This window comes from Bradyrhizobium sp. LTSP885, assembly GCF_000938305.1.
Taxonomy (GTDB): Bacteria; Pseudomonadota; Alphaproteobacteria; order Rhizobiales; family Xanthobacteraceae; genus Bradyrhizobium.
Map to the genome: position 1 here is coordinate 1 of NZ_JYMT01000038.1, position 115343 is coordinate 115343.

Genomic DNA, 115343 nt, shown 5'->3' on the forward strand with positions numbered 1-115343 from the left:
CGAGAGCCTCGACACGGTCGACAACCAGTTGGTTCGGTTCGAGCAGGACCCCAACAACGCGAAGATTCTCGATAATATCTTCCGCCTGGTCCACACCATCAAGGGGACCTGCGGCTTCCTCGGCCTGCCGCGGCTGGAAGCGCTGGCGCATGCCGGCGAGACCCTGATGGGCAAATTCCGCGACGGCATGCCGGTCAAGGCTGAGGCCGTGACGCTGATCCTGTCCTCGATCGACCGCATCAAGGAGATTTTGGCAGGGCTCGAGGCCACCGAGGCCGAGCCTGAAGGCGACGACCGCGATCTGATCGATCAATTGGAAGCCATGGTTGAGCGCGGCATGGCCGCTATGGCTGCTGCTGCAGCTGCTGAAGAAACTCCTGTTGTCGCCGCACCTCCGGTGCAACCGGCGATGCCCGAAGGCACGCTGGTGGTGCAGACCCTGGAGCGCCCGTTGCGCCCCGGCGAGGTCTCGCTCGACGAACTCGAACGCGCCTTCCGCGAGACCGCGCCCGAAGTGGTCGCGCCCGCGCCTGTTGCCAAACCCGCAGCGCCCGTGGTTGCTGCGGTTGCCGCAGCGGAGCCCGCCGAGGTCGCGAAGAAGCCGGCCCGCAAGGCGGCTGCCGCCGAGGGCGACGTCCCGGAAGGCGACAAGATCGCCAACCAGTCGATCCGGGTCAACGTCGACACCCTCGAGCACCTCATGACCATGGTCTCCGAGCTGGTCCTGACCCGCAACCAGCTGCTGGAGATATCAAGGCGCAACGAGGACACCGAGTTCAAGGTGCCGCTGCAGCGGCTGTCGAACGTCACCGCCGAGCTGCAGGAGGGCGTCATGAAGACGCGGATGCAGCCGATTGGTAACGCCTGGCAGAAGCTGCCCCGCATCGTCCGCGATCTCTCCGGCGAACTCGGCAAGCAGATCGAGCTGGAGATGCACGGCGCCGACACCGAGCTCGACCGCCAGGTGCTCGACCTGATCAAGGATCCGTTGACGCACATGGTGCGCAACTCCGCCGACCATGGCCTGGAGACCACGGCCGAGCGGGTCGCCGCCGGCAAGGGCGAGCAGGGCACCATCAGGCTCTCTGCCTATCACGAGGGCGGCCACATCATCATCTGCATCGCCGACAATGGCCGCGGGCTCAACACCGAGCGGATCAAGGCCAAGGCAGTCCAGAACGGTCTCGTCACCGAGGCTGAACTGGACAAGATGACCGAAGCGCAGATCCACAAGTTCATCTTCGCGCCGGGCTTCTCGACCGCAGCCGCCATCACCTCGGTCTCCGGCCGCGGCGTCGGCATGGACGTGGTGCGCACCAATATCGACCAGATCGGCGGCACCATCGACATCAAGAGCGTGGCCGGCGAGGGCGCCTCCGTCACCATCAAGATCCCGCTGACGCTGGCGATCGTCTCGGCCCTGATCGTGGAAGCCGGCGGTGATCGCTTTGCGATCCCCCAATTGGCCGTGGTCGAGCTGGTGCGGGCGCGGGCCAACTCCGAGCACCGCATCGAGCGGATCAAGGACACGGCGGTCCTGCGGCTGCGCAACAAGCTGTTGCCGCTGATCCACCTCAAGAAGCTCTTGAAGATCGACGACGGCGCGACCTCCGATCCCGAGAACGGCTTCATCGTGGTGACGCAGGTCGGCAGCCAGACCTTTGGCATCGTGGTCGACGGCGTGTTCCACACCGAGGAGATCGTGGTCAAGCCGATGTCCACGAAGCTGCGCCACATCGACATGTTCTCCGGCAACACCATCCTGGGCGATGGCGCCGTGATCATGATCATCGACCCCAACGGCATCGCCAAGGCGCTCGGCGCCTCCGGCTCCTCGGCCCATGACATGGCCGACGACAGTGCTTCGGCCCATGCCTCGTCCGGCGAGCAACTGACCTCGCTGCTGGTGTTCCGTGCCGGCTCCAGCCAGCCCAAGGCGGTGCCGCTCGGCCTCGTCACCCGGCTGGAGGAGATCGCAACCGACAAGATCGAGCTCTCGAACGGCCGCTACATGGTGCAGTACCGCGAGCAGCTGATGCCGCTGGTGCAGATGGCCGGCGTCAATGTGCAGACGCAAGGCGCCCAGCCGATCCTGGTGTTCGCCGACGACGGCCGCTCGATGGGGCTGGTGGTCGACGAGATCATCGACATCGTCGAGGAGCGGCTCAACATCGAGGTCGCCGGCTCGCAGGAGGGCATCCTCGGCTCGGCCGTGATCAAGGGCCAGGCCACCGAGGTGATCGACGTCGGCCACTTCCTGCCGATGGCGTTTGCCGACTGGTTCTCGCGCAAGGAGATGCGCCCCTCGGCAAGCTCGCAATCCGTGCTGCTGGTCGATGACAGTGCCTTCTTCCGCAACATGCTGGCGCCGGTGCTGAAGGCTGCCGGTTACAAGGTGCGGACCGCGCCGAACGCGCAGGAGGGGCTTGCCGTGTTGCGTTCGGGGCAGGCCTTCGACGTCGTGCTGACCGACATCGAGATGCCCGAGATGAACGGCTTCGAGTTCGCCGAGAGCATTCGTTCCGACAACAATCTGACCGGGCTGCCGATCATCGCACTGTCGGCGATGGTGTCGCCGGCGGCGATCGAGCGCGGCCGGCAGGCCGGCTTCCACGATTATGTCGCCAAGTTCGACCGTCCCGGCCTGATCGCGGCGCTGAAGGAACAGACCGCCGAACTGCGCCGGGCGGCTTAAGGAACTGTCATGATGACCAGCAAGACCGAGACAAGCGAAGGCGCCATGGTCGAATACGTCACCGCCGTGATCGGCGGGCAGCTGTTCGGGCTGCCGATCTCGCGGGTGCAGGACGTGTTCATGCCGGAGCGGCTGACGCGGGTGCCGCTGTCGTCAGCGGAGATCGCCGGTGTGCTCAATCTGCGCGGCCGCATCGTCACCGTGGTCGACATGCGCGCTCGCCTGGGGCTGCCGAAGGCCGATGACGGCAAGCCGCCGATGGCGGTCGGTGTCGACCTGCGCGGGGAATCCTATGGCCTCCTGATCGACCAGATCGGCGAGGTGCTGCGGCTGCCCGACGACGGCTGCGAGGAAAACCCCGTCAACCTCGATCCCCGCATGGCCAAGCTCGCCGGCGGGGTCCACCGCCTCGATGGCCAGCTCATGGTCGTCCTCGACGTCGATCGCGTACTCGAATTGATGCCCAAAACAGCTGCTGCAGCATAGACGGCAGCTTCAACAAGGAGGCTAACATATGAAGACATGTCTTGTTGTCGATGATTCCAGTGTGGTGCGGAAGATCGCCCGCCGCATCCTTGAGGGACTGGCTTTCACAGTCATCGAGGCCGAGGACGGCGCAAAGGCAGTCGAGGCCTGCAAGGTCGCGATGCCCGATGCGGTGCTGCTCGACTGGAACATGCCCGTGATGGACGGCTTCGAATTCCTCATCGAACTGCGCCGCATGCCCGGCGGCGATGTACCGAAAGTGGTGTTCTGCACCACCGAGAACGGCATCGACCACATCTCTCGCGCGCTGAATGCCGGCGCGAACGAATATATCATGAAGCCGTTCGACAAGGACATCGTGGCCGCGAAGTTCCAGGAAGTCGGTTTGCTTGCACTCGACGTGCCGACTGAAGCTTGAAGCGAACCCTTTCTTTTGCCCTTCTCTTGCCCTTGCGAGGCTCCCGTGACGCCCCCAGACTACGAGTATCTGCGTAAGCTCCTGAAGGACCATTCCGGTCTCGATCTGTCTGCGGACAAGCAGTATCTGATCGAGAGCCGCCTGCTTCCGCTGGCGCGCAAATGCGGCCTTTCCGGCATTCCCGACCTGGTGACGAAGGTGAGGGGCGGTTCGTCCTCGCACATCGCCCAGGTGGTCGAAGCCATGACCACCAACGAGACCTTCTTCTTCCGCGACAAGGTGCCGTTCGATCACTTCCGCGACACGATGATGCCGGAAATCCTGAAGGCTCGCGCCGCGCGCAGGAGCGTCCGGATCTGGTGCGCCGCCGGTTCGACCGGCCAGGAGCCCTATTCGCTCGCGATGTGCCTGAAGGAGATGAGTACGGCGCTTGCGGGCTGGCGGGTCGAGATCGTCGCCACCGACCTGTCGCAGGAGGTGCTGGAGAAATCCAAGGCCGGCATCTACAGCCAGTTCGAGGTGCAGCGCGGATTGCCGATCCAGATGCTGGTCAAGTATTTCAAGCAGTCGGGTGAATTCTGGCAGGTCAATCCCGAGTTGCGGGCCATGGTGCAGCACCGCCAGCTCAACCTGCTGCACGATTTCTCGCAGCTTGGCGCCTTTGACATCATCTTCTGTCGTAACGTGCTGATCTATTTCGACCAGGACACCAAGATCAACATCTTCAACCGCCTTGCCAGATTGGTCGAAGCCGACGGCTTCCTGGTGTTGGGCGCTGCTGAAACGGTGGTCGGTCTGACTGACACCTTCAAGCCGGTCCCCGAGCGGCGCGGCCTGTACCGGCCGAACGCTGCACGGGCTGCTGCGGCCGGAGCCGTCATGCCCAGGGTTGCCGCCGCGGCTGCGGGACGTTGAGCGATGACGGAAGACGGCAAAGTCGTCGAACGCGTGACGTTCAGCCGGGGCTACGATGTCTGCATGATGGCCATCGACGGCACCTGGCGGCGGGATTGCGTGCTCAAAGCGATCTCTGACAACGACGCGACCCTCACGGTGGAAGGTTCCATTCAGGGGCTCAATCTGAAGGAGTTCTTCCTCCTGCTGTCGTCGACCGGCCTCGCCTATCGCCGTTGCGAACTGGTTCGCGTCAACGGCACCGAAATGGACATCAGCTTTCTCAAGGGCAAGCCGGGCAGGAAGCGATCGGCCTCCGCCGAAGCGGAGCGGATCGGGGCCTGACCGGGCGGCTTGCTCCGATCGGCCGTGTCTTGGCGTTTTCCCTGGCGCTGTCACGCCGGGATCGGTCCGCTGTCATCCGGAATATAGCAGGAACGGATCGCCGCCCCGCGTGTTGGGCGTCATCGGGGCGCCATCAGCGTGAAGCCGATCGGCGTCGGACGGGGTGGTCCCCAGTCTTTGTGGATCAGTTCAGGATGCGTGCCGGGGCCGTGGAATCGAGCAGCCGAAGCGCGATGCTGAGGCCGCTGTCACAGGCCTTCAAGGCGGTTGACGCCCCGATGTAGCGCGGCGTGATGTCGTCCAGCACGAAGATGTTGCTGGCGGGGTCATGCTCGGCGAGCAGCGCTTCGCGCTCGATCGCGGACTCGATCAGCCGCAGGCTCGCCTGGATATGCCCGATCAATGCGACCAGGTCGGTCACGATCAGGTTGTAGGGATCATTGCCTTCATCTGGGCGCGCCACGAAATTGTCGGCTGCTGCACTTGCCATGCATGTTTCTCCACTGCCCTCCACTTTTAGGGAATGCGGTGCTACTTGTGCGTTAAGCTGACGTCCCGTACAAATACGGGTCCATTGATCAATTTGGTCGAGAAGTTTTTTGTTGTGCAATGAGGCGTCACGCTTCACCACTGATGGACGATGCACATGGCTGAGAATGATTCTCCCCGCGGGGAGATTTTCGTGGTGGACGACGATCCCGCCGTTCGCGATACGCTGTCCATGGTGCTGTCGACGGCCGGCTACAAGGTGATTTGTTTCGCGGACGGCGCCGCGCTGCTTTCGGTCGCGCGAAGCAGAACACCGGCCTGCATCCTGCTCGACGTGCACATCCCCGGTAAATCCGGTCTCGATATCCTGAAGGAACTGCACGGCGAAGACTATCCAGCGCCGATCTTCATGATCTCCGGTCAGGGCGATATCGCGATGGCGGTCAGCGCGATCAAGAACGGTGCGCTGGACTTCATCGAAAAGCCCTTCCGCGGCAGCGAGATCGTCAGCCGGCTGAACGAAGCGATCGACGCCTACACCAGACGCCAGGCCGAGGCCTCGGCGTCGCGCATCGCCTCGCTGCACTTTCCGGGACGCGAGCCGCTGACGCGTCGCGAGCGCGAGGTGCTCGAGCAATTCACCGCCGGCGCCTCCAACAAGGAGGCGGGGCGTCAGCTCGGCATCAGCCCGCGCACCATCGAGGATCACCGCGCCAACATCATGAAGAAGCTCGGGGCGCGCAACGCCGCCGATCTCGTCCGCATCGTGATGACCGCACAGCGCCACACCTGATCCTCTTCACCGCGCGAACGCTTCGCCTTTATCGCGAGGGATAGCCGGTCCACACTTTTCCGGATCATTCTCTAATCCGCGAGCGCCTTGCGGATCATCGCCGCCAGCTCCGATTTGCGATAGGGCTTGGGCAGCAGCAGCACGCCCTCGTCCAGCCGGCCGTGATGAATGATCGCATCCTCGGTATAGCCCGAGGTGAACAGCACCTTCAGGTCGGGCTTCATCCTGAAAACCCGCTCGGCGAGCTGGCGGCCATTGAGCCCGGGCATGATCACGTCGGTGAACAGAAGATCGAACGGCGTGCCAGCCTCGATGATCGCGAGCGCCTCTGTTGCATTCGCGGCCTCCAGCGTGACGTAGCCGAGCCCGTGCAATTGCGCGAGCACGTAGTCGCGGACCAGCTTGTCGTCCTCGACCACCAGGATCGTCTCGTGGCCGCCTTCGAGGTCCGGCGCCGCCGCGGCGTCCGCCACCAGCGCCGCGCCGGAGGCCGGCGGAAGATACATCCTGATCGTGGTGCCGTGGCCCTGCTCGCTGTAGATCTTGATGTGCCCGGCGGACTGCTTGACGAAGCCGTAGACCATGCTCAGGCCGAGCCCGGTTCCCTTGCCGGGTCCCTTCGAGGTGAAGAACGGATCGAATACCTTGTCGAGCAGCTCGGCCGCAATTCCGACCCCAGTGTCGCTCACCGCGATCATGGCATAGGGACCGGGCGGCACGTCGTCGTGCGGTCCGCCATAGCTCTCGTCGAGAACGACCGACGCCGTCTCGATTGTGAGCCTGCCGCCTTGCGGCATGGCGTCGCGAGCATTGAGAGCGAGATTGAGCAGGGCATTGGCGAGCCGGTTGGGGTCGACCACCGCCAGGCAGGTTTCGTCCTCGAATGCGGAGCGGATGTCGACCTGCTCGCCGAGCGTTCGCCGCAGCAGATTCGTGGTGTCGACGATCAGCGCGTTGACGTCGATCTCGCGCGGTTCGAGCGGCTGCTTGCGGGCGAACGCCAGCAGTTGCTGGGTGAGGTCGGCGCCGCGTGTTGCGGCCTCGTCGATCATCCGCGCGATCGCCGCGAGCTGCGGCTCCTGCTTCACGGCGTCGGTCAGGATCTCGATCGTCCCGGTGATGACGGTGAGGATATTGTTGAAGTCATGGGCGATGCCGCCGGTGAGCTGGCCGACGGCTTCCATTTTTTCCGACTGCCGGATCCGGTCCTCGGTGGCTATTCTGTCGGTGAGGTCGCGGATGAAGCCGTTGAACACGAAGCCGTCGCTGGTCTTCAGCGCCGCGACGCTGAGTTCGGCGGTGAATTCGGTGCCGTCGCGCCGCCGGATCTGCACCTCGCGTCGGGGCTGGCGAACCAGCTCGCCGCCGGAGCCCAGGAACCCGGCGAGCGCCGTCCTCAGCGGTCCGCCCGGCCGGCCCATCAAATCAAACACGTTGCGGCCGAGCGCCTCCTCGCGCGTCCAGCCGAAAATCGTCTCGGCCTGCGTGTTCCAGTCGCGGATGACGCCGTTCTGACCGATCTGCACGAAGGCATCGAGTGCGCCGTCGATGATGCCGCGCGCCAGTTGCGCGCTTTCGCGCAAGGTTTCCTGCGCCTTGCGGCTCTCGGTCATGTCGCGGCCGACGAAGGAGATGCCGATGATGGCGCCCGACAATCCCTTGATCGGCGCGACGCTGAGCGTGGCGTCGACCGGCGAGCCGTCCTTGCGCATCAGCACGGTTTCGTTCCGCTCGATCCGCTCGCCTGAGCCGATGCGGCGCATGATGTCGTCGATCTCGGCGCGCCGGTTCGGCGGCACGAGCAGGGCGATGTGCTGACCGACGGCCTCCGCCTCGCTGTAGCCGAACAGCCGCTCGGCGGCCGGATTCCAGCCGGTGATGGTGCCGTCCAGCGATTCCGTGATGATGGCGTCGTTGGAGGATTCCACGGCTGCCGCGAACAGGCGCTCGCGCTCGGCATGGTGGTCGCGCGCCGCCTCGGTGCGGCGATGCTCGGCTGCCTCGCATTCAAGCGCCACCGTCTTGGCGTTGGCCTCGTCGATCACACGGACGAAAGCGCGCGCCAGCACGCCGGTCTCGCCGCCGGCATTGACCGGAATGGCGGCCGTTCCCTGCTCGGTCACGCGCTCCACGGCGGCGGTCAATCGCGTGATCGGCCGGGTCAGCGATCGCGCCACCAGCCAGGCCAGGGCTCCCGCGCCGAGTACCGCAAACAGGCCGACCAGGATCGAGCTGTTGCGGATCGCGGTCGCGGGCGCCATGAACACGCTGTTCGGGGCGGCCTCGATCACCGCGACCCATTGACGTCCGGCCAGCAACGCCGGCGCGAGCGCAACCCCGGACTGTCGTCCGTCCGGATCGCTGGTCATGGTCGCGATGCTTTGCGTGGTGCCGAGCGCCGCTGACAGATCTGGCAGGTCGCGCTGCCAGTTCGTCGGCCGTCCCTGCTGCGCGCCGAATTCGCGCGAGCGGTCGGGGTGGACGAGATAATTGCCCTTGGCGTCGACCACATAGACGAACTCGCCAGGCCGCACCGAGGCACGGATGCTTTCGAGCGTCGGCCGCATGTCGGCATCGATGATGACGATCCCGAACGGCTTGCCGTCGGGTGTCCTGACCGGCTTGGCGATCGCCATGGTCGCGACATGCGGGGTCTCGACGACGCCGTTCTCCTCGTTCAGGCCGATCGGCGAGACGTAGATGCCGCCGGCGGGAAGATCGATCGTGTCGCGGAAATAGGCGGCGTCGCCGACCTGCTTCAGCTCCGCCTCGGTTCCGATCCGCACCGCGCCGCCGGGGCCGGAGCGGTCGACCCGCACGAGTTCGCGATGATTGTCGGCAATGCCGATAAAGCGCAGCGAATGAGCGGGCTTGAGCGTCATCTGCGCGACGAGCTGGCTCTCCAGCCGCTGGCGCCAGATCGCCTCCGTGGTGCCGTCGACCGGGTCGATCCCGCCATTGAGCCGTGCACGCATCAACCCGTCGACCGCGGGAAGCACCTGGAAGGTCGTGACGTCGCCGGGAGTGTTGCGGGCGCGAGCCTCGAGGGCCGAGACGGCGAACCGCGATTGCGCCTCGATCCGGTCGAGCATGCGCGGGGCCAAGGCTTGTTCGAGACTGCGATAGCTCAGCCATCCGACCGCGGAAACCGCGATCGCGACCAGCGCAATCATCGCGATGGCAAGCCTGGTCGTCAGCGTCATCGGTGCGGTCTACCGTGCATGACTGCCATGTTCAGAAACATCCGGGCCGGAATCCCTTGTCAGGTCGACCAACCGGGACGACGCGTGCAATTTCGAGTATATGCGCGGCGACGAGCATGAGCTCCTTCCGAAGACGGAAACCGGAGCGTATGCAAGCAAATTCGGCAGACAAGTTCGATAGACAAATTCCGCAGACAATTTGATAGACATGGGGCCCCCATGACGACCCAGATGACCAAGACCCCGGATCAATTGCGCAGCGCACGCTGGTTCGCGCCCGACGATTTGCGCGCCTTCGGCCACCGCTCGCGCGCGATGCAGATGGGCTATGCGCCGGAGGAGTGGCGGGACCGCCCGGTGATCGCGATCATCAACACCTGGTCGGACGCGCAGCCCTGTCACATGCACTTCAAAAGCCGTGTCGATGACGTCAAGCGTGGCGTGCTGATGGCCGGCGGGTTCCCGATGGAGCTTCCGGCACTGTCGCTGTCGGAATCGCTGCTGAAGCCGACCACCATGCTCTATCGCAACATGCTGGCGATGGACGCCGAGGAGCTGCTGCGCGGCCATCCGGTCGACGGTGTGGTGCTGATGGGCGGCTGCGACAAGACCACGCCGGGGCTGCTGCTGGGCGCCACCAGCATGAACCTGCCCGCGATCTATCTGCCGGCGGGCCCGATGCTGCGCGGCAACTGGAAGGGACGCACGCTTGGGTCGGGCTCGGACGCCTGGAAATACTGGGACGAGCGGCGAGCGGGGAAGATCTCCGACAAGGACTGGGTCGACATGGAGGCCGGTATCGCCCGCAGCTATGGCACCTGCATGACGATGGGCACGGCCTCGACCATGACCGCGATCGCGGAAGCGATCGGCATGACGCTGCCGGGCGCTTCGTCGATCCCTGCGGCCGACGCCAACCACATCCGCATGAGCTCGGAAGCCGGCCGTCGCATTGTCGAAATGGTCTGGGAGGATTTGACCCCGCAGAAGATCCAGAGCCGGAAAGCGTTCGAGAACGCGATCACGGTCGCGATGGCGATGGGCTGCTCGACCAACGCCATCATCCATCTGATCGCGCAGGCACGCCGCGCCGGGCAGGACATCTCGCTCGACGATTTCGAGACTGCGAGCCGCAAGGTGCCCGTGATCGCCAATGTGCGGCCGAGCGGCGACCTCTATCTGATGGAGGACTTCTTCTACGCCGGCGGGCTGCCGGGCCTGATGACCCGCATCAAGCAGCATCTGCATCTGGATTGCATGACGGTCACGGGCAAGACGCTCGGCGAGAACATCGAAGGCGCCGAGGTTCACAATGACGACGTCATTCGCACCGTCGCCAATCCGATCTATCAGGAGGGCGCGCTCGCGGTGCTGAAGGGCAACCTCGCGCCCGACGGCTGCGTGATCAAGCCGTCCGCATGCGATCCGCGCTTCCTCAGGCATAGCGGGCCGGCGCTGGTGTTCGACGATTATCCGTCGATGAAGAAGGCGGTCGACGATCCCGATCTCGATGTCACGGCCGATCACGTCCTGATCCTGCGCAATGCCGGCCCGCAAGGCGGGCCGGGCATGCCGGAATGGGGCATGCTGCCGATCCCGACCAAGCTGGTGAAGCAGGGCGTGCGCGACATGGTGCGGCTGTCGGACGCGCGGATGAGCGGCACTTCTTACGGCGCCTGTATCCTGCATGTCTCGCCGGAATCCTATATCGGCGGCCCGCTGGCGCTGGTGAAGAACGGCGACATGATCACGCTCGATGTCAACGCGCGCACCATCAATCTCGATGTATCCGAGGCGGAGCTGGCAAAACGCCGCGCCGAATGGCAACCGCCCGAACGCCGCTTCGAACGCGGCTATGGCTGGATGTTCTCAAAGCACATCAAGCAGGCCAATGAGGGCTGCGATTTCGATTTCCTCGAGACCGGTTTCGGCAAGCCGGTCGGCGAGCCGGTGATTTACTAATCATCTGTCGTTCCGGGGCGCGAAGCGAACCCGGAACCTCGAGATTCCGGGTCTGGTCCTTCGGACCATCCCGGAATGACGAACAATCGGGACGAACCACCATGTCAAAACTCAGCGACACCACCCGCAACAGACTGAAATCCGTCTCCACGGCGACGGTCGCCACCGCGCTGTTCAAGCGCGGCTTGCGTATCCAGACCATCCAGGATGTCCACCCGCTCAGTCCGGATCAGCCGACGCTGGTCGGCGAGGCCTTCACGCTGCGCTACATGCCGGCGCGCGAGGACCTCAACACGATCGAGGTGTTCCGCGACCGCGCGCATCCGCAGCGCAAGGCGATCGAGGAGTGCCCGCCGGGTGCGGTGCTTGTCATGGACAGCCGCAAGGACGCGCGCGCCGCGTCCGCCGGTGCGATCCTGGTGACGCGGCTGATGAAGCGCGGCTGTGCCGGCGTCGTCACCGATGGTGGTTTCCGCGACGCGGCCGAGATCGCAAAGCTCGGCTTCCCCGCGTTCCATCACCGGCCGAGCGCGCCGACCAATCTGACCTTGCACCAGGCGATCGAGATCAACGTCCCGATCGGCTGCGGCGATGCGCCGGTGTTTCCCGGCGACGTCATCCTCGGCGATAGCGACGGCGTCATCGTGATCCCCGCCCATCTCGCCGACGAGATCGCCAATGAGACCTTCGAGATGACCGCATTCGAGGATTTCGTAACCGAGCAGGTCCATGCGGGCCGCAGCATTCTGGGCCTCTATCCGGCGACGGACGAACAGACGTCGAAGGATTTTGCGACCTGGCGGAAGGCGAAGGGGCGGTGACCTCTTAACCTCGCCCCGCTTGCGGGGAGAGGTCGGATCGCATCGTGAGATGCGATCCGGGTGAGGGGGTACAGGTCTCACCACGTTCACAGCCCGCGGAAGCAGCCCCTCACCCCAACCCTCTATGAGCGAGCTACGCTCGTCTCGACCCCGCAAGAGCGGGGCGAGGGAGAACCTACACCTCGGCCCTCTCAGCCATCCCCACCGCCCACAGCGCGAACGCGTAGACGATCGCGACCTCGTCGAGCCGGTTGAAGCGGCCGGAGGCGCCGCCGTGGCCGGCGCCCATGTTGGTGCGCAGCAGCACCGGGCCGCCGCCCGACATGGTGGCGCGCAGCCGGGCGATCCATTTCGCCGGCTCCCAGTAAGTCACCCGGGGATCAGTGAGCCCGCCCATCGCCAGGATCGGCGGATAGTCCTTGGCCGCGACATTGTCGTAGGGCGAATAGGACAGGATGGTGCGGAAATCCTTTTCGCTCTCGATCGGGTTGCCCCATTCCGGCCATTCCGGCGGCGTCAGCGGCAGCGTGTCGTCGAGCATGGTGTTGAGCACGTCGACGAACGGCACTTCGGCGACGATGCCGCCGAACAACTCGCCGGCGCGATTGGCGACCGCGCCCATCAGCATGCCGCCGGCCGAGCCGCCATGGCCGACGATGCGCTTTTCACCGGTGTAATTCGCCTCGATCAGCGCGCGTCCGGCGGCGGCGAAATCGTCGAACGTGTTGGTCTTCTTCTCGCGCTTGCCGTCGAGATACCAGCCCCAGCCCTTGTCGGCGCCGCCGCGGATATGCGCGATCGCATAGACGAAGCCGCGGTCCACCAGCGACAACCGGTTGGTGTTGAACGAGGCCGGCATCGCCATGCCATAGGAGCCGTAGCCATAGAGCAGCAGCGGCGCCTTGCCGTCGCGGGCAAAGTCCTTGCGATGCAGGATCGAGACCGGCACCTGCGCGCCGTCATGCGAGGTTGCCATGATACGCGTGGTGACATAGTCCACCGGGTTGTGGCCGGACGGAATCTCCTGCTGCTTACACAAGGTTCGCGCCCGCGTCGCCATGTCGTAGTCGTAGACTTCCGACGGCGTCGTCATCGACGAATAGGAGAAGCGCAGATTGGTGGTCTCGAACTCGTAGCTGCCCATCGTGTCGAGCGAATAGGCCGCTTCGTCGAAGGCGATCGGATGCTCTTCACCCGAAGTAAGGTCGCGAATGATGATCGCGGGCAGCGCATTTGATCGTTCCAGCCGCACCATGTGGTTGGCATAGAGCTCGACATCGAGCACATAGATGCCTTCGCGATACGGGATCAGGTGGCGCCAGTTGGCGCGCTCGGGAGAGCCGAGCGGCGCGGTCATCACCTTGAAGTCGATCGCATCATCGGCATTGGTGAGGATGAACAGCGCGTCGCCGCGATCGGCGATCGAGTACTGCACGCCCTCCTCGCGCGCCGCGACCAGGCGCGGCGGCGCGTCGGGATCGGCGAGATCGATCAGGCGTTGCTCCGAGGTCTCGTGATCGCCACCCGCGATCACGCAGAAGCGGCCGCTCGAGCTTTCGTGCAAATGGGTGAACCAGCCGGGATCCTGCTCCTCATAGATCAGGATGTCGTCGGCCTGCGCGGTGCCGAGCCGGTGCCGCCAGACCTGCATCGGGCGGTGATTGTCGTCGAGCTTGACGTAGAAGAAGCTGTTGGAATCCGCGGCCCAGACCACGCCGCCATCGGTCTCCTCGACGACGTCATCGAGATCGGCACCGGAAGCCCAGTCGCGCACGCGGATCGAAAAATACTCCGAACCCTTGGTGTCGGCGCTCCAGGCGTGCAGCCGGTGATCGTTGGAATGTCGGCTGCCGCCGAACTTGAAATAGTCGTGATGCTCCGCCAGCGCGTCGCCATCGAGCACCACATGCGCATCGCCGCCGTCGCGCGGCATGCGACCGAACTGTTCGTGCTGGCCGCCCTCGCGGAATTTCCGGAAATAAGCGTACGGGCCGTCCGGGGACGGTACGCTGGAATCGTCCTCCTTGATCCGCCCGCGCATTTCCCTGACAAGCTGCTTCTGCAGCTTTCCGGTGTGGCCGAGCAGGCTCTCGGTGTAGCCGTTCTCGGCTTCCAGATAGGTGCGGATATCAGGTTCGAGGATCGCGGGATCGCGCAGCACCTCCTGCCACTTCGGATCCTTGATCCACGCATAATCATCCGTCACCGTGATGCCATGGGTGGTGAAGGCATGCGGCCGGCGCGGTGCGACGGGCGCGGCATGGACGGGGGTCTTGCTGGCGAATTTGGTCACACGGGCCTCATTGTGCAGGGATACCGCCTTATATCGGGACGAATGTGGCGATTGCCAGACGGGACGGTGCTTGTTGGGAACTCCATACCATCCCCGTCATTGCGAGCGGAGCGAAGCAATCCATCTTTCCCAAGGAGGATAGATGGATTGCTTCGTCGCTTCAGCGCAAAATTGCTTTGCAATTTTGTCGCGAGCTCCTCGCAATGACGGGGATGGAGCGTCGCCTACCCATTCCGCAACTTCGCGCTCGCACTGCCGGACATCGGAATCTGGTTCACCGCCATGACGACGGCGAAGGTGATCACCAGCATTGCGATGCCGAGCACCGCGATCGCGGCGAGGTCGCCGCCTTCGTTGAGGTCGTAGATCAGGACCGACAGCACCTTGGTTTGCGAGGTGAACAGCACGATCGCCGCCGAGAGCTCGCGCATCACGCCGATGAAGATGAAGCACCAGGTCGCGATCACGCCGGTCCGCAACAGGGGCGCGGTGATCTGGCGCAGCGCCTGCAGCCGCGTTGCGCCGAGGATGCGGCTTGCTTCCTCGAGCTCGGGATGGATGGTCGTGAATGCGGCCTGCAATTGCTGATAGGCCGACGGCAGATTGATGGTGAGGAAGGCGAGCAGCAGGATCCACAGCGTGCCGTAGAGCACAAAGGGCGGCCGCGTGTAGCTCAGGAACAGCCCGACGCCGAGCACGATGCCGGGAACCGCGACCGGCGCAGTGGCGAGGAAGCCAAGAATGCGATGGCCCGCGATCACCTTCCGCGTCGTGACATAGGCGATCACGAGCGCGAGAAGTGTGCCGATCGTCGCGGTTGATGCGCCGAGAATCACGGTGTTCTTCAGCGCGAGCTGGGTCGACGACAGCTCGGTGAACACGAAGACGATGTTGTGCAGCGTCAGGGTCGATGGCGTCACCAGTGTGGTCGCGTTCGGCGAAAACGCCGCGTTGAGCAGCGCGAAATAGGGCAGGAACACGGGATTGAGCAGCACCAGCAGGCAGAAGCCGAGCGCCGCCCAACGCCATCGCTTCAACTCCACGCGGCGCGGCGCGCCGTATTTGCCGCCGATCACGGAATAGCCGCGCCGGCCGAGCAGGAATTTTTGTCCTTGCAGCAGCAGGATGGTGAGCAGGAGCAGCGGCACGGCCGCGGCGGCCGCCAATTCCAGTTTCGGCGGATACTGGAACAGGCTCCAGATCTTGGTCGTCATGGTGTGGAAGCCGGCCGGCAGTGCCAGGATTGCCGGCGAGCCGAACAGCGTCATCGCCTGCAGGAACGCAATCAGCGCGCCCGCGACCAGCGCTGGCAGCGCCAGCGGAATCGTGATCCGCCGCGCCGTGGTCCAGGCGTTGCCGCCGAGGATCGCCGACGCATCCTCGAGTTCGCCCGGCATGGTGTCGAGCGCATTGGCCACCAGCACGAACACGAACGGAAAGGTGTAGCAGGAGATTACGAAGATGATCCCGGTCAGCGAATAGATGTTGAACAGCGCGTCCGCATCCTCGCCTGCGAACAGCCGGTAGAGCTGGTTCAACAGTCCCGAGTTCGGCGCCGCCAGCAGTTCCCACGCGACCGCGCCGAGGAATGGCGGCGTCACGAACGACGCCGTCACCAGCGCGCGGATGGTCTGCCGCCCCGGCATGTCTGTGCGCGACACCAGCCAGCTGAGTGGGGCGGCGACGACACAGCAGATCACGGCTGAGGTGATGGCGATGATGGCCGTTGTCAGCAGCGGATCGAGGAAATCGGGGTTGCTGAACAGGGTGACGAAGTTTTGCAGCGTCGGATGCCGGTTCTTGTCGGTGAAGGCGTACACCGCGAGCCATGACAGCGGCAGCAGGATCAGCAGCACGAGAATGGCGGCGAACAGCCACAGCACGGGACGCGTCCAGTCGATGCGGGGTTTGCGGGCGGGGGAGGTGGAAGGATTGAGGGTTGTCATGCAAAAACTCTTTCCCCGTCATTCCGGGGCGCGCGCAGCGCGAGCCCGGAATCCATTTCACCGCCAACCCAAGCGGACTGATGGATTCCGGGCTCGCCGCTTCGCGGCGCCCCGGAATGACGATGGTGAATGCAGTTGCCCATCACTAAACCCGAAACAGCCGCGCATAGCGCGTCTTGATTTCTTCCGTCATCGCTTCCACACCGGCCGGATCCTCCTTCATCAGCTTGATGTCGGAAAGCTTGCGCCGCCCGGCTTTCGGCTGCACCTGGGCGTGCAACGAATACTGCCCCGTGAAGTCGACGAAGAATTGCTGGGTCTCGCGGGTGTGCAGCCAGGCCTGGAACAGTTTTGCCGCGTTAGGATGCGGCGCACCGGCAAATATCCCTGTCGGCCCCGAGATCGTCGGCGTGCCCTCGGTCGGATAGACCGGCTCGACCGGCTGTCCGGCTTCCTTCAGCAGCACGATGCCGTATTCATTGCCGTCGGCCATCACCGCGCGCTCGCCGAGCGACAGCTTCTTCGGTGGATCGGTCGATGACTGCACCTGCATCACGCGCTGTTTTGACAGTTTCTCCAGATAGGGCCAGCCGAGCTCGCGGACGAGCTGGAAGGTCGTGGTCATGATCGTGCCGCTATGGGCCGGATGGCCCTTCACCATTTTGCCGGCCCATTTCGGGTCGAGCAGGTCGGCAAAGCTCTTCGGCGCGTCGTCCGCCTTCACCAGATTGGTGTTGTAGGCGATCGACGACAGCCACAACCGCGTGGTGACGGCCATGCCGTCGGGCTCGCGGTAATTGTCCGGAAAATATTTCGCGACGTCCTCGGGCACGAACGGCATCAGCCAGCCGCTCTTTTTCCATGGAATAAAGTGCGAAGCGTCGGCGCTGTTGACGACGTCAGCGGCGTGGATGTTGGACTCGTATTCCTGGGCGACACGCTGGAACAGCCGCTCCGAGCCGGCGCGCTCGATCTGGACCGAGATCCCGGGGTAGGCCTCTTCAAACGCCTTGCCGAGCTTCTCTCCGACCGGCAGGTCCATCGACGAATAGAAGACGACGGTGTCTTCCTTTTTTGCGGCGGCGACAAGGTCGGCCGTGATCGCGGTCGGTTCGGGCGCTGCGGCGCGCAGCGGAGATGCGAACACGGTGCCGAGCGCAAGCGTAGCAGAGCCTTTGAGGACGTCGCGTCTGGAAAACCGTCTCCGCATCGCGTCCCTCTTATCTTCTGTTATCGGCCGAGCGCCCGGCAGCACTCGGGCGGCAAGGTCAGCCAGACCTCGCTGCCCTTGTCGACCGCGGTCTCCGTCGGCGTGGTCAGGCGCAATGAGGTGCCGTCCTGCGTCTCCACCATGTAATCTCTGAACATGCCGAGATAGACTTGCCGCGTCACAATGGCCTTCAGCGTGTTCTGCTGCGAAGAGGGCTCTCGCGTCGAGAGCTGGATCTCATGCTGGCGGATCGCGACCGGTGCGGTCGCGCCGGCCGTGAGCTTGGCGCCGACCACCTGCAGCGTCGCACCGGCAAACGTGACGTGGTTTTCGTCGCGCGCGGTGCCCTTGATGACATTGGCCGCGCCGATGAAGCGCGCGACAAACTCGGATTCCGGCCGCGCGTAGATGTCCTCTGGCGTGCCGAGCTGGTCGATTTTGCCGGCATTCATGACAGCGATGAGGTCGGCGGTGGTCATCGCCTCCGACTGGTCGTGGGTGACATAAACCGTGGTGTAGCGATATTCGTCGTGCAGCCGTCGGATCTCGAAGCGCATCTCCTCGCGCAAATTCGCGTCGAGATTGGACAGCGGCTCGTCGAGCAGCAACGTCTCGGGCCCAATGATCAGCGCCCGCGCCAGCGCCACGCGCTGCTGCTGGCCGCCGGAGAGCTCGCCGGGATAGCGCTGTGCGAGAGCTTCAAGTTTTGTTGTCGCCAGGATCGCAGCGAGCTTCTTCGCGATGGTGTCACGATCCATTTTGCGCAAGCGCAGGCCGTAGACGATGTTCTCGGCCACCGTCATATGCGGCCACAGCGCGTAGCTCTGGAAGATCATCGACATGTTGCGCTGTTCGGGCGGCAGCGTGCGCGCTTTCGAGGAGACCAGCCGCTCGCCGACGCGGATCTCGCCGCCGGTGGGCTCGAGGAAGCCCGCGATCAGCCGCAGCGTCGTGGTCTTGCCGCAGCCGGACGGCCCGAGCAGGCAGACCAGCTGCCCATGATCGATGGTGAGAGAGACATCATCGACCGCAACAAACGATCCAAATCGTTTGACCAGGCCGCGCAATTCCACCGACGCCAAGCGATCCCCTCCATGACGTAATGTTGCAGGGATCAGTGCCCGGCCGTTGCCGGCAGTAAAGCTGAAATTGGCTGCGGCGGAAAGTGTTCGCGCTCTGTCAATAAGTAGTGGTCGACTTACCGTTCCGTCATCCTGAATGTGGCGCCGTCATTGCGAGGAGCGAAGCGACGAAGCAATCCATCGCTCCGCATATGCGGTGGCATGGATTGCTTCGCGGGGCCTGTCATCGGGCGCGCATTCGCGCGACCCGTTGGCTCGCAATGACGGGTCTACGACTTTAACTACGCCTTCACGCTCTCGCCCAGCCACTGCACCGCGGCGTCGGTGCCGCCCTTGCCGTGCGGAATCTTCAGCGCGTTGAGCGCGACTTCGATGACGCCGAGCGTGCCGAGCACCATCGGCGCGTTGACGTGGCCCATATGCGCGATGCGGAAGGCCTGGCCCTGCAGATCGCCGATGCCGGTGCCGAGCACGACGCCGCATTTCTCCTTGGCATAGTGCTGGATCGCGGCGGGGTCGGCGCCCTTCACGGTGACGGTCGTCACCGTGTTGGAGCGCTCGGTCGGTTCAGCGATGTTGAAGCCGAGCACCTGGCCCTCGGCCCAGACCGCGACGGCGCGGCGCACCGCTTCACCGAGCAGCCGGTGACGCTCGAATGCATTCTCCAGACCTTCGGCCTGGATCATGTTGATGGCCTCGCGCAGCGCGAACAGCAGATGCACCGGCGCGGTGCCGGCGTATTTGCGATAGTGCTCTGAGCCCTCGCGTTCGGTCCAGTCCCAATAGGGCGTGCGCAGATTGGCCTTCTTGTGGGCGTCCCAGGCGCGGTCATTGGCGGCGACGAAGCCGAGGCCGGGCGGCGTCATCAGGCCCTTCTGCGAGCCCGACATCGCGACGTCGATGTACCATTTGTCCATCTCGAATTGCGTGCAGCCGAGCGAGGCCACAGTGTCGACCATGAACAGCGCGGGATGGCCCGCGGCCTTGATCGCCTTGCCGATCGCCTCGACGTCGTTATAGACGCCCGAGGCGGTGTCGACCTGCACCGCGAGGATCGCCTTGATCGTATGTTCCTTGTCGCGCCGCAGCCGCTCCTCGACTTCGGCCGGTCGGATGGCGCGGCGCCAGTCGCCCTTCAAGATCTCGACCTCGGCGCCCATCGCGGCGGCGGCCTGGCCCCAGCCCATCGCAAAGCGACCGCTTTCCAGCACCAGCACCTTGTCGCCGCGCGACAGCACGTTGGACAGCGTCGCCTCCCAGGCGCCGTGGCCGTTGGCGATGTAGATGTAGGATTTGCCCTGGGTGGCGAACAGTTTTGACAGATCGCGCAGCAGGCTGTCGGTCAATTCGAACATCTCGCTGGAATAGATGTCGAGCGCCGGGCGATGCATCGCCTGCAACACCTGATCAGGCATCGTGGTGGGTCCGGGGATGGCCAGAAATTCCCGGCCCGCGCGAACGGTCATCTTCTTGTTCCTTATGGGTAAAACGTGGAATCAAGCGTGTGAGGGGTCAAGGCCGGAAGATAGGCGAAAAGGGCTGCGATTGCGAGCGGTGTGAAGCAATCCAGAGCCTCAAAAACGCAGGGCGCGGCCCCTTATTTGCCGATCGCCTCGACGACCGAGCGCCACACCTGGTCCTTGAATTCGGTCGCCGCCGGGCTTGCGATCTGCTCGACCGCGCCGTCATGCTTGTTGCAGGCCTCGACCAGCCGCAGCACCCAGATTTCACCGTCGGTGAAGTAGGGATCGCCGCCGCCATTGCGCCCGGCCAGCGTCGGGCCGACGCCGGTCACCTGATATTTCGCGGTGACCATGCCGGCCGATTCCAGATCGCCGGCGAGCAGCGCGCGCTCGGTGTCGAGATCGGCGGCGATGTGATGGGTCACGGCGCCGGTGTAGTGGCTGATGCCGACGCTGCGGTCGAGCGTTGCGGCGCCGAGCCACACCGGCCGCTTCTCCTCGCCGGAATCGAGCACCTTCCAATAGCGCACATGGTTGCGGCGATCGGCGCTCGATCCGACGGGCTTCTCGAAGGCGAGATCCTCATGGCGGCCGAGATAGAACAGGTTGCTGACCGGCGCGTCCCTGTAGGGACGATCCAGCAGCACGCTGCCGACGATCGCGATCGAGGATCTCAGCGTGATCGGATCGGCCGGATACCAGCCGGCCTCGTGCATCGCGCAGATCACATCCTTGGCGTCGCCGATCAGGCCGATATTCATGGGATCGCCGGGAATGCCTGCCGCGGTGCGCGTCACCATCGGTAGCTCAGCGAGGCCCTTCTGGTGCTCGTAATGCTTCCAGACCGCCGGCAGCACCAGATAGGCGGCGAGCAGATACGACATCAGCACCAGCAGCAGCAACAACTCGGCGCGCCTGATGCGGTCGCGCCGGCGCGCTATCCGCGGATTGATCGGGACGTCGGTCACGAGAGTACGCCCGCAAGTGCTGCATTCACCCTCCCCTGGAGGGGGAGGGTCGCCTCGCATGAAGCGCAGCGAAATGAGAGGCGGGGTGGGGTGACGGTCTCTCCAGTCGAACAGTGTCTGCGCGGAGAGATCACCCCACCTCGGTTTGCATTGCGCTGCGCTTCATGCAAACCGATCCTCCCCCTCCAGGGGAGGATAAGAAAGCGGGAGAGCGGGCGCATCCGTGATGCGGAAGCAATCTCGCGCACACCCCTACCGCCGCGTCTCGCGGCAGCCGGCGGCTTCGGCCTCCTCGACCGAGCAGAACCAGCGCGTGCCCTTGGAGATCTTCATCTCGATCTTGGCGTACCAGCGGCTGGTCGGCTGGTGATAGATGCATTCGCCGGAGCGGTTGACGTTGCCCTTGATGGTGCAGTCGGGCGACGGCGCGACCGGGCCGGACGCCGAGGCCTGCAGGATCGCGTGGGCGTTCTCGCCCGGCTGCACCGCGCCCAGCACCGTCGTCTTCTTGTTGCGCACGCGCCAGTCCCACGGCGCGATGAACGCGCCCTGCCACATCCCGGCCTTTGCCTCGCGCGCCACTTTCTCGTCGGCGTCGTAGTCGTGCGAGACGCGGGTGTAAGCCAGCGCCCAGCCGTTGGTCACCATCCATTTCTGGATGTCCTCGCCGTCGACCTCGCAGCGCGCAATGGTGCGGCCGCGGCGATCGACCGAGCGGGCGTGGCAGGTCCAGCTCTTGTTGCCGGCGTGCTTGACCAGTTCGTCGCGCGCGACAACGCCGCAAGTCCAGCGCTCGCCCTTGGTGTTGAGGCAGAGCTGGTCGGTCGACGGCGCGTCGATGCCGCCGAGCCGGATGCGGGTCGAGCCGATCACGACCTGGTCGCCGTCGCGGATCTTCGGCACGCCGGTAATGTCGGCGGCCAGCGCCAGCGCGGGCTGCGACAACAGGAGACCAGCGGTGAGCAGCGTCTTGAGCATCGGCGATCCCGGCGCGGGTTGAAGCGGTCAGATATCAGTGCCCAATATCAATGCCCACGGATTGTGCGGGCAATTGGGCAGCGGTTCCAGTGGCGGCTGGCGGAAGATGGCCTCAACTTCGCGTCATCCCCCGGCTTGTAGCCCGGATGGAGCGCAGCGTAATCCGGGACGAGCGTGCCCACGAGCGAGAATCCCGGATTTCGCTGCGCTCCATCCGGGCTACGAAGTCGCCATTCGCTTCCTCGCCAACGCCAAACCCATCAGCACGAACGCCGACGTGACCTCCGGCCCGCCGACCAGAATGCGCGTCGGGGTCTTCATCTTGTTCCACTCATAGGCCTTGTAGGGACCGTGGCGGCCGCCCTCACTGAGGCTCTGGACGATGCAGTGCAGCGCCGGCGTGAAGGTCGAGACCTCCGCGCCGAGATGCGCCAGCGCCATCAGCGCCAACGCGGCGTCGAAGGCGTTCATCTCGTGGGCGATCAGCTCGCCTGTGACATAGCCGAGCACGCGCGCTCTGATCAGCGCGAAGACGTTCTCGGGATCGATGACGCGCTGCGCCGCCAGCGGCAACGCGACAAACGCCGCATAGCAGCGGCCGAAATAGGCCGAATAGAGCTCGGGCAGATAATAGATATGCGAGCGCGGATTCTTGAATGCGCCGCTTTCGACCAGATTCTTCTGGAAGGCGATGATGCGATGCACGGTCTCCAGCCGCTGCGGCGTCTCGATCACCTTCCAGCGGGCGAGGTTGCGGAACGAGACCTCGAGGATGTCGAGGTTCAGCGTCGGATCGAGGTCGTTGCCATAGGGCCGGTCGCCGTTGAGATTGTCGATCCAGGTGACGACGCCGCCCTCATAGTCGATGTGATCGTTGAGCGGCACGGTGACAACCGGCTCGTTGGCGCCCGAGCGCACCTGATAGCCGCGGTAGAAGTCCAGCAACGGCTGCTCGAGGATCGGATCGTCGGATCCGGCCTGTGTCGCGGCGGAGAACGCGCACGCCGTGGTGTCGCAGTCGGGCACGTAGATGCCGAAGCCGAGGTCCTGCTTGATCTGGGCGAAGAACCGCGAGAAGCGCGGATGGCGCCCCGGCGCCAGCGCGGTGATCACCTTCACCGTCGAGCCGTCATGCGACGGCACCTCTTCGGCGCTGGTCTTGAGGCAGAACGCCACCATTTCTGAGATCGCCCGCCGCGCCACGGTTGCCTGATCGGAGGACGCAAGTCCGGTCTCGACGAAGCCGAGCAGGGCCTCGGTGAAGAACGCGTCGTAATAGGCCGAGCGATGGCGGATCTGCACCGGCTCCCACATCGGCTCGGCGATCCCGCGCCACGGCGGGTTGATCAGCGCGCGCGCCGGCGAATGCGCGATGAAGACGCGGGCCAGGCTGAACAACAGCGTCGAGTTCTTGTAGCCGCGCGCGTTCAGGCCGGTGAGCGCCATCAGCATCTCGCGGCCGCCCATGTCGGCATCGCCGAGCAGATTGAAGGCGGCATAGGTCGGGATGAAGCCGTTTTTGCCGAACGAGCGCAGCAGATGTGCGCCGGTGGTGCGGATCACCTTGTCGATCTCGGCCATCGCGGGGGCACGCGCCGGTGCTGCTACCGCCGGCGGGGCCGGGTGGCTGATGTCGAGATCGTCCATCAGTTCGGCGACGGGGGCACCGATCGCGGCCCAGTCCGGCGTCGCCTCGTCGCGGGCGGCGACCAGCGCCGCGCGCAGCGCGGCGAGCCGTGCGGGATCCTTTAGCGCTGGCAGGCCGGTGCGGCGGAGCAGCGGCCGCAGCGCCGGATTGCCGAGCGCGGTCCGGTAGAATTTTCCGAGATGGGCGTCGCCGCCGTGAGTGCCGAGCAGCACGGGATCGCAGACGTCGTACAGCGACGGGCCGTCCTTTTTGGCGGTCAGCGACCGGCACAGCGCGCCTGCGATCTCGTGAAAGCCCATAAATCCCTTCCTGAAGGAGAATCTCTTTCTAACGGAACCGGTTAACGCCGCCGCCCCGACGGTGTTTCCCGGCGCCCACCCCAAATCCCGCAAGCCTTTGGAAAGCTACATAAATCGGTAGGAAATACAAATGTGACCGAAGTCACATAACAGGATGTTAACCCAGTCAAGTGTCTCTGCCGGGCGGCAGCATGCGCCAAACCGGGTTGCCCCAGCCGTCCGGCCGGGTTAATGGTTCTTTGTTGCAGCGCCGCAAATTGAGATCAATTCACCGGCACACACCAACTCAACCCCATAAACCCCGAGCTAGTCTGACGCGACTAACTGGCGCGACGTGATTGATCGCTCCGGGGATAAAAATTGGGACCAGGATAATTATGGACCTTAGGCAGCTTCGCATATCCCGCCGCACGATTGCCGTAGCGGTCGCATTGACCGGCACGGTGTCGCTGGCGATCGGCGCCCATGCCGCGCTCAACAAGCGCTCGCTCGATGCCGCCAAGGCTGTCGCCACCGAACAGACCGGCTCGATTGGTGCGGGCGCGCCCCGCCTCGCGCTGATCATCGGCAACGGCCATTACCCGGACGCCTCAGCGCCGCTGGCGCAGCCGATCAACGACGCCCGCAACCTGTCGGCCACGCTGCGCCACAACGGCTTTGACGTCGACGTCGTCGAGGACGCGACGCGGGACGACATGGTCCGCGCGGTCGAGCGGATGAAGGCCAAGATCCGCCCTGATACGGTCGTGATGCTGTTCTTCGGCGGCTACGGCGTGCAGGTCGGCCGTGAGAGCTACATGATCCCGGTCGACGCCGCGATCTGGAAGGAAGCCGACGTCAAGCGCTCCGGCGTCAGCGTCGATGCTGTGCTCGATGCGATGAAGGAGCAGGGCGCGAAGGCCAAACTCGTCGTGCTCGACGCCTCCAGGCGCAACCCCTATGAGCGCCGCTTCCGCTCGTTCTCCCATGGGCTGGCCCCGATCAGCCCGCCGGAAAACACCCTGGTGCTGACCTCGGCGACGCCGGGCAAGGTTGTCGACGACTCTTCGTCGCCGAACAGCGTGCTGGTGTCGGAGCTGCTCAACAACCTCAGCGCCCAGGCCGGCGCCGAAACCGCCTTCAACAAGACCCGCGTCGCGATCTCCCGCGCCTCAGAAGGCGAGCAGGTGCCCGCAGTGTCGTCGTCGCTGCTGGAAGACGTCAAGCTCGGCGGTTAAGGCTTTCTCGGCTTGCGCCACTGCGCTCCCTCGCCCCGCTCTTGCGGGGAGAGGGTTGGGGTGAGGGGCCTCCCTCCGCGATAGCGATCTACCGATGGAGCCGTACCCCCTCACCCGGATTGCATCTTGCGATGCAATCCGACCTCTCCCCGCAAGCGGGGCGAGGTAAGGGTAGAACTACTTCCCCTCCGCGCTTCCCCCCACCGGCCGCACCGGATCGCCTTCGCGCAGCAGCGCGCCGGCGCGGGCGACCACGATCTCGCCCTCCTGGATGCCCTCGCGGATCTCGACCTGGCCGGCCGCCATCAGCCCGGTCTCGACCCGCCGCGTCTCGACGCGGTCGCGGCGCACCACCTGCACCACGGTGCCGGCGGTGGAATAGAGGATCGCGGTCAGCGGCACCGCGACGCCGCAGCTCTGCCCGGTCTTGATCAGCGCGCGGCCCGACGAATTCACCAGCAGGCGCCGGTTGCTCGCGATCGCCAGGAACACCTGGCCGAGCTGGCTGTTCGGCTCCACCGTCGGCGCGATCCGCCGCACCCGCCCGTCGACATCGCCCGCGCCCGAGATCTTGATCTGCGCGGTCTGGTTGGCCTGCAGTTTTCCGATGTCGCGCATCGGCACCATGCCGACCAGATCATATTCGCTCTTGGTGATGATCGAGAACAGCGCCTCGCCCTTGGCCGAGGCCGGCGAGCCGACGATCGCCGTCGAGGCCGAGATCGTGCCCGCCACCGGCGCCGTCACATTGATCGAATTGTTGCCGTCGTTCAGCCGCGCCAGCATCTGCCCCGCGGTGACGCTATCGCCGGGATCGGCCAGCACCTCCGCCACCTTCAGCCCGAACTTTTCCGGCCGAACCTGCTGCTCGTCGCGCGGCAGCACCAGGCCGGACACCTCGACGATATTGCTGAAGCAGAATTTCGAGGCTTTGAGGACGGTGACGGCGGCGCCTTTGGGGGTGGCTTCGGGCTCGCCGGCAGCAAGCGCGGCGAGCGAAATCATCATCGAAGCAACCAGGGCGGACGCGCACGCAAGACGTGACATCATCGGCGTTTCATTCCTAAAAACGTAGCGCTTTCGAGCGAAGTGAATGCCGGTTCGCGTGAAGAAGCCCATCAAATATTCTTCCTTACTGAATACCAGATGTCCGCCTTCGGAGCTAGGCGCCAAGCCTCTGCGCCATCAAGGATGAACGCCCGCCGCGCAACCGTGCGCTGGGTCACAATGGGCAAGAATGCGCCCTCTGAGTATTTTCAAAGGTGGATCGGTTCGCGCAACTCGGACGCATCGCGTCGCGAGATTGCGAATGCACATCTCCACTCGGCTGTTTGAACGGTGAATCCGGACGAAGCCCCGTCATTGCGAGGAGCGTGAGCGACGAAGCAATCCATGCTTCCGCTGCGGCGCAATGGATTGCTTCGCGGAGCCTGTCATCGGGCGCGCATTCGCGCGACCCGTTGGCTCGCAATGACGGTGAGAAAGTACAGCGCTACTCCGCGGCCGTCTTCTTCACGCGCTTGGCGGCCTTCGGCTTGGGGGGCGGGGGCGGGTTTTCCGCGAGTTCGCGGGCGTCGTCGGCCTCTTTGGCCTGGCGGAGCGCGCGCAGCCGGTCCATGTTCTTGCGCACGGCGGTGGCCTGGCGCTCGACGTCGGCGATCGCGCGTACGCCTTCCTCGGCTGCAAGCCGCTGGCGGTGCGATCGGGCGAGGCTCTCGGGCGAGGGGTCGGCTTGCTTCCTGGTGGCCATGGTCATCCTGTTGTTGGGCAGTCTGCGATCAAGGCTACAAACCGACGCGCCAAAGCCCGCCCAATCCTTCGATCGAGCGGGCCGCGTGGTCATTCCAGTACATCCGTGGAATGACGCTCGGGCTCGAGCATGTTCTGCCGCGACGAGCGCGTCAGACATGCTCAGGCTAGGACTTAGGCCAGCGAGAGATTCTCGGCGCTGGTCTTGCCACGCATCTTGTCGGTCTTCAGTTCGAACGAGACCTTCTGGCCTTCGGCCAGGCCGGAAAGACCGGCACGCTCGACAGCGCTGATATGAACGAACACATCGCTACCGCCGTCGTTGGGCTGGATGAAACCAAAGCCCTTCTGGCCGTTGAACCACTTCACAGTACCTGTAGGCATCTTCTCTTCTCCAAAAGCGCATACGCGCATCATCGCGCAAATCTGCGCATCACCAATTCAACTGACGATGTTCTTTGGAAAAGGGCCGCTTGGACCATTCAACAAGGCGCAACGGCTAATCGAATGACCGCAATATACACACTTTCCCCGAGAAGACAAGGTACGGGCCGGGGCGGGAACCCGCCGCCGGCCCGTCGCCTGTACGTCTCGTCAGTCAGCCTGGACGCAGGCGCAGCCGAAGAAACCCTCATCAGGAAAGCTCGTCTTCCAGCATTGGACCTCCGGGGCCCCCTCGCAGCTGCCGATGCACTCCATGCCGTCGTCGTTACCCTCGCACCTGCGGCCGGACGACGGATTGTCGGGAAAATCCGGGAATGCCATGCGCAGGATCCTGAGCTTGTCCGCCCAGGTTGCCGGCTCGACGTATTTCTTGCCCTTGTCGTCGCGGACGAAGAAGCCGTAGGGAAACCGAACGTCGCCGAGATTGACCCCGCTCAACGCCTTGGCGGCAGCGTTGTTGGGGTCGCGGGCTTCAGCTGCGGTCATGAACGTGATGCCGTTGCGCACAAATGCCATTGGTCGCCTCCGTTGAAGATGCGGAGATACTATCAGGCACTCTCGGGTTGTTTTGTTAAACGGCTCACAATTGGAGATGGATTGGAAACGAAACGGCACCCGGACGGCGGCTCACTCCGCAGCAGTCGCTTCCGCAGCGGGCTCGTCCTTCCAGCGCAGGATCTCGGCGGCGAGGATCGGATGATTGAATCCCTTCAGCACCAGATCGTCGATCGCGCAGCCCTCGACGTAAGGCTCGACCATGCCGAAGACGCGGCGGCTGACCACGATCTGGTTGGCCTTGGCCTCGCCGCATAGCCGGGAGGCGAGGTTGGTGACGCTGCCGATCGCGGCATATTCCAGCCGCTGCTCGAAGCCGACCTGGCCGAGCGTGGCATAGCCGACCGCGATGCCGATGCCGAAGCCGAGTGTGTGGCCGCGGTTGCGCCAGCGTTCGGTCAAGGGGCCGATGGTGTCGCGCATCTCGACCGCCATCTTCACCGCGCGCGCAGTGTGGTCGTCGAGCTGGATCGGCGCGTTGAACAGGATCATCACGCCGTCGCCGGCATATTTGTCGAGCGTGCCCTCATATTTGAAGATCAGCTTGCCGAGCGCGGCATGATATTCGCGCAGCACGTTCATCGCCTCTTCCGGCTCGGTCGCTTCGGTGAACGCGGTGAAGCCGCGCAGATCGCAGAACACGACCGTCACTTCGCGGCGGTGGCTGGCGAGCAGGCCCTCGGGGCTGTCGGAGGAGGCGATCAGTTGCGCCACCTGCGGCGCCAGGAAGCGTTCGAGCCTGCGGATGCGCTCGATCTCGCCGAGCTGGGTCTCGACCCGCTCCTCCAGCGACTTGTTCCAGTCCTTCAGCTCTTCAGTCTGCTGCTGGAGCTTGTCGGCCTGCTCGCGCACCGTGCCATGCGCTTGCTCCAGCGCGTGACTCTTGTGGTCCACTTCGGTGAAGAGCCGCGCATTGCGCATCGCCAGCACCGATTGGTGCGCAAACGTCTTCATCAAGCCGATCAGATTGGTCGGGAAGTCGCCGGTCGCCTTGCGCAGCACCACCAGCGAGCCGAGCACGCCCTGCTGGTCGACCAGCGGCACCACCAGCACCGAGTGGAAGCCGGCGCCGACCACGACGTCGCGCAGCGGATTGTCGGGGATCTCAGTCAGATCGGGGAATGTCAGCGGCTCGCCCTTCGCGGCGGCCTCGGCCAGCGGGCTGCCGACTTCCGCGATCGCGCGATGGCTGCCTTCGGCCTGCTTGTCGATGCCGATCGATTCCGTCAGGTTGAAGCTGCGGCTTGCTGCATCGTAGCCATAGATCAGCACGGCGTCGGCATGGGTGATCTCGAGCGCGCGGGCGGCCACCGTCGGCAGCACGGCGTTGAGATCGAGCGAGGACGACACCGCGCGGCCGACCTCCTCCAGCACCTTCAGCTCGTTGATCGATTGCGCCAGATCGCGCGTGCGCTCCTTCACCTTCCATTCGAGGTCGGAATAGGTCTCGGCAAGCTGCCCGGCCATGCTGTTGAACTGGCCGGCGAGTTCCTCCAATTCGTCCGCGGTCTTGACCTCGATGCGGTGGCCGAAATCGCCCGCCCCCAATCGTCGCGCGCCGGTGCGCAGCGCCGTGATCGGCACCAGCATGCGCCGCGCCAGGATCGTGCCGGCGATGATCGCGACCACAAGGCCGAGCGCGATCAGAAGCGCGATGCGCACCAGCTGGTCGCGGATCGGCGCCAGCGCCTGCGCGGTCGGCTGCTCGAAGAACACGAACCAGCCGAGCTTGGGCATCGCGCGCGCGGTGGTCAGCACGGCGTTGCCGTCGCTGTCGGTGCCGGAGGCGACAGTTGCGCTTTCGGATCCAAGCATAGCCGCGACCTGCGGCAGGGCGGAGAGATCCCTGCCGAGGTCCGGCCCCTTCGACGAGCTCGCCAGCACGTGGCCCTTGGGATCGACGACATAGGCGAAGGCGAAACGGCCGACCTGGGAATCGCCGAGGAAATCATTCAGGAAGCGCAGGTCGATCTCGGCCATTGTGACGCCGGCATTGAAGCCGGAATGCTGCTCGCCGATCGACATATACGGCCGCTCGTCGCGGAAATAGGCCGGCGCGTAGGCGGTGCCGAGGCTGAGCGTGTCGGTGAAGCGCAGGTCGCGGGAGAAGTCGGCGTTGGAGTTCAACGTGACGGTCTGGCGCGACAGCCGCAGCTCCTCGCGGCCCTGGCCGTTGATGTAGGTGAGCTGGCTCACGGCCGGCACCTGGGCGAGCAGCTGGGTGTAATCGGCGCGGCGCAGCGCCAGCGTGTTCGAATAGGCCCGCGTCGCCCAGGAGATCTGGCGATCGAGATCGGAGATCGATTGCTCGATGCGCTTGGCGGTGGCGTCCGCCTTCTCGCCCATCGCGTCCGTCAGTGTGCTCTTGATGCCGCGATAGCTGATCCAGGTTTCGAGCGCGCCGTTGACGGCCAGCACGAACACGACAAGGCCGACGAGGGCGAGCACATATTTGGCAAACAAGCCCCCGCGCAGGAACCAGACCTTGTCCTTGACCTCGTTCATCCAGCCTCGTCCGCCCCTTCAAATCAACCGGGTGCGCCGCAGTATGGAGGCTTGTTTAGCACGGATCGGGGGGCCGGGGCGGTGGCCTGGCTCACATGGTTAGCCCCGAATTTTGGCGGGGGAAGCCGGGATTATCAGCGGTTGAAGAGCTGCCGCAGCACTTCGTTCATCGCCGGATTGTCGTGCTGCTCGGCGGTATCGGCCGGAGCCGGGTTGGCGGGGGCCGGTGGCGCGGCCTGGGTGAGGCTACGTCCTTGGCTCGACCCTTGACCCGACCCTTGGCTCCCGCGCGCCGCGTTGCCCTGGTTCAGGGTGGAGAGGCCCTGCTGCAGCAAGCCGCCGATGGTGTCGCCAAGCTGCCCGGCAGGCAAATTGGGCTGGCCGGTGGCGCCGCCCGTGGCCTGGCCGCTGCTGCCGGGCTGCGCGGGCGTCCCGCCGCCCTGCGCGCCATTGAGAAGATTGGTCAGGCCGCCGAGGCTCTGGCCGAGACCCTGGCCAAGTCCCTGGCCGTTCGGCCCGAACAGGCCCTTGCCCATCTCCTTGAGCTTGGCATAGGCAGCATCAGGGTTGTCGAGAATGCCTTGGATTTCAGGATAGATCCGCGGGCCGACCCACGGCCCCTCGATCATCACGGGAATGCCGAAGCCGACCGGGTTGCCGGCGCGGCCCTGGCCTTCGGTCGTCATCACGAGCTGCGGCTCGACGCGGAACCCGATCTGCCGCGTGTTGAGATCGATGGTGCCGACCCCGGTCATCTTCACCAGCGGGCCGACCAGATTGAGATCGGTGGTGACGGCCTGGCCCTTGTCGATCTTGAAGGAGGCCGAGAGCTGGCTGAGATCGGTCGACTGCGCCTCGCTCTCCTGCCAGCCCGACAGAGTGCCGGCGGTGAGGTTGCGGATCATCTGCGCGACGTTGAGGCCGAGAATCTTGCCGTCCCGGAACACCGCAAACGCGGTGCCGCCGAGATTGGCGACGATGGCGCGTTCGCTGTTGCCCTGCGAACGGAGGCTGATCCTCGCCTGCATCCGGCCGTCGAGCCTGTCGAACTCGGCGAGACTCTTGAGCACCGGCAGCGCGCGCACGCCGTTAAGATCGAGCTGCAGCGTGTACGCCGGATTGGTGGTCGAGGCATCGATCGTGAGGTCGCCATTGGCGTTGCCCTCATAGGCGCCGAGATTGGCGAGCCGGCCCTTCAGCACGCCGCTGTTGACCGTTGCATCGATCGCCGCCGGCGCGAAGCGGCCGTCGCCGATCATGAGTTCCGCCGCCGAGATGCGCGCCTGCGCGTCGACATAGTTCAGCGCGTTGAGGTCGATCGAGGCGTTGCTCCAGGAAGGCTGCGCCGCCGCATCGGGCTGGCTCGCCGTCGTAGCAAGGGTAATCCGCTGGAAGTCGAGATCGAGCTTCACCAGCGGCTTGTTGCTGGCGAAGTCGACCGAGGCCCAGCCGGTGAAGCCGCCGTCGCCAAGCGTGCCGGAGACGCCGTTGAACATCACGACGGTGCCGTTCAGCCGCACCTCGGCATTGGCCTTGATTGCGCCTGGCAACAGGCCCGGCGCATCGATGCTGATTTCGGTTGGCACGTTCTGCCGCTCCAGCGGCGGCGCAGGCGCGGTGGCCCGGATCTCGAATTTCAGCGGTCTGTCATTGGCGCGCGCATTGCCCGCGACGACGATCTTGCGGTCGGCGCCGACCGTCACGTCGGCATTGAGCGTCTCGATCCGGTTCTCGACCCGATCGCGGACATTGGAGAACACGATGGTGCCGCCGGTGACGCTGACATGGCGGATCGTGACGGCGCTTGCGTCTCTGGAAGCTGAGGATTTCGCCGGCGGATTGTTCTCGCGGATGCGCTCGCGCTGCAGCGGCAAATTGACCACGGGCCGGACGATGACGAGGTCGCTGATATCAGGCTTGCCCGACCACAGGCTCGACAGCGTCATGTCGGCCTGGATGCTGCTCGCGGTGAAGCGGTTGTTGATCTCCTGTTCCCGGGGATCGTGCAGCGCGACGTCGCTCAGCGTGAGGGTGATGGTCGGCCAAAGCCCGATCCTGGCGCCGCCATTGATCGCGAGCTTGTAGCCGGTCTCGCGCTCGACCCGCTCTGTGATCGCCGAGGTCAGGAAACCGGACGGGATCCCGATCGCCGCGAGCAGCGCGACGATCACGAGCACGACGGCGACGGCGGCCCCGGCAAATTTCAATGCTCTCATGTCGTCATTCCAGACCGGGCAAGCGGCGTCAGATTGGCTCAGTGGTGGGCCGGCCGATCGCGCGAGATTATCCCGCAAAACCGGACCCCGCTCCAACGCTTGGCTCCAAGGAATGAAAAAATATCCGCGGCTTCGGTGAACTTATGTGACGTGTGACACACTTCCATGAGGGTGAACTTTGCTAACCGGCGTTGGCGGGACCGCCGGACTCGATTGGAAGGCAATAAAATGAGCAAACAGGTCGAATTTGCGGTTATTTTGAAGATGAACCCGATGTTCGCGGATCTCGGCGCGGACGAACTGCAGCGGCTGTCAGGCCTTTGCCATACCCAGCAGCTCGCGAACGGCGAGGTGCTGTTCCAGAAGGGCGATGCCGGTGACGCGCTGTTCGGGGTCCGCCGCGGCCAGGTCCGCATCGAGACCGGCGCCTCCGACGGCAGCCGGCTGACGCTGAACTTCATGGGGCCCGGCGATCTGTTTGGCGAGGTCGCGGTGCTCGATGGCCAGGACCGCACCGCGGACGCGACCGCGGGCGAGGCCAGCGAATTGTTCGTGCTGCGGCGTCAGGATTTCCTCACCTTCCTCGAGCAAGAGCCGAAGGTCGCGGTGAGGTTGATCGAATTGTTGTGCCAGCGCATCCGCTGGCAGAGCGAGCGCATGGAAGAATCTGTGCTGCAGCCGCTGCCGGTGCGGCTGGCGCGGCGGCTGTGCGCGCTGGCCGAGGATTACGGTTCCGAGGTGCACATCTCGCAGGAACAGCTCGGCGTCTTCGTCGGCGCCGCGCGCGAGAGCGTCAACCGTCAGCTCCAGACCTGGCGCAAGGACGGCATCCTCGACCTGCAGCGCGGGCGCATCCTGCTGCACAACATCACCAAGCTGACGACGGTCGCGCGCAACGACTAGAAACGTTGCGTGCAACGTGCGCGGGAAGATCGAATCGTCTCGCGCAGTTCGCACGCGTATGCACGCGCGTCCGATTGCTTAAAAGACTTGCTTGCGGGAACCGGCCGCGATCGCTTTGATCTTGGCGGGTCCTTGGGGTGACACCCAGCCTTGCTGGCCTCACGCCATCCACCTGCAAACCTCTGCGGTCCTCCCGTTGACCGCAGGGGTTTTTGCTTTCTGCAGATGCGCGTGATGAGCCGTCAGGCGAATACGTCTATCGCTGCACGATCTCCGGGTCGGACCAGCGCAGATATTGTCGCGGTGCGGTGCCGAGCTCGCGCTTGAACATCGCGGCGAAAGCGCTCGGGCTGTCATAGCCGACGTCAAGTGCGACGCAGGTGACGGCCTCACCAGCCCCGAGCCGCGCCAACGCTTCCAGAAGGCGCACGCGCTGACGCCATGCCGAAAAGCTTTGTCCGGTTTCGCGCCGGAACAAACGTGTCAATGTGCGCCGGCTGAAGTGACAGCGATCCGCCCATTCGTCGAGCGTGAGAGCCGAACTCGGATCGGCCAGCACCGCCTCGCAGATCGCGGCGAGCCGTGGATCAGGTGGGACCCGCACGTGCAGGGAAACCTCCGGCATTCTGCCGATTTCGTCGAGCAGGAATTCGACAAGCCGACCGTCGCGCCCGTCGGGGTCGTAACGCGTCGGCATCTGCACCGCCTCCTGCATCAACGCTTCAACCAGGGAGGACACCCTGATCAGGCGGCATGTTGCCGGAGCATTCTTCACTTGGTCTCGCGTGACATAGATGGTCTGGATCTCGGCCTCGCCCCATGCCCGCGACTGGTGCACGATTCCGGCCGGAATCCAGAGGCCGTGGCCGGGCGGCACGACGAAATGGCCACGTTCGGTCTTCATCGAGGTGACGCCTGCCGTCTGCAGGATGAACTGGTCGCGTCGATGCGCGTGTCGCGCACTCATGCTCTCGTTCGGATAGCTTGCCGCCATCGCCGCGACCGGCCGCTCGACCTGTTGCAGTTGTCCGGCATAATGCGCCGCGGCCACGGGACCGGATTGCTTGCGGCTGACGCGCAAGTCGACGGTGTCATTTGGTCGCGCTGCGACTTTCAAATGTCGTGAACTCCTGATCAATCGCCTTTTCGCAGGGTGCTTGTTTTCGCAGGGAGCTATGCATCTTCCGGGCCAAATGGCCCGATCGCGATGATGATTGACCCCTTTCAGGTAGCGCGGGCCACGGCGTTTGGCAACAATGCACACCCGCGACATTCGCCGCAATCGAATGCATGACGCGCGGCGACGGAGAGGTCCGATGAACAGACGCGAATTCACCATGGCCATGCTGGCCTCGGGTGCAGCCATCCCGTTCGGTATCACGCGGGCAGCGGGCCAGACCCGCGGCGGGACGCTCAACACCATCATCCAGCCCGAGCCGCCGGTTTTGGTGACTGCGCTGAACCAGCAGCAGCCGACACTCACGCTCGGCGGCAAGATCTACGAGAGCCTCTTGAAATATGGCGCCGATCTCAAGCCGATGCCCGGCATGGCGCAATCCTGGGAGGTTTCGCCTGACGGCCTGACCTACACATTCAAGCTGTTTCCCGGCATCACCTTCCACGACGGCAAGCCGATGACGTCGGAAGACGTGGTGTTCAGCTGCATGACGCTGTTGAAGGAAACCCATCCGCGCGCGCGGCAGAACTTTTCCCGCGTGGCGTCGGCCGAAGCGCCCGATCCGCTCACCGTCGTGTTCAAGCTGAAGCAGCCGTTTGCGCCGTTCATCGGTTGCTTTGATTGCACGTCCGCCCCGATCGTGCCCAAGCACATCTACGAAGGCACCGACTACCGCAAGAACCCGCTGAACGACCAGGCGATCGGCACCGGTCCGTTCAAGCTCAAGGAGTGGGTGCGCGGCTCGCATGTTCACCTTGTCAGGCACGAGGGCTACTATCTCAAGGACCAGCCCTATCTCGATGAAATTCTGTACCGCGTGATTCCGGACGCCGCCTCCCGGGCGCTGGCGCTCGAAAACGGCACGGTCCAGCTCGCGCAATGGGCCGACGTCGAGTTCTACGACGTGCAGCGGTTCAAGACGCAGAAGAACCTCGAGGTGACCACCAAGGGCTACGAATACTTCGCCCCGCATCAGTGGATCGAGATGAACAACCGCATTGCGCCGATGAACGACAAGCGGTTCCGGCAAGCGGTGATGCACCTGATCGATCGCGACGCGTACAACAAGCGCGTCTATTTCGGCAACGCCAAGGTTGCGACCGGCCCGATTTCGTCGAAGACACGGTTCTACGATGCGAATGTGAAGCGCTACGAATTCTCGACGGACAAGGCCAAGGCGCTGCTTGACGAGATGGGGCTCAAGCCCGACGCCAACGGCAAGCGCGCCGAGATCAATTACGTCGTGCCGCCCTACGGCGAGTCCTACCAGCGCGCCGGCGAGTTCTTCCGCCAGAGTTTTGCGCGCGTCGGCATCGACCTCGTCCTTGTCGGCACCGACATGGCCGGCTGGGCGGACAAAGTCGGCAACTGGGACTACGAGATGACCCAGAACCTGCTCTATCAGCTTGGCGATCCCGCGCTCGGCGTCGCGCGCACCTATATTTCGTCGAACATCAAGAAGGGCATCCTGTTCTCGAACACGCAAGGCTATTCGAATCCTGAGGTCGACAAACTGTTCGACGAGGCCGCTGTGGCGCTCGATGAAGCCAAGCGCCAGGAGCTTTACACCAAGGTGCAGCAGATCCTGGTCGAGGAGGTGCCCGTGGCCTGGACGCTCGAGATCGAATACCCCGTCATCTACGACAAGGCGTTCAAGAACATCGTGACGACTGGTATCGGCTCGCACGAAACCTTCGGGTCGGTCTACAAATCGTGACCCGGCTCGGGAGCGTCGCGGCGTTCGGGCTTATGGCGATCAGCCGTATCGCCCAGCTTGTCGCCGTCATCCTCGTCATAGCGACGTTCAACTTCGTGCTGGTGCGGGCCGCACCCGGCGACCCGGCCCAGGTGATGGCCGGGCAATCCGGCGCATCCGATCCGAAGCTGCTGGACGATCTGCGCAAGGAGTATGGGCTCGACAAGCCGTATCTCGTGCAGCTCGCGAGCCAGCTCGGCCGCGTCCTCCGGCTCGATCTCGGCTACTCCTATCGACAGCGCCGCCCCGTCGTCGATCTCATCCTCGAGCGGCTTCCGGCGACGCTGTTGTTGACGGTGACGGCGTTCTGTCTTGCCCTGCTGATCGGCATCGTGCTCGGCGCGCTGGCCGGCCTCGCGGCCGGCAGCGTGCTTGATACGGTCTTTACCGTGCTCTCGCTGGTGCTCTACGCCACGCCGGTATTTTGGCTCGGCCTCATGCTTGTCCTCGTCTTCTCGGTGACGCTGGGCTGGCTGCCGCCGTTCGGCTATGAGACAATCAACGTCCAGCTCTCGCCGTTGCAGCATGTGCTCGACATCTTGATGCACATGATCATGCCGGTCACCTCGCTGACGGCGATCTATCTGGCGATCTATGCGCGGCTGATGCGATCCTCGATCATCGAAGTCGCCCAGCAGGATTTCATCAAGACGGCGCGCGCCAAGGGCTTGTCCGGGTCGCGCATTGTGGTCGGTCACATGCTGCGCAATGCGCTGGTGCCGGTCGTGACCGTTGCCGGCATGCAAGCCGGCGCGCTGGTCGGGGGCGCCGTGGTGATCGAGACGGTATTTGCCTGGCCCGGCCTCGGCCGCCTCACCTTTGAGGCCCTGCTGCAGCGCGACTATCCGGTCCTGCTCGGCATCTTCCTGGTGCTGTCGATCGTCGTGATCGTGCTCAACCTGCTTACCGACCTGGTTTACCGGCTGATCGATCCACGCATGACGACGGGAGCGGCGTGATGGATACGATCCGCGCCTTCCTGCGTCATCCGAGCGGAATGATCGGGCTTGTCCTGCTGCTGATCGTCCTGATCGTGGCGATTCTCGCGCCGACCATGTTTCCGGTCTCTCCGTGGGAGATGGTCGGTGCTCCCTTCACGCCGCCCGGCGAGGACGGCATGTGGCTCGGCGGCGATACGCTCGGCCGCGATGTCGCCGCCGGCGTGGCCTATGGGGCGCGGGTCTCGCTCCTGATCGGCATTGCGTCGGCGCTTGCGGCGATGGCGATCGGCGTCGTCGTCGGCGCAATCTCGGGCTATTTCGGCGGCAAGATCGATCTCGTGCTGATGCGAATGACGGAATTGTTCCAGACCATTCCGGCCTTCATTCTGGCGATACTCCTGGTCGCGACCTTCAATCCGTCGCTGCTCACCATCATCCTGACGATCGGCGCGGTGAGCTGGCCGCCACTGGCGCGGCTGACGCGCGCGGAGTTCCTGCGGCTGCGGCACCGCGAATTCGTCGAGGCCGCGCTGTGCCAGGGCGAGCGCACCTGGCGTATCGTGATCGGCCATATCCTGCCGAATGCGATCTCGCCGATCCTGGTCGTGACGTCGCTGACGGTCGCCACCGCGATCCTGTTGGAAAGCGCGCTGTCCTTCATGGGGCTCGGCGATCCCAATCTGATGTCATGGGGCTTCATGATCGGCGCGGGGCGTACTGTGATCCGGAACGCCTGGTGGATGAGCGTGTTTCCGGGACTGGCCATCCTGATCACCGTGCTGGCGATCAATTTGTTCGGAGAAGGATTGTCCGACGTGCTCAATCCGCGGGTCTCGAGGCGCCGGACATGAGCGAAGCTGTGCAAGCCAATGCGCCGGTGCTGTCGGTCGAGGCGCTGTCGATCGCGCTGCCTGAGGGCGGTGACCGCGCGCTGGCGGTGGAGAACGTCTCGTTCGAGATCAGGCCCAATGAGGTGGTCTGTCTGGTCGGCGAATCCGGCTCCGGCAAGTCGATGATTGCCCACGCGGTGCTGTCGCTGCTGCCGAGGGGCGTCGGCATCGCGTCCGGCGTGGTGACGGTCGCGGGGCAGGATCCATCAAAGCTCGACCGGCGCGCGCTGCGGAGCCTGCGCGGCGGGGACGCCGCGATGATCTTCCAGGAGCCGTTGTCCTCGCTCAATCCACTCAAGCGCGTCGGCAAGCAGATCGAGGAGATGATCGCGGCCCACCAGCGCCCTGTGCCGTCAGGGCCCGAAGTGAAGCAGCGGGTACAGACGCTGCTGACGCAGGTCGGTCTGCCCAACCCGCAGCTGCTGGAGAAGAGCTATCCGTTCGAACTGTCAGGCGGCCAACGCCAGCGCGTGATGATTGCGATGGCGATGGCCAACCGGCCCGCGCTGCTGATCGCCGACGAGCCGACAACGGCACTCGATGTCACAACGCAGCGTCAGATTCTCCGCCTGATCGATGATCTCCGGCGCGAGCGCGGCATGGGCGTGCTGCTGATCACCCATGATTTTGGCGTCGTCGCCGACGTCGCCGATCGCGTCGTGGTGCTGCGCCACGGCAAGGTGGTCGAGCAGGGGACGGTCGACGAGGTGCTGCGCAATCCCAAAGCGGCCTACACGCGCGAACTGATCGATGCGGTGCCGAAGGCGCGCTTTGCGGATATCCATGGCAGGGTCGTGCGTCCCGAACCGCTGCTGGAGGTGGTCGGCCTGCAGAAGACATTCCGGGTCAAGCGCGGCTGGTTGCAGCCGCCACGCGAAGTCCTCGCTGCTGACGGTATCTCGCTGACCTTGCACGAGGGCGAGACGCTCGCAGTCGTCGGTGAGTCCGGCTCCGGCAAATCGACGCTCGGGCGCATGATCCTGCGGCTTACCGAGCCTGATAGCGGTGCCATCCGGTTCGGTGATCAGGACCTCAGGCAGTTGCGCGGCGAAGCGCTGCGCCAGGCGCGGCGGCAGCTCCAGATCGTGTTCCAGGACCCGTTTGCGAGCCTCGATCCCCGCCAGAAGGTCGGCGATGCCGTCGCGCGCGGTCCGATGGCTTACGGCACGTCGCGCGCTGATGCGATGGAACTGGCGAAGAAGCTGCTGGTGCGGGTCGGATTGTCTGATGCCGCCGCGGGTCGTTATCCGCACGAATTTTCGGGCGGCCAGCGCCAGCGCATCTGCATCGCGCGGGCGCTGGCGCTCAAGCCGCGGGTGCTGATCGCCGACGAGGCGGTGTCGGCGCTCGATGTCTCGGTGCAGGCCCAGGTGCTGGCGCTGCTCGCCGAGCTGCGCCAGGAGATGCAGCTCGCCATGATCTTCATCACCCACGATCTGCGCATCGCCGCCGAGATCGCCGACCGCGTCATCGTGCTGCAGAAGGGACGTATCGTCGAGGAAGGCTTGACGGCCGATGTCTTCACCGCGCCGCGCCAGGCCTATACCCGCGACCTGCTCGACGCGATTCCGGGCCGCAGCTTCTTCGATCAGCCGGGTTTCGCGGTTACGCCCGAGGCCCAGGCCGCGGTCGGGGTCATCTCATGACGGATGCCGATTTTAACGGTTTGGGTATAGACTGACAGAATGGGAGGTTCGCTATGAACAGACATGTCGCCAGCGACAAACCGCCGGTCAAGTCACCGGAGGATCTTCGCGCGCATTTCGGGCAAGTAAGCCCGCTCGCCGAAAAGAAGGTCCTCAATCATATCGACAAGTTCTGCCGCGACTTCATCGCGCTGTCGCCATTCCTGGTCATCGCCACCAGCGATGGCAAGGGCCACGCCGATGCCAGTCCGCGCGGCGATGCGCCAGGCTTCGTCGCCGTGATCGACGACAAGACGCTGCTGATCCCGGACCGGCGCGGCAACAACCGCGTCGACACCTTCAGCAACATCCTGGCCTCGCCCGGAATCGGCCTGATCTTCCTGGTGCCCGGCATCAACGAAACGCTGCGCATCAACGGCCGCGCGGAGATCTCGCAGGAGCCGGACCTGCTGACGCCGCTGACGGTGCAGAACGTCACGCCGGTCATCGGGCTGAAGGTGCATGTCGATGAAACCTATTTCCATTGCGGCAAGGCGCTGATGCGCTCGAAGCTTTGGAATCCCGCCACCCAGGTCGAGCGTCACAGCTTTCCGACGCTCGGCCGGATCATTGCCGAGCAGACCGCCGCGGTTGAGGTCGAGGTCGCCGAGAAGACGATGGAAGAGGCCTACCGGACGAGACTCTACTAGAGCCTTTTCGGTTCTGATTGAATCAGAACCGAAGCCACAATCTCGTCATGCCCGGCCTTGTGCCGGGCATCTACGTCTTGATTTCCAGGAAAGAAAGACGTGGATGGCCGGGACAAGCCCGGCCATGACGGTGTGGAAACGTCTGCGTCAAAGCCGAGGGACGCTTGTGCGACTTCGGAATAGTGGAATTATGCCGCTGAGTTGCCCGACATGTCAAGTTGTCGTGTCGAGCGCCGGCAGCCGCCGGCTACTTTGCATGGGGTTGTTTTCGATATTTTGGTAGTGAACCCCCGCGGAGGCACCACACTCGCGCCCTGAGCTCACTCCGCCGCGGGCGAGATCATGGTCGGCGGCGGGCCGGGTGGTCCCTTGGCCGATGGTTCGGCGCGATGCTCGTTCGGGGGCAGCTCGTCGTCGGCGTGAGACACCACGAGCCGCTTGCCGAAGCGCCAGATCAGGGCGCCGAGGTCGTCCATCACCATGAACATCGCCGGTACGAACACCAGCGACAGCACGGTCGAGAAGATCAGGCCGCCGATCACGGCGAGCGCCATCGGCGAGCGGAATTCACCACCGGCGCCGAAGGCGAGCGCCGACGGCATCATGCCGGCGGCCATCGCGATCGTGGTCATCACGATCGGGCGGGCACGTTTCATGCCGGCGTCGATCATCGCCTCCTCGCGCGGCTTGCCGTCGCGGATCGCCTCCACCGCGAACTCCACCAGCATGATGGCGTTCTTGGTGACGATGCCCATCAGCATCAGGATGCCGATCCAAACCGGCGTGGTGAGCTGCTTGCCGGTCAACAGCAGTGCTGCGATCGCGCCGCCGATCGACAGCGGCAGCGAGAACAGGATGGTGATCGGCTGCAGGAAGGTGCCGAACAGCAGCACCAGCACCGCATAGACCATCATCAGGCCGGCGGTGATCGCGGTGGCAAAGCCGTCGGACAGTTCGGCGAGGCTTTCGGCGTCGCCGGACGGGCTGACCTTGACGCCCTTGGGCAAGCTCTTCATGACAGGCAGGTCGTAGATCAGCTTGGTGGCGTCGCCGAGCGCGGCATTGCCGACGAGATCGGCGGCGACGGTCGCTTGCCGCTCGCGGTCGTAGCGGTTGATGCTGGTCGGGCCCTGGTCGAGCTGGATGTCGGCGACCACAGACAGCGGCACGCCGCCGCGCTCACCACGCTGGCCGAGCGGCACGCGCAACTGCTGCAGCATCTGCAAATCGCTGCGCGCATTGTCCTCGAGCTGGACGCGGATCGGCACCTGGCGGTCGCCGGCGTCGAATTTGGCCAGCGCGGGGCCGACGTCGCCGATGGTGGCGACGCGGATGGTCTGCGACAGGCTCTCGGTCGAGACGCCGAGCCTTGCTGCAAGCTCGGCGCGCGGACGGATGCGCAGCTCGGGCCGGTCGAGCGAGGTCTCCGAGATCACGTTGGCGATGATCGGGATCCGCTTCATCTGCGTCGCCAGCTCGCTGGCAACGTTGTTGACGATGTTGCTGTCGATGCCGGTGACAACGAGCGAAATCGCGCGCAAGCCGTTCTCGTCGAGGAACCAGAACCTGATGTCAGGCACGTTCTCGAGCTCGTTGCCGATCGCAAGCTCGAGCTGGCGCTGAGTGATCTTGCGGTCGGTCTTCGGCGTGTAGTTGATGATCAGCGCCGCGCGGCGCACCTCCAGCGTGCCCGGCGGCACGCGGCCGCCGTCGACGAAGATGCTGCGCACCTCGGGCCGCTTGCGCAGGCGCGCCACGATCTCCTCGGTGACCTTCTCGGTATAGGCCAGCTGCGAGCCCGGCGGCAGCTCCATCGCCAGCAGCGAGCGGGCGGTGTCCTGCGCCGGCAGGAAGCCCTGCGGCAGCAGCGTGATGCTCCAGATCGACGCGGCGAACACGCCGAATCCAACCAGCACCGTGATGAAGTGGTGTTTCACCGACCATGTGACGAGGCTGTGATAGGCGCGCAGGATGCGGCCGGGCGCCGGGTCGTCATGCTCATGGTGCTTGAGGAAATAGGCGGCCAGCATCGGCGTGACGAAGCGCGCGGCGAGCAGCGAGAAGAACACCTGCACCGAGACGGTGATGCCGAACTGCTTGAAGAACTGCCCGGCGATCCCGGACATGAAGCTCGCCGGCGCGAAGATCGCGATGATCGTCAGCGAGATCGCGATCACGGCAAGGCCGATCTCGTCGGCGGCTTCGAGCGCCGCGCGGTACGGCGTCTTGCCCATCCGCATGTGGCGGACGATGTTCTCGATCTCGACGATGGCGTCGTCGACCAGGATGCCGGTCGACAACGTGATGGCGAGGAAGGAGACCAGATTGAGCGAGAAGCCGAGCAGGTCCATCGCCCAGAACGCCGGGAAGATCGACAGCGGCAGCGAGACCGCGGCGATCAGCGTGGCTCTGATGTCGCGCAGGAACAGCAGCACGATGATGACGGCGAGGATCGCGCCCTCGAACAGGGTCGAGATCGCGGCCTCGTAATTGCCCTTGGTGAATTCGACCGAGGTGTCGATCAGCTTGAGATCGACGTCGGGATAGGCGGCCTTCAGCGCCTCGATGCGCTTCTGCACCGCGGCCGCGACCACCACGTCGCTGGCGCCCTTGGAGCGCTTGATGCCGAGCGCCACCACCGGCTCGCCGTTGAAGCGGGCGAAGGTGCGGCGGTCGGCGATGGTGTCGGTGACGGTGCCGAGATCGTCGAGCCGCACCTCGCCGCCGCCGAACAATGGAATCATGGTGCCGGCAAGCTCGTTCAGCGTCTTGGCGCCGGCCAGCGTCCGGATCGCCTGGTCGTTCTTGCCGATCTCGGCGCGGCCGCCGGCGAGGTCGACATTGCTGCCGCGCAGGATCTGGCTGACATTGACCGCGGTGAGCCCCACCGCCTGCAGCTTGTCGGGATCGAGCGAGACCAGAATCTCGCGCTCGACACCGCCGATACGCTCGACTTGCGCCACGCCGCGTACGCCCTGCAGCGCGCGCTTGACCACGTCGTCGACAAAATAAGACAGCTGCTCCGGTGTCTTGCCGGGCGAGATCGCCGCATAGGTGACGATCGGCAGGCCGATCACGTCGACGCGCTGGATCAACGGTTCGGTGACGTTCTGCGGCAGGTTGGCGCGCACCCGCGTCACCGCGTCCTTGACGTCGTTCAGCGCGCGGTCGGTGTTGGTCTCCAGCGCGAACTGGATCGTGGTGACCGACAGGCCGTCGGTGATCGAGGACGAGATGTGGCGGACGCCCTCGACGCCGGAGACGCCGTCTTCGATGGTCTTGGTGACCTGCGATTCAAGTTCCGAGGGTGCTGCGCCGAATTGCGAGACCGCGACCGAGATCACCGGAATGTCGGCGCTCGGCAGCCGCGTCACCGCGAGCTTGGTGAAGGAGACCCAGCCCAGCACCAGCAGGATGATCGAGAACACGATCGAGGGAAGCGGGTTCCGGATCGACCATGCCGAAATGTTCAAAGCCATGAGCGTGCCCGGATTATCGTGAACGAGTGCGATCGAGTTCGTCGGCGAACACGGTCTTGATCTGGTCGCCGTCATGCAGCGAGGTGCCAGCATCGGCCACGACGGTTTCGCCGACGTCGAGGCCTTCAAGGATTTCGGTCGAGGTGTCGGACGTCAGCCCGACGCGAACCCTGCGCGTCTCGACCGTGTTGCCCTTCACCACCTGCAGCGTGAGGCGGTCGATCGCAGTGCGCGGCACGGCAACGCCGCAGGAGCGCTTGGCGTCGATATTGGCGCGCGCGAACATGCCGACTTTGAGCGTCGGATTGTTGTTCAGGGAGATGCGGACGTGCCCGAGCTGGGTGGTGCGATCGATCTGCGGGGTGATCTGGCGTACCTTGCCGACCATGTCGGGCGCGTCGTCGCGGCTGATCCGCACATTGGCGCCCGGATTGAGCTTCAGGAGCTGGAAACCCGGCACTTCGGCGTCGAGCTCGATCTCGTTGTTGATGGAGATGCGGAACATCGGGCCGGCCTGCGGCGAAGCCGGCGCGCCGGCCGCGGTGCGCACCTCGGTGACGAGGCCGGGGGCCGGGGCGCGCAGCGAGATCGGCCGGGCATTGGCTTGAGCAGCCTGCTGCGGCGGCGCGGTCAGCCGCGCCAGTTCCTGGTTCTCGGTGACGGTGTCGCCTTCGCGGACGAGGACGTCGGTGACCTTGGAGCCTTCCTGGTCGACATTCACCTGCGCCTCGCGGCGCGGCACGATGAAGCCGGTGACGCGGACCATGTCGGAGAAGCAGGCATTGGTCGATTTCGTCACCACGACCAGCGCCTGGCCCGGCGTCTCCTTCTCCTCCGGATGCGAGCGATGCTCGAACGCGTAATAGGCGACGCCGAGCCCGACGAAGACGACTGTTCCGAGCGCAGGTTTGAGGTACTGGGAGACATTCATCGCCGGATCAATCCAGAACTTGGCGCGCCATGCGCGCTCCTCGAAACATCATTCTGCTCGCCGCATTGTGCTTGAGCATGTGGACACCGGCTGCCCATTGTCGGGGATCATGCTCTGACATCATGTGAAGCAGGTCACGTAAGGGCTGCCTTGGGATTCCTTGGGGGCTCACCCCAAAAGCAAATGCGTCCCGCCGGGGTGCGGGACGCATTCTAACCTTAAAAACACAGCACGCTACGCCCATCACCTGGAGATCACTCGGGTATCACTCTGGTACTATTTGGACGCGGTGGCCTTGTTTTCCATGTTCACGACCTGCACGCGGCGGTTCACGTCCGCCATCGGCTGGTTCGGATCCTTCAGCTTGCTCTTGCCATAGCCGACGGTGACGAGGTCGGAACCGGTGATGCCGAATTTGTCGACGAGGTAGCGCTTGATCGCATCGGCGCGGCGCTCGGAGAGGCCCTGATTGTATTCCTCGCCGCCGGCGGCGTCGGTATGGCCGGCGACCACGAAGGTCGAGCCCTTAAGGTTGGGATTGGTCAAGGCGCGGCCGAGCGCCTGCACCGAGGGCAGCGATTTCGCGCTGACGTCGGCGGAGTTGTAGTCGAAATTGATCTCGAGATCGATCTTCGGCTTGTCCTGGACGATGGTCGCGATCTCCTCGCGTTCGGCCGATGATAGCGAGCGCGTGGCGCGGCCGCGGACGGTCTGCACAAACTTGGCCTGGTCGGCGTTCAGCGCGGGCGAGGCCTGCGGGCCGGCCGACAGGCCGCGGGTCAGCGGCTTCTTGTCGGGCGTCAGCGCCTTGACGATCTGGTCTTCGGTGATGTCGTCGCCGGCGCGGGCGGCCACAATCCCAAACGACAGCGCGGCGCCGATGGCGGTGATCGTAAGAATGGCGGTCAGATTTCTGGACGGCTTGAACATATCGGTCCCTCCTGCGCACGTCCCGCGCGGTTCCAAATGACTACTGAAATCGAGTGCCGGCGCCGGGCACCGGCACGCACCCTCTAGTTTGGTCTCAAAATTCCGTCCGCGGTTCGAGGAATGCCGCGGGCGGGCGTCAAATACACGTCATTGTACCCCGTATTCGCTGAATTCCTTCACGATATTCGGGTCCATCGCCTTGGCATTGGCGATGTCGAGATCGCCTTCCGCGATCGAGCCGTTACGCTTCTTGGCGAGGCCCCGTCCGTACAGCGAGGAGGTCAATCGCGGGTTGATCTTCAGCGCGGCGTCGAAATCGGCGATGGCGTTCTTGTTCTGCCCGCTCTTCAGGTTCATCAGCCCGCGGCTGTCGAGCGCGTCGACGAAATTCGGGCGCAGCCGCAGCGCCTCGTTGCAATCCCTGAGTGCCGCTTGCAGGTCGCCGGTCACGGTGCGAACCCAGCAGCGGTTGTTGTAGGCCTCGACGTCCTTAGGGTTCACCCGCAGCGAATTGGTAAAATCCTTGACCGCGAGGTCATAGGCGCCCTTGCTGGCATAGACTTGGCCGCGACGGTACAATGCTGCTCCATCGTCCGGATCTTTGTCCAGCTTCTCGTTCAAACCCTTGATGGTCGGATCGTCGGCGAGCGCGAGCGCGGACGGGCTGGGCGGGGTCGTTGGTGCAGGCTGGACGATGGTCGGCGCCGGAGGCGGCGGTGGCGGCAGGGTGATCTCGGCCGGCTTGGGTGGAGCAGGCGGTGGTGGCGTTGGGGCGGTCGCGGTCTTGACGGGTGGTGCCGGCGGTGGCGGTGGTGGTGCGGGTGGCGTCACGGCCACTTCGGCCGGGGGCGGTGCAGGCAGCGCGTTCGATGGCCGCGGTGCGCCGCCGGGGCTGAAGGAGAAATCCTCGGCCAGCGACGACGAAATCCACGGCACCTGCTCCTGGCGTGAGGCGCGGGTGACGCCGACCCGGGTGCGGTTCAGGATCTCCTCGGCCATCAAATCGGGGGTGCGGATCTCCTTCAGGAGCTCCCGCACGAACAGGCTGTGGTCGCTGCCATTGTCCGAGATCACCGACGACAGCGCGGCCGAGTACATCACCAGCGTGCCGTTCGGCGCGATCACAGGCGCCAGGCCCGCCGAGAAGCTGCGGAACCGGCGCTCGAACGGATTGCGCCTGGAGGCGTCGACCAGCGCGATCTTCACCCCGGCGCCGCGGCTGTTGATGTCGCCGAGCACGGTCTCGAGGCTGAAGCCGTCACGGCGCACGTCGGGCTCGGCCCAGATCTGCGCATCGACCGGGATCATGTAGCTCTGGCGGTTCGACTGGATGCCATAACCCGAGAAGAAGATCAGCGCGACCGAGCCCGGCTTGATCTTGCCATAGAGCTTGTCGAAGGCACGGCGCATGCCGTCACCGGTCAGGTTCTCGCCGACATCGACGATGAAGCCATCGCGCTTGAGTTCGTCGGCGACGTCGCGCGCATCGTTGATCGGCTCCTTCAGCGGCGCGTCGGCGTCGGGATATTTGGCGTTGCCGATGACCAGCGCGAACCGCTCACCGGCTGCAAGCGACGGAGCGGACGACGCGATCGAAAAAATCAGGGTAGCAAGCAACGCAAGGCGAATTTTCATGATCGCGGCAATCCAGATCGCGGCATTCCAAAGGAAATGGCGCCGATTCCAGCCTGCGCCTCGGCGACCTTACTCTAGCGAAATTCCATTATCAAACCACGGCCAGACCTCGTCAATCGCTTGCGGCGCCGGCGTTAATTGTGGTCATCGATCGTGAGCCTCCAGGGAAAGCTTTGGGAGAGCCTTCGAGGGGGCGTACGCGGTCATGACTGGATCGCCATCCGGGCATGGTGCAAGTTCCGGCAAGCCGCTAATGTGACCCCACTCACAGAGGCTGCGGCCGCGCCGTCATGCGCCCGTCATTGTCGCGCGTGGTTTGACCTTTGCGCGCGGCGATGGCTTGGTGGGCGGGGCGGGCCACGCCATCCACAACAAGCGATGCAAACAAGAGCGAAACCGATGGGAAACGCCTACGAAATCTATGCCCTGCGCTATGCGACGATGTCGCCGCGCACGCCTCATTTGAACTTCCTGGTGCCCGATCCGCACGACACCGCCGCGCAGGATCTCGATTACTTCGTCTGGCTGATCCGCGGCCACGGCCGCGACATCCTGGTCGACACCGGCTTCAACGCCGAGGAGGCCAAGGCGCGCGCCCGCAAGCTGACGCTCAATCCGGTGGACGCGCTGGCCGCCTTCGGCGTCAGCGCCGATGCGATCCGCGACGTCATCGTCACCCATCTGCACTATGACCACGCCGGCAATCTCGACCGCTTCCCGAACGCCCGATTCCATCTGCAGGAACGCGAGATGAGCTACGCGACCGGCCGCTGCATGTGCAACGGCATGCTGCGCCATCCGTTCTCGGTCGAGCACGTCACGCAGATGGTGCGTCACGTCTATGGCGAGCGCGTCACCTTCCACTCCGGTGACGGCGAGATCGCACCCGGCGTCACCGTGCATCGCGTCGGCGGCCATTCCGACGGCCTGCAGGTGGTGCGGGCCGGGACCGCGCGCGGCCCCGTCGTGCTGGCATCCGACGCCGCGCATTACTATGCGAACCTGCACAGACGCAGCCCGTTCCCGATCGTCTACAATGTCGGCGACATGGCGAGCGGTTGGGAAACCGTCGAGCGGCTCGCCGGCCATCCGGACCGCTTCATCCCCGGCCACGATCCAATCGTGAGCGAGATCTACCCGCGCGCCAGCGACAAGGTCGACGCGTTTGCGCTGCATCTGGCGCCATCGCGGTCGTTCGCGAAGTAGCGTCGCGGGGAGGTGAGCGCGCGGCGCGGGCTCCCTCTCCCCCTTGCGGGAGCCCTACTCAAGAGGGCGGAACGAGAAGCAAGACTCGGACAAATCATGTCGCGAGAACGCAAAATTGCGCCCCACATCACGCTGTCATCGCACACTTGTCCGGGCGACCCAGTACGCCGCGGCCCATCGGCTCAAGCACAACTGTCTCTGGAATACTGGATCACCCGCATGCGCATACGCGGTTGACGACACCGTGAATGGGCTTTCGCTTCGCTCGCAATGACGGGGACTTAATACGCATCCTTCGCGTCGGCCTCTTCGCTGGTCTGCACCAGCTCAAGGCTCTTCTCGACCTTGCCGAGCAGGCGGCCGAGATCGCGGCGCTCCTGGGCGGACAGGCAGGAGAGGATCTCCTGCTCCTTGCGCAACAGGCGCGGGATCAACTCCTCATAGAGCATCTCGCCCTTCTTCGTCAGCTGCAGGCGGAATTCGCGGCGGTCATCCTCGTTCTCGACGCGCTCGACCACCTCGCGTTCCATCAGCGCGGAGACGGCGCGGCTGATGGTCGATTTATGCGTGCGGGTGCAGTGCGCGATGTATTGCGCGCTGCAGGCGCCGTTGCGGAAGCCCAATGTCGCGAGCACGCGCCACTCCGGAATGTCGAGGCCGTAGCGCGCTTCATATTCGCTCGACAGCGCCGAACTGACCTCGGCGGCGAGCCGGTTCAGCCGGAACGGCACGAAGTGGAAGAGATCGAGCCGCTTTTTTCTCGACCCGACCTCGTCGCGCAGATCGGCCTCGTCGGCAGGGCGCGACCGGGGCGGAGGTTGGCTTGCAGAGGTCCTGGCCAATAATTCCTCCAATTTGAGTTGACGGCGAGCCCGGCTGGGAGTTTAAGATAGTTGCAAGTGAGACTAATTTAGCAAGATCGCGCTCCGGTCGCAAGCTTGTCATACAAGATCAAAGCCTAATGCCGGCGGCTAAAAGGAAACATCCAGGGTCGCGCAATGGCACAAGCCAAATCGCCACAGGCCAAAACCCAGTTCGGCTATCGCCGTCATCCGGATCAGGATCGGACGGGCGTCAATCTGGCGGAACACCCGATCGTCGTGGTCGGCGCTGGTCCGGTGGGCCTGTCACTGGCGATCGATCTGGCGCAGCGCGGCCAGCGTGTGGTGCTGCTCGACGATGCCGACCGGATCGGCGAAGGCTCGCGCGCGATCTGCTTCTCGAAGCGCTCGCTGGAGTTCTGGGATCGCCTCGGCGTCGGCGATCGTATGGTCGACAAGGGCGTGGTGTGGAGCGTCGGCAGGATTTTCCACGGCGACCAGCAGCTCTATCAGTTCAACCTGCTGCCGGAGGAAGGCCACAAGCGGCCGGCCTTCATCAATCTTCAGCAGTTTTACGCCGAGGCCTATCTGGTCGATCGCGTCGAGCAACTGCCTGAGATCAACCTGCGCTGGCGCAACAAGGTGATCGCGGCTGAAACCCGCAACGATTGCGTGGCGCTGACGATCGCGACGCCTGACGGCGCCTACCAGGTGCATGCGAGCTTCGTCATCGCCTGCGACGGCGCCCGCTCGTCGCTGCGGCAGATGGTCGGTGCGGATTTCGCCGGCCAGGTATTCGAGGACCAGTTCCTGATCGCCGACGTCAAGATGACCGCGGCGTTTCCGACCGAGCGTTGGTTCTGGTTCGATCCGCCGTTCCACGCCGGCCGATCGGCGCTGCTGCACCGGCAGCCGGACGACATCTGGCGGATCGATTTGCAGCTCAATCCGGATGCCGATCCCTCGGTGGAGAAGCAGCCCGAGAATGTGCGGCCGCGGATCGAACGCATGCTCGGGCATGACAAGTTCGAGTTCGAGTGGATCTCGCTCTACAAGTTCCAGTGCCGGCGGATGGCAAAGTTCATCCATGGAAGGGTGATCTTCGCCGGCGATTCCGCGCATCAGGTGTCGCCATTCGGCGCGCGCGGCGCCAATTCGGGGCTCGAGGATGCCGAGAACCTGGCTTGGAAGCTCGACCGCATCCTGCGCGGGCTGTCGCCGGCAGGATTGCTGGAAAGCTATCATGTCGAGCGCAGCGCGGCGGCGGACGAGAACATCCGCGAATCGACGCGCTCGACCGATTTCATGGCGCCGGTGACGCGTCAGGAGGCGCGGCTGCGCCAGGCGGTGCTGTCGCTCGCGAAGGATACCGAGTTCGGCAAGCGCATGGTCAATGGCGGCCGGCTGTCGGTGCCTTCGGTCTATGACACGCCGCTCTCGACGGACGATCGCGACATTTGGCGTGGCGGCCCGCGGCCGGGTGCCTCGATGCTGGATGCGCCGGTGGCGGAGCGCGATGGCAGTTCCATTTATCTGACCGAGGCCTTCATCAAGCAGGGAGCGCGCTTCACGCTGCTGGAGTTTGGCAATGGCGCCGCGGCGGACGTGCCCGAGGGCGTGGGGGCGATCCGTATCGGCGGCGTGGATGGTCTGGTCGATGCACAGGGCCTTGCCGGCAAGCGTTACGACGCCGAGCCGGGCACGGCCTATCTGCTGCGGCCGGACGGCTACGTCGCGGCGCGCTTCCGCAAGGCGCAACGGCCGGCGCTGGATGCGGCGCTGTCGCGCGCATCCGGGCTGAATTGAGGTGTTGCCGATGGCGCTATCGACCAGTTCGAATTTCGCAAAGCCTGATGACGCCTTCCGCGCCATCGTCGAGGCGCATCGCGGCCTCACCGAGGCGCAGAGCGCCGATCTCGACGCCGCGCTGGTTCTGGTGTTCGCCAATCATATCGGCGACATCGACGTGCTCGGGGAAGCAATCGTGCTGGCAAAGCGGCGGATGCTCGACGCGAGCCAGCAGCAACAACAACAGCAACAATAACGAACAGGATTGAACTGATGGCCAAAGGTTTTGCTTCGACCACCGATATGGCGGAAAAGAAGATCACCTTCTCCGAAATCGGAACCGACCTCTATGCCTTCACCGCAGAGGGCGATCCGAACACCGCCGTGATCGTCGGCGAGGACGGCTGCCTGGTGTTTGATGCGCAGGCGACGCCTGCGATGGCCAACAAGGTGATCGAGCGGGTGCGCAAGGTCACCGACAAGCCGATCAAATATGTCGTGCTGTCGCATTATCATGCGGTGCGCGTGCTCGGCGCCTCAGCCTATCACGCGCAGGGCATCGTCGCCTCGCAGGAAACCTATCGCCTGATCGAGGAGCGCGGCCAGCAGGACTGGGATTCCGAATATGGCCGCTTCCCGCGCCTGTTCCAGGACGCCCAAAGCATTCCCGGCCTGACCTGGCCGACGCTGGCCTTCGAAGGCGAGATGTCGATCTATCTCGGCAAGCGCGAGGTGCGGCTGATGCAGCTTGGCGCCGGCCACACCTCGGGCGACATCGTCGCCTGGGTGCCGGATGCCGAAGTGATGTTCTCGGGTGACCTCATCGAATACCACTCGGCCTGCTATTGCGGCGACGCGCATTTGCGCGAATGGCCGATGACGCTGAACGAGATCCGTGACTTCAATCCGAAGGCGATCGCGCCGGGCCGCGGCGATGCGCTGACCGGCCTCGCCACCACGCGCGATGCGATCGCGATGACCCGCGATTTCGTCACCTCGCTTTATGGCGCAGCCGAGACGTCGGTCGCCAAGGGCCGCAGCTTAAAGGAATCAATGGCCGCGACGCGCGAGGTGATGGATCCGAAATTTTCCAGCTTCGCGATCTACGAGCACTGCCTGCCGTTCAACGTCTCGCGCGCCTATGACGAGGCGTCCGGGATCGACGACCCCGTGATCTGGACCGACAAGCGCGACCAGGAGATGTGGGCCGCATTGCAAGGAGGAGGATGACCATGAATATCAACACCTCGCCTGATCAACTCGTTCGCAGCACCGGGCAGCTGACGCCGGGCTACATGTCCGGCTTCGGCAACAGCTTTGAGACCGAGGCGCTATCAGGCGCGCTGCCGATGGGCCGCAACTCGCCGCAGCGCTGCGCCTACGGGCTCTATGCCGAGCAGCTTTCAGGCTCGCCGTTCACCGCGCCGCGCGGCACCAATGAGCGGTCCTGGCTGTATCGTATCCGCCCGTCGGTGCGGCACTCCGGCCGCTTCGCCAAGGCCGATGCCGGGCTGTGGCGCACCGCACCGTGCCATGAATACGATATGCCGATCGCGCAACTGCGCTGGGACCCCGCGCCGATCCCGAAGGAGGATATGACCTTCCTGCAGGGCGTGCAGACCATGACCACGGCAGGTGATGCAAACACGCAAGCGGGCATGGCGGCGCATATCTATCTCATCACCAAGTCGATGGTCGACCAGCATTTCTACAATGCTGACGGCGAGATGATGTTCGTGCTGCAGCAGGGCAATCTGCGCTTCGTCACCGAGTTCGGCCGGATCGATGCCGAGCCCGGCGAGATCGTGGTGATCCCGCGCGGCGTCAAATTCCGCGTCGAGATTCCGGCCGGACCGGCACGCGGCTATCTCTGCGAAAATTATGGCGGCGCGTTCACGCTGCCGGAGCGCGGCCCGATCGGCGCCAATTGCCTGGCCAATTCGCGCGACTTCCTGACGCCGGTAGCTGCTTACGAGGACAAGGACACGCCGACCGAGCTCTACGTCAAATGGGGCGGCTCGCTGTTCAAGACCACGCTGCCGCATTCGCCGATCGACGTGGTGGCCTGGCACGGCAATTACGCGCCGTACAAATACGATCTACGCACCTTCTCGCCGGTCGGCGCGATCGCCTTCGACCATCCGGATCCGTCGATCTTCACGGTGCTGACCTCGCCGTCGGAGACCGCTGGTACCGCGAATATCGATTTCGTGATCTTCCCGGAGCGCTGGTTGGTCGCCGACAACACCTTCCGTCCGCCGTGGTATCACATGAACATCATGTCGGAGTTCATGGGCCTGATCTACGGCGTCTACGACGCCAAGCCGAAGGGTTTTGTGCCGGGCGGCATCAGCTTGCACAATTGCATGCTGCCGCATGGCCCCGACCGCGATGCCTTCGAGCATGCCAGCAATAGCGAACTGAAGCCGGTGAAGCTGACCGGCACGATGGCCTTCATGTTCGAGACCCGCTACCCGCAGCGGGTGACCGAGCATGCCGCGACATCATCGACGCTGCAGGATGATTATTCGGATTGCTGGAAGGGATTGGAAAAGAAGTTCGATCCGAGCAAGCCGTAGGGCTTACCCTCCCCTGGAGGGGGAGGGTCGACGCGAATGAAATGAGCGGCGGGGCGGGGTGACGGTCTCTCCTTTGAGGCGGTGCTCGAGCGGAGAGATCACCCCACCCCGGTTCGCATTTCGCTTCGCTCAATGCGAACCGACCCTCCCCCTCCAGGGGAGGGTGAAAAACATCAGCCGTTGCACCTGATTGCAGACCGGGAAATCCTATGCCCCACCCCAACGATCCGAAACTCCGCTCCTTCATCGACGTCGCGCCGACCTCCGACTTCCCGATCCAGAACCTCCCCTACGGCGTGTTCTCGTCCAAGGACGGTCTGCCTCCGCGCGTCGGGGTCGCGATCGGCGACTATGTGCTCGACCTCTGGGAGCTTGAGCAGGACTCGCGGCTCGATGTCGGGCCGCTCGGCGTGTTCTCACAGCCGTCGCTCAATCCGTTCATGGCGCTTGGGCCGAAGGTATGGTCGGCGACGCGGGCGCGGATCAGCGAGCTGCTGCGCTCCGATCATCCGGAGCTGCGCGACAACAGCGAATTGCGGGCGCAGGCACTGGTGCCGATGGCTGACGTGAAGCTGCACATGCCGTTCGCGGTCGCCGGCTACACCGATTTCTATTCGTCGAAGGAGCACGCCACCAATGTCGGTGTCATGTTCCGCGGCAAGGACAATGCGCTGCAGCCGAACTGGCTGCACATGCCGATCGGCTATAACGGCCGTGCTTCGACTGTCGTGGTAAGTGGCACGAAGGTACGACGGCCGCGCGGACAGTTGAAGCCACCGACCGCTGATGTGCCGAGCTTCGGCCCGTGCAAGCGGCTCGATTTCGAGTTGGAGATGGGTGTGGTGGTCGGACAGGCATCAGCGATGGGCGAGATGCTGACCGAGGCGCAAGCCGAGCAGATGATCTTCGGCTTCGTCATCCTCAATGACTGGAGCGCGCGCGATATCCAGCAATGGGAATATGTGCCGCTCGGGCCGTTCCAGGCCAAGGCGTTCGGAACCTCGATCAGTCCGTGGGTGGTGACGCGCGAGGCGCTGGAGCCGTTCCGAATGCACGGCCCAGCGCAAGAGCCGGAGCCGTTGGCCTATCTGACGCAGATAGGTGCGAACAATTACGATCTCGCGCTCGACGTTGCCTTGCGTGGCGGTGCGATGAACGAGGCGAAGACGATCTCCAGCACCAGTTTCAAATACATGTACTGGTCGTCGGTGCAGCAGCTCGTGCACCATGCGTCCAGCGGGTGCGCTATGAATGTCGGGGATCTCCTGGGCAGCGGCACGATCTCAGGCCCTGAGAAGCAGCAGCGCGGCAGCCTGCTGGAAATCAGCTGGAACGGCACCGAGCCGGTCGAGCTCGCTGATGGCGTCAAGCGCACCTTCCTCGAAGACGGCGATTCCCTGGTGATGCGCGGCTGGTGCCAGGGCGACGGCTATCGCGTCGGGTTCGGTGAAGTCGAGGGGACGATTGTCGCGGCGGAGTGATTTTTCTCAGCCGTCATTGCGAGGAGCGAAGCGACGAAGCAATCCACTTTATCCCAACGCCGAAAGATGGATTGCTTCGCTGCGCTCGCAATGACGAAGTCGAGGCCTCACCGCTCTTCCGGCCGCACATCCCTCAGCCGCGCCGAGTGCGCCGCGCAGTCCTCAATACTGTACTTCAGATGCACCCGCTTGTCCGACGGCGGCTGCTTCACGGCGCACACGCCGGGCCGCCACTCCTTGGCGGGCCGGATCGGCCGTGGCGCAAAACCGCCGCCGCAGTTCGGGCAGACATTGCCGAGCTTGGTCTCGGCGCAATCCGCGCAGAACGTGCACTCATACGAGCAGATTCGCGCCTCCACAGCGCTTGGCGGCAGATCCTTGTCGCAATATTCGCAGTTCGGTCGCAGCTGCAATGCCATGGTCGTCGCTCGTGCCGGATGTTGGAGGAATGATCGCAAATCACCTTGCGGAAGCGAAGGGCGTATTTCCCTCGATTTGCGCCACCCTAACCCTGCAAGACCTTCAGCGGCAGCTTCGAACTTTCCTTCAGCCGGTCGAGCACGATCGACGAGCGCACATGCGCGACGCTCTGGTGCGGCATCAACACGTTGTTGATGATGTCGGACAGGCTCTTCAGGTCGCGCAGCATCACCTTGAGGAGGTAATCGGCATCGCCGGTCAGCGCATAGGCCTCCTGGATGTCGTCGACGCGGTTGACCAGCTCGCGGAACCGTTTCGCATTGTCGGGCGAATGGGTCGCCAGCGTGATGTGGATGAAGGCGATCAGGCCGAAGCCGAGCGCCTCGCCGGCGAGATCGGCGTGGTAGCCGGAGATCACCTTGTCCTCTTCGAGCCGCATCCGGCGGCGCGAGCATTGCGAGGCCGACAGGCCGACGAGGTCGGCCAGTTGCTGATTGGTCAGCCGGCCGTCGTCCTGCAGCGCGGCCAGCATCTTGAGGTCGAAGGTGTCGACGTCGATCATGCGTTAAATGCCAGTTCTATGCACAAATCGTGCGCTATTGTAGCGAATGTCGAGCCATTTTGCACGCACGTTGCGCAGCAAACGGCGGAAACTCGTCTCCAGCCAAATCAGGGAGAGTTCGCCATGGGTCCGTTTCCGCACGATGCGCCGCCGGCCGAGATCACGACCGACAACCCGATGGGCACCGACGGGTTCGAGTTCGTCGAATATGCCCACCCCAATCCGGGCGAGCTGCACGCTTTGTTCAAGCTGATGGGCTTTGTCCCGGTCGCCCGCCACAAGACCAAGGCGATCACGGTCTACCGCCAGGGCGACATCAATTATCTCGTCAACGAGGCGCCCGGCACCCACGGCTTCGACTTCGTTGCCGCGCATGGCCCGTGCGCGCCGTCGATGGCGTTCCGCGTGGTCGACGCCAGGCAGGCCTACGAGCGCGCGATCTCGCTCGGTGCCGAGCCGGCCGATGTTTCTTCGGAGCGGAAGACGCTCGATGTCCCCGCGATCAAGGGTATCGGCGGCAGCCTGCTGTATTTCGTCGATCGCTACGGCGCCAAGGGCTCGGCCTACGACGCCGAGTACGAATGGCTCGGTGCCGCGAACCCACGGCCCGCGGGCTCCGGCCTCTATTACGTCGATCACCTCACCCACAACGTCCATCGCGGCCGCATGGACGTCTGGACCGGCTTCTATTCAAAACTGTTCAACTTCCGCCAGATCCGCTTCTTCGACATCGAGGGCCGCGCGTCGGGCCTGTTCTCCCGCGCGCTGACCAGCCCGGACGGCAAGATCCGGATTCCGATCAACGAGGATGCCGGCGATGCCGGGCAGATCGAGGAATATCTCAACATCTATCGCGGCGAGGGTATCCAGCACATCGCCTGCGGCGCACGCGACGTCTATTCGACGGTCGAGACGCTGCGCGCGGCCGGCTTGCCGTTCATGCCGGCGCCGCCCATTACCTATTTCGAGAAAATCGATGCGCGGTTGCCCAAGCACGGCGAGGACGTCGCGCGGCTGCAGCGGGACGGCATCCTGATCGACGGCGAGGGTGTGGTCGAGGGCGGCCAGACCAAGGTTCTGCTGCAGATCTTTTCGGCCAATGCGATCGGGCCGATCTTCTTCGAGTTCATACAGCGCAAGGGCGACGACGGGTTCGGCGAAGGCAACTTCAAGGCGCTGTTCGAATCGATCGAGGAAGACCAGATCCGCCGCGGTGTGCTGAAGGTCGATGATGCGGCGTAGAGCATGATCCGGAAAAGTGTGTAGCGGTTTTCCGAAAAGATCATGCTCAAATAAAAAATAGAGCGGGTGGAGTTACGCCCCCACCGCCAGTTCGGTGTGGACCAGCTTGACCCAATAGGCCGCGCCGAGCGCGAGGATGTCGTCGTTGAAATCGTAGCCGGGCGTATGGACGTTGTGGAATGAGCCGTCGGCGGCCACACCGTTGCCGATGATGATGAAGCCGCCCGGCTTTGCTTCCAGCATGAAGGAGAAATCCTCCGAGCCGGTCACTGCCGGAACATTGCCGTCCACCTGCGCGGCGCCGACCAGCTCGGACGCGGCGGCGACTGAGATGTCGGTCTGCTCGGCATGAGTGATGAGGGGCGGATAGCGGCGATTGTAGATCGCCTCGGCGGTGCAGCCGAACGCCGCGGCTTGGGCATGCGCCAGCGCCGTCAGGCGTGTTTCCATGAGGTCCCGGATGCGCGGCTTGTAGGAGCGCGCGGTGCCGGTGATCGTGACCTTCGAGGGAATAATGTTGGGCGAGCCGGGATCGCCGCCCATGATCGAGCCGACGCTGACGACGGCGGTCTCGATCGCCGGCACGTTGCGGCTGACGATGGTCTGAACGGCCATGATGAACTGCGCGGTCGGCAGCGTCGCGTCGGTTGCCAGATGCGCGCCGGCGCCGCCATGGCCGCCGGTGCCGAGGAAGCTCACTTCCCAGCTGTCGCTCGCTGCAAGGAATGGCCCGGTGCGGGTGCCGAAATGACCGACCGGGACGCCGGGGAAATTGTGCATGCCGTAGACGGCATCGACCGGGAATTTCTCGAACAGACCTTCCTCGACCATCTTCTTGCCGCCACCGAGACCTTCCTCCGCCGGCTGGAAGATGAAGTTCACCGTGCCGCCGAAATCGGGATTCTCGGACAGATAGCGGGCGGCGCCGAGCAGCATGGCGGTGTGGCCGTCATGGCCGCAGGCGTGCATCTTGCCCGGCACGGTCGAGCCATAGTCGCGCCCCGGCACCTCCTGGATGTGCAGCGCGTCGAGGTCGGCACGCAGGCCAACGGCGCGCTGACCGGGCAGCCGGCCCTTCAAGGTGCCGACCACGCCGGTCTTGGCGATCCCCTCGGTCACATCGATGCCGAATGCTCGCAGCTTGTCTGCGACGAGGGCGGCGGTCCGGGTTTCCTCGAACCCGACTTCAGGGTTGCGATGGATCTGATGGCGGATGTCGATCATCTCCGCCTCATGCGCCCGAAGCGCGGTTACCAGGGAATGCTCGGTCATTGCGGGTTCTCCTGCTGCGGCCGTTAGCTGGACGCGCCGGCCAGCGCTGCCGCCGGCTTGGCTTCCTGAGGTTCGCTTCTTCGCATCTCCGGGACGCGGATCGCCAACGTCGCCAGCGCGCTGAGGACGCTCATGATGATCACGTACCACACCCATGACAGCTTATCGCCGGTGGCCGCGATGATCCAGGTGAACACGATTTGTGCGGTGCCACCGAAAATCGTCACGCCCAGCGCGTAAGCGATCGAAAGCCCGCTGGTCCGCACCGCGGATGGGAAGATCATCGGAATGAGGATGATGCCGGCCCCGGACGACATGGCATGGATCGCCATCAACGAGGCAGCCACAATCAGGAGAACCAGCGGCGAGCCGGATGAAATCACGAGATGCAATGCCGGGTAAAGCAGCAGCGTGACGATCAGGCGCGGGACTACGGCGATCACCTTCACACCATATTTGTCCGCAAGCGCGCCGCCGACCAGCGAGAAGACCATTCCGCTCACCGCGATCGCGAGACTCGCAGCCATCGACCAGCTCTGGTCGTAGTGCAGCGTGTTGATGGCGTAGGTGGCCGTATAGAGGAAGAAGTATTGCGTGATGGTCGCGCCTGATATCAGCAGGATGCAGAGCAGGATCTTCTGCCAATGGTTCGCCAGCACGTCGGACAGCACGCCGCCGATGCTGCCATGGGCTTCCTCGGCGTCCATTGTCTCGTCGAGGTTGCGGCGGATGTAGTAGCCGACTGGCGCGATCAGGATGCCGAGCAGGAACGGCACCCGCCAGCCCCAGCTGTCGGTGGCGCCGGGCGTGATCAGCAGCGCCAGCAACAGCCCGACCAAAGCCGAGATCACGCTTCCCATGTTCTGGCTGGCCAGCTGCCAGCTGCCGAAGAAGGCTTTGCGATGCGGCGGCGCGCTTTCCAGCAGATAGGTGGTCGCCGGCCCCATCTCGCCGCCGGCTGAAAATCCCTGCAGCAGTCGCGCGAACACCAGCAGAATGGGCGCCAGGACGCCGATCTGTTCATAGGTCGGCAACAATCCAATCATGCCGCTGCCAAGCGCCATCAGCCAGATGGTCAGGGTCATCGCGGGCCGCCGGCCGAAACGGTCGGCATAGGCGCCGATCAGAATGCCGCCGAGCGGCCGGACGACGAATCCGACGCCGAAGGTTGCCACCGCAAGCAGCAGGCTGGTGCTCGGATTGGCAGCAGGAAAGAACGCCTTGGCGAGCCAGGTGGCAAACGCCGCATAGACCGTGAAGTCGTAGAACTCGAGCGCATTGCCCAGGATCGCCGCGCCGACGCGCATGGTCTGCGAAGGTGGCGGCCGATCGTTTGGCATACGGTTCATTGGTATACTATTCACAAGGCGCCCCCGCGTCATTTGATCGACGACAACAAGCAAGAGATGCGCCGCAATGCAATGGCTTTCGCGCGCCGGCTTGGGGTGACCTGTGCTGCCGGGAGCCCGCCGATCTAGCCGGCAGGCGCTGTGGAATTCATCGTGCCTTCCATGCGCTCGTCACGTCGCCAATATCAGCCAGCTCCGGTTCGCGGATTGCGGATGGCGTGCGCGAGAACCGCGGCGCGGGCGCAGGCTGGGTCACGCCGTGGCGCTCGACGAACACCTTGCGCGCGGCCATGTGCGGATGCTTCGGCGCTTCCGCCATGGTCAGGATCGGCGCGAAGCAGATGTCGCTGCCTTCCATGATCTTGCACCAGTCCTCGCGGGTCTTGCTCTTGAAGACCTTGGTCAGCTTCTCCTTCAGCGCCGGCCACGCCTTGCGATCCAACTGCGCGTCGAAATCGGCATCGGCGAGATCAGCGTGCTTGCGGAGCAGCGCGTAGAATTGCGGCTCGATCGAGCCGATCGAGATGAAGTGACCGCAGGAGCATTCATAGACGCCGTAGAAATGCGCGCCGCCGTCGAGGAAATTCTGGTCGCGGCCTTCGCTCCAGCGGCCCTGCGCGCTCATGTCGAAGAACATCGACATCAGCGACGCCGCGCCGTCGCACATCGCGGTGTCGACCACCTGGCCCTTGCCGGACTTTTGGGCTTCCAGCAGTGCGGCGAGCACGCCAACCACGAGATAGAGCGCGCCGCCACCGAAATCGCCGACCAGATTGAGCGGCGGCACCGGCTTTTCCTTGGTGCCGATTGCGGCCAGCGCTCCTGTTATCGAGATGTAGTTGATGTCATGGCCGGCGGCGTTCGCCAGCGGACCTTCCTGACCCCAGCCGGTCATGCGGCCATAAACCAGCTTCGGATTGCGCGCGGAAACGACTTCCGGGCCGAGCCCGAGGCGTTCCATGACGCCGGGACGAAAGCCTTCGATCAGCGCGTCGGCATTGGCCAGCAGCTCAATCACCTCTGCGATCGCGGCCTTGTTCTTCAGATCAAGCTCGATGACCTTGCGGCCACGCGTCGCCACCGCTTTCAAATTCTTGCCGGCGCCGACGCGGTCGAGGGTCACGACCTCGGCGCCCATGTCGGCGAGCAGCATGCAGGCGAACGGACCGGGGCCGATGCCAGCGAATTCGACGATGCGGAAGCCGACGAGCGGACCGGAGGCGCGGACGGCGGCTTGGGGGGCTGGTTTATCGAGCACGTTGTTGGTCCATTCCTGGTGGGAGTAAAGCTGCTAAGGTCTTGCGGCTGTTGCGGTCCATGCGTTCTCCCGGGCCGTCCGCCTGACGGTATTTTTAATTAGCTGATTAGCTAAATTGTCTCGCCGAAAACACGATGTGGCAAGCGGCTTTTTGTCCGAATCCGTCCCCAAAAACGAACGGCGCGCATCGCTGCGCGCCGTTCCGAACTTGTGTTTAGGCGCTGTCAGCCGGCGGCGGTCACCGCCCGCTGTCCCATCACCTTGACGAGGTTCGCGCGGTAATCCGACGAGCCGTGGATGTCGGCGAGCAGGCCACTTGCCGAGATCGTGACACTGTCGAGTGCGCTGGCCGACCAGTTCGCCTTCAACGCCTGCTCGATTGCAGGCACCCGTATGACGCCGCTTTGCGATGCACCGGTTGCTGCGACACGAATGTCGCCCGCCTTCGTTTTGACGACGAACACGCCGGTCAGCGCGAAGCGCGAGGCCGGATGCCGCATCTTGGCATAGCCGGCCTTGACCGGAATCGGGAACGTAACCGCGGTGATAATCTCGCCATCCTCAAGCGCCGTCGTGAACAGGCCCTTGAAGAAGTCTTCTGCGGCGAGCGAGCGCTTGTTGGTCTTGATCGTTGCGCCGAGCGCCAGCACCGCCGCCGGATAGTCCGCCGCCGGATCGTTGTTGGCGAGCGAACCGCCGATCGTGCCGCGATAACGCACGGCGGGATCACCGATCATCGATGCCAGGTGAGCGAGCGCGGGGATCGCCTTCTGCACGGCGTCGCTTTGCGCGACGTCGTAATGCGTGGTCGCGCCCTTGATCGTCACGGTGTCGCCGGACACGTCAATGCCGACCATGTCCTTGATCTTGGCCACGTCGATCACGTCGGAAGGCGCGGCCAGACGCTGCTTCATCACTGGGAGCAGCGTCTGTCCGCCGGCAAGGAACTTGGCTTCCTTGCCCTTGCCGAACTGGGCCACGGCATCGTCGACCGAGGATGCGCGGTGATAATTTGTCTCGTACATCGTATCCTCCTCAACCGTGAATGGCGTGCCAGACGCGATCGGGCGTCGCCGGCATTTCGAGCTTGTTGTTGCCGATCGCGTCCGTGATCGCGTTGATCACGGCAGCAGAAGCGCCGATCGCGCCGGCCTCGCCGCAGCCTTTGACGCCGAGCGGGTTGCCCGGACACAGCGTCGTGGTGTGGGAGAGCTTGAACGACGGCAGGTCGTCGGCGCGCGGCATGGTGTAATCCATGAACGACGCGGTCACGAGCTGAGCGTTTTCGTCATAGACCGCGCCCTCCAGCAGCGCCTGGCCGATACCTTGCGCCAAGCCGCCATGCACCTGGCCTTCGACGATCATCGGGTTGATCAGCCGGCCAAAATCGTCGGCGGCCACGAAGTTGACGAAGGTGGTCTTGCCGGTGCCGGGATCGACCTCGAGCTCGCAGATATAGGCGCCGGCCGGGAACGTGAAGTTGGTCGGGTCGTAGAACGCGGTCTCCTTCAGGCCGGGCTCCATGCCGTCAGGCAGGTTGTGCGCGGTGTAGGCCGCGAGTGCGACCATCGGCAGTGCGATCGACTTGTCGGTGCCGGTGACCTTGAACTCGCCGTTCTCGATCACGATGTCGCTCTCGGAGGCTTCGAGCGCATGCGCCGCAATCTTCTTGGCTTTGGCTTCGACCTTCTCCATCGCCTTCACGATCGCGGTACCGCCGACCGCGAGCGAGCGCGAGCCGTAGGTGCCCATGCCGAACTGCACCTTGTCGGTGTCGCCATGGACGATCGAGACCTGGCTGATCGGCACGCCGAGACGCTCGGCGATGATCTGGCAGAACGTCGTCTCGTGGCCCTGGCCGTGGCTGTGCGAGCCGGTGAGCACCTCGATGGTACCGACCGGATTGACGCGGATCTCCGCTGACTCCCACAAACCGACGCCGGCCCCTAAGCTGCCGACCGCCTTCGACGGCGCGATGCCGCAGGCTTCGATGTAGCAGGAGAGACCGATGCCGCGCAGCTTGCCGTCGGCTTTCGCCTTGGCCTTGCGGGCGGGGAAGCCGGCATAGTCGATCGCCTTCATCGCTGAATCGATCGAGGCGTTAAAGTCGCCGACGTCATACGCCATGATCACGGGCGTCTGATACGGGAACTGGGTGATGAAGTTTCTCCTGCGCAGCTCGGCCGGATCGACCTTCAACTGCCGCGCCGCGGTCTCCATCATGCGTTCGATCAGATAGCTCGCCTCGGGACGGCCGGCGCCGCGATAGGCATCGACCGGCGTGGTGTTGGTGTAGACGCCCATTACCTCGGCGTAGATCGCCGGGATGATGTACTGGCCCGACAGCAGCGTCGCGTAGAGATAGGTCGGTACCGCCGAGGAGAACAGCGACATATAGGCGCCGAAATTGGCGTGGGTCTTCACCCGCAGGCCAAGGATCTTGTTGTCCTTGTCGAACGCCATCTCCGCCTTCGAGACGTGGTCGCGGCCATGCGCGTCGGTGAGGAAGGCCTCGGAGCGGTCGCCGGTCCATTTCACCGGGCGGTCGACCTTCTTCGACGCCCACAGCGCCACCATCTCTTCCGGGTAAACGTAGATCTTGGAGCCGAAGCCGCCGCCGACGTCGGGCGCGATGACCCGAAGCTTGTTCTCCGGCGCGATGTTGTAGAACGCGGACAACACCAGGCGGGCGACGTGCGGGTTCTGCGACGTCGTGTAGAGCGTGTAGTGCTCTTCGGCCGCCTCGTAATGTGCGATCGCCGCGCGCGGCTCCATCGCATTCGGCACCAGGCGGTTATTGGTGAGCTCGAGCGTCACCACATTGGCGGCCTTGCTGAACGCATCCTTGACCGCGGCTTCGTCGCCGATGTGCCAGTCATACACGACGTTGCCGGGGGCTTCGGGATGCAGTTGCGCCGCGCCGGGCTTGATCGCCGCCTTGATGTCCGGCACCGCGGGAAGCTCTTCGTAAGTGACGACGACGGCCTCGGCGGCGTCCTTGGCCAAATTCTTGGTCTCGGCAATCACGACCGCGACCGCCTGTCCGACGAAGCGCACGGTCTCCGGCGCCATCGCCGGCCATGCGCCCATTTTCATCGGCGAACCATCCTTCGAGCTGATGGCCCAGCCGCAGATCAGATTTCCGACCTTGTCGTCGACGATCTGCTGTCCGGTCAGCACCGCGATCACACCGGGCATCTTCATCGCCTCGGTTGAATCGATACCCTTGACCTTGGCATGCGCATGCGGGCTGCGGACGAAATGAGCATAGGTCATGCCCAGCATTTTGATGTCGTCGACGTATCGCCCTTTGCCCGTAATGAAGCGGCGATCTTCCTTGCGCACGACGCTTGCGCCAATGCCTTCAACGCCCATGTCTATTCCTCCCAACGGAGATTTTGGTTTACCGCTGTTTCCATCGAAACCGGCGGTGATGAATCTGATGACGTCTCGCTTGTACGCGTCCGCTATTCGGCGGCTTGCGCAACCTTCATGCGGCCGGCCGCATCGAGCACCGACTTGACGATGTTGTGGTAGCCCGTGCAGCGGCAGATGTTGCCTTCGAGCTCGTGGCGGACGGTTTCCTCGTCGAGGTTGCCACCATGGCGATGCACGATATCGACCGCGGACATGATCATGCCGGGGGTGCAGTAACCGCACTGGAGGCCGTGATTGTCGCGGAACGCCGCCTGCATCGGATGCAGCTCGTCGCCCTTGGCGAGGCCCTCGATCGTGGTGACGTTGGAGCCTGCGGCCTGTCCGGCCAGCATGGTGCAGGATTTGACCGCCCGTCCATCGACATGGACGACGCAGGCGCCGCATTGGCTGGTATCGCAGCCGACATGGGTGCCGGTCAGGTTCAGGTTTTCGCGCAAGAGATGCACGAGGAGGGTCCGGTCCTCAACGTCGACCGAGACCGCCCTGCCGTTTACCGTCAGTTTGACTGTAGACACGCGTTCCTCCCAAAGGTCTCATTATCGGCCCAGTAGAGCACGCTTCATTTGGGACGTAACCGCGATCAAAGTCGTAGTTGCGGCCTTATCATGAAGGTGCCGGGCCTATGTTCCGATCCTAGCAGGCAGTTGCCGGATCGGCAATTTGCAAGCGCGAACGGATCGCCCAAAGCGAACCTGATGGGAGTGCGTTCGCGACATCGGCGATCGTCAAATCGGCGACCGCGATGCAACGCAATCCGTCGCCGCAGCCGCTACTACCTTCCGCCTATAACGAGCGACAGACGTTGCTGTCATCTTCGCCGCCGATACAGCGACGAAAGATCGCGCGTTCATAAAATTGGGTAGCGAACCACGCCCGCGATGCATCCATCGCGGCAACGAAACCTTATTGGAGGAAGCAGATGAAGCTAAGAAGCGGGACTTTCTTTGCCGGCGTGTCGCTGGCTGCCATGTTGATGGCAGGCGTTGGCGCGTCGCAAGCCAATGACTCAGTCGTCAAGGCCGCATCGGATCCCAATGGATGGGCGATCGCGGGCCACGACTACGGCAATACGCGCTTCAGCCCCTTGAAGCAAATCAATTCCGAAAATGCCGGCAAGCTGCAACTGGTTTATTCGATGTCGCTGGCCTCGTTGCGTTCCAACGAGTCCTCGCCGCTCGTGATCGGCAAGACGCTCTACGTCTCGACCTCCTGGGGTCCGAAATACGTCTACGCGATCGATGCCGCCACCGGCGCGCGCAAATGGACCTATCAACCCGATATTCCCGATGATGTGCTTCAATACGCCTGCTGCGACGTCAACAGCCGGGGCGTGTCCTATGCCGACGGCAAGATCTTCGTCGGCCGGCTCGACGGCAAACTGACGGCGCTCGACGCCGAGACCGGCAAGGAACTCTGGACCTCGACGGTCGTCGACTACAAGCAGGGCTCGGTCATCACCTCGCCGCCGCTCATCGTCCGCAACAAGGTGATCACCGGCTTCGGCGGCGGCGAGTACGGCGTCCGCGGCTCGCTGCAGGCGTTCGATCTCAACGACGGGAAGCTGCTCTGGCAGACCTACACGGTACCGGCACCCGGCGACCCCGGCAGCGACACCTGGAAGGGCGACACCGGCCTGCATGGCGGCGGCGCTCCCTGGCTGGTCGGCTCCTACGATGCCAAGACCGACACGGTCTATTGGGGCACCAGCAATCCCGGACCATGGAATACCGGGGTGCGCTCCACCGGCGACGGCAATTTCGGCAAGCTGACCAACCTCTATACGGCTTCGACGCTCGCGATCGATCCCAACACCGGCAATATCAAGTGGCACATCCAGGGCACGCCGGCCGATGCCTGGGACTATGACGGCGTCAACGAACTTCTGCTCACCGACCTCAAGATCAAGGGTGCGGAGACGCCGGTCCTGATGAAGGCCGATCGCAACGGCTTCTTCTTCGTCGCCAACCGCGAAACCGGCAAGGTGATCTCTGCCGAGAAGTACGTCTTCGCGAACTGGGCGAAGAAGTGGGACATCGACACGATGCGGGCCGAAGAGGATCCCGACAAGCGTCCGGGTCCCGGCCATCCCGCCAAGGACATCTGTCCGAACCTGATCGGTGGCAAGAACTGGCAGCCGATGTCGTTCAATCCGCAGACCGGCCTCGTCTACATCCCGACCAACAATGTCTGCATGGACTGGGGGGTCAGCGAGGTGAACTACAAGCGCGGCGTGTTCTATCTCGGTGCCGAGTTCCCGACCAAGGAAGGCCCGGGTGGATTCCTCGGCGAGCTGGTGGCGTGGGATCCCATTGCCAACAAGAAGGTGTGGAGCATCAAGGAAGACCTGCCCTTCAACGGCGGCACGCTGACGACGGGCGGCAACCTGGTGTTCTCGGGCAATCTGCACGGTGACTTCCGTGCCATCGATGCCAAGGACGGCAAGGTGCTGTGGAGCAAGAACCTCGGCAGCGGCATCGGCGCGGGTCCGGTGACCTACTCGGTCGACGGCAAGCAGTATGTCGCGATCGTGGTCGGACGCACCGCAGCGCTGCCGGCGTTCCTCGGCGACATCGGCAAGAAGATGGTGGCCGCAGCACCCGAAGGCGGCTCGCTGTTCGTGTTCGCCCTGCAATAATGATCGTGACGATGGAGGTAGCAATGTCCGTGCTTTGCATGACCCGGAATAGACTGCGCGGCTGTTCGCGTCATGCGCGGTTGGGAAGGGCAATCCGGATTGCGCTGCTCTCCACGTTCCTGACGGTGCCGGCCCTGTCGGCCGGCGCCGAAGAGGCCAAACCGCTGCGGCTCTGCGCCGATCCGACCAATCTGCCGTTCGCGAGCGACGATCCCGCCAAGCCCGGCCTTTATCTGGAGATCGGCCAGGCCGTCGCGCAGAGGCTCGGTCGCACCGTGAGCTATAACTGGTACAAATCCTATTTCGGCAAGCGAACCGTCCGGGAAACGCTGCTCAGCAGGCAATGCGATGCCATGGTCGGCCTGCCTCTGGTCGACGATTTCATGGGCCCGACCGTGATCTTCTCGAAGCCGATCGCCCATGAAGGCTACGCGCTGGTCGGTGCCAGGGATCGCAAGCTCGCCGGCATCGACGACCTCAAGGGATTGCGGGTCGCGGTGCAGTATCAGTCGACGCCACAGAACCTGCTCGCGATGCGCGACGAGATCCAGAAATTCACCGTGCTCAGCCCGGACGAGGGCATGGCGGCACTGGAGCAAGGCAAGGTTGACGCCGCCTTCATCTGGGCGCCGGTGGCGGGCTGGCTCAACAGGAGCGTCTATGCCGACAAATATCAGGTCGTGTCGACCGAGGGCGACGGCCTGCTCTGGGAGACCGCGATTGGCTTCGCCAAGGGATCAAGCACGCTGCGCGATGAGGTCGACTCCGTGCTGCCGTCACTGCAACCGGAGATCGCCGCGCTGTTTGCCAAATATGGCGTGCCGAACGGTGCGTCGGTGAAGTTCGGTCAGGTTGATCGCGCCAAGCCGTTCGCCGAGGCGCGCGGGCCAGTCACAGTGGGGCAGGCTGCCGCGACCGACAAGCCGGTTCAGACCGCGGCCGTGACCGGAGACATCAAGGTCGGGCAGGAAACGTTCAACGGCACCTGCGCGCATTGCCATGGTCCGGATGCGGTGCAGGCGGAGCGGAAGATCGACCTCAGGCTCCTGAAAAAGCGCTATGCCGACGACATGGAATCGACCTTCTGGAAAACTGTCCATGACGGACGGCCATCCAAGGGCATGCCGGCGTGGAAGGACGTTTTCAGAGACGATGAGCTCAAAAACGTATATGACTATCTGCAGACTGTGCAGGACACCGCAAATTAGAGGCGGGGCGGGTGCAACATCCATGCGAGAGTCCTCATGATGGGGTTCCTGATCATCGACGATCACCCCTTGTTCGGCGAGGCGCTTGGCAACGCCATCCGAATCTCGCATCCCGATGCCCGCATCCACGAGGCCACCTCGATCAAGGGAGCACTCGGCATCCTGGCTGCCGAGCCGAATATCGACCTGGCGCTGCTCGATCTGCTGCTACCCGATGTCGTCGGCTTCTCGGGGTTCCAGAAGATCAGGGATCGCTATCCAAGGCTGCCGATCGCGATTGTCTCGAGTGAAGAGGACAAGCACACGATCCGCGAGGCGCTGGAAATGGGCGCGGTCGGCTATTTGCCGAAATCGACCTCGATCGGCGAGCTCTCGCAGGCGATTGCACGCGTGCTGAGCGGCTCGGTCTCGGCGCCGCGGGATTTTGTCGCCGCCGGCGCATTGGAACAATCCGAGACTGTGCGGACGCTGCGCGAGCGGATCCAGAAACTCACGCCGCAACAAGTACGTGTCCTTCACCTGATCACGCGTGGGCTGCAGAACCGCGAGATCGCGACGGAACTGAAACTCGCCGAGTCCACCGTCAAGGCGCACGTGACGGAGATCCTGCGCAAGCTGAAGCTGTTCAGCCGCAACAAGGCGATCATTGAGCTCGGCAAGATTCCGCTTTCGGTGCCGGACGCCTATCCCGGCGTGAAGTCGGAGAAGACGTCCTAGTTTGTTGCATTGCAAGGCGGCGGCATCGAATGTCCACCTATAGGCTGCACCTCGGCTTTGAGATAACGTCGTAACCACGATGGCTGCCTCAAATGATTTGGGAGAGGACCGCGCAGCGGTGACCACGACAGCGCCCTTGGCGGACAAGCCGCCGGTGAGCAAGGCGAGTGCGCCTCGGCTGCTGATCGTCGAGGATCACCCATTATTCCGTGCAGCCCTGATCGGCGTGATCGGCGCCGAATTTCCCGATGCCGAGGTGTTGCAGGCGACGTCAATCGACGATGCGCTGGAGGTCATTGCCGCACGCGACGGCCTCGATCTGATCCTGCTCGATCTGTCGATGCCGGGAACGACGGGGTTGTTGGGTGCATATCGGGTGCGCGCTGCCGCACCGCGCAGCGCTCTCGTGATTGTATCTGCGCATGACGATTCCCGGATCATCGGCGGCGCGATCTCGCTCGGGATTTCCGGCTATATCCCGAAATCCACGCCGAAGGCCGAGCTGGCGCGGCTGTTGCGCGGGATCCTCGAAGGCGACGTTTGCCTGCCCACGCGCTTTCGCGACACTGCCGCCGCCCGGAAAGGCCAGGCCGAGATCCGGGAACTGATCCAACGTCTCGGCCAGCTCACCTCGCAGCAATTGCGGGTGCTCGACATGATCTGTCACGGCCTGCAGAACAAGCATATCGCCTATCAGCTCGATATCTCGGTCACGACCGTGAAGGTGCACGTCTCGGAAATCCTGCGCAAGCTCGACGTGCGAAGCCGCACCGAAGCCATCATCACGCTGTCGAAGCTGGACTTCGGCAAGCACGATCATGCGCCGACAATGGCGGCTCCGCCATCGCGCGGCGGCCATTCATAGCCGTGCGGCCGGCTGCTCCGCGGCCAGCAGGAACGACAGCAGCGAGCGCATCTCGGCGGGCTTGATCGGCTTCTTCAGCAACTCGTGGCCGAACGCCGAAACGTCGGAGGCGGCCTTGGCCGAGTAGTCGGCGGTGACGATGATCGCCGGAACATCGGTCTTGATCTCGTTGCAAATCAGGTCGACGGCCTCGATCCCGGTCTCGCCATTGTCGAGGTGAAGGTCGGCGATGATGGCGTCCGGAATGCCGTCCAGCGCGCGGATGCGTTCGAGCGCTTCAGCCTTCGAGATCGTCACGGCGACGTCGCAGCCCCATTTTTCCAGCAGGCTGGCAAGTCCCTCGGCGCTCGAGAGGTCATTCTCGATCAGGAGGATCTTGGCACCCTCCATCCCGCCATAGCGATAGTCGACGCTGGCCTGCTCGCGAACCTGCATCGCGACGGGGTCGGCACTGCGGGGAACGGTGACGGAGAAGACCGAGCCCTTGCCCGGACGCGAGGTCAGCCGGATGTCGTGGCCGAGAACGCCGGCAAACCGGCGCACGATCGAAAGGCCAAGCCCGATACCGACCTTGTCGCCGGCGCTGCTCTCGCCGCGCTGGAACTCGACGAAGATGGCCTCGCGCTGGGCCTCCGGAATTCCAGGACCGGTGTCGTGCACCTCGATGCAGATATTGTCGCCGCTGATGCGGCATCCCATCAGCACGCTGCCGCGCTGCGTGTAGCGTAGCGCGTTGGCGAGCAGGTTCTGCAGGATTCGGCGCAGCATCAGCGTATCGGACCGGACCACGCCGGACGACGGCATGATGCGAAGCGTGAGATTGCGCTTCGCCGCGGTCGGGCTGAATTCCTGCTCCATCGGCTCAAACAGCGAAGCGATTGCGACCGGGCCGAAATCGGGCCTGAGTACGCCCGCATCGAGCTTGGAGATATCGAGCAGCGTCCGCAGCATGTCCTCGAGGGTTGCCAGCGAGCGGTCGATCTGTTCGGTCAGGGCGACACCCTTGGGCTCGGACGCCATCTCCGTCAGCGCCGACAGCGTCAGCCGGGCCGCATTCAGCGGCTGCAGCAGATCGTGCGTCACCGAGACCAGTACCGACGATTTCAGCGAGCTTGCCGCCTCGGCCTGTTGCTTGGCCTGCAGCAGGCGCCCGTTGGTCTTTTCCAGCGATTGCAGCACCTGCTTGAGTTGCTGGGTGCGGTCGCGAACCTGCTGGTCGAGCGCGATCGCCGTCTCGAACAGCGAGAATGCGTTGAGCTGCTGGTCGGTCGAACGCTCGACGCGCGACATCAGCGCCGCGTTGATCTTGCGCAGCTTCTCGGCCTCGCGCTCGAGCGCAGCGATACGGCTGGTCCGTGTATCCGTCATTGTGGAACGACGGCTCGCTTGCCGATGGCGACGCCGGTCAGCGTCTGATTGACGTGCATCGAACGATACTGCTCGCCATAGGTCTGAAAGCCAATCACATTGTTGCGGCGATAGAGTTCCGACATTTCCCGCGACAATTGGTGCTGTTCGACGTCGAGCCGGCGCAACACGCATTCGAAGCCGATGAAGATCGAGACCTCGCCGAGGTCGTCGGTGATCTCCTTGAGCAGGTCGCTGGTGGCATCGACCGGATCGCGCTCGCGCGCCACCGTCAGCACCATGCCTTCGTCGACCGCACAGAAGAAGCGGAGCGAGCCGTCCGGATCCATGCGCTGGATCGACCGCGCATAATAGGCACCGCCGACCCGCACCAGCACGGGATGCGCGGCAAACGAGAACGCGTCGAGCTTGCTGTCGCTGATGCCGACCGCGCGCGAATATTCCAGCGCCGCGGGCTCGGCGTTGATCTCCTTGACGATCCGATGCTCGACATCGGCCTCGGTCACCACCATCTTGGTCGAGGTCGGCTCGAAATGATCGCATTTGAACAGGCGGAACGGCAGCCGGGTCTTGATCAGGATCAGGACGGCGGCGTCGGTGAGCGCCTTGCCGCCATGGAAGACCCACGATTTTTCGAACCGCATGCCGTCGCCGGCCGAGCCGCCGACGATCGGGATATCCTCCAGCGACGCGTAGATCGCCGACATGATGGTTTCTTCACGCTGGCACATCCCATCGATGAGCAGCAAACCGAAGGACTCCTGGCCAGGTTCGCAATGCTCGGTGCGTTGCGCGAATTCCTGCTGCAGTTCGGTGCAGATCGAGCGACCGCGGTCGACCCGGAATGTCGCGAGGTCGAGCAGCGGGCGGGCCGCGATCACGAAGTCGGCCGCATTGAACCCCATCGCGACCACGCTGTCCTCGTCCCAGCCGCCCGGCGAGAGTTCGCCGGCCGTGGTGCAGCCGAAGATCGGGATATCGGGCATGCGGCGGGACAGCTCGGTGATGAAAATTTCGGGATCGTAGAACGGCGAGACGAACACCACGGCCATGGCGAGCTTGGCGTGCGCCAATTGGCGCGCGATTTCGCCGGCAGCGTCTCGCGGCCCGTCGGTCTTTGCCTTCGCCACGACGATGCTGTCGCCGGCGCTGCCGTGCTGCTCCGCCAATCGCGCTCTCCCTGAACCAGATCTATTGTTCTTCTCGAGGCATCTTTTGGCCTCTTGATAACAGTGTCGTGCAGGGAGACATCATTGGCCGGCCAATTTGCCGGCAGGTGTGTTCGACGCGAGCGCCGATAGCGCCATCCGACGCAATGACATGGGACGCCTCCCGATGTGTTGTCCGGCCGCGGGCAGCGGCTGGGGACTTCTTGTAACAGATCTAAGTTATCGGCGCCGGCTTTCCCGTCAATCGCGAATGCGGGCAAATCAGGCCGCACGTTCGGCCGCGTCGAGTTCCGCGACCTCGTCGTCACTGAATACTCGGCTGCGGGTCAGGAATCGCACGCCTTCCGGGGCTTCCAGTGAGAAACCGGCTCCCCGGCCCGGCACGACGTCGATCAGGAGCTGGGTATGGCGCCAGTATTCGAACTGGGCGGCGCCAATATAGAAGTCGCAGCCGGCGATCTGGCCGAGGTGAACGTCCTGGGCGCCGGTCCGGAATTCGTTGGCCGGGTAGCACATCGGCGCGCTGCCGTCGCAGCAGCCGCCGGATTGATGGAACATCAGCGGACCGTGCAGCGCCTTCAGCCGCGCGATCATCTCTTCGGCCTTCGGAGTGACTTCGACCCGGGCAACCATGGTCCTGCTCCCGTTCCTGTTGATCACGTGGCGAAGCCGTTGCGGGAGGCTGAATCCCACAACGGCCGATGGCGTGGGCGGGCACGCCCGGAGGGGCGGGCCACAAAGTCTATGCCCTTAGAAGAATCCGAGGGCGTTCGGCGAATAGCTGACCAGCATGTTCTTGGTCTGCTGGTAGTGCGACAGCATCTTCAGATGGTTCTCGCGGCCGATGCCGGACTGCTTGTAACCACCGAATGCCGCATGCGCGGGATAGAGATGGTAGCAATTGGTCCAGACCCGGCCGGCCTGGATGGCGCGGCCAAAGCGGTAGGCACGGGTGCCGTTGCGGGTCCATAGGCCGGCGCCGAGCCCGTAGAGCGAGTCGTTGGCGAGCGCCAGCGCTTCCTCTTCACCGTTGAACTTGGTCACCGACACCACCGGGCCGAAGATCTCCTCCTGGAAGATTCGCATCTTGTTGTGGCCTTCGAACACTGTCGGCTCGATGTAATAGCCCTCGGCGAGCTCGCCACCGAGGTTGGCCCGCTTGCCGCCGGCGAGGACCTTGGCGCCTTCCTTCTTGCCGATGTCGAAGTAGGACAGGATCTTCTCGACCTGGTCGTTGGAAGCCTGAGCACCGAGCATGGTCGAGGGATCGAGCGGATGGCCCTGCTTGATCTTCTCGACGCGCTTCAGCGCACGCTCCATGAAGCGGTCATAGATCTTGGCGTCGACCAGCGCGCGGCTCGGGCAGGTGCAGACCTCGCCCTGGTTGAGCGCGAACATCGCGAAACCTTCCATGCACTTGTCGAAGTAGGCGTCGTCCTCGTCCATCACGTCGGCGAAGAAGATGTTGGGCGACTTGCCGCCGAGTTCGAGCGTCACCGGGATGATGTTCTCGGAGGCGTACTGCATGATCAGCCGACCCGTCGTGGTCTCGCCGGTGAACGCGATCTTGGCGATGCGCTTGCTCGACGCGAGCGGCTTGCCGGCCTCGACGCCGAAGCCGTTGACGACGTTGACAGTGCCGGGCGGGAGGACGTCCGCCAGCAACTCCATCAGCACGAGGATGCTGACCGGGGTCTGCTCGGCGGGCTTGATGACGACGCAATTGCCGGCGGCGAGCGCAGGCGCCAGCTTCCAGACCGCCATCAACAGCGGGAAGTTCCAGGGAATGATCTGGCCGACCACGCCGAGCGGCTCGTGGAAATGATAGGCGACAGTGTCGTGGTCGATTTCCGACAGCGAGCCTTCCTGCGCGCGGATGACGCCGGCGAAATAGCGGAAATGATCGACCGCAAGCGGCATGTCGGCGTGGGTCGTCTCGCGGATCGGCTTGCCGTTGTCGAGAGTCTCGACCATCGCCAGCAGGTCGAGATTGGTCTCGAGCACATCGGCGATCTTGTTGAGAACCTTCGACCGTTCGGCGACCGAGGTCTTGCCCCAGGCGTCCTTGGCCTTGTGCGCGGCGTCGAGCGCGAGCTCGATGTCTTCCGCTGTCGACCGTGCCACGTGGCACAGCCGCTTGCCCGTCACCGGGCTTGGATTCTCGAAATATTGACCCTTGACCGGGGCAACCCATTTGCCGCCGATGAAGTTGTCGAACTTGTCGCGGATCAGCTTGGTGCCTGTCACTTTCGCAAGTGCTTCCTGATACATCGCTTCCTCCGTTATGCCGGTGCCTGAATCTGTACGTTCGGGCGTTGGTCCGGGCGGTGCCGGACACTGCGATATATACTCCCGAATACAACGGGGACCAAGGTAGTAGGCGGATCGTCGGTCGGCGTCGGCGTGGCCTGAGCCGTTTTCCGAGGGCACGGAATTGAGGTCGGCAGCGGTCCGGTTCCCCCGCGTCCGCCGTCAGGACGCCTTCTGTTGACGCGCGGAGATGCCACCGGTGACTGATATCCCCGTTGTTCCGTGTATTTACGTAGCTTTATCGATTCTACCTTAGTGTCCCGTTCCGGGTCCGGGGCGGCGTCGCTGCCGGATACCGCGTGGTTTTCAGAATGAAGACGAGGGGTTGCATGCCGGAGATTAAGCGATCGCGTTCGATCAAACTCCCAACCCTTCGGTTCCGCGCCAAGATCATGCTGGGCTTCGCCGTGACGCTGGCCATTTCGGCGGCGAGCATGGGCTTCGCTTACTGGGGTTTCGAGCGGGTCTCCGGCGGGGTCGAGTCCTATCGCCAGAGTGTCGCTGAGGCTGACCTTGCCCGCAACATCGACCGCGAGCTGATCTCTTACGGTGCGTTGGCGCGCTATTATGTGATGACCGGCAAGGAGGACGATGCCAAGGCAGCGCTCGCGGCCGAGGCCAGCCTCAAGGACGCCATCCTGGCCTCGACGAAGGGCACCACCAGCCCGGCGCGGCTCGAGCAGGTCACCAAGCTGGAGCGCGAGTTCCGCACCTTCACCAAGATATTCGCCGACATCGTCAGGGCCAAGGACGAGAGCGCGCTGGTCGCGCAAAACAAGCTGACCCGCAGTGCGACCGCGATGCGCTACAAGCTCGACGATCTCCCGAGCAATGCCGATGATTCCGAGCTGCAAACGATCCAGTTCGGCGCCAAGAAGGTCACCGACCAGATCCAGTCGATCACCTCGGCCGTCAGCACTTTCATCGTCAACGGCGACAAGACCGTCGCCGCCAGCGCGCTCGCCCGGCTGAAATTTGCGGATAATCTGGTGAAGGCGATCACCTCGAAGGACGAGCGCGTCACCCAGGGGGTGAAGGATATCACGGCGCTGCTGGAAGAGTACCGGGAGGCGCTCGCCAAGCTGATCGAGAATTCGAAGTCGATCGACCGCCTGACCGTCGAGATGACGGCGTCTGTGGCTGCCATCAGCGAGGGCTCGGCTGCGATGAAGGCCGGCCTGCTCGCCGACCAGAAGCGGCTCGAGAACGAATCGCATGCCACGATCGGCGAGACCGAGCGGCTGATCCTGATGCTGGCCATCGGCGGCCTCGTGCTGGGACTTGTTTGGGCGTTCCTGCTCGGCAAGGGCATCGCCCGGCCGATCGCGGCGATGTGCGCCGCGATGCGCGAGCTCGCGGCGGGCAATTTCGATGTCGTGCTGCCCGGTCTCGGCCGTCGCGACGAACTCGGCGAGATGGCGGCTGCGGTGGAAGAGTTCAAGGTCCAGGCGGTTGCCAAGGCCGAGCGCGATGCGGCGACCCAGGAGGTACAGAACAAGGCCAGCGCCACGGCGCGGCGCGGTGAGTTGATCCGTTTCGCCGACGAGTTCGAATCCGCCGTCGGCGCGATCGTCTCCAACGTCTCGGCCTCCGCCGTGCAACTCGAATCGGCCGCGGGCACGCTGACCCGGACCGCCGAGACCACGCAGAATCTCTCCAGCCAGGTCGCTGGCGCTTCCGAGGAAGCCTCCAGCAACATGCAGTCGGTCGCCTCCGCCACCGAAGAGCTGTCCGCCTCCGTCGACGAGATCGGTCGCCGCGCCAAGGAATCGAGCCAGATCGCCGATTCTGCCGTGCGCCAGGCCGAGCAGACCGATGCGCGGATCGGCAAGCTGTCGCGCGCCGCACAGGAGATCGGCGACGTGGTCAAGCTGATCACGGCGATTGCCGAGCAGACCAATCTCCTGGCGCTGAACGCCACCATCGAGGCGGCGCGCGCCGGCGACGCCGGTCGCGGCTTCGCAGTGGTCGCCGCCGAGGTGAAGTCGCTGGCGAGCCAGACCGCGAAGGCCACTGACGAGATATCCAACCATATCTCGGGCATGCAATCTGCGACGCAGGAATCGGTCGCTGCGATCAAGGCGATCGGCGGCACCATCGGGCAGATTTCCAGCATTGCGACGACGATTGCGAGTTCGGTCGAGCAGCAGAGCTCGGCGACGCAGGAGATCGCCCGCAGCGTGCAGAACGTCGCACAGGGCACGCAGGAAACCGCCACCAGCGTCACCGAGGTTAACCGCGGCGCGACCGAGACCGGCGCGGCATCGGAAGAGGTGCTGAATTCGGCCCGTTCGCTGTCGGTCGAGAGCACGCGGCTTCGCGAAGAGCTCGACCGCTTCATGGCGAACATCCGCGCGGCGTAAGCTCACTGCTCCCAAACTCACTGCTGTCGTCCCGGCGAAGGGCGGGACCCATAACCACCACTGCTTTTTTGACAGACGCAATAACCCGCGTGCCTCTTGCCACGGCCGCGGCGTACGGGTCCCGGCTCCGCCGGGACGACGGAATCGATCGCCGTGTTCCCACGCCCATCCCGCATCGCGGGAACCCCAGCGCAGCGCCGGCGTTAACTTGCCGTGGCGGGCATCCCGTTTGCCGCAATGTTGGGAGTGAGAACCTTGGAACGCTCCGTTCCGGGGCTTTTCCCATTGGCCCTTTCTGATGACACTGCAGCGGACACAGCCGAGCTCTTTGACGACGGACGAGGTGGGATTGCCGGCCGCGCAGGATGACGGCCGCATCATCGAGACCTCGATCCCGCTCCGGCTCGACAATCTGCGCTGGAGCGGTTTTCACACCCGCGTCGTGCTGGCGCTCGGCATCACCTGGATCCTCGACGGGCTTGAAGTGACGCTCGCCGGCGCATTGTCGGGTGCGCTGAAGGACAGCCCGGCGATGAAGTTCACCAATGCCGATGTCGGCCTTGCCAGCAGCGCCTACCTCGCCGGCGCGGTGTTCGGCGCACTCGGCTTCGGCTGGCTCACCGACCGGATCGGGCGCAAGAAGCTGTTCTTCATCACGCTGGCGCTGTACCTCACAGCCACCGCTGCGACCGCGCTGTCGTGGAGTGTCGCAAGCTACGCGCTGTTTCGTTTCCTAACCGGTGCCGGCATCGGCGGCGAGTACACCGCGATCAATTCGACCATCCAGGAACTGGTGCCGGCACGCTATCGCGGCTGGACCGATCTCGTCATCAACGGCAGCTTCTGGATCGGTGCCGCGATTGGCGCGGTGAGCGCCATCGTCCTGCTCGATCCCGCGGTGCTGGCGCCGGATCACGGCTGGCGGATCGCTTATTTCACGGGTGCGGCGCTCGGCCTTATCGTGCTGTTCATGCGGATGTGGATTCCGGAGAGCCCGCGCTGGCTGATGATCCACGGCTATCCCGACCAGGCCAACAGGATCGTCGCCGAGATCGAGACGTCTGTCCTCGGTCATGAACAACCGAGCGACGGTTTCGAGACAATCAAGATTCGGATGCGCGATCACACGCCGCTGAGCGAGGTCGCAACGACGCTGTTCTCGACCTATCGGCAGCGTTCGCTGGTCGGGCTGACGCTGATGGCCGCGCAGGCATTCTTCTACAACGCGATCTTCTTCACCTTCGCGCTGGTGCTGACCGATTTCTTCGGTATCCCCGCCAACGATGTCGGCTGGTACATCCTGCCCTTTGCCGCCGGCAACTTCCTCGGGCCGCTGCTGCTTGGCCGCCTGTTCGATACGCTCGGCCGCCGCACCATGATCGCGCTGACTTATGGAGTCTCTGGCGTGCTGCTCGCGCTGTCCGGCTACCTGTTCTCGATCGGCGCGCTCAGTGCGCAAGGCCAGACCATTGCCTGGATGGTGATCTTCTTCTTTGCCTCGCCGGCCGCGAGCGCGGCCTATCTCACCGTCAGCGAGACGTTTCCGCTGGAGGTCCGTGCGCTTGCGATCGCCATCTTCTATGCTGTCGGCACCGGCATCGGCGGCGTGGCGGGGCCAGCGCTGTTCGGCGTGCTGATCGACACCGGATCGCGCAACTCTGTTTTCGCCGGCTACCTGTTGGGGTCGGTTCTCATGATCGCAGCGGCGATCGTGGCGTGGCGCTACGCCGTCGCGGCGGAGCGGAAATCGCTCGAAACTGTCGCGCGACCGCTGGCATTTGTGGAGTAGAATGACATGAAGCATGATTTGGCTGGAATGCACATGGACGAAGACATCGCCCCTGACGACGACGTGACGCCGGATAGTGTGCCGGTGCCGGCAGCGCTGATCCCGCATCTCAGCCGAACTGCGGTGCTGCTCGATATCGACGGCACGTTGCTCGATTTCGCGCCGACGCCGCGCGAGGTCTGGGTGCCGCCGGAACTGTCGAAGACGCTGAAGCGGTTGCACGAGCGCACCAACGGCGCGCTGGCGCTGGTCAGCGGGCGTTCTCTGAATGACATCGACCTGATCTTCGCGCCGGATCAGTTTCCCGCGATCGGCGGTCACGGCGCCGAGATGCGGCTTCAGCCCGACGGCGAATCGGTCGCCGCGCACGCTCCGCCGCTGGACCGGGAATTGAAGCGCCGCCTCGCTGCGATCGCAAAGCTCAGTCCCGGCATCCTGCTCGAGGACAAGGGCTACTCGCTGGCGCTGCATTATCGGCTCGCACCGCATGCCGAGAAGGCGATCTATGAAGCGGTGTCGCTGATCCGCGCCGATCTGCCGAATGCGCCGATCGAGGTGCTGCCGGGCAAGAGCGTCTGCGAGATCAAGAATTCCGGCTTCACCAAGGCAACCGGCGTGCTCGAACTGATGACGCATGAGCCGTTCAAGGGACGGCGTCCGTTCTTCATCGGCGACGACGTCACCGACGAGACCGTGTTCGCGATCATGCCCGACCTCAACGGTCTTTCTTTCTCCGTCGGACGTCGCGCGACTGGCGTTACCGGACATTTCGATGCACCGAGCGATGTGCGCGCGTTCCTCGCGCATCTGCTCGATGACGAAAGGCCCGTAGCGTTGTCCTAACCGAGTCAGGTGCATCTCTTCCGAATCGTTCGAATGCGGTTGTTTTGCGTCCTGGCGCATGCCTCGCGCGGGATTTTCTTTTTGCGAGTTCCCGCGAGTTCCCTCCTCGATCAGGAACCATCTCGATGAACGGCTGTTAATACGCGAGTTGATCAACAGGAGGGGATCGGGTGAACCTCGTCGTCGTATCGAACCGCGTGTCGCGCGGAAAACCCAATGAACCCATGACGGGGGGGCTGGCTGCGGCATTGCTGCCGGTTGTTGAGAAGACAGGGGCGATATGGGTTGGTTCCAGCGGCCGTGTCCGTGACGGGAGCCAGAAGGAGCCTTTTGCAGAGGTCGAAGCCCTCGGTGCCGGTGCACTGGCGATGCTCGACCTGCCGGCGGCGCATTACGGCGGCTATTACGAAGGCTTTGCCAATTCGGCGCTGTGGCCCGCGCTGCATTCGCGGCCCGACCTGATTCGCACGTCGCAAGACGACTATGGCAGCTATCGCGAGGTGAACGCCTTCATGGCGCGCGCGCTGCTGCGATTCCGCAAGCCCGATTCCATCTTCTGGATCCAGGACTACCATTTCCTCGCACTCGGCGCCGAACTGCGCGATCTCGACGTCACGCAGCCGATTGGCCTCTTCCTGCACACGCCGTGGCCGACGCGCGCGGTGATCTCGGGCGTGCCGCATCATCGAGAGCTGATCGAGGCGATGCTCGCCTATGATTTGATCGGCTTCCAGACCGATGAGGATTGCGAGAACTTCCTGAGCTATGTGCAGGACGATCTCGATCTTGTGGTTCGCGACGGCGTCATCACATCGTCGTTCGGCCGCACCCGCGCCGCGGTGTTTCCGATCGGCATCGATCCGCAAAAATTTGCCCAGCTGGCGACCAAGGCGATGACGCATCCCGACGTGTCGCGGCTGCGGCGCAGCCTCAATGGCGAGAAGCTCGCGATCGGCGTCGACCGGCTCGACTACTCCAAGGGCATCGGCAATCGCATCAAGGCGTTCGACCGGATGTGGACGCTGTATCCGAACCTGAAGCGCTCGGTGTCGCTGCTGCAGATCGCAACGCCCTCGCGCGGCGCGATCGAGGCCTATGGCAATCTGCAGAACGAGATCGCGAAGCTCGTCACCGACATCAACGGCGCGCATGGCGAGGTGGATTGGACGCCGATCCGCTATCTCAACAAGGGTTATAGCCAGGCGGTGCTCGCGGGCCTCTACCGGACCGCGCAGGTCGGCGTGGTGACGCCGTTGCAGGACGGCATGAATCTGGTCGCCAAGGAATATGTCGCCGCCCAGAACCCGGCCGATCCCGGCGTGCTGGTGCTGTCGAAATTCGCCGGCGCCGCCAACGAGCTCGACGCGGCGCTACTGGTCAACCCGCATGACATCGACGGCATGGCGCGCACCATCGCGGCTGCGCTTGCGATGCCGGTGACCGAGCGGCGGATGCGCTGGGAAGCGATGATGGCGAAGCTCAATGCCGGTACCATCCAGCAGTGGTTCGCCGATTTCACCGAGGCCTTGCAGGATACACAGGGCACCGGCAGCGCGATCGTAGCCCAGCCGCGAACCCTGTGGCCACGCCGCGTGACCGACATCGCGTCGCGGCATCATTGAGGGCGCCAACGCCAATACTTCACTAGCTCACCTAGTTGCCGACTCGCAGTGAGCTCCGTCATCTTGAGGTGGCCGCTTCTTGAGCGGCCCTCGAAGGATCGACGGCCACCTGCCGGGCCGCACATCCTTCGAGGCTTGCTCCGCTCGCACCTCAGGATGACGTGCTGGTCTGATTCATGTGTCAAACAGCGAGAGGATGCACGTCTAGATTCTCGCGGCCTGATCTGCCCGAGCTTTGCATTTCGTTTGCCATCTCTGGAAGTAGACGGCGCAGGGAAAGCCGGGGCGCGCTGCACCCGCGGTCTCGTGTGCAATGGTAAAAAGAGAAGCGCACACGAGCATACAGGTTCAGCGGAGGCATTCCGGCTTTCCCTGCGCGATGGGTTACGGCTTATACGTGCTCTCCCCGGCGAGACTAGGCTTTGTTGTCACCGTCCTCGCAGGACGTTTTCGCGTCCTGCGACGAGACACCTGCCACTGGGGCGTCAGGTCCACTCGATTTCACCGTCCGCCTCACGCGCTCTCGTCAGTCGCACGCTCGGCGTCCACCGCATCCCACCGTGCGTTCGTGACGTGCGCACGCCCCTCGATCGGGTGAGACGGGCAGACCATACGCTGAGTTATACTTCTGATAAAGCGAAATATGCTTCGCGTAGAGACTGGACAGCCTAAATCGCATTGATCCGGCACGTGAATTTAGATTTTGCGCGCACGCCGTGGGCGGGGCTCCGGCGCCCTGCCGTGCCCGGGAGTGATTTGCGCCTGCCTGCGCCAAAGCCACCCGCTGACCCGGTTCAGGCCGTCCCGCCGGTCCCACCGCAGGCCAGAATTATCCAATATTTTCAGTCAAATGGGGAAATTTCGCGCCCGAGGCCCGCGCTCCCTTGCAAAATCTGCCTCAGCCCTTCAAGAGAGGCCTCCCGGAGAGATGGCCGAGTGGCTTAAGGCGCACGCTTGGAAAGCGTGTGTGCGGGAAACCGTACCGTGGGTTCGAATCCCACTCTCTCCGCCATTTCTCAGCCACAGCCCTCCCCAGTATCCGATTGTTCGAATCTACCGCAAGGCCACCGAAGAATTCCGCGATGTTGCGCTATTTCTTGCGCAGGCTGTAGTTTTTCGACGTGGGTTCGGGGGATGGTTCTTCCGCCACTACACTGTTCTCCTCTGTATCCCATTGTTCGAGGCGACAGCAAAAACAACAAGTAGCGCGATAGACGCGGTTGCGGCCAGTTCTGCGATGTTACCCTTAGTTTAGTCACCGCGCTAACCGTAGCTTCTGGCCGTGGGTTCGGAGGATGCATTTCGCGAGGGAGAACACATGGCCGGCAAGCTCAAGCCGCTTGACGTCGAACGCAAAATTCGGCCCGGCAAATGCTGCGCTTCATGGTAGCCGGGACATGAAGGTAGACTGACCAACCCCTCAAGTAGCAGTTAAGGCTGCCTTTCCGACGACGCAAAATCAGTCCAATTTTTCTGACAAAGCGCTCCGTTGCGCCTTCGCCATCCGCTCGCGCGCGAGCTTGTAGAGCATATCGTGCCCCGACATCGCGTCCGCGAGGAAGCGGTCGAATGCGTGCCGAAGGGAAGGCTTGAGCTCGACCAGGCGTCCGCCGCGCCCCGAAAGGCCGACATCGCCGTGTTCCGCCGCGTCTTCGAGCAGCGCCCGCACATGGGTGCGCGATACGCCGAACCGCGCGCCGATATCCGAATAGGAGACATCCTTGGCGCTGCCGGCGGCAGAGATTTGAATGAGCTTGATCAGGACCAGCACGCCGGAATCGCGCCCCATGAACCGCATCACGGCGGGATTGTTCGCCATGATCTCAGCACCCTTGCCGGAGAAATCCAGAGCGACCAGCCGCTGGGCGCGCTGGAACGCGGCATCCTGCGTCATCGGCTCGCCGTAGCCGGGGTCCGGAAACATCACGTGCAAAGGCGTATAGTGATAGACCAGCCAGTCGCGATCGAGTGACATCATCTTGGCGGTCGGGATGAGAATGCGCACCCTTCCGTCGTGCTCCGAGGGGCGGATGTCGACATAGCCAAGCTGAACAAGCCGGGCCACCAGCGCGTCGACCCGGCGCGGGCTCGCCAACCCGAACGGCTTGATTTCATCCTTGAGCCGCTGCGGGGTCGCCCATGTCGAACGATCGGCCAAGTCATGGCGCAGATGCAGGGACACGATCAGGTTGAAAGTCACCTGTCGCATCGCCTCGACCAGCAACCGGCTGCGGAATTGATCGCCCTCATGCAGGGCCAGAACCGCGTCGACGAAAGCCCCGCGGGCCGCTGGAAAGCGCGGGTGGGCGAGAATCTCTTCGGAGGTATGAATGGAGCCGGTGACGGACGGGGAAGGGGAGGACATAAACGACCAGGACCGGCGTTGAGGTTTTGCTGCCACGGCAGCTACGGATAAACGCAAATTGTTTCAAGCCGGACTCGGCAATATTTTACCGTTCCGTCCGCGGAACTCCTGCCAGACGAGCGTTCCCTTGGAAGAATGTGGATTTCGCGCCACACTCTTCACATTTCCCTGCCACAATTTGGAACATTTTGCGCGGACCTCACCGGTATGGCCCGGCCATTGCTAGCTTGGCCATCGGTCGCCTCGCCTCCGCCAATGGATGCGCGCATGGCCGGCCACGGGGTGCGTGAAGTATGCGGAATGATGGGGTTGTGGCCGGGCTCAGCTCGGTTTTGGGCGCAGGCGCGGTCGATTTGGTTCGGGGCAAGGCTGAGAGGCGCGCGCTGCGGGCGCTGCTGATTGGCGTCGTGCTGATCTGGGCTGCGCCGGTGGCGGCCGCACCGGTGGCGGACGCGACCTGGAGCACCACGCCCGGCTCCGGCGATTTCAACACGGCGACGAACTGGACTTCGGGTTTCGTGCCGAACGGCACTGCCTTTTTCGGTCCGTCGACGATCACCAGCCTGTTGTTCACGGCCAACACCACCCTCGGCGGCTTCACCTTCAATCCGGGCGCGTTCGCCTACAGCTTCAGCAACAGCCAGGTCCTGGACTTCACCAGCGCCGGCATTGTCATCAACGGCGGCAGCGCCACCATCACGAACAGCAACACCATCAACTTCCTCAACGCCAGCACGGCCGGCGGCGGCACCATCACGAACAACTTCGCCGGCTCCACCAGCTTCGGTGTATCCCGAGGGGCCGACACCGCCAGCGCCGGCACCGCCAATATCACGAACAACAGCGGCGGTAGCACATATTTCCTCGCCCACACCACCGCCGGCAGCGCCACCCTAACCAACAACGATAACGGCAGCACCTACGTGTTCGACGCCAGCAGCGCCGGCAGCGCCGCAATCACGAACAATAGCGGCGGCGGCATCCAGTTCGGTGCAGTGGCAGGGACCGACACCGCGACCGCCGGTTCCGCCCAAATCACGAATAATGGCGGCGGCTCGACCTTCTTCTACGCCCATGCCACGGCCGGCAACGCCACCATCACCAACAGCGGCAATACTTCCTTCTTCGACAGCAGCACCGCCGGCAGCGCCACGATCACGAACAACAGCGGCGGCGTCACCGAGTTCTTCCAGACCAGCACCGCGGGCAGCGCCGCGATCACGAACAACAACAACGGCAGCACCCAGTTCAACGCCGCCAGCACCGCGGGCAGCGCCACCATCACGAATAACAGCGGCTCCACCCTGTTCAACAACACCAGCACGGCCGGCAGCGCGGCGATCACGAACAGCAACTACAGCAGCACCCAGTTCAACGACACCAGCACGGCCGGCAGCGCCGTCATCACGAATAACAGCGGCTCCACCCTGTTCAACAACACCAGCACGGCCGGCAGCGCGGCGATCACGAACAACAACAACGGCAGCACTCAGTTCAACGCCACCAGCAGCGCCGGCAGCGCCGCGATCACGAACAACAGCGGCGGCAACATCTATTTCTACGCCACCAGTACCGCCGGCAACGCCACCATCGCGAACAACAGCGGCGGCCTCACCCAGTTCCTCAATGCCAGCACAGCCGGCAACGCCGCGATCACGAATGACAACGGCTCCATCCTTTTCAACGGCACCAGCACGGCCGGCAGCGCCACCATCACGAACAACAGCGGCATTGTTGCATTTTTTGGTCGAAGCGACGGCGGAGCTGCGCATCTGATCAACGGCGCGGGCGGGACGATCGATTTTTCGGGCAGCTCGGGGCCGAGCGGCGATGACCGGCTCGGCGTCGGCTCGCTCGTTGGGGCTGGAACCTTTATCGTCGGCCAGCAGCAGCTTGTGACCGTCAGCGGCAGCCTCGCCTTCACCTCCGGCGCGCTTTATATGGTGCAGGTGTCGGGGTCGAACGCGGGCCAGATCGCCGTCAACGGCACCGCCACATTGAACGGCAATGTCGAGGTCGACGTGCTGAACCGGCTGACGCAGAAGACCACCTACACCATCTTTTCCTCGGCCAACCCGCTGAGCGGGACCTTCAACTCGGTCAGTCTTGACAACAATTTTGCCCGCGATCCGGTGCTGACTTATGTGGGCGACACTGTGCTGCTCACGCTCCTGCCCGGGCTGTTGTCGCCGCTCCTGCCTGCCAATGCGCCTGCCAATCAGGTCAAGGTCGCGGGCGCGATCGATAATGCCTTGCTTGCCGGAAACAATCCTACCAATGCGTTCAACGCGATCTTCAATGCATCAGGCAATGCCCTGCTCAACGGCCTGACGCAAGCCTCCGGCGAGACCGCAACCGGCTCGCAGCAGACCACGTTCAATGCGATGGGCCAGTTCATGGGGCTTTTGACCGATCCGTTCACGGGCCACGGAGGTGGCATCAACGGCGCGACGTCGGCGCCGGGCTATGCGGATGAGGAGGGCGCCAGCGCCTATGCTGCGCAGAAGCGGCTTGGGGCCGAGCGCACCGCCTATGCGATGTTCGCCAAGGCGCCGCTGGCAATGGTCTATGAGCCGCGCTGGAGCGTGTGGGCATCGGGCTTTGGCGGCTCGCAGACCACCGACGGCAATGCGACGCTGGGATCCAACAACACGAGCAGCAGCCTCGCCGGCACGGCGGTCGGCGCCGACTATCACTTCTCGCCGTTTACGATCGCCGGATTTGCACTGGCCGGCGGCGGCACCAGCTTCAGCGTCGCCAATGGCGGCAGTGGCCATTCCGACCTGTTCCAGGCCGGCGCGTTCATCCGGCACACCGTTGGTCAAGCCTACATCACCGGCGCCCTCGCCTATGGCTGGCAGGACATCACCACCAACCGTACCGTCACGATTGCCGGGATCGATCAATTGCGGGCCGAGTTCAACGCCAATGCGTATTCCGGGCGCGTCGAAGGCGGATATCGCTATGTCGCGCCATGGGTCGGCGGCGTCGGCATCACGCCCTATGCGGCGGGGCAGTTCACCACTTTCGATCTGCCGGCTTACGCCGAGAGCGTGGTCACCGGCACGCCGGCCTTCGCGCTGAACTACGCAGCCAAGAGCGTCACCGATGTGCGCAGCGAATTGGGCATCCGCACCGATAAATCCTTCGCGGTGACCAATGGCGTGCTGACGCTACGCGGCCGCTTCGCCTGGGCCCATGATTTCGATCCGGACCGAAACATCGCGGCGACCTTCCAGGCGTTGCCGGGTGCAAGCTTTGTCGTTGGCGGCGCGGGCCAAGCTTCCGACTCCGCGCTGACGACCGTCTCAGCCGAAATGAAATGGATGAATGGCTGGTCCGCGGCCGCAACGTTCGAGGGCGAGTTTTCCAACGTCACCCGCTCCTACGCCGGCAAGGGCGTCGTGCGATATACTTGGTGAGCTGACGACTTCCGGATTTGATTTCGCTGTGTTTTCGTTTGCCTTTGATCGCGCTTGTTGCGCTTTGTTGAGGTCGTTTCTGGTGCGAAACTGGTGCGGAGCCTATCTCGTCGTTGGGCTCAACGAACTCCAACCATATCCGAACGCAGGGCGTTAGCTGAAAGGCGTGCATGCCGAAGACGCAGCTTGCGCCAAGCGGAGCTTCCCAAATCTACTGGCGTGGCCGGCCAACAACGGCCGTTCCCCCAATACTGCTCCTCATCGTGATTCGAGAAGCGCCGGTCCGGCTATTTCCAGCCTGAGCTTTCCGCGACCCGTTCTCAGCAGTCGGATTGGAGCAGCCTTCTCCTCCAGCCGCCGTCGGAGCAGGAGCAGCCGGGTCTCCAGATTGTCCTTGAAATCGGGCAATCGCAATTCGTTGGAGAGCCGCATCTCGCGATTGGTAAAGTCCGCCCGACCCTCTTGCAGATGCAACCCCAGCAGATGAACCAGGAGCCGACCCGAAACGCCTTTGATCAAGTATTCGCCGTCAATGAACACGCTGTCGTCAAAAAGGTGGTGAACAACGCTAAATGGTCGTCCCGCCAAGGCGCCGTTGCCTTGGGACGTGACCAGCGATTGTTCATTGCCACTGGTGTTGTCGGCAAGCGCAAGGGCTGCCGCCGCGTTGCTTGCCAACATCGAGAGAGCCGTTTCCACGTCTTTCGGGAAAGCGAGACGCTTCTTGCTTTCGAGAAAGAGTACGCCGCGCAAGGCGCCTCCCGCGATCATAGGGAGCGCCATCTGGCTCATGGCATCGGCTATACCCGGCAAGGCGATCGTGCGCGTCTGATTTTCGTCAACCGCCGCCGCACGGATGGCGTCACCGAACCGGCGAATGCGGCTCATGTCGTTGATGCGAATGGTGCGGCGCTCGGCGGCTACCGTTCCGATAATCGCTTCGCCGATCGTCAACTCCGAGCCGATGCCGCTCCACAAATAGCCGCGACTACCGACGGTCACCAGACGTTCGCCGGCGGGATCTTTCACGAGCAGCATGGAGTTGGCGCAACCGAAGCTGTCGCGTAGTCCATCCAGCACCGCGTCCACGATCGCGTCGACCTCGCGTGCTTCGGAAATACGGCCGCAGAGCGTCGCCGCCGCGATGAGATAAACGCTCGTCGCCGGCGACGAGATTGCGATTGCCGCGCCCGGCGACGGAATAGCCGCCACTGACGCAACGCGATAAATGTCTACGCCGCGCAGGCGCATCACGTCGGCCATCCCGAGTTGTGCGCTGCTGGCGCGGAGCTCAGCCGCCATGGTCTCGAACAGCGCGCCGCTGTCGAGCGAGCGCTCAAAGACCACGGACAGCCGGTATTGGCTGCCATCACGCGGATCAACCAGCATGACGGCGGCATTGTTGTTGGCGCGGATGTTGGCGGCGGTCTTCGAGAAGAATTGGTCCGAGAGCGCTACGTGCTCGTCATCGACGAGCGCGACATGCGAGAGGTAGGAGATGTTAGGAATGCCATCTGACGACGCCGTCGCGATAATCGAAGGAATGACACCCTCGAAGCAGGTGTGGAGGTCACGCAGGCGGATCGTCATTGAGACGGCTCAAGCATACTGCCGGCCGTCTTGCCCGGCGTCTGCACGAAAATCGCCTCGACCGCGAGGCGCAAGACCTGCGGCTCCAGATCGACGAGCCAGGACGCCGCGACCGCCTGATCGAGGCCGAGCTCCGCGAACGTCTCGGTCATCGCCTCGATATAGTGCTGCGCACGCTGCCGATGGGCGGCGGATGCTGGAACGATCGCGGCGCGACCTTTCAGTTGGTATGAGACATAGTCGGCGGGCCGCGCGAAGGTGACGGCGAGACGCCCATTGCGCCCGATGTTGGCGATGGTCTGCGGCCATTGCCAGCCCGAGACGATGAGGTCGACGCGACCTTTTGCACGATCGACGACAGCGCCGGCCGCCCGGGCAACTTGCGGCAGCAGGCCATCGTCGCAGCTTCCAACGATGATCATCACCGGGCTTTCCAGGAAGGTAGCCAGCACGGCGTCGATTGGGTTGCAGTCTGTTCCCGGCATAAGGGAGCGGGCGCTTAGTAATCATTTAGGAAGGCCGCGATCCAGAGAAGCGTAGAGTTTCGGCCAACCATGCAGAGGACTGGCACCATGAATGCTTCGCTCGATCCGATCCACATGCCTGAACGAACCGTCGCCGTTATCGGCGGCGGCCCGGCCGGCCTTGTCGCAGCGCGCTTCCTCAAAAAGCATGGCTTCGATCCGGTCGTCTTCGAGGCTGCAGCGGTGGTAGGCGGGCAATGGAATGCGGACTCGCCTTCGAGCGCTGTCTGGCCGGGCATGTGCACCAATACGAGCCGGGTACTGACCGCCTTCAGCGATCTCGATCATCCTGCAGGCACCAGTGTCTATCCGAGCCAGGTCGATATGCTGGCCTACCTGCAGCAATATGCCGAGAACGCCGGCCTCAAGCCCCATCTCCGTCTGTCGACCCGCGTCGAAAGGTTGGATCAGGATGCCGGGACGGGCTGGATCGTCCGCTCGCGACGCGGCGAGAGCACTGTATCGGAACTCTTTTCGCGCGTCGTGGTCGCGACGGGCTGCTGCACGGCCCCCGACGTACCCGCAATTGCCGGGTTGAGTGGTTTTGCTGGCCGCGGCGGCGCCATCCATAGCTCCCAATATAAAGGGGCTGAGCTCTATCGCGGGCAATCTGTGCTCGTTGCCGGCTGTTCAATCAGCGCGCTCGAAATCGCAAGCGAATTGGCGGCATCAGGCGCGAAGGTCTGCGTCGCCATGCGTCGCCAGCGCTATGTCCTGCAAAAGCTCCTTGCCGGGGTGCCGACGGATCACGTTGCTTTCACGCGTTTTGCCGCGCAGGCCGGACGGGTGCTGCCGCCGGAGGCGATCGCCGCGGGGATGAAACAAATGGTGCTGGAGAACTGCGGCAGCCCCGAGCAATTTGGTGCTCCGAAGCCAGACGACAACATCTTCGCCGCCGGCTTGACCCAGTCGCAGAACTATCTGGCATTGGTGGCGGAAGGACGAATCCGATCGCGGCCGTGGCTCGAAGCGGTCGACGGCCAAACCGTGCACTTTGCCGACCGATCCAGCGAGGCCTTCGATGCGGTCATTCTTGGCACCGGCTTCAAGCTCACGCTGCCGTTCGTCAGCGAGACGATCGCGGCGACCCTTGGTCTCGACGGCCACCACGTCGACCTGCACGACCACACGCTGCATCCCGATCTGGATGGTCTCGGTTTCATTGGCCTTTATTCACTGATCGGCCCCTATTTCCCGGTGCTCGAATTGCAGGCGCGTTGGCTTGCGTACTTGTGGGCGGGGCTGCGGCCGATGCCGTCCATCGAAACGATGCAAGAGGGCGTTTCGACGGCAAGAGCACGTCGAAGTGGTCCGCGCGATGTTCCCATGCACGCCTTGGCAACGCTCTTTGCCACCCATGCGGGTGTCGAGCCGCGTCCCGCGGCATGGCCGACGCTCGAACGCGCATTGTGGTTCGGCCCTTTGTCGCCGGCTTCGTTCCGCCTGACCGGCCCTGATGCCGAACCGGACGCGCCGACCCGCGCCATGGCGGCGGCGCGTTCGTTCAAAGCGATCACCGAGGACGCGCTCACGCCCGAGGAGATGGCGCGTATAAAGCCTGTGATTGCAACGACCGAGGTGCAAGCCGCATGATCCAACCAACCTTGAACCACCCTCCAGGGTTACGGTGACAGTGCACAAATTATTGTGAGTAACGACCCCGACGTCGAGCTGTCGTCCACACGGAACATGATCGCGTCAATGCATTGAAACTGTCACGATGCAGCTTCCGATCATAGGTGAAGAAGTTTCGCCTGACGTATACTGGATAGCACCCTTTGCGCGTGCGCGCGCCTAGTTATCGAACCCGACGAACACCGTCGCTTCCTCGACAGACTTCCGCTCCGACACGACAGCATTGGCCGGAAAGGTTTCATCCGGCCAACCCAGCGCGATGCTTTTCATGATGACTTGATCGTCGGCTATTCCAGCGTGCTCGCGCACCACGGGGGATTGCATGATACCCTGGCTGTTGATCACGGCGCCCAGCCCGCGAGACCAGGCGGCATTGACCAGCGCGGTCGCCACGGCGCCGCAATCGAAGGGCGTATCGTCGCTCCCGTCCAGCACCCTGTCGTAGGTAATGATCACGCATACCGGCGCGTCGAATTGACGGAAGCCGCGCAGCACCCAGTCCTGGCGCTTGTCCTTGTTGTCGCGCTCGATCCCCATCGCGGAGAATAATTGCTTGGCGACGCCGACCTGCCGGTCGCGGTGCTTGCCTGCAAAGGCCTGACCCGGGCGGAATTCGCGCGACTGCGGTATGCCCGCCGCCATCCGCTCGGTGTTGCCGGCGCGGATCCGATCCAGCGGTTCGCCGGTGATGACGTAGAAATTCCAGGGCTGGGTGTTCATCGACGACGGAGCGCGCATCGCCAAACCAATGATTTCTGCAATCAGCGACTTGGGTACTGGATCAGGTTTGTAACCGCGGATACTCCGGCGACCGAGGATGACGTCATCAAACTTCATCTCTGTGGGATTCCCCGGATAAGTCCTGAACCAGCTTTCGCTTGACGCTACAGCGGACAGCATCCGTTGCGTGCCCGTGGTCGTTTAGCGGATTTGGTGATGATGAAATTGTGCCGCTGAGTTGCCCGACGTGTCAAGTTTTCGGTCCCAACGGTCGGTTGCGACGGTCGCCGGCTACTGTGCATGGGGTTGTTTTCGATATTTTTGGCGGGAGCCACAGCGAACCGGCGCGACGGCACCATCCGGACGGGTTGTAGGCTCTTCAAACTGTTGCTCAAATCGTGGGTTTTGGTCTGGAAAGGTCGAAAATTCTTGATCTTTCAATGAGGATTGACTGACACTCTCTCCGCCAGTCGACCGCCAGGGCGTCAGTTTGGTCGGCCCTTTCCTGGGGTAACGTATCAGTGGACCAAAACTCCGATCTTGCTGCGCTCGACAAGCTCAAGATGCGTATCCAGGCGCTGCGCGCAAAGACCATCGACAATGGCTGCACCGAGGACGAGGCGCTGTCCGCAGCTGCCAAAGTCGCCGAGTTGCTCGATCGCTACGACCTGTCGCTGACCGACATCGACATACGCAAGGCGCCTTGCGAGCGCCGCGCGTATGAGACCTACCGCAAGAAGCGAATCCCGCTCGATGACTGCATCGGCGCCGTCGCGAACTTCTGCGACTGTCGGGTTTGGCGCGAGAAGAATCAAGTCGGCGAGAGCCGGTATGTCTTCTTCGGTCTTCGCTCGGATATCGAAGTCGCGCACTACCTGACCGAACTGCTCGACACCGCCGTCCGCTTCGAGCTCGGCCGCTACAAGAGCACACCCGACTATGGACGCTTCAGGCACAATGAGCGGCATCTGGCGAACGCCTCCTTTGCGCTGGGGATGGTTGCGTCCATAGCGGACAAGCTGACAGCAATGAAGGCCGGTCGCGACAAGGTGAACCACAGCACCGGCCGCGGCCTCGTTGTCATCAAGGCCTCGATCGTCGATGCCGAGTTCGGCAAGCTCGACTTGAATTTGCGGACGCGGCGCGGCACCGGCCGCACGGTGTCGCTGACGGCCTATGAAGCCGGGGGTGTCGCCGGAGCGTCGTTGGCCATCAATCCCGCGGTTGCAGAGCCGGTGAATTCAAGGCCGCCGAAAGGCAACCGCCAGCGCGCGTAAGGAGCAATGGCCAAGGGGTAAGCCCCAAGCCTGCTGCACATCTCTGGCAAACCGAGGATGTTGCGAGGCGAAACAGTGGCGGCCCGACGAGTCCTCGATCAAAGGGTTGAGCGATCATGGCCTTCAATCTCACCATTTTCGCGTCTCACTATCTTCGATGGCACTTTCCGCATACGGTTTGGTGGCCTGCGCTACGATCATCCAGATATGGTGCCGGTCGATTGCCTGATGACGAGTCCAGTCGGCTGAATGGTTACACTGATGGTCGCTGGTGCTTCACCGGCGATCAGGCGAACCAGCATTCGCACCGCTTCGTAGCCGAGCTGGTCGAGGGGATAGGCGACCGCCGTCATGGCCGGAGTCAGCAGATCTGCAACGGGCCCGTCGTAGAAGCTTGCGACAGATAAGGCGTCCGGGACACTCAATCCGAGTTCTTGCGCCGCGCGCAACGCACCGGCGGCAACCAGATGATTGGTGGCAAAGACCGCGGTAGGACGGTCGGCGAGGGCGAGCACGGTACGCGCACCTGCTTCGCCGCCCTCACGGTCATAGCCGCAATTGACCACAAACCGCTTGTCGAAGCGCAGGCCGCATTGCGCGATCGCGTGTTTGAACCCCGCGAGGCGCCGTGTCCCGAGGAAGCGGCGCGTGCTTCCGAGGAATCCGATCCGCTCGTGGCCGAGTTCTGCCAGATGACGTATGGCGAGCGCCACGCCCGCTTCGTCATCCAGCACGACATGCGGAAACCGTTCGTTCAGGTAGCGGTTGACGAGCACGGCAGGCGCCCGCAGTTGCTGTACGGCGGCCAATTGTCTCGCTTCCTGCTTACCCGTGGAGATCAGAAGTCCGTCGACCCTGTTGCTGGAGAGAATGCGCGCAGCCAGGTTCGGGTCCTCACCTTCGGGGCCGATGCCGCCAATCAGCATCGAATATCCGAGTTCATATGCCGCGCGCTGCGCTCCCTGAATGATCGCGACGAATGCTGGACTGTTGATCTCAGGCACGATCATCGCAAGGCTGCCCGAACGTGCAAGGCGAAGGCCTCGCGCCTGTGGATTGGGGATGTAGCCCAGCTCCGCAATTGCGCGGCGGACGGTCTCCTTGGTCCCTTCTCGGACGTTGAGCGTCGGGTCGTTATTCAGGATGCGCGATATCGCGCCGGGCGAAACGCCCGTCACCCTCGCGACGTCAGCCATCGTCACTCTCTTGTCAGCCATTGGGCTCGCTTCCGGGATATTTCGAGTCGGACGACAGGGCCAGGCCGGGTTGCCGAATCCATACTATCGAAAAGATTGGAGCGTCGCTGCGGGCGTAGCACAACTCTTCTCTGGCGTGGAAAGACTAGTTGCCGCCGGTCAGGTAGTCCCATGCCGACAGCGCGTGGGTTTTGATGACCGTTATGAACTCTTCGACTGCCACGCATTCGTCGGCCGCAGCCATGCGCGTCGGCGCCGGCCCGTAAATATACGCGGGCACTTTGCGATAGCGCCAGAACTTGCAATCGGTGGCGCCGAGCGAGGGAATCGCGACCGGGCGCACACCTGAGACGGCCTCGGCGTTGCGTGCGAGAATGCTGACCATCGGATGGTCGTGCGCGCACGAATTCGAAGGGTTGCTTGCGGCTTCCTGAACAGCCACTTCTGCCTGCGGATAGTCGGCGAGAATGGCATGAATTGTCTGCATGACCCGGTCGGCGTCCAGACCGATGGGCAATCGAACGTCTGCCTCGAAGACGCACGAAGCGGGAATCATGTTGACCTTCAAGCCGCCCTGGACGGTGCCGATATTCAGCGTCGGGCAGGTCATGATGTCGGCGGCGCCGGCGCCCATCGCGCGATCCGCTGCTGCGCGCACTTCGGGCAACGCGAGATAGGCTCGCAACGAGGGCGCCAGGTCGGGGACAATCGTCTCGATCTGTCCAAGCCGGTTGATCAGGCTCGCGGCGATGCGCGTCGCGCTCTCCGATTTGTGCAGATATGCGCCGTGCGCGCCAGCGGTCCGTACCGTGAAGGTCAGCCGCAACGTGCCCTTTTCGGCAAAACGGACGGTCTGCAGACCGCCGGGTTCCGCGTTGATCATGCAGTCGCCATGCCAGCGCGTATCGTTTTCCAGCAGCCAGTGGCTACCCCAGCGTCCGCCAGTCTCTTCGTCCGACACCGCGGTCAGACAGAGGCTGCCCGCCAGCGCGGCGCGTTGGGCGTGAAGGTAGCTGAACGCGATCACCGACGCGGCCGTTCCTGCTTTCATGTCGCAGGCTCCGCGGCCATGCACGTGGCCATCTTCCAGCGCGCCCGACCAGGGATCGCGCGACCAGCCCTTGCCGTCACCCACCGGAAACACGTCGATATGGCCGTTCATCACGAGTCGCCGTCCGCTACGTCCTCCCTCGAATTCGGAAACGACGTTGGGCAGGTCCTCGCGGGGCGCCACGATCGACGCCCCGACGTTGCGGTGCGCGAGGTAACGCGCCACGACCGCCGCAGCCTGCCGCGTATCGCCCGGCGGATTGGGGGAGGGCTCCCGGATAAACGCCTGGAGAAAAGCGATGTGGGAGGCGCGGTCGCGCTCGATCTCGGCGAGCAGGTCGTCTTTCGTCATATGGCGCATTGACATTTTCCCCGGTTATCGTAGTGTCACGATAGTAAATCGATTTACTAAGTGCAAGTAACAACATTTTTGCGTCGTTGCGAGTGATCGCGCGATCGCCTGTGAAGCGAGCATCGTGGGAAGACGAAGACACCTGCATGGCAAGCGTATCGAGCGAAAGTTCCGTCATGAGCGGGCGAGATGACCTCGCGGAGGACATTTCTCAATTTGAGCATGTGCGACGGAAGCACGTCGGCCGCTATGTCAGCGGCGCGGTGATCGCGGCGCTCGCTGCCTGGGTCGTGATGGCGTTCGCCCACGGCGGGATCGAATGGGCGTTCGTCGGACGATATCTCACCGTGCACAGCATCGTCGCCGGCCTCGGCAACACCGTGCTGATGACCGCGTTGGCGATGCTGCTCGGCGTTTCGATCGGGGTGACCGTTGCCATCATGCGGCTCTCGGCCAATCCGGTGATCAATTGGGCGGCGGCGGCCTATGTGTGGTTCTTCCGTGGTACGCCTGTGCTGCTGCAACTGTTGCTGTGGTTCAACCTCGCACTGGTGTTCCCCACTCTCGGTATTCCGGGACTTGTCGAACTGCCAACCGTAGAGGTGATGACGCCTTTCCTTGCTGCACTGCTGGGGCTGGGCATCAATCAGGGGGCCTACACGTCGGAGGTCGTGCGCGCTGGCCTGTTGTCCGTCGACAAAGGGCAATACGAGGCCGCCAAGGCGATCGGGATGCCCCGCCTGCAGGCGCTGCGTCGGATCATCCTGCCCCAGGCCATGCGCGTAATCGTCCCCCCGATCGGCAACGAACTCATCGGCATGGTCAAGCTGACGTCGCTCGCGAGCGTGATCCAGTTTCCGGAAATCGTATATAGCGCGGAAAACATCTACTACGCGAACAACCGGGTCATTGAGCTGCTGATTGTCGCGGGTATCTGGTACGTGGTCGTTGTCACCGTGCTCTCCGCCCTTCAGGCACGGATCGAGCGATATTTCGCACGCGGCGCGGGAGTATCCGACGCAATTACGCGAACTGGAAACTAGACGTGAATCCGATCGTGAAATCCGTCGGCCTGCGCAAGTCCTACGGCGCATTCGAAGCCCTCAAGGGCATTGATCTGGAGATCGAGCGCGGCGAGGTGCTGTGCATCGTTGGCCCGTCGGGATCGGGAAAGAGCACCTTCCTGCGCTGTATCAATCAGCTGGAAGCTGTCGATGGCGGAGCCTTGTGGGTCAACGGCGAACTGGTCGGCTACCGTCGCACGGGCCACAAATTGTTTGAACTCTCCGAACGCGAGATAGCCCGACAGCGGCTCGCGACCGGCATGGTATTTCAGCGCTTCAACCTGTTTCCGCACAAGACAGCCCTGGACAATGTCATCGAAGGCCCGGTTCAAGTCCTCAAGTTGGAGCGCAAGAAGGCCGAGTTGGAGGCCCATGAACTACTCGCGCGTGTCGGACTTTCAGACAAATGCGGGGCTTACCCGATTGCGCTGTCGGGCGGCCAGCAGCAGCGCGTTGCGATCGCACGCGCTCTGGCGATGAAACCGGCGCTGATGCTGTTCGACGAGCCGACCTCCGCGCTCGATCCGGAACTGGTCGGCGAAGTGCTCTCCGTGATGCGCGATCTCGCCCGAACCGGAATGACCATGATCGTCGTGACGCACGAGCTCGGCTTTGCACGTGAAGTTGCGAACCGGGTGCTGTTCATGGACCAGGGACTGGTGGTCGAAAGCGGATCGCCCGAACAGGTCCTCGGCAGGCCAACCCAGGCCCGTACGCGCGACTTCATTTCTGCAGTGCTGAGCTAGCCGGTCGACGCCATCGGGGCGCATAGGGGAACATCATGGTTTCACGATCCCGCCTTTATCTTGCCGCCGGCGCATTCGCGGTCGCGTTCAGCCAAGCTGCGAGCGTCACCTGCGCGCAGGGCACGAAGACTGTTATCAATGCGGCGACTGTGCCGAAGTATCCTCCTTTCGAGTTCAAGGACCCTGCGTCCGGCAAGCTGATTGGATTCGATGTCGACATCGTCGACGCGATTGCTGCCAAGATGGGCATCAAAGTCAAATGGATCGACTCGAGTTTCGACCAGCTGATCAGCTCGATCGAGACGAAGCGCGCCGACATCATGGTCGCCGGCATGGCCGACACGCCGGAGCGCCGCGCAAGTGTAAGCTTTCTCGATTATCTGCATGCCAACTCGGTATTTTTCACGCTACGGGTCAACGCCGCACGCTTTCAGGATATGAACGCGCTGTGCGGCAAACGGGTCGCCACAGCGCGTCGTACGGTCTGGCCCGCCGCGATCGAGAAATGGAGCGACGACCATTGCACCGCTGCCGGCAAGCCTGCGGTGATCCTGGTGGGCACAGACGGATCACCGGATACGCGGTTGCAGTTGAACCAGGGTCGCGCGGATGCGGCGGTCCAAGGCGCGGAAACTATCCCGTACCAGAACACGATCGAGGGTAACCGCTACGTGATTCTCGGAAAACCTTTCCTTGTCCAGCAAATGGGGCTTGGCTTCGCCAAGGACGACTCGCAATTTGGACAGAAGCTCAAACAAGCGCTTGCCGCGCTCATTGCCGACGGCAGCTATCAGGACCTGCTGCGTAAATGGGACCTCACGGACAGTGCAATCGAGCAAGCCATGATCAACGGTCAGCCCTGAAAACGCGCCCGGGAGCCGTCGACTGTGCACCTCGCCGAAAAGATTGGAGGCGAAACCCCATTTTTCGGCCGTAGCTCAAATGGTGGATTTTGGCCCCGGAGGGTCGAAAATGCATTATCTTTCAATAGGATTCGACTGACGCTCTCTCTGCCATATCGTATTGATCTCATAGGGGCTGGCCGAAACCCCCAGATGAGCGCCCGGCGTCGTTGCACACGGGGCAGGCTTATCATGCGGTCACAAATCGATCACGACGTCGCCCTGGGGTTGCGCGCAGCAGATCAGGAGATTGCCGTCGGCCGGTGTGTCGACCGGGTCCGGGGCGTAGCTGATCTTGCCAGCCACAAGCCCGGTCTCGCAGGTGTAGCAGACCCCGGTTCGACAGGCCCACCGCACCGGCACGTCGCACGCCTCGGCCAATTCGAGCAGGCTGTGGAATGTTGGCTGCCATCGCACATTCAGTCCTGTCCGGGCGAACGTCACCAGCGGTCCCGAGCCGGCAGGCCCGGCCGGGACATGAGGCGATGGAAGCGGCGAAGCCGCGATACCCGGGGTGTTGGAGGGACCGGCACCGAACATCTCGGTATGGATCTGATTTCGCGCAACGCCGAGGGCGGCAAGGCCGGCCGTCAGATCGCTCATGAAGGTCGAAGGTCCGCAGATGTAGAAGTCGCCATAGCTTGGCAGATTGAGCTCCTGAAGCGCTTGCGTATTGAGGCGTCCGGCAGCGTCGAAATCGACATTGGGCCGATCCTCGGGGTTGGGCGAACTGTAGTAGATGTGGCGGTGATGGTGGGGCAGCGCCTTGAGCAGTCCGCGCGCCTCCTCGGCAAACGGATGTTCGCGGCCGTTACGGGCTCCATATAGCCACCAGATGTCCCTCGTCGATGCTTCGGCGGCCAACGCATGCAGCATCGCCAGCACCGGCGTCACGCCGATCCCGGCACTCAACAAGACAACCGGCGTATCGCCCGGCCGCAGCGTGAAGCTGCCGCGTGCCGCGCTTGCTTGCACGACGTCGCCAACCCTGAGGTTGTCGTCGACATAGCCGCTGACCGCACCATGGGCTTCCCGCTTGACGCTGACGCGATAGGTCGAGGCGCGGGGCTCTCCCGACAGCGAATAGCTGCGCATCAGCGGGGGCGCAGATGCCGGCTCCAGCCGCAGCACAATGAACTGTCCGGGGAGAGCCGTGGCGATAGGTTGTCCGTCTACGGGTTCGAGCAGCAGCGAGGTCACGTTGCCGCTCTCGCGCACCTTGCGCGATACGCGAAGCGGCCGGAATCCGCGCCATGCCGGAGCCGTCCCGGAAGACGCCGCATTGAATCCAGCGCTTCCCGTCGTCACCGCGCCCTTGTGATCTCCCTTGCGCTCGTCCTCTGCGAGCAGCGTCTCGAAGGATTTGCGCCAGCCGACGCTCAGTGCCGGGATGCGCAGCGCGCGCTCCAGTTGGTCGCGGGAGCGGCCCGGCATGTAAAGCAGCGCATCGATCTCGGACACGCTTATGCGCTCGGGCCCGGACGCCACTTGCGTGATCTCGTCGCCGGCTTCCACCTCTCCTTCCTCCAGCACACGAAAGTAGAAGCCGGGTCTGCCGTGCTTGACCAGCAGCGCGGCCATTTCGGGCTTGTTCATGCGAATGCCCAACCGGTAGCAGGTGACGCGCGGCTGCGTCACCTCGAACAAGGCGCTCCCGATCCGGTAGCGATCACCGACACACACCTGAGCATCCGGCAGGCCATCGACGGTGAAGTTCTCTCCGAACTGCCCATAGACGAAATCGTTTCGTCCCAATTGGTTCTGCCAATACCGGTAGGAATCCGTCTGATAGACAAGCACGGCGCGGCGTTCGCCGCCGTGTCCGTTGAGGTCCCCTTGTCCATCGCCTTCGATGTTGAGCCGGCGCACCATGCGAGGGCCTTCAACCGGCGCCTTCCAGATGCCGGTATGGACCGTCCTGCCTTGCCAACTCACGTCGTGCGGCAGACCGACATTGACTGAAAGCAAGCGTCCCATGACTCTGCCCAACGATTTTGTGCTGCCTCAAATGCCTCAGATAGCCGTTGCACTTCCTATTCGTGCCTTCGGAACAATTCGATCATATCAATGTATGGGTGGTGGTGGAAATCTGCCGTGGAACAGCTTGGCAGGGTATGGCGATAGTGGCCGCCAATCGCTTTTTGCAGGTGCAACGCGATCTGCGTCGTTGACCCAAGCGCAGCGCGCTGCAACAAGCTGGCGCACGAGGCACAAGCAATTATATGTTGGCCTGCTATTATGCTCGTCAAATAACGCCCGCCACGCGCCAGAAGCGGTCATTCCTTCCAGGCTTGGTCACTACGGAGCAGAAGCTATGCCTAAACCGGAAAGCTTCCCGATCGACAAGATCTACGTTCCGGTGAAGCGAAAGAAAGCTCTCAAGCCTGAGCTGGTTCAGGAAATCGCCGAAAGCATGCTGGAAATCGGACAACAGGCCCCGATTCTCGTTCGGCCCGACGAAGGCCGCTTTGTTCTCGTCGAGGGGCTGCATCGGCTCGAAGCCTGCAAGTCTCTTGGCGAAGCAACAATCATCGGGCTCCTTGTGTCAGCCGATACTGCTCAGCCAAAGACGCAATCGTTTCACAGCGCCGAAGCACAAGCAGAGAGCGACAAGATGGCGCGCTTGAAAAAACTGCGCCTCGAAAAACAGGCTGCCGATGAACTTACCGCTGCGTCAGGAGCGGGTACGGCAACGCGATCAGCTGAACGTTCGGAGAAGGGTTCCCGTAGCAATCTCAAGGCACCGAGCCAATCAAATCGCGGGCTGTCCGAATCAAGGCCCAAAACGTTGTCGGATTGGATCACCCAACAAAAGCGCGATGGTGAGCGATATTGATTGCTGGCTCGGCCTTACGTTGCCGAACTGATCAGGCACTTCATCTTAGCTCACGACGTCCCGAGCGCCGCAGTCGCCAACGCCGCACCGAATCCGGCGCCGAGCGCGGCCCATTCCCTCGCGGTGAACGCCATGGTCACCAGCGCGACCAGCGTCCCGATGAGGCCGGGCAGCCCGCCGGACAGGCAGCCGGCGACGATGAATGCGATGAACAGATTGCCGGGCGCGAGGCGGAGAAACCGGGCAACGAAGCCGTCGTCGCGCAACGATGTCGCCAGCACGTATCCGCCGACGCGCATGGCATAGCAGGTGAGGCCGAGCACGGCGATGGCGCCGAGAAGGTGCAAATCATCCATCGGTCTTCGCCATCATGCTCACCAGCGTGCCGCATCCGCCTCCGATCAGCATCGACCAGCTCGGATCGACAAACCGCGCGACCACAAGCGCGACGACGCCTGACGTGAGCCACGGCCAAAGCGATTTCGCGCCCTTCCATTGGCTCGGAATGAGCGTCGCGATGAACATCGTCGGCAGCAAGGCCGCCGCGAGCCTGAGCGATCCGTTCGCGGTCAGCGGCGCGACATAGGCCAGCGCGGTGCCGCCGATCCATCCGACCGCCATTGGGATGCTCGCGCCGAGGAAATAGCCGGCGTCTGGCCCGTTGCGTTCCGCGTCCGAGCTCGTCATCAGCCACGACGCATCCGCCAGCAGGAACAGGCTGGGCAGGATCTTGCGGTTGGCCAATCCGTCAAACAGCTGGCGCAAATGGGCGCCCATCAATAAATATCGCGAATTGGTGGCAATGCATGCGATGACCATCGCGACGATCGGCAGCGGGCTCGCCCACATGCTCAGGATGATCGCCTGGGCCGTGGCGGAATAGAGCAGGAGGCTGAACAGGATTGCTTGCAGCGCTCCGAGCCCGAGACCCTTATAGGTCAGTCCCATCACGAGGCCCGCGAGCCCATTGCTGAGAATGAAGGGCAGTGCCGCCACCAGGCCTCGCCTGAGGCCGGCTGCGGTCATCACGGGGGTGCGCGGGTCCGGTCGAGCGCTTGTAATGGTCATGACCATTAGATTAGATGTCGTGAGAGGCTGTGATGTCAAGGGATACCGCGCGGGCGGCGACGCAATTCTTCGGTGGGCGGGTCTGCCTCGATTTTGCGAACACGCTCGACTGGCGAACGTCTGATGATCCGCAAGAACTCGTCCCGGATTACGCGGCGTTGTTGTCGTGGAGCGAGCGCCGCGGCACGTTGCCCGATGCCGCGAGCCGGAAGCTGAGACCGCGAGCGGCAAGCAACGAAGCCGCTGCCGTAATGCAGACGGCGTACGCGTTACGTCGCGACATCTGGACCATCGCAGACAGGCTACGCGCCGGACATGCCGCGGAGCTTCGGCTGGTCAATCGGATGCTCTCAGTGGCGCCTCGTCAGCCTGAGCTGGTGCGGCAGGATCGGGGATATCGCCATGCCCTCGCGGGGACCGACATCAACGAGCCGCTGTGGCCGGTGCTCTGGTCGCTCACCGCGCTGCTGGCGTCCGATGACGCGAAGCGCGTCGGATGCTGCGAGGCGCAGGGCTGCGGCTGGTTCTTTGTCGACGAGAGCCCGAACCGGACGCGTCTGTGGTGCTCGAGCGAGGTCTGCGGCAATCGCGAGCGCGCGCGGCGTGCCTATGCCAAGCGCAAGGGCGTGTCGTGAGGAGGAGCAACGGCTATCTCACCGCCTTTTCGCCTGCGGATAGCTGACCGCGGCATTGACGATCTCGGCGGACACGCTCGCAATCTAGCGACGTGACAGCGTGCTGTCTGGTCAAAACAGCTCAACTGTCGCGCTCATTTCGCTGTTCGCCGCGGACACGTAGGCGACCCATAAATGCCGAGTCATGATCGAGATAAATTGCGCGTCGCGGAACTGTTTGGCGCGCGCCTACTTGGTACGCATACGAACGTTTGAGACGGCTGATTCAAAAGTGGCGAGTCGCTGCCGCCCTGACCAACATCACGGCCAAAAGACAATCGTGAAGATAGAGAGATTGCTCGTCATGAGGTCGCACATCGAAGTGTGTTGCGAAAGCATTTGATACGATCATTGATTTCTTCACCGACCGCTACCGAAGAGGAAGCAGCTGTGGATATACTGACTACGGCGCGCTTCGAGATCGAAAGCTTCGATGTCGTCGACAAGGGATGCCATCCTGGCGAAGGGGTTTTTGGCGTTCCGACCGTCGCGGAGCAGGTCGCACCCGGAGAGTCATGCGCCGACCGTAGCGAAACCCAGTCATGCGAAGGCATCGTGCCCGGCCTCGACGGTGTCTCGGAAACGATGCTCTGGTCGCTGCACAATCGCGCAAGCGAGACCATGCGACCTGATGGCGTGCTCGTTGATCCCGAGAGTGTGCGCATCCGATCGGCGATCGATTATGACTTCGCCCGCCGTTTCGGCGATCCCGTAGGCTCTCTTGCGGCCCGCGCGGCCGAAATCGACCGGGCATTGCGGGCATGGCTCAAGCACCATCCGGACGGGTGCGTCGTGTCGCTCGGAGAGGGCCTGGAAACGCAGGGTCATCGCGTCGACAATGGTCGGTTACGCTGGCTATCCGTGGATCTACCGGACGCGATCCGACTGCGGGAGCGCTTCCTGGCGCCGAGTCACCGCTTTTGCCACTGCGCCGCAAGCGTGCTCGACCCTGTGTGGATGGACGCAGTCGACCCTCAGTTCGACATTTTCATCGTCGCCCAGGGACTGCTGATGTACCTTGAGCCTGAAACGGTACGTCGACTTTTCACCAACATCGCCGATCGGTTTCCCACCACGGAGATCGTGTTCGATGCCGTCCCGCGTTGGTTCTCGCGTCTGACTCTATGGGGGCTGAACCAGACCCCAGATTACCGCCTTCCGGCTATGCCCTGGGGTATCAACCGCGACGAACTTGAATCGACCTTGCGGAGCTGGCACCCGCGTGTCGCCACCGTCGCGCTTCTCGACTACCGGGCTCCGCGAGGGCTGCCGCGCATGCTGGCAGACATGACAAATCACATTCCGGTCGCCCGGCATGCCGTTCCCAGCCTGGTGCATGTCACGATGGCGAACGCGCCTTCCCTGCCCACCATGAATGCAAACACTCTTGCCGGAGGGACATCTCCGACATCGCACCACGAAGAATATGGATTCGAAAACCTCACGACAATCAAGGAACCACAGATGACAGCCACGAACGGCAATGTATCCCGTGCGGATACGACGGAGGGCATGTTGGCCATGGCAAGGCAAAATGCCAGCCGCGGCAACGACCTCGCCAAAGCTACGACGAAGATCATCGCCAAGCGCGTGGCGCTCGGGTTGGCAGCTGTCCTGGATCCCATGCACGCCGATCACGTTGAGTTCGCGCGCATGGTCCCGGAGAAGGTTCGGGCATTCTCGGCCGCGGGCATGGTCATGCTCGACCAGTCGGGCGAAGCGAGCCGGAAGATGATGCGCTTGGCATCCGAGGAAGTCATGACGACCGCTAGCGCCACGATAGAGATGAGCTGCTGTTCCAGCCCGGCCGCCTGGGCGGAGGCACAAAGCAGGTTCGCGCGCGCGTGGTTCGGTCGGGCGAGCTCGAGCCTCAACATGATGGGAATGCTGATGCTAACCGCCCAGGCCGCTGTAATGGTGCCAATTCGCCAGACGGTCGCCGCCAATGCCGAACGACTAGGTGGGTAATACGCCAGGTCGGAGTCCGGGTCGCAAGCTTGCGAAGCCGGGTCACAGAGGGTTCTGATTGAGTCAGAACCCGAAGCTCCAGTCCAGGCTTGTGTTTTCACGCGCTTTCTTCGTGCGAGCCGGTATCGCATCGCTCGAAAGCCCTCTGATCGCATCGGTCCTCGTTACCGTCTTTTCGCCTGCAGATAGCTGACCACGGCGTTCACGATCTCGTCCCTGAAGCGGCGCGCTAGCCGGGCGTCGAGGCGAATCGCCTCGTGAACCATACCTTCGACGGCGGCGGCGATCACCGAAGCCGCCAACGCAAGATGGGACGCCCTTAGGCCTGTCGCCGCCGCGACGAACGCGCGAAAGCGCCGCCGATAGGCCTGGTCGAAGTGTTGATCGTCGGCGGATGCAGCGTCGGGCCTCGGAACCTCGTCGAGCAGAACGCGATGCAGGCCGGGATGGAGATGATGGGACGCAATCATCCCGTCGATCAGGTGGCCGACCCGGTCTTCCAGAGCCTCGTCGTCGCGCGACGGCAGATCGAACACCTTCAGGACCGCGTCGAGGTGTCTGAGCCTGATCGCGTCGATCAGGACGAGCTTGTCCGGGAAGTACTGATAGACCGAGCCGATGCTCACTCCCGCCGCTGCCGCGACGTCGTTGGTGTTGAAACCGGACCAGCCCTTGCGCGCCAGAACCTGAGCACCGGCCTCCACGATCACGTCGACAGTGTCGCGAGAACGCGCCTGTCGCGGCTGTTTGCGCATGCTGCGCGAGCGTTTGGAAATGCGAGTAGCCATTTTTCCGATCCCGGCGAATAATGTGAGTAATTAGCTCACATCTATCCGGTTCGGCAACCGGACTGCGTCCGGATGGAGATCGCCATGTTCGTGTTGCCCTCGACCGGCCTCGAAGCCCGGCTCGCCAGGAAGCCTAGCGGTCTTCCCACGGCTGATGTCATCGCGATCGTCGAGACGCCGTTGCCGCGGCCGGCGGCGAACGAGGTGCTGGTGCGCAACATCGCGTTCCGTCTCTCACCGACGATCCGCATGATGATCAGCGAAGGTGCCGAGAATGTCGAAGGCGTGCCGTTTCCGGCGCTTCGGGTCGGGGAGGTGCTGCGGGAGGAAGCCCTTGGCGAGGTGATCGCAGCGCCCGACGGACACGCCCTTGGCCGTGGCGATCTCGTGCTGCATCACTATGGCTGGCGGGACTACGCCGCGGTGCCGGTCGCCAACTGCCTCAAGGTCAGCCGTGATGTCACTGACATAAATCTGCATCTCAGCCATGGCTGGACGGCGTATGCGGCGCTGACGCGTGGCCTGAATATCAGCCACGGCGACACCGTCTTCATCTCCAGCGCGGCCGGCGCCATCGGATCGATGGCGGGGCAGATCGCGCGGTTGCTTGGCGCGGATAAGGTGATCGGATCGACCAGCACGAGGGCGAAGGCAGACCGGCTGATCCGCGAGCTCGGCTACGACGCGGCCGTGATCCGGGGCGCGGGGGCGATGGCCGGGCAACTGGCGAAAGCCGCACCGCAGGGGATCGACGCCGTCCTCGATTCTGCCGGCGGCGAAGCGCTGCAAGCCGCGGTCGAGGTGGCGCGCGAGAGGGCGCGGATTCTCGTGATCGGGGCGCTCTCCGGTCAACTCGACGCCAAGGGGACTGGACGCCGGGCGCCGGTCGAGCTCGACTCGTTCAAGCTGCTGCTCAAGAAGCTGACCATCCGCGGCTACAGCGCAGACGACGACCCCGACGCGCGCCGGGAATGGGACAGCCATCTCGGCCGCTGTTCGGCGGCGGGACAAATCCGCTTTCCGCACGAGATCGTCCGCGGCTTGCGGCATGCGCCGGAGGCGTTGGCGAAGGCCAGCCGGGGCGAGTTCTTCGGCGCCGTCCTGGTCGTGCCGTGAGAGGTCGGACTGCCGAACGCGCGGGCGCGTCCGGCCTGCTTTCGGGAGCCGTGCGCGATCAGTTGGTGATATGCGCCGTTACCAGCGCGTGGTTGAACATCGCGTTCAGCGCGGTGGTAATATCGGCCGGCGTGTTCGCCGTGTAGAAATAGCCGGATGATGCACAGCTTTGCAGGCTGGGCGGAATGCTCGGGATGTTGTTGTTGGCGGCGTCGTCTTCGTCATTGGCAAAGGACGGATTCGGATTCTGGATCGGTGCGTAGGGAATATAGAGCACCGAGACGATGATGCCGCGGTTCTTGAGCGACGCGCATATGCTGGTGGGATCGATCACGGTCGCATGGTTGCTGCCCGACCACGGGCCGGAATTGACGCCCTTGATCTGCGGATCCTGTGCGCCGTCGGTGATCAGGAAGACGTAGGGCAGGGTGTTCACCGCGGAGCTGCCGTTGCCGACGGATACAATCGTGGAGTTCATGGTCGAGAACGCGGTGTCGATATGCGTGCCACCCGAACCGAGATTCCCGTTGGTGTTGGTGTCGAGCTGGGAGGCGAGGTTAGCCGCAGCATAGTTGATCGTCGACGGGTTGGTGGCCGATCCGTCGATGGCGCTGGTCAGCGGAAAATACGCGTAGAGATTCTGAATGAACGGATAGAGGCCGATCCTGAACTGGCTGGCGACCTTCTCGGTCGCATTGGCGGTGGAGAACAACTGGTTCACCGCGTAGCCGACGGCGTCGGCGCGCAACTGAATGCAGGAATCGGTGCCGGGAGTGGGACAGGACGACACCGCCGACATCCCCCATGTGGGATCAGTGTTGAGCGAAGCCGGCAGGCCGGAGACCATCGAGGTCGGCAGACCGGGAACCTGCTTGGGGGCGCTCTTGGTCGACTTCATGCTGACAAGGCTCGTGAGCGCGCTCTGGCTCACGCGTGTATACGCATAGCCCATGCAATAATTATTGGTCGGATATTGCTGGGTGCCGGAATCGGTGCAAGCGCTGTTCTGCGGTGTGAAGTGGCAAGCGAGCGTGCAGCCGGTCGGATACTGGACGAAGTTGTCCGGGTTGATAGCGGCCAGCCGCGTCTGCTCGCTGTTGGTCGAGGGCAGCCCCATTGATCCCGACACATCCAGCATCAGGTAGAAGTCGAGATAGAGCGGCAGCGAGGAGTTTGCGCTCGAGGTGCCCGTGACCGTGAGGGTCTGCCATCCCATCACCTTGAGGAACATGACAGGGACCTGCGCGGTGAACGTTACGCTGGATGCCAGCGTCGGACCAGTCTTCGTCACGGTGCTGGTCTCGGACAGACCGTTATAGCCGGTGATCGTGCTCGCATTGCCGTTGAAGATCTTGTTGGCTTCGGCCACGCCGGCCGGCACCGGGCCGTTGGTCAGCATGGCTGATGCGGCGAGGTAGCCGGCGGATTTCGAGGACACCGACGCGACGCTGGCGGCATCCGCCGCCGACTGCAGCTTCGTCTTGATCCGGTTGGCCTGGGCATAGTCGAGCGCGCAACCGACGACGGCGACGATCGGCAGCATCACCATCGCAAAGGAGACGGCGATGTTGCCCCCGGTGTTACGGCAAAATCGACGCAGGAGACCACCGGCATGCCGAGAGGAAGGCGACGGCTTGTTGTTTGCAACGGGGGCCTGCTTGTGCATTCCGAGACACTCCTCAGCGCGGCCGACGACGGCGGCTCAATCTGTTTGATTTGAAATTGGATGTTCGAGGCACTTCAGCGCCTCTCACTGGCGGGGACGATGCGGATGGCTACGCGATGGCTGAAAATCTGAGCGCGGATGGTACAAACGCTTCCTTACGCAAAGCTGACGTTCCTGCCGCCTGCTTCGATTGCCGGCGCTTTCCGTTCAGTGATGCTTATCATTCGGTAAATCGCTGAAGCGGCTAAAGGTCGCTATCCGGCCTGTGTCTCGGTTGCCGGCGGCGGTGCAACGCTGGTGCGGATCGTGGCGTGAACATATGCGCGGTACGCTCAGCTACCTGCCTCGTTGACTTCGCTTGCAGCGCGATGGCCCGAGCGTACCGCCCCCTCGATCCATGCAGGGTATTCCGAGGTGTGCTCGCCGGCGAAATGAATGCGTCCTTCGTGTCTCGCGAGCCGTCCCTTCCATTTGAAAAGATCTCCAGGGTAGGGAATGCCGTAGGCGCCGCGCGCCCAGGGGTCGAGCTGCCAGGAATAGCTGACGGATTCCTCAACGTGCCGCTCGGCTCCCGGGAAGACCTCCTCGATCTTTTCGATCGCCCACCGCATCCGATCCGGCTCGCTCAAGGCATCCATCTCAGTGACGCGATCGCCCTGCTGATAGAGCTGAAGCACGCCCCGATGACCGTTGCTCGGCCACTGTGGACTCCAGATCTCGGCCCCGGTGTCGAGCTGGGCAAAGCCGCTGAGGTGATCGGCCTCCCAGAAGCGGGAGCGCATTCGGAAGGCAACTTTGGCCACCTTGACGTATCGCATCTCCGCGAGGATTTGCCGCCTCGCCGGGCTGAGCAGCGGCTCGAATGTGACGGTCGGCAGAACCGAATACGGAATCGTGCAGATCAATGCATCCGCTGTCATCGTCGTCGTACGACCCTCTCTGACGACGGTGACTTCGACACGATCCGAAAATTGGCTGACCGCCAGAACAGGCGTACCGAGCAGGATGTCGCCCCGAAGGCGTGCTGCGATGGCTTTCGGAAGGCTGTCGTTGCCATCTTCGATGATCGACAAACCGTCTCGGTCGTAATGTGCCAGGACCCGGGACAGCATCAGCGGCGAAATCGCGGTGGGGAACGCGCCGAGGGTGAGGAGCTTGATGGCCGCCTGCGACAGGCCGCGTTCGGCCAGATAGTCCGGAAGGCTCAGCCGATCGAGGTCGGCCAGTTGCTCCGGAGGCCACGCCGGCGTGTCGATGACGCCGGCCGCAAGCAGCCTGTCCAAATTGTCGAGAAGGTATGTCTTGACGATCCCCGGGTAGCCGAGCGCGCGCTCGTTCTCCGGCAGTGCCACGGCCTGTGCAAGCTCGGTACCGGAATCAAGCGAGCATCGCTGTCCGTTGACGAATGCCAGATTCGTCAGCTTCGGCGGATAGAGCGGATGAAGCGTCAGGCCCATGCGGCTGATATAGTCCAGCGTCCAATGATGCGAACGCGGGATGCGGCCGGCTCCCGCCTCGGCGATTGGCGTGCCGTCACTTCCCCGCTGGGTGTGGACCCGCCCGCCGACACGATCGCGGGCTTCGATGATGGTGACGTCGTGGCCGACATGCTCCAGTTCGAGCGCCGCGACCAGGCCGCTCATTCCGGCGCCCGCCACCAGGATCTTTTGCCGCTTGCCGGTCTGTCGAAGTCTCTGTGGTTTTGCAGACATCGCGCGTCGCTCTCTGTCTCTGGTCGCGTTGGGACGCACCCCTGTGAGGGCATTTTAGCTCACAGGTTGATGACAAGGGTGCTAAAGATGGTCGTCAGACACGCGAGTATTGGCACAATTGGTACATTTGCGAGCTAAACATGAGCAATTCTGCCAATCAATCGCTGGATGCAATCGACCTGAAGATTCTTCGGGAGATCCAGAACGACGCCCGTATCCCGAACCTCACGCTTGCCGATCGGGTCGGGCTTTCACCGTCCCCGTGTTCGCGACGGGTCAGGTTGCTCGAGGAGGCCGGCGTCATCGAGGGATATCGGGCGGTTCTCAACCGTGCCGCGGTCGGGCTTGGGTTGACGGTCTTTGCCGGCGTACGGGTCGAACGTCACGCGCAAGACCAGGCCGACGCGTTCGTCAACGCCGTGCTTGCGTTGCCGGAAGTCGTGGCGTGCCATCTGGTTTCGGGCGATGTCGACTTCCTTGTCGAAGTCGTTGTCCCCGATATGGCAACCTACGAAGCCACCGTGCTCCGGCAACTTCTCTCTTTGACCGCCATCAGAGACATCCGGTCCAGTTTTGCGATGCGCAGCTATCTGGCCGGAGGAGCGTTACCCTTGGGCGGGTCGGGCGCCTCCTAGTTCACCTCATCCCCCGAACACATGCTTCGCCCAAATCCGTGAAAACACTGACGGCGTTAACCAATGATTAACCATGGATGCCGAATGTTAACCATTCGACAAGACAACCGAGTCAGGGGCGATGGACGCTATTCAGCAGGCATCACGTCAACAGGTCCGCATGCGCGGCCGGTCCTATGTCGCGTTCGTCTTCTCCCCGGTCGTGCCGATCGTTGACTGGCTTGCGGACATCGATGCAACGCTGGCGCGCTCGCCCGGCTTCTTTGCCGGCAAGCCTGTCGTGCTCGATCTGGCGTCCGTCGACCTCAGCCAGGCCGCGATCGCGCATCTCGTCGGAAGTCTCGATCAACGCAACATCCGCGTGCTCGGCATCGAAGGCGTCGACGAATCGAGGCTCACCGCCAACATGCCGCCGCTCTTGACCGGCGGGCGGTCGTGCGTCGTCACCCAGGTCGAGCCGCATGTCCCGCAGGCGAAGGCCCAGTCCAACACCCCGGCCAAGTTGCCGTCGCTGCTGCTCGAGAGCCCGGTGCGCTCCGGCCAATCGATCGTGTTTGCCGAGGGCGACATTACCGTGCTCGGTTCGGTCGGCTCCGGCGCCGAGATCGTGGCCGGTGGCTCGATCCATGTCTACGGCACGCTGCGTGGCCGCGCGATGGCCGGCATCAACGGCAACGCGGCGGCCCGGATCTTCTGCCAGAAGATCGAGGCCGAGCTCTTGGCCATCGACGGCTACTACCAGACCGCCGAAGAGATTTCCGACAGCTTGCGCAACCGGCCCGCCCAGGCGTGGCTCGACGGCGAAATGCTGAAAATCACACCATTGAACTGATCGACCACAAGGAGAAGAGAATGGCCAAAGTGCTGGTCGTGACCTCAGGAAAAGGCGGGGTCGGAAAGACGACGTCGACCGCCGCGCTCGGCGCTGCCCTCGCGCAACTGGGGCAGAGCGTCGCCGTCATCGATTTCGACGTCGGCCTGCGCAACCTCGATCTCGTGATGGGCGCGGAGCGCAGGGTCGTGTTCGATCTCATCAACGTTGTGCAGGGCGTGGCAAAGCTTTCGCAGGCGCTGATCCGCGACAAGCGTCTGGAAAACCTCTGGCTGCTGCCGGCATCGCAGACCCGCGACAAGGATGCGCTGACCGACGAGGGCGTCAAGCGGGTGATCGACGACCTCAGGACCAAGTTCGACTGGATCCTGTGTGACAGTCCGGCCGGCATCGAGCGCGGCGCGACGCTTGCGATGCGCTACGCGGATGAAGCCATCATCGTCACCAATCCCGAAGTCTCGTCGGTCCGCGACTCCGACCGCATCATCGGCATGCTGGATTCCAAGACGGCCCGCGCCGAGCGTGGCGAGCGGGTCGAGAAGCATCTGTTGATCACCCGCTACGACAGCGCCCGCGCGGCACGCGGCGAAATGCTCTCGATCGACGACATCCTCGAGATCCTCGCCACGCCGCTGCTCGGCATCGTGCCGGAAAGCCAGGACGTGCTGCGCGCCTCCAACGTCGGATGCCCGGTCACGCTGAACAACGCCGAAAGCTTGCCGGCGCGGGCCTATATGGACGCGGTGCGCCGGCTGATGGGCGAGACGGTGGCGATGACGGTGCCGGTCGAGCGCAGGGGCCTGATGGATCGGCTGCTGCGACGGAGGGCGGCATGATGAACCTGATGCGGCTGTTCGGCGGCCGAGACGCGTCCGCGCCGGTGGCGCGGGAGCGGCTGCAGATCCTGCTCGCGCATGAGCGCGGCCGGAGTGGTACGCCTGACCTTCTGGAACTTCTTCGCGCGGAAATCCTCGGCGTGGTGTCCAAGCATATCGACCTCGATCCCGACAAGGTCGTGGTCCGGATGGACCGCGGCAAGTTCGTCTCGATGCTCGAGGTCGACATCGAGGTGCCCAACGGCGTGCAACGATCAATGATGGTGGCGGCCACATGACTGCAGACAGCAATAGTCACATCGCCTGGCAACGCGCGCAGCTCAAAAAGCTTCGCGCGGCCTTGAAGGAGCTCGAGGTCAATCAGCAAGGCGTCGCAAATTGCGGCCGCAGCGCGCAGATGACGATCGCCGAATTGCAGCGCAAGATCGGCGAGTCCGGCCGCTGCATCGCCGAATATGAGCGCCGGACCCGGCGGCCGCTGGCAACGGATCGCGGCAGCCTCGCCAGCGTGAGCTGGACCCACTGGAGCGCCAGCCCGGTGAACGCGAGGCCGCAGCGCCACCGCGCGTAAGGGCATCTACAGCAAGAACGAAAGTGCCGCCTCGCACTGCTCCTCGACCTTGAGCGTGAGCAGATCGTCGGCCCGGGTGCGGCCGAGATTGACCGCGGCGATCGGCAGCCCTCGCTGTGCCGCCGTCTGCACGAAGCGGAAGCCGGAATAGACCATCAGCGAGGATCCGACGACCAGCATGGCGTCGGCCCGCTCCAGATGGGCCTGTGCTGACCCGACGACGTCCCGCGGGACATTTTCGCCGAAGAACACCACGTCGGGTTTGAGAACACCGCCGCAGGCCTCGCAAGCCGGGACCACGAAGGACGAAAAGTCCGCGTGATCGAGATCGGCGTCGCCGTCAGGCGCGTCCGCGGCATCGAGCGCCAGCCAGGCGGGATTGAGTCGCGACAGCTCGCCCTGAAATTGCTCGCGCGGCATCGTCGCGGCGCAGCCGAGGCAGCGCACCACATCGAGCCGCCCGTGCAGGTCGATGACCTGCCGGCTGCCCGCGGCCTGATGCAGCCGGTCGACGTTCTGGGTCACGAGCTGCTCGCAGCGGCCCTGCGCTTCGAGGCTGGCGAGCGCGCGATGGGCGTCGTTCGGCGCGGCGCGGCCGAACCGCCGCCATCCGATCAGGCTGCGCGCCCAATAGCGCTGACGGGTGCCGGCCTCGCCGAGGAATGCCTGGATGGTGACCGGCCGCGTCCGCTTCCAGTTGCCGTCGCTGTCGCGATAATCGGGAATGCCGGAATTGGTGCTGCAGCCGGCCCCGGTCAGGACAAACAGGCGGGTGTGCCTGTCGACGAAATCCTTGAGCGAGCGATGTTGCATGGAGCACATCTAGTGCGGCCGGGGCGGCTTCGCCAGCGGCCGGAGCTGTCGGTCTCGACGAGATGGATTGCGGTGTCGCGATCCATGCTCAGCATGGTTTCGCACGATCCGTGCCTGAATGCATTTCCGCAAGTTGTGTAGCGAAACGGCCGCCGCTTGTGGTATTTGCGTGCGCGGGCTGATCCCAACCAGGAGCGGAATATGCAGCTGGATGCTCTCGTTGTCGGGCTTTTGTCACGGATCAGAGCCGCACTGGGTGGGCTCATCCTGCTCGCATCAGTATGTTGCGGTGCGGCCAATGGGCAAGGCACAGCGACGATCTGGCCGACCGTTCAATGGCAGACCTCCACGCCCGAGGAGCAGGGCATGGATTCGGCTGATCTCGCCAGACTGGTCGCGTTCGGAACGACGCGCAGCTTCGACAGCCTGCTCGTCGCGCGCCACGGCAGGATCGTGCTCGATGCCTACTACGCGCCCTATTCCGCCGATATCCCGCACGCCGTCAATTCCACCACCAAAGCGGTCGTCAGCACGCTGACGGCGATGATCTACAAGGACGGACTGTTGGATCGCCTGGACCACCCGGTGCTGGATTTGTTGTCCGATCGCAGCGTTGCTGACGTCGACGAGCGGAAGAAGGCCATGACGGTCCAGAACCTGCTCAACATGACATCCGGCCTCGACTGGGACGAGGGGTTTGAGGGCGGTCGGGAACAGTCGATGCGAGACCTCGGCGTGAGCCCCGATTGGGTCCAGTTCATCCTGGACCGCCCGATGGCGCATGCGCCGGGCGAGGTCTTCTATTACAACAGCGGAAATTCGCATCTGCTGTCCGCGATCGTCAGCAAGCTCACCGGCAGGAGCACCGCGGATTATGCCAATGAGCGGCTGTTCGGTCCGCTCGGGATCGCTCGTCCGTTCTGGCGCTGGGATCCGCAACAGCTCTCGATCGGAGGATTCGGGCTCGCGCTCCGTCCGCGGGACATGGCGAAGATCGGCTATCTCTATTTGCGCAACGGCGAAT

The 115343-nt window shown here is 63.7% G+C and carries 93 protein-coding genes and 1 tRNA gene (1 of these 94 running past the window's edge); 47 read left to right on the plus strand and 47 right to left on the minus strand.

All coding sequences use genetic code 11. The features are described 5' to 3' along the window. The 5 genes from UP09_RS23935 to UP09_RS23955 form a co-directional block, all read left to right on the plus strand. On the plus strand, positions 1–2695 hold a 2695-nt coding region (locus tag UP09_RS23935), incomplete at its 5' end, for a hybrid sensor histidine kinase/response regulator (RefSeq protein WP_044540271.1). Positions 2696–2707: 12 nt separating this feature from the next. Continuing rightward, positions 2708–3181: a chemotaxis protein CheW gene (locus UP09_RS23940; RefSeq protein ID WP_044541170.1), complete on the plus strand. Its 474-nt coding sequence runs from the start codon at positions 2708–2710 to the stop codon at positions 3179–3181. 28 nt (positions 3182–3209) lie between these two features. Beyond that, the gene (locus UP09_RS23945; protein ID WP_044540766.1) at positions 3210–3599 is read left to right on the plus strand and encodes a response regulator; all 390 of its coding nucleotides are present in this window, start codon (positions 3210–3212) and stop codon (positions 3597–3599) included. Positions 3600–3644: 45 nt separating this feature from the next. After that, positions 3645–4514, plus strand: a complete 870-nt coding sequence (locus UP09_RS23950; protein ID WP_044540767.1) for a CheR family methyltransferase — start codon at positions 3645–3647, stop codon at positions 4512–4514. Between the two features lie 3 nt (positions 4515–4517). After that, positions 4518–4838, plus strand: a complete 321-nt coding sequence (locus UP09_RS23955) for a hypothetical protein (RefSeq protein WP_044540768.1) — start codon at positions 4518–4520, stop codon at positions 4836–4838. Positions 4839–5022: 184 nt separating this feature from the next. On the opposite strand, the gene UP09_RS23960 is transcribed toward UP09_RS23955, so the two are convergent. Then, on the minus strand, positions 5023–5328 hold the full coding sequence (locus UP09_RS23960) for a hypothetical protein (RefSeq protein ID WP_044540769.1): 306 nt from the start codon (positions 5326–5328) through the stop codon (positions 5023–5025). Between the two features lie 156 nt (positions 5329–5484). Between UP09_RS23960 and UP09_RS23965 the strand changes: the two genes are divergently transcribed. Beyond that, complete coding sequence (locus tag UP09_RS23965; RefSeq protein WP_044540770.1) at positions 5485–6120, plus strand: response regulator transcription factor; 636 nt, start codon at positions 5485–5487, stop codon at positions 6118–6120. Positions 6121–6191: 71 nt separating this feature from the next. Here the strand turns inward: UP09_RS23965 and UP09_RS23970 are convergent, their stop codons facing one another. Then, a complete protein-coding gene (locus tag UP09_RS23970) occupies positions 6192–9323 on the minus strand; it encodes a PAS domain S-box protein (protein WP_044540771.1) in 3132 nt (1043 codons plus the stop codon). Between the two features lie 219 nt (positions 9324–9542). Between UP09_RS23970 and araD the strand changes: the two genes are divergently transcribed. Continuing rightward, positions 9543–11285, plus strand: coding sequence for an L-arabinonate dehydratase (gene araD, locus UP09_RS23975; RefSeq protein WP_044540772.1), 1743 nt, complete (start codon positions 9543–9545; stop codon positions 11283–11285). A gap of 101 nt (positions 11286–11386) precedes the next feature. Continuing rightward, positions 11387–12106, plus strand: a complete 720-nt coding sequence (locus tag UP09_RS23980; RefSeq protein WP_044540773.1) for a ribonuclease activity regulator RraA — start codon at positions 11387–11389, stop codon at positions 12104–12106. Positions 12107–12281: 175 nt separating this feature from the next. Here UP09_RS23980 and UP09_RS23985 read toward each other — a convergent pair whose 3' ends face one another. From UP09_RS23985 to UP09_RS24020, 8 genes are all read right to left on the minus strand, one after another. After that, a complete protein-coding gene (locus tag UP09_RS23985; RefSeq protein WP_044540774.1) occupies positions 12282–14399 on the minus strand; it encodes a S9 family peptidase in 2118 nt (705 codons plus the stop codon). 224 nt (positions 14400–14623) lie between these two features. Further along, complete coding sequence (locus tag UP09_RS23990; RefSeq protein WP_044540775.1) at positions 14624–16345, minus strand: ABC transporter permease; 1722 nt, start codon at positions 16343–16345, stop codon at positions 14624–14626. A gap of 145 nt (positions 16346–16490) precedes the next feature. Then, positions 16491–17555: an ABC transporter substrate-binding protein gene (locus UP09_RS23995; protein WP_044540776.1), complete on the minus strand. Its 1065-nt coding sequence runs from the start codon at positions 17553–17555 to the stop codon at positions 16491–16493. A 20-nt stretch (positions 17556–17575) separates the two neighbouring features. Beyond that, complete coding sequence (locus UP09_RS24000) at positions 17576–18628, minus strand: ABC transporter ATP-binding protein (protein WP_245302204.1); 1053 nt, start codon at positions 18626–18628, stop codon at positions 17576–17578. 290 nt (positions 18629–18918) lie between these two features. Beyond that, positions 18919–20103, minus strand: a complete 1185-nt coding sequence (locus tag UP09_RS24005; RefSeq protein ID WP_044540778.1) for a pyridoxal-phosphate-dependent aminotransferase family protein — start codon at positions 20101–20103, stop codon at positions 18919–18921. A 131-nt stretch (positions 20104–20234) separates the two neighbouring features. Then, a complete protein-coding gene (locus UP09_RS24010; protein WP_502689078.1) occupies positions 20235–20984 on the minus strand; it encodes an LssY C-terminal domain-containing protein in 750 nt (249 codons plus the stop codon). A gap of 336 nt (positions 20985–21320) precedes the next feature. After that, the gene (locus tag UP09_RS24015; RefSeq protein WP_044540780.1) at positions 21321–22046 is read right to left on the minus strand and encodes a thermonuclease family protein; all 726 of its coding nucleotides are present in this window, start codon (positions 22044–22046) and stop codon (positions 21321–21323) included. Between the two features lie 219 nt (positions 22047–22265). After that, entirely contained in the window at positions 22266–23993 is a 1728-nt protein-coding gene (locus UP09_RS24020) for a hypothetical protein (RefSeq protein ID WP_044540781.1), read from the minus strand. Between the two features lie 377 nt (positions 23994–24370). Between UP09_RS24020 and UP09_RS24025 the strand changes: the two genes are divergently transcribed. After that, positions 24371–25210 carry a caspase family protein gene (locus tag UP09_RS24025; protein WP_044540782.1) on the plus strand — a complete coding sequence of 280 codons (840 nt, stop codon included), beginning with the start codon at positions 24371–24373 and terminating at the stop codon, positions 25208–25210. 177 nt (positions 25211–25387) lie between these two features. On the opposite strand, the gene UP09_RS24030 is transcribed toward UP09_RS24025, so the two are convergent. The 6 genes from UP09_RS24030 to UP09_RS24055 all read right to left on the minus strand — a co-directional run bounded on the left by UP09_RS24030 (position 25388) and on the right by UP09_RS24055 (position 32679). Next, positions 25388–26218: an efflux RND transporter periplasmic adaptor subunit gene (locus UP09_RS24030; protein ID WP_245302172.1), complete on the minus strand. Its 831-nt coding sequence runs from the start codon at positions 26216–26218 to the stop codon at positions 25388–25390. Between the two features lie 484 nt (positions 26219–26702). Then, a complete protein-coding gene (locus UP09_RS24035; RefSeq protein WP_502689074.1) occupies positions 26703–27053 on the minus strand; it encodes a transcriptional regulator in 351 nt (116 codons plus the stop codon). Between the two features lie 80 nt (positions 27054–27133). Further along, positions 27134–27343, minus strand: a complete 210-nt coding sequence (locus UP09_RS24040) for a cold-shock protein (protein WP_044540783.1) — start codon at positions 27341–27343, stop codon at positions 27134–27136. A gap of 210 nt (positions 27344–27553) precedes the next feature. Beyond that, on the minus strand, positions 27554–27919 hold the full coding sequence (locus UP09_RS24045; protein WP_044540784.1) for a hypothetical protein: 366 nt from the start codon (positions 27917–27919) through the stop codon (positions 27554–27556). A gap of 111 nt (positions 27920–28030) precedes the next feature. Beyond that, positions 28031–30463, minus strand: a complete 2433-nt coding sequence (locus UP09_RS24050; protein ID WP_044540785.1) for an adenylate/guanylate cyclase domain-containing protein — start codon at positions 30461–30463, stop codon at positions 28031–28033. Positions 30464–30597: 134 nt separating this feature from the next. Beyond that, positions 30598–32679: an AsmA family protein gene (locus tag UP09_RS24055; RefSeq protein WP_044540786.1), complete on the minus strand. Its 2082-nt coding sequence runs from the start codon at positions 32677–32679 to the stop codon at positions 30598–30600. 228 nt (positions 32680–32907) lie between these two features. On the opposite strand from UP09_RS24055, the gene UP09_RS24065 reads away from it, so the two are divergent. Next, on the plus strand, positions 32908–33582 hold the full coding sequence (locus UP09_RS24065) for a Crp/Fnr family transcriptional regulator (RefSeq protein WP_044540788.1): 675 nt from the start codon (positions 32908–32910) through the stop codon (positions 33580–33582). A 256-nt stretch (positions 33583–33838) separates the two neighbouring features. On the opposite strand, the gene UP09_RS24070 is transcribed toward UP09_RS24065, so the two are convergent. After that, positions 33839–34699 carry an AraC family transcriptional regulator gene (locus UP09_RS24070; RefSeq protein WP_044540789.1) on the minus strand — a complete coding sequence of 287 codons (861 nt, stop codon included), beginning with the start codon at positions 34697–34699 and terminating at the stop codon, positions 33839–33841. A 199-nt stretch (positions 34700–34898) separates the two neighbouring features. Here UP09_RS24070 and UP09_RS24075 point away from each other — a divergent pair, with 199 nt between their 5' ends. Genes UP09_RS24075 through UP09_RS24095 form a run of 5 tightly spaced genes read left to right on the plus strand, consistent with a single transcriptional unit; the run spans position 34899 to position 40681 of the window. After that, positions 34899–36476 (plus strand): ABC transporter substrate-binding protein, encoded by a 1578-nt coding sequence (locus UP09_RS24075; RefSeq protein WP_044540790.1) that lies wholly within the window; start codon positions 34899–34901, stop codon positions 36474–36476. After that, positions 36473–37474: an ABC transporter permease gene (locus tag UP09_RS24080; RefSeq protein WP_052833193.1), complete on the plus strand. Its 1002-nt coding sequence runs from the start codon at positions 36473–36475 to the stop codon at positions 37472–37474. Before UP09_RS24075 ends, UP09_RS24080 begins: the two co-directional genes overlap by 4 nt. Beyond that, positions 37474–38307 (plus strand): ABC transporter permease, encoded by an 834-nt coding sequence (locus UP09_RS24085; protein ID WP_044540791.1) that lies wholly within the window; start codon positions 37474–37476, stop codon positions 38305–38307. The genes UP09_RS24080 and UP09_RS24085 overlap by 1 nt, the downstream gene beginning before the upstream one ends. Continuing rightward, the gene (locus UP09_RS24090) at positions 38304–39992 is read left to right on the plus strand and encodes a dipeptide ABC transporter ATP-binding protein (RefSeq protein ID WP_044540792.1); all 1689 of its coding nucleotides are present in this window, start codon (positions 38304–38306) and stop codon (positions 39990–39992) included. Before UP09_RS24085 ends, UP09_RS24090 begins: the two co-directional genes overlap by 4 nt. A 53-nt stretch (positions 39993–40045) precedes the next feature. Beyond that, positions 40046–40681, plus strand: a complete 636-nt coding sequence (locus tag UP09_RS24095) for a pyridoxamine 5'-phosphate oxidase family protein (protein WP_044540793.1) — start codon at positions 40046–40048, stop codon at positions 40679–40681. Positions 40682–41001: 320 nt separating this feature from the next. Here the strand turns inward: UP09_RS24095 and UP09_RS24100 are convergent, their stop codons facing one another. From UP09_RS24100 to UP09_RS24115, 4 genes are all read right to left on the minus strand, one after another. After that, complete coding sequence (locus tag UP09_RS24100) at positions 41002–44160, minus strand: efflux RND transporter permease subunit (protein ID WP_044540794.1); 3159 nt, start codon at positions 44158–44160, stop codon at positions 41002–41004. Positions 44161–44173: 13 nt separating this feature from the next. Continuing rightward, positions 44174–45091, minus strand: coding sequence for an efflux RND transporter periplasmic adaptor subunit (locus UP09_RS24105; RefSeq protein WP_044540795.1), 918 nt, complete (start codon positions 45089–45091; stop codon positions 44174–44176). Positions 45092–45367: 276 nt separating this feature from the next. Next, positions 45368–46021 carry an OmpA family protein gene (locus UP09_RS24110; RefSeq protein ID WP_044540796.1) on the minus strand — a complete coding sequence of 218 codons (654 nt, stop codon included), beginning with the start codon at positions 46019–46021 and terminating at the stop codon, positions 45368–45370. 147 nt (positions 46022–46168) lie between these two features. Beyond that, complete coding sequence (locus tag UP09_RS24115) at positions 46169–47656, minus strand: caspase family protein (protein ID WP_044540797.1); 1488 nt, start codon at positions 47654–47656, stop codon at positions 46169–46171. A 399-nt stretch (positions 47657–48055) separates the two neighbouring features. Between UP09_RS24115 and UP09_RS24120 the strand changes: the two genes are divergently transcribed. Beyond that, positions 48056–48862 carry an N-acyl homoserine lactonase family protein gene (locus tag UP09_RS24120; RefSeq protein WP_044540798.1) on the plus strand — a complete coding sequence of 269 codons (807 nt, stop codon included), beginning with the start codon at positions 48056–48058 and terminating at the stop codon, positions 48860–48862. 281 nt (positions 48863–49143) lie between these two features. On the opposite strand, the gene UP09_RS24125 is transcribed toward UP09_RS24120, so the two are convergent. Next, complete coding sequence (locus tag UP09_RS24125; protein WP_156164774.1) at positions 49144–49644, minus strand: MarR family winged helix-turn-helix transcriptional regulator; 501 nt, start codon at positions 49642–49644, stop codon at positions 49144–49146. Between the two features lie 216 nt (positions 49645–49860). On the opposite strand from UP09_RS24125, the gene UP09_RS24130 reads away from it, so the two are divergent. The 5 genes from UP09_RS24130 (at position 49861) to fahA (ending at position 55531) form a co-directional block, all read left to right on the plus strand. Beyond that, positions 49861–51489: an FAD-dependent oxidoreductase gene (locus tag UP09_RS24130; RefSeq protein ID WP_044540800.1), complete on the plus strand. Its 1629-nt coding sequence runs from the start codon at positions 49861–49863 to the stop codon at positions 51487–51489. A gap of 10 nt (positions 51490–51499) precedes the next feature. Further along, the gene (locus UP09_RS24135; protein WP_044541175.1) at positions 51500–51727 is read left to right on the plus strand and encodes a DUF2783 domain-containing protein; all 228 of its coding nucleotides are present in this window, start codon (positions 51500–51502) and stop codon (positions 51725–51727) included. Positions 51728–51744: 17 nt separating this feature from the next. Then, entirely contained in the window at positions 51745–52701 is a 957-nt protein-coding gene (locus UP09_RS24140; RefSeq protein ID WP_044540801.1) for an MBL fold metallo-hydrolase, read from the plus strand. Positions 52702–52703: 2 nt separating this feature from the next. Then, the gene (gene hmgA / locus UP09_RS24145) at positions 52704–54050 is read left to right on the plus strand and encodes a homogentisate 1,2-dioxygenase (RefSeq protein WP_044541176.1); all 1347 of its coding nucleotides are present in this window, start codon (positions 52704–52706) and stop codon (positions 54048–54050) included. A gap of 209 nt (positions 54051–54259) precedes the next feature. After that, positions 54260–55531, plus strand: a complete 1272-nt coding sequence (gene fahA / locus UP09_RS24150) for a fumarylacetoacetase (RefSeq protein ID WP_044540802.1) — start codon at positions 54260–54262, stop codon at positions 55529–55531. A gap of 107 nt (positions 55532–55638) precedes the next feature. Here the strand turns inward: fahA and UP09_RS24155 are convergent, their stop codons facing one another. Together UP09_RS24155 and UP09_RS24160 are read right to left on the minus strand one after the other, a co-directional pair. Next, on the minus strand, positions 55639–55950 hold the full coding sequence (locus UP09_RS24155) for a DUF1272 domain-containing protein (protein ID WP_044540803.1): 312 nt from the start codon (positions 55948–55950) through the stop codon (positions 55639–55641). 86 nt (positions 55951–56036) lie between these two features. Continuing rightward, the gene (locus tag UP09_RS24160) at positions 56037–56513 is read right to left on the minus strand and encodes an Lrp/AsnC family transcriptional regulator (protein WP_044540804.1); all 477 of its coding nucleotides are present in this window, start codon (positions 56511–56513) and stop codon (positions 56037–56039) included. Positions 56514–56636: 123 nt separating this feature from the next. Between UP09_RS24160 and hppD the strand changes: the two genes are divergently transcribed. Then, the gene (gene hppD, locus UP09_RS24165; RefSeq protein ID WP_044540805.1) at positions 56637–57755 is read left to right on the plus strand and encodes a 4-hydroxyphenylpyruvate dioxygenase; all 1119 of its coding nucleotides are present in this window, start codon (positions 56637–56639) and stop codon (positions 57753–57755) included. Between the two features lie 72 nt (positions 57756–57827). On the opposite strand, the gene UP09_RS24170 is transcribed toward hppD, so the two are convergent. The 6 genes from UP09_RS24170 to UP09_RS24195 form a co-directional block, all read right to left on the minus strand. Next, complete coding sequence (locus UP09_RS24170; RefSeq protein ID WP_044540806.1) at positions 57828–59027, minus strand: M20 aminoacylase family protein; 1200 nt, start codon at positions 59025–59027, stop codon at positions 57828–57830. Positions 59028–59050: 23 nt separating this feature from the next. Beyond that, entirely contained in the window at positions 59051–60376 is a 1326-nt protein-coding gene (locus tag UP09_RS24175; protein WP_197082730.1) for an MFS transporter, read from the minus strand. 148 nt (positions 60377–60524) lie between these two features. Next, positions 60525–61634 (minus strand): CaiB/BaiF CoA transferase family protein, encoded by a 1110-nt coding sequence (locus UP09_RS24180; protein ID WP_044540807.1) that lies wholly within the window; start codon positions 61632–61634, stop codon positions 60525–60527. 224 nt (positions 61635–61858) lie between these two features. Continuing rightward, complete coding sequence (locus UP09_RS24185; RefSeq protein ID WP_044540808.1) at positions 61859–62659, minus strand: FAD binding domain-containing protein; 801 nt, start codon at positions 62657–62659, stop codon at positions 61859–61861. A gap of 10 nt (positions 62660–62669) precedes the next feature. Next, positions 62670–65009 carry a xanthine dehydrogenase family protein molybdopterin-binding subunit gene (locus tag UP09_RS24190; protein WP_044540809.1) on the minus strand — a complete coding sequence of 780 codons (2340 nt, stop codon included), beginning with the start codon at positions 65007–65009 and terminating at the stop codon, positions 62670–62672. A 92-nt stretch (positions 65010–65101) separates the two neighbouring features. Next, positions 65102–65587 (minus strand): (2Fe-2S)-binding protein, encoded by a 486-nt coding sequence (locus UP09_RS24195; protein ID WP_044540810.1) that lies wholly within the window; start codon positions 65585–65587, stop codon positions 65102–65104. Between the two features lie 404 nt (positions 65588–65991). Here UP09_RS24195 and UP09_RS24200 point away from each other — a divergent pair, with 404 nt between their 5' ends. The 4 genes from UP09_RS24200 (at position 65992) to UP09_RS24215 (ending at position 70497) form a co-directional block, all read left to right on the plus strand. After that, positions 65992–67707 carry a PQQ-dependent methanol/ethanol family dehydrogenase gene (locus UP09_RS24200; protein WP_044540811.1) on the plus strand — a complete coding sequence of 572 codons (1716 nt, stop codon included), beginning with the start codon at positions 65992–65994 and terminating at the stop codon, positions 67705–67707. Positions 67708–67745: 38 nt separating this feature from the next. Beyond that, on the plus strand, positions 67746–68915 hold the full coding sequence (locus UP09_RS24205) for a c-type cytochrome (protein WP_044541178.1): 1170 nt from the start codon (positions 67746–67748) through the stop codon (positions 68913–68915). Between the two features lie 36 nt (positions 68916–68951). Continuing rightward, positions 68952–69632: a response regulator gene (locus UP09_RS24210; protein WP_044540812.1), complete on the plus strand. Its 681-nt coding sequence runs from the start codon at positions 68952–68954 to the stop codon at positions 69630–69632. A gap of 118 nt (positions 69633–69750) precedes the next feature. After that, the gene (locus tag UP09_RS24215) at positions 69751–70497 is read left to right on the plus strand and encodes a LuxR C-terminal-related transcriptional regulator (protein WP_044541179.1); all 747 of its coding nucleotides are present in this window, start codon (positions 69751–69753) and stop codon (positions 70495–70497) included. Here the strand turns inward: UP09_RS24215 and UP09_RS24220 are convergent. The 4 genes from UP09_RS24220 to adh form a co-directional block, all read right to left on the minus strand. Then, complete coding sequence (locus UP09_RS24220) at positions 70492–71865, minus strand: ATP-binding response regulator (RefSeq protein ID WP_044540813.1); 1374 nt, start codon at positions 71863–71865, stop codon at positions 70492–70494. The two genes, UP09_RS24215 and UP09_RS24220, sit on opposite strands and share 6 nt — an antisense overlap. Continuing rightward, positions 71862–73034 (minus strand): FIST N-terminal domain-containing protein, encoded by a 1173-nt coding sequence (locus UP09_RS24225; RefSeq protein ID WP_044540815.1) that lies wholly within the window; start codon positions 73032–73034, stop codon positions 71862–71864. The genes UP09_RS24220 and UP09_RS24225 overlap by 4 nt, the downstream gene beginning before the upstream one ends. A gap of 261 nt (positions 73035–73295) precedes the next feature. Beyond that, positions 73296–73667, minus strand: a complete 372-nt coding sequence (locus UP09_RS24230; protein WP_044540816.1) for a DUF779 domain-containing protein — start codon at positions 73665–73667, stop codon at positions 73296–73298. 117 nt (positions 73668–73784) lie between these two features. Next, the gene (gene adh / locus UP09_RS24235) at positions 73785–75305 is read right to left on the minus strand and encodes an aldehyde dehydrogenase (protein ID WP_044540817.1); all 1521 of its coding nucleotides are present in this window, start codon (positions 75303–75305) and stop codon (positions 73785–73787) included. Between the two features lie 368 nt (positions 75306–75673). Between adh and UP09_RS24240 the strand changes: the two genes are divergently transcribed. The 5 genes from UP09_RS24240 (at position 75674) to UP09_RS24260 (ending at position 82973) form a co-directional block, all read left to right on the plus strand. Further along, entirely contained in the window at positions 75674–77707 is a 2034-nt protein-coding gene (locus UP09_RS24240) for a methyl-accepting chemotaxis protein (protein ID WP_044540818.1), read from the plus strand. Between the two features lie 298 nt (positions 77708–78005). Next, complete coding sequence (locus UP09_RS24245; protein ID WP_082070259.1) at positions 78006–79496, plus strand: MFS transporter; 1491 nt, start codon at positions 78006–78008, stop codon at positions 79494–79496. Positions 79497–79529: 33 nt separating this feature from the next. Beyond that, the gene (gene otsB / locus UP09_RS24250; RefSeq protein WP_502689075.1) at positions 79530–80339 is read left to right on the plus strand and encodes a trehalose-phosphatase; all 810 of its coding nucleotides are present in this window, start codon (positions 79530–79532) and stop codon (positions 80337–80339) included. Positions 80340–80509: 170 nt separating this feature from the next. After that, entirely contained in the window at positions 80510–81961 is a 1452-nt protein-coding gene (locus UP09_RS24255) for a trehalose-6-phosphate synthase (RefSeq protein ID WP_044540821.1), read from the plus strand. Between the two features lie 922 nt (positions 81962–82883). Then, positions 82884–82973 (plus strand) — tRNA-Ser (locus UP09_RS24260). Between the two features lie 447 nt (positions 82974–83420). On the opposite strand, the gene UP09_RS24265 is transcribed toward UP09_RS24260, so the two are convergent. Next, the gene (locus UP09_RS24265; RefSeq protein ID WP_156164753.1) at positions 83421–84362 is read right to left on the minus strand and encodes a helix-turn-helix domain-containing protein; all 942 of its coding nucleotides are present in this window, start codon (positions 84360–84362) and stop codon (positions 83421–83423) included. Positions 84363–84637: 275 nt separating this feature from the next. Here UP09_RS24265 and UP09_RS38620 point away from each other — a divergent pair, with 275 nt between their 5' ends. After that, positions 84638–87748 (plus strand): autotransporter outer membrane beta-barrel domain-containing protein, encoded by a 3111-nt coding sequence (locus tag UP09_RS38620; protein ID WP_245302174.1) that lies wholly within the window; start codon positions 84638–84640, stop codon positions 87746–87748. A gap of 258 nt (positions 87749–88006) precedes the next feature. Here UP09_RS38620 and UP09_RS24275 read toward each other — a convergent pair whose 3' ends face one another. Beyond that, entirely contained in the window at positions 88007–89338 is a 1332-nt protein-coding gene (locus UP09_RS24275; protein ID WP_044540823.1) for a GAF domain-containing protein, read from the minus strand. Further along, a complete protein-coding gene (locus UP09_RS24280) occupies positions 89335–89760 on the minus strand; it encodes a hypothetical protein (RefSeq protein ID WP_197082731.1) in 426 nt (141 codons plus the stop codon). Before UP09_RS24280 ends, UP09_RS24275 begins: the two co-directional genes overlap by 4 nt. Before the next feature lie 150 nt (positions 89761–89910). On the opposite strand from UP09_RS24280, the gene UP09_RS24285 reads away from it, so the two are divergent. Then, positions 89911–91455 carry a flavin-containing monooxygenase gene (locus tag UP09_RS24285; protein WP_044540824.1) on the plus strand — a complete coding sequence of 515 codons (1545 nt, stop codon included), beginning with the start codon at positions 89911–89913 and terminating at the stop codon, positions 91453–91455. 201 nt (positions 91456–91656) lie between these two features. Here the strand turns inward: UP09_RS24285 and UP09_RS24290 are convergent, their stop codons facing one another. After that, positions 91657–92334, minus strand: coding sequence for a nitroreductase (locus UP09_RS24290; RefSeq protein WP_044540825.1), 678 nt, complete (start codon positions 92332–92334; stop codon positions 91657–91659). 404 nt (positions 92335–92738) lie between these two features. Between UP09_RS24290 and UP09_RS24295 the strand changes: the two genes are divergently transcribed. Continuing rightward, entirely contained in the window at positions 92739–93494 is a 756-nt protein-coding gene (locus UP09_RS24295) for a DUF2786 domain-containing protein (RefSeq protein WP_044540826.1), read from the plus strand. Positions 93495–93691: 197 nt separating this feature from the next. On the opposite strand, the gene UP09_RS24300 is transcribed toward UP09_RS24295, so the two are convergent. Continuing rightward, entirely contained in the window at positions 93692–94690 is a 999-nt protein-coding gene (locus tag UP09_RS24300; protein ID WP_245302176.1) for a LacI family DNA-binding transcriptional regulator, read from the minus strand. A 145-nt stretch (positions 94691–94835) separates the two neighbouring features. Continuing rightward, the gene (locus UP09_RS24305; protein ID WP_082070261.1) at positions 94836–96101 is read right to left on the minus strand and encodes a M20/M25/M40 family metallo-hydrolase; all 1266 of its coding nucleotides are present in this window, start codon (positions 96099–96101) and stop codon (positions 94836–94838) included. A 137-nt stretch (positions 96102–96238) separates the two neighbouring features. Between UP09_RS24305 and UP09_RS24310 the strand changes: the two genes are divergently transcribed. From UP09_RS24310 to UP09_RS24320, 3 genes are read left to right on the plus strand one after another with little or no spacing between them, the layout of a single operon-like run. Next, complete coding sequence (locus UP09_RS24310) at positions 96239–97135, plus strand: amino acid ABC transporter permease (protein ID WP_044540828.1); 897 nt, start codon at positions 96239–96241, stop codon at positions 97133–97135. Between the two features lie 2 nt (positions 97136–97137). Further along, entirely contained in the window at positions 97138–97902 is a 765-nt protein-coding gene (locus UP09_RS24315; RefSeq protein ID WP_044540829.1) for an amino acid ABC transporter ATP-binding protein, read from the plus strand. A gap of 35 nt (positions 97903–97937) precedes the next feature. Beyond that, positions 97938–98765 carry an ABC transporter substrate-binding protein gene (locus UP09_RS24320; RefSeq protein WP_063840158.1) on the plus strand — a complete coding sequence of 276 codons (828 nt, stop codon included), beginning with the start codon at positions 97938–97940 and terminating at the stop codon, positions 98763–98765. A 237-nt stretch (positions 98766–99002) separates the two neighbouring features. Here UP09_RS24320 and UP09_RS24325 read toward each other — a convergent pair whose 3' ends face one another. After that, a complete protein-coding gene (locus UP09_RS24325; protein WP_044540830.1) occupies positions 99003–100781 on the minus strand; it encodes an MOSC and FAD-binding oxidoreductase domain-containing protein in 1779 nt (592 codons plus the stop codon). 337 nt (positions 100782–101118) lie between these two features. Here UP09_RS24325 and UP09_RS24330 point away from each other — a divergent pair, with 337 nt between their 5' ends. Continuing rightward, positions 101119–101640 (plus strand): ParB N-terminal domain-containing protein, encoded by a 522-nt coding sequence (locus UP09_RS24330; RefSeq protein ID WP_044540831.1) that lies wholly within the window; start codon positions 101119–101121, stop codon positions 101638–101640. A 50-nt stretch (positions 101641–101690) separates the two neighbouring features. Here UP09_RS24330 and UP09_RS24335 read toward each other — a convergent pair whose 3' ends face one another. After that, positions 101691–101996 (minus strand): AzlD domain-containing protein, encoded by a 306-nt coding sequence (locus UP09_RS24335; RefSeq protein ID WP_044540832.1) that lies wholly within the window; start codon positions 101994–101996, stop codon positions 101691–101693. Further along, a complete protein-coding gene (locus UP09_RS24340; RefSeq protein WP_052833197.1) occupies positions 101989–102666 on the minus strand; it encodes an AzlC family ABC transporter permease in 678 nt (225 codons plus the stop codon). Before UP09_RS24340 ends, UP09_RS24335 begins: the two co-directional genes overlap by 8 nt. Before the next feature lie 74 nt (positions 102667–102740). Here UP09_RS24340 and UP09_RS36425 point away from each other — a divergent pair, with 74 nt between their 5' ends. Further along, positions 102741–103343 carry a CGNR zinc finger domain-containing protein gene (locus UP09_RS36425; RefSeq protein ID WP_052833198.1) on the plus strand — a complete coding sequence of 201 codons (603 nt, stop codon included), beginning with the start codon at positions 102741–102743 and terminating at the stop codon, positions 103341–103343. A 429-nt stretch (positions 103344–103772) separates the two neighbouring features. Then, a complete protein-coding gene (locus UP09_RS36625) occupies positions 103773–105350 on the plus strand; it encodes a class I SAM-dependent methyltransferase (RefSeq protein WP_063840159.1) in 1578 nt (525 codons plus the stop codon). Positions 105351–105514: 164 nt separating this feature from the next. On the opposite strand, the gene UP09_RS24355 is transcribed toward UP09_RS36625, so the two are convergent. Next, the gene (locus UP09_RS24355; RefSeq protein ID WP_044540833.1) at positions 105515–106138 is read right to left on the minus strand and encodes a TetR/AcrR family transcriptional regulator; all 624 of its coding nucleotides are present in this window, start codon (positions 106136–106138) and stop codon (positions 105515–105517) included. Positions 106139–106222: 84 nt separating this feature from the next. On the opposite strand from UP09_RS24355, the gene UP09_RS24360 reads away from it, so the two are divergent. Then, positions 106223–107254: an MDR family NADP-dependent oxidoreductase gene (locus UP09_RS24360; RefSeq protein ID WP_044541189.1), complete on the plus strand. Its 1032-nt coding sequence runs from the start codon at positions 106223–106225 to the stop codon at positions 107252–107254. A 58-nt stretch (positions 107255–107312) separates the two neighbouring features. Here UP09_RS24360 and UP09_RS24365 read toward each other — a convergent pair whose 3' ends face one another. Both UP09_RS24365 and UP09_RS24370 read right to left on the minus strand, forming a co-directional pair. Further along, complete coding sequence (locus UP09_RS24365) at positions 107313–108920, minus strand: TadE/TadG family type IV pilus assembly protein (protein WP_082070263.1); 1608 nt, start codon at positions 108918–108920, stop codon at positions 107313–107315. Positions 108921–109252: 332 nt separating this feature from the next. Then, positions 109253–110632 (minus strand): flavin monoamine oxidase family protein, encoded by a 1380-nt coding sequence (locus tag UP09_RS24370; RefSeq protein WP_082070264.1) that lies wholly within the window; start codon positions 110630–110632, stop codon positions 109253–109255. A 140-nt stretch (positions 110633–110772) separates the two neighbouring features. Between UP09_RS24370 and UP09_RS24375 the strand changes: the two genes are divergently transcribed. The 5 genes from UP09_RS24375 (at position 110773) to UP09_RS24395 (ending at position 113506) form a co-directional block, all read left to right on the plus strand. Further along, complete coding sequence (locus UP09_RS24375; protein WP_044540835.1) at positions 110773–111267, plus strand: Lrp/AsnC family transcriptional regulator; 495 nt, start codon at positions 110773–110775, stop codon at positions 111265–111267. A 121-nt stretch (positions 111268–111388) separates the two neighbouring features. Next, the gene (gene minC / locus UP09_RS24380) at positions 111389–112099 is read left to right on the plus strand and encodes a septum site-determining protein MinC (protein WP_044540836.1); all 711 of its coding nucleotides are present in this window, start codon (positions 111389–111391) and stop codon (positions 112097–112099) included. 20 nt (positions 112100–112119) lie between these two features. Then, a complete protein-coding gene (gene minD / locus UP09_RS24385) occupies positions 112120–112935 on the plus strand; it encodes a septum site-determining protein MinD (RefSeq protein ID WP_044540837.1) in 816 nt (271 codons plus the stop codon). After that, positions 112935–113213, plus strand: coding sequence for a cell division topological specificity factor MinE (gene minE, locus UP09_RS24390; protein WP_044541192.1), 279 nt, complete (start codon positions 112935–112937; stop codon positions 113211–113213). Before minD ends, minE begins: the two co-directional genes overlap by 1 nt. Continuing rightward, positions 113210–113506: a hypothetical protein gene (locus UP09_RS24395; RefSeq protein WP_044540838.1), complete on the plus strand. Its 297-nt coding sequence runs from the start codon at positions 113210–113212 to the stop codon at positions 113504–113506. Before minE ends, UP09_RS24395 begins: the two co-directional genes overlap by 4 nt. 6 nt (positions 113507–113512) lie before the next feature. On the opposite strand, the gene UP09_RS24400 is transcribed toward UP09_RS24395, so the two are convergent. Further along, the gene (locus UP09_RS24400) at positions 113513–114319 is read right to left on the minus strand and encodes an NAD-dependent protein deacetylase (protein WP_197082732.1); all 807 of its coding nucleotides are present in this window, start codon (positions 114317–114319) and stop codon (positions 113513–113515) included. A 366-nt stretch (positions 114320–114685) separates the two neighbouring features. Between UP09_RS24400 and UP09_RS24405 the strand changes: the two genes are divergently transcribed. Continuing rightward, positions 114686–115343: the beginning of a serine hydrolase domain-containing protein gene (locus tag UP09_RS24405; protein ID WP_245302177.1), read on the plus strand. It continues 740 nt past the right edge of the window; only the first 658 of its 1398 coding nucleotides appear in the window; the start codon lies at positions 114686–114688; the stop codon falls past the right edge of the window.

Excerpts from the sequence above, each read along its gene's own strand:
- UP09_RS23940 (WP_044541170.1), top strand. The coding sequence starts at position 2,708 with ATGACCAGCAAGACCGAGACAAGCGAAGGCGCCATGGTCGAATACGTC.
- UP09_RS23945 (WP_044540766.1), top strand. The coding sequence starts at position 3,210 with ATGAAGACATGTCTTGTTGTCGATGATTCCAGTGTGGTGCGGAAGATC.
- UP09_RS23955 (WP_044540768.1), top strand. The coding sequence starts at position 4,518 with ATGACGGAAGACGGCAAAGTCGTCGAACGCGTGACGTTCAGCCGGGGC.
- UP09_RS23960 (WP_044540769.1), bottom strand. The coding sequence starts at position 5,328 with ATGGCAAGTGCAGCAGCCGACAATTTCGTGGCGCGCCCAGATGAAGGC.
- UP09_RS23965 (WP_044540770.1), top strand. The coding sequence starts at position 5,485 with ATGGCTGAGAATGATTCTCCCCGCGGGGAGATTTTCGTGGTGGACGAC.
- UP09_RS23970 (WP_044540771.1), bottom strand. The coding sequence starts at position 9,323 with ATGACGCTGACGACCAGGCTTGCCATCGCGATGATTGCGCTGGTCGCG.
- araD (WP_044540772.1), top strand. The coding sequence starts at position 9,543 with ATGACGACCCAGATGACCAAGACCCCGGATCAATTGCGCAGCGCACGC.
- UP09_RS23980 (WP_044540773.1), top strand. The coding sequence starts at position 11,387 with ATGTCAAAACTCAGCGACACCACCCGCAACAGACTGAAATCCGTCTCC.
- UP09_RS23990 (WP_044540775.1), bottom strand. The coding sequence starts at position 16,345 with ATGACAACCCTCAATCCTTCCACCTCCCCCGCCCGCAAACCCCGCATC.
- UP09_RS23995 (WP_044540776.1), bottom strand. The coding sequence starts at position 17,555 with ATGCGGAGACGGTTTTCCAGACGCGACGTCCTCAAAGGCTCTGCTACG.
- UP09_RS24005 (WP_044540778.1), bottom strand. The coding sequence starts at position 20,103 with ATGACCGTTCGCGCGGGCCGGGAATTTCTGGCCATCCCCGGACCCACC.
- UP09_RS24010 (WP_502689078.1), bottom strand. The coding sequence starts at position 20,984 with ATGTCGTATCTGCTCGCCGCCTATCTGGTGCTGCCGGCGGTCTGGAAG.
- UP09_RS24015 (WP_044540780.1), bottom strand. The coding sequence starts at position 22,046 with ATGCTCAAGACGCTGCTCACCGCTGGTCTCCTGTTGTCGCAGCCCGCG.
- UP09_RS24020 (WP_044540781.1), bottom strand. The coding sequence starts at position 23,993 with ATGGGCTTTCACGAGATCGCAGGCGCGCTGTGCCGGTCGCTGACCGCC.
- UP09_RS24025 (WP_044540782.1), top strand. The coding sequence starts at position 24,371 with ATGGACCTTAGGCAGCTTCGCATATCCCGCCGCACGATTGCCGTAGCG.
- UP09_RS24030 (WP_245302172.1), bottom strand. The coding sequence starts at position 26,218 with ATGATGATTTCGCTCGCCGCGCTTGCTGCCGGCGAGCCCGAAGCCACC.
- UP09_RS24035 (WP_502689074.1), bottom strand. The coding sequence starts at position 27,053 with ATGACCACGCGGCCCGCTCGATCGAAGGATTGGGCGGGCTTTGGCGCG.
- UP09_RS24040 (WP_044540783.1), bottom strand. The coding sequence starts at position 27,343 with ATGCCTACAGGTACTGTGAAGTGGTTCAACGGCCAGAAGGGCTTTGGT.
- UP09_RS24045 (WP_044540784.1), bottom strand. The coding sequence starts at position 27,919 with ATGGCATTTGTGCGCAACGGCATCACGTTCATGACCGCAGCTGAAGCC.
- UP09_RS24050 (WP_044540785.1), bottom strand. The coding sequence starts at position 30,463 with ATGAACGAGGTCAAGGACAAGGTCTGGTTCCTGCGCGGGGGCTTGTTT.
- UP09_RS24055 (WP_044540786.1), bottom strand. The coding sequence starts at position 32,679 with ATGAGAGCATTGAAATTTGCCGGGGCCGCCGTCGCCGTCGTGCTCGTG.
- UP09_RS24065 (WP_044540788.1), top strand. The coding sequence starts at position 32,908 with ATGAGCAAACAGGTCGAATTTGCGGTTATTTTGAAGATGAACCCGATG.
- UP09_RS24075 (WP_044540790.1), top strand. The coding sequence starts at position 34,899 with ATGAACAGACGCGAATTCACCATGGCCATGCTGGCCTCGGGTGCAGCC.
- UP09_RS24085 (WP_044540791.1), top strand. The coding sequence starts at position 37,474 with ATGGATACGATCCGCGCCTTCCTGCGTCATCCGAGCGGAATGATCGGG.
- UP09_RS24090 (WP_044540792.1), top strand. The coding sequence starts at position 38,304 with ATGAGCGAAGCTGTGCAAGCCAATGCGCCGGTGCTGTCGGTCGAGGCG.
- UP09_RS24095 (WP_044540793.1), top strand. The coding sequence starts at position 40,046 with ATGAACAGACATGTCGCCAGCGACAAACCGCCGGTCAAGTCACCGGAG.
- UP09_RS24100 (WP_044540794.1), bottom strand. The coding sequence starts at position 44,160 with ATGGCTTTGAACATTTCGGCATGGTCGATCCGGAACCCGCTTCCCTCG.
- UP09_RS24105 (WP_044540795.1), bottom strand. The coding sequence starts at position 45,091 with ATGAATGTCTCCCAGTACCTCAAACCTGCGCTCGGAACAGTCGTCTTC.
- UP09_RS24110 (WP_044540796.1), bottom strand. The coding sequence starts at position 46,021 with ATGTTCAAGCCGTCCAGAAATCTGACCGCCATTCTTACGATCACCGCC.
- UP09_RS24115 (WP_044540797.1), bottom strand. The coding sequence starts at position 47,656 with ATGAAAATTCGCCTTGCGTTGCTTGCTACCCTGATTTTTTCGATCGCG.
- UP09_RS24120 (WP_044540798.1), top strand. The coding sequence starts at position 48,056 with ATGGGAAACGCCTACGAAATCTATGCCCTGCGCTATGCGACGATGTCG.
- UP09_RS24130 (WP_044540800.1), top strand. The coding sequence starts at position 49,861 with ATGGCACAAGCCAAATCGCCACAGGCCAAAACCCAGTTCGGCTATCGC.
- UP09_RS24135 (WP_044541175.1), top strand. The coding sequence starts at position 51,500 with ATGGCGCTATCGACCAGTTCGAATTTCGCAAAGCCTGATGACGCCTTC.
- UP09_RS24140 (WP_044540801.1), top strand. The coding sequence starts at position 51,745 with ATGGCCAAAGGTTTTGCTTCGACCACCGATATGGCGGAAAAGAAGATC.
- hmgA (WP_044541176.1), top strand. The coding sequence starts at position 52,704 with ATGAATATCAACACCTCGCCTGATCAACTCGTTCGCAGCACCGGGCAG.
- fahA (WP_044540802.1), top strand. The coding sequence starts at position 54,260 with ATGCCCCACCCCAACGATCCGAAACTCCGCTCCTTCATCGACGTCGCG.
- UP09_RS24155 (WP_044540803.1), bottom strand. The coding sequence starts at position 55,950 with ATGGCATTGCAGCTGCGACCGAACTGCGAATATTGCGACAAGGATCTG.
- UP09_RS24160 (WP_044540804.1), bottom strand. The coding sequence starts at position 56,513 with ATGATCGACGTCGACACCTTCGACCTCAAGATGCTGGCCGCGCTGCAG.
- hppD (WP_044540805.1), top strand. The coding sequence starts at position 56,637 with ATGGGTCCGTTTCCGCACGATGCGCCGCCGGCCGAGATCACGACCGAC.
- UP09_RS24170 (WP_044540806.1), bottom strand. The coding sequence starts at position 59,027 with ATGACCGAGCATTCCCTGGTAACCGCGCTTCGGGCGCATGAGGCGGAG.
- UP09_RS24175 (WP_197082730.1), bottom strand. The coding sequence starts at position 60,376 with ATGAACCGTATGCCAAACGATCGGCCGCCACCTTCGCAGACCATGCGC.
- UP09_RS24185 (WP_044540808.1), bottom strand. The coding sequence starts at position 62,659 with ATGTACGAGACAAATTATCACCGCGCATCCTCGGTCGACGATGCCGTG.
- UP09_RS24190 (WP_044540809.1), bottom strand. The coding sequence starts at position 65,009 with ATGGGCGTTGAAGGCATTGGCGCAAGCGTCGTGCGCAAGGAAGATCGC.
- UP09_RS24200 (WP_044540811.1), top strand. The coding sequence starts at position 65,992 with ATGAAGCTAAGAAGCGGGACTTTCTTTGCCGGCGTGTCGCTGGCTGCC.
- UP09_RS24205 (WP_044541178.1), top strand. The coding sequence starts at position 67,746 with ATGACCCGGAATAGACTGCGCGGCTGTTCGCGTCATGCGCGGTTGGGA.
- UP09_RS24210 (WP_044540812.1), top strand. The coding sequence starts at position 68,952 with ATGATGGGGTTCCTGATCATCGACGATCACCCCTTGTTCGGCGAGGCG.
- UP09_RS24220 (WP_044540813.1), bottom strand. The coding sequence starts at position 71,865 with ATGACGGATACACGGACCAGCCGTATCGCTGCGCTCGAGCGCGAGGCC.
- UP09_RS24230 (WP_044540816.1), bottom strand. The coding sequence starts at position 73,667 with ATGGTTGCCCGGGTCGAAGTCACTCCGAAGGCCGAAGAGATGATCGCG.
- adh (WP_044540817.1), bottom strand. The coding sequence starts at position 75,305 with ATGTATCAGGAAGCACTTGCGAAAGTGACAGGCACCAAGCTGATCCGC.
- UP09_RS24240 (WP_044540818.1), top strand. The coding sequence starts at position 75,674 with ATGCCGGAGATTAAGCGATCGCGTTCGATCAAACTCCCAACCCTTCGG.
- UP09_RS24245 (WP_082070259.1), top strand. The coding sequence starts at position 78,006 with ATGACACTGCAGCGGACACAGCCGAGCTCTTTGACGACGGACGAGGTG.
- otsB (WP_502689075.1), top strand. The coding sequence starts at position 79,530 with ATGGACGAAGACATCGCCCCTGACGACGACGTGACGCCGGATAGTGTG.
- UP09_RS24275 (WP_044540823.1), bottom strand. The coding sequence starts at position 89,338 with ATGACGATCCGCCTGCGTGACCTCCACACCTGCTTCGAGGGTGTCATT.
- UP09_RS24280 (WP_197082731.1), bottom strand. The coding sequence starts at position 89,760 with ATGATCATCGTTGGAAGCTGCGACGATGGCCTGCTGCCGCAAGTTGCC.
- UP09_RS24285 (WP_044540824.1), top strand. The coding sequence starts at position 89,911 with ATGAATGCTTCGCTCGATCCGATCCACATGCCTGAACGAACCGTCGCC.
- UP09_RS24290 (WP_044540825.1), bottom strand. The coding sequence starts at position 92,334 with ATGAAGTTTGATGACGTCATCCTCGGTCGCCGGAGTATCCGCGGTTAC.
- UP09_RS24300 (WP_245302176.1), bottom strand. The coding sequence starts at position 94,690 with ATGGCTGACGTCGCGAGGGTGACGGGCGTTTCGCCCGGCGCGATATCG.
- UP09_RS24305 (WP_082070261.1), bottom strand. The coding sequence starts at position 96,101 with ATGCGCCATATGACGAAAGACGACCTGCTCGCCGAGATCGAGCGCGAC.
- UP09_RS24310 (WP_044540828.1), top strand. The coding sequence starts at position 96,239 with ATGGCAAGCGTATCGAGCGAAAGTTCCGTCATGAGCGGGCGAGATGAC.
- UP09_RS24320 (WP_063840158.1), top strand. The coding sequence starts at position 97,938 with ATGGTTTCACGATCCCGCCTTTATCTTGCCGCCGGCGCATTCGCGGTC.
- UP09_RS24325 (WP_044540830.1), bottom strand. The coding sequence starts at position 100,781 with ATGGGACGCTTGCTTTCAGTCAATGTCGGTCTGCCGCACGACGTGAGT.
- UP09_RS24330 (WP_044540831.1), top strand. The coding sequence starts at position 101,119 with ATGCCTAAACCGGAAAGCTTCCCGATCGACAAGATCTACGTTCCGGTG.
- UP09_RS24335 (WP_044540832.1), bottom strand. The coding sequence starts at position 101,996 with ATGGATGATTTGCACCTTCTCGGCGCCATCGCCGTGCTCGGCCTCACC.
- UP09_RS24340 (WP_052833197.1), bottom strand. The coding sequence starts at position 102,666 with ATGACCGCAGCCGGCCTCAGGCGAGGCCTGGTGGCGGCACTGCCCTTC.
- UP09_RS36425 (WP_052833198.1), top strand. The coding sequence starts at position 102,741 with ATGTCAAGGGATACCGCGCGGGCGGCGACGCAATTCTTCGGTGGGCGG.
- UP09_RS24355 (WP_044540833.1), bottom strand. The coding sequence starts at position 106,138 with ATGGCTACTCGCATTTCCAAACGCTCGCGCAGCATGCGCAAACAGCCG.
- UP09_RS24360 (WP_044541189.1), top strand. The coding sequence starts at position 106,223 with ATGTTCGTGTTGCCCTCGACCGGCCTCGAAGCCCGGCTCGCCAGGAAG.
- UP09_RS24365 (WP_082070263.1), bottom strand. The coding sequence starts at position 108,920 with ATGCACAAGCAGGCCCCCGTTGCAAACAACAAGCCGTCGCCTTCCTCT.
- UP09_RS24370 (WP_082070264.1), bottom strand. The coding sequence starts at position 110,632 with ATGTCTGCAAAACCACAGAGACTTCGACAGACCGGCAAGCGGCAAAAG.
- UP09_RS24375 (WP_044540835.1), top strand. The coding sequence starts at position 110,773 with ATGAGCAATTCTGCCAATCAATCGCTGGATGCAATCGACCTGAAGATT.
- minC (WP_044540836.1), top strand. The coding sequence starts at position 111,389 with ATGGACGCTATTCAGCAGGCATCACGTCAACAGGTCCGCATGCGCGGC.
- minD (WP_044540837.1), top strand. The coding sequence starts at position 112,120 with ATGGCCAAAGTGCTGGTCGTGACCTCAGGAAAAGGCGGGGTCGGAAAG.
- minE (WP_044541192.1), top strand. The coding sequence starts at position 112,935 with ATGAACCTGATGCGGCTGTTCGGCGGCCGAGACGCGTCCGCGCCGGTG.
- UP09_RS24395 (WP_044540838.1), top strand. The coding sequence starts at position 113,210 with ATGACTGCAGACAGCAATAGTCACATCGCCTGGCAACGCGCGCAGCTC.
- UP09_RS24400 (WP_197082732.1), bottom strand. The coding sequence starts at position 114,319 with ATGCAACATCGCTCGCTCAAGGATTTCGTCGACAGGCACACCCGCCTG.